This window comes from Streptomyces sp. NPDC102283, from assembly GCF_044766265.1.
In the GTDB taxonomy this organism is placed as follows: Bacteria; Actinomycetota; Actinomycetes; order Streptomycetales; family Streptomycetaceae; genus Streptomyces.
Genome location: NZ_JBIWLQ010000007.1, coordinates 307,843 through 394,506, shown reverse-complemented (window position 1 = coordinate 394,506; position 86,664 = coordinate 307,843). Strand labels below are relative to the sequence as shown.

Annotated in this window: 76 protein-coding genes, 1 tRNA gene and 5 pseudogenes; 32 read left to right on the top strand and 50 right to left on the bottom strand. The window is 69.5% G+C overall.

Features of this window, described 5'->3' with window-relative positions; all coding sequences use genetic code 11:
• Nucleotides 1-257 precede the first annotated feature (257 nt).
• Together ACIRJT_RS17260 and ACIRJT_RS17255 are read right to left on the bottom strand one after the other, a co-directional pair.
• Nucleotides 258-904: pseudogene (locus tag ACIRJT_RS17260) on the bottom strand (IS5 family transposase); the annotation flags it as partial.
• A gap of 37 nt (nt 905-941) precedes the next feature.
• Complete coding sequence (locus ACIRJT_RS17255; protein ID WP_403909924.1) at nt 942-2,402, bottom strand: helix-turn-helix domain-containing protein; 1,461 nt, start codon at nt 2,400-2,402, stop codon at nt 942-944.
• A gap of 411 nt (nt 2,403-2,813) precedes the next feature.
• Between ACIRJT_RS17255 and dnaN the strand changes: the two genes are divergently transcribed.
• Both dnaN and ACIRJT_RS17245 read left to right on the top strand, forming a co-directional pair.
• Nucleotides 2,814-3,935, top strand: a complete 1,122-nt coding sequence (gene dnaN / locus ACIRJT_RS17250) for a DNA polymerase III subunit beta (protein ID WP_403909867.1) — start codon at nt 2,814-2,816, stop codon at nt 3,933-3,935.
• A 109-nt stretch (nt 3,936-4,044) separates the two neighbouring features.
• Nucleotides 4,045-4,782, top strand: a complete 738-nt coding sequence (locus tag ACIRJT_RS17245) for a hypothetical protein (RefSeq protein WP_403909865.1) — start codon at nt 4,045-4,047, stop codon at nt 4,780-4,782.
• Here the strand turns inward: ACIRJT_RS17245 and ACIRJT_RS17240 are convergent.
• The 4 genes from ACIRJT_RS17240 to ACIRJT_RS17225 form a co-directional block, all read right to left on the bottom strand.
• Nucleotides 4,751-5,374 carry a hypothetical protein gene (locus ACIRJT_RS17240; RefSeq protein ID WP_403909862.1) on the bottom strand — a complete coding sequence of 208 codons (624 nt, stop codon included), beginning with the start codon at nt 5,372-5,374 and terminating at the stop codon, nt 4,751-4,753. The genes ACIRJT_RS17245 and ACIRJT_RS17240 overlap by 32 nt on opposite strands.
• Nucleotides 5,340-5,744, bottom strand: coding sequence for a hypothetical protein (locus ACIRJT_RS17235; protein ID WP_403909859.1), 405 nt, complete (start codon nt 5,742-5,744; stop codon nt 5,340-5,342). Before ACIRJT_RS17235 ends, ACIRJT_RS17240 begins: the two co-directional genes overlap by 35 nt.
• Nucleotides 5,745-6,001: 257 nt before the next feature.
• Complete coding sequence (locus ACIRJT_RS17230) at nt 6,002-6,886, bottom strand: glycoside hydrolase family 19 protein (RefSeq protein ID WP_403909856.1); 885 nt, start codon at nt 6,884-6,886, stop codon at nt 6,002-6,004.
• Between the two features lie 307 nt (nt 6,887-7,193).
• Nucleotides 7,194-8,015 carry a glycoside hydrolase family 19 protein gene (locus ACIRJT_RS17225; RefSeq protein ID WP_403909853.1) on the bottom strand — a complete coding sequence of 274 codons (822 nt, stop codon included), beginning with the start codon at nt 8,013-8,015 and terminating at the stop codon, nt 7,194-7,196.
• Between the two features lie 282 nt (nt 8,016-8,297).
• Here ACIRJT_RS17225 and ACIRJT_RS17220 point away from each other — a divergent pair, with 282 nt between their 5' ends.
• Nucleotides 8,298-9,410, top strand: a complete 1,113-nt coding sequence (locus tag ACIRJT_RS17220; protein WP_403909851.1) for a DUF6183 family protein — start codon at nt 8,298-8,300, stop codon at nt 9,408-9,410.
• Nucleotides 9,411-9,570: 160 nt separating this feature from the next.
• On the opposite strand, the gene ACIRJT_RS17215 is transcribed toward ACIRJT_RS17220, so the two are convergent.
• The 11 genes from ACIRJT_RS17215 to ACIRJT_RS17165 form a co-directional block, all read right to left on the bottom strand.
• Nucleotides 9,571-10,374 carry a SprT family zinc-dependent metalloprotease gene (locus ACIRJT_RS17215; protein WP_403909848.1) on the bottom strand — a complete coding sequence of 268 codons (804 nt, stop codon included), beginning with the start codon at nt 10,372-10,374 and terminating at the stop codon, nt 9,571-9,573.
• Nucleotides 10,375-10,379: 5 nt separating this feature from the next.
• Nucleotides 10,380-14,084 (bottom strand): type I restriction endonuclease subunit R, encoded by a 3,705-nt coding sequence (locus ACIRJT_RS17210; RefSeq protein WP_403909846.1) that lies wholly within the window; start codon nt 14,082-14,084, stop codon nt 10,380-10,382.
• Between the two features lie 141 nt (nt 14,085-14,225).
• Nucleotides 14,226-14,495, bottom strand: coding sequence for a hypothetical protein (locus tag ACIRJT_RS17205; protein WP_403909843.1), 270 nt, complete (start codon nt 14,493-14,495; stop codon nt 14,226-14,228).
• A complete protein-coding gene (locus ACIRJT_RS17200) occupies nt 14,495-14,761 on the bottom strand; it encodes a hypothetical protein (protein ID WP_403909840.1) in 267 nt (88 codons plus the stop codon). Before ACIRJT_RS17200 ends, ACIRJT_RS17205 begins: the two co-directional genes overlap by 1 nt.
• A gap of 180 nt (nt 14,762-14,941) precedes the next feature.
• Nucleotides 14,942-15,139, bottom strand: coding sequence for a DUF397 domain-containing protein (locus ACIRJT_RS17195; RefSeq protein ID WP_403909921.1), 198 nt, complete (start codon nt 15,137-15,139; stop codon nt 14,942-14,944).
• A 4-nt stretch (nt 15,140-15,143) separates the two neighbouring features.
• A complete protein-coding gene (locus ACIRJT_RS17190; RefSeq protein ID WP_403909837.1) occupies nt 15,144-15,998 on the bottom strand; it encodes a helix-turn-helix domain-containing protein in 855 nt (284 codons plus the stop codon).
• 38 nt (nt 15,999-16,036) lie between these two features.
• Complete coding sequence (locus ACIRJT_RS17185; RefSeq protein ID WP_403909834.1) at nt 16,037-17,248, bottom strand: restriction endonuclease subunit S; 1,212 nt, start codon at nt 17,246-17,248, stop codon at nt 16,037-16,039.
• Nucleotides 17,238-19,955 (bottom strand): N-6 DNA methylase, encoded by a 2,718-nt coding sequence (locus ACIRJT_RS17180; RefSeq protein ID WP_403909832.1) that lies wholly within the window; start codon nt 19,953-19,955, stop codon nt 17,238-17,240. Before ACIRJT_RS17180 ends, ACIRJT_RS17185 begins: the two co-directional genes overlap by 11 nt.
• 111 nt (nt 19,956-20,066) lie before the next feature.
• The gene (locus ACIRJT_RS17175; RefSeq protein ID WP_403909829.1) at nt 20,067-20,813 is read right to left on the bottom strand and encodes an RloB family protein; all 747 of its coding nucleotides are present in this window, start codon (nt 20,811-20,813) and stop codon (nt 20,067-20,069) included.
• Nucleotides 20,813-22,081 carry an ATP/GTP-binding protein gene (locus ACIRJT_RS17170; protein ID WP_403909826.1) on the bottom strand — a complete coding sequence of 423 codons (1,269 nt, stop codon included), beginning with the start codon at nt 22,079-22,081 and terminating at the stop codon, nt 20,813-20,815. The genes ACIRJT_RS17175 and ACIRJT_RS17170 overlap by 1 nt, the downstream gene beginning before the upstream one ends.
• Before the next feature lie 121 nt (nt 22,082-22,202).
• Complete coding sequence (locus ACIRJT_RS17165) at nt 22,203-23,486, bottom strand: adenylosuccinate synthase (protein ID WP_403909823.1); 1,284 nt, start codon at nt 23,484-23,486, stop codon at nt 22,203-22,205.
• Between the two features lie 186 nt (nt 23,487-23,672).
• Here ACIRJT_RS17165 and ACIRJT_RS17160 point away from each other — a divergent pair, with 186 nt between their 5' ends.
• The 3 genes from ACIRJT_RS17160 to ACIRJT_RS17150 all read left to right on the top strand — a co-directional run bounded on the left by ACIRJT_RS17160 (nt 23,673) and on the right by ACIRJT_RS17150 (nt 25,293).
• The gene (locus tag ACIRJT_RS17160) at nt 23,673-24,554 is read left to right on the top strand and encodes a diacylglycerol kinase (RefSeq protein ID WP_403909820.1); all 882 of its coding nucleotides are present in this window, start codon (nt 23,673-23,675) and stop codon (nt 24,552-24,554) included.
• 33 nt (nt 24,555-24,587) lie between these two features.
• A complete protein-coding gene (locus tag ACIRJT_RS17155; protein WP_403909817.1) occupies nt 24,588-24,860 on the top strand; it encodes a DUF1876 domain-containing protein in 273 nt (90 codons plus the stop codon).
• Between the two features lie 91 nt (nt 24,861-24,951).
• The gene (locus ACIRJT_RS17150; protein ID WP_403909814.1) at nt 24,952-25,293 is read left to right on the top strand and encodes a hypothetical protein; all 342 of its coding nucleotides are present in this window, start codon (nt 24,952-24,954) and stop codon (nt 25,291-25,293) included.
• 32 nt (nt 25,294-25,325) lie between these two features.
• Here the strand turns inward: ACIRJT_RS17150 and ACIRJT_RS17145 are convergent, their stop codons facing one another.
• The 18 genes from ACIRJT_RS17145 to ACIRJT_RS17060 all read right to left on the bottom strand — a co-directional run bounded on the left by ACIRJT_RS17145 (nt 25,326) and on the right by ACIRJT_RS17060 (nt 43,816).
• Nucleotides 25,326-26,531 carry a cytochrome P450 gene (locus ACIRJT_RS17145; RefSeq protein ID WP_403909811.1) on the bottom strand — a complete coding sequence of 402 codons (1,206 nt, stop codon included), beginning with the start codon at nt 26,529-26,531 and terminating at the stop codon, nt 25,326-25,328.
• Nucleotides 26,532-26,802: 271 nt separating this feature from the next.
• On the bottom strand, nt 26,803-27,471 hold the full coding sequence (locus tag ACIRJT_RS17140) for a response regulator transcription factor (RefSeq protein WP_050358460.1): 669 nt from the start codon (nt 27,469-27,471) through the stop codon (nt 26,803-26,805).
• Complete coding sequence (locus tag ACIRJT_RS17135) at nt 27,468-28,814, bottom strand: sensor histidine kinase (protein ID WP_403909808.1); 1,347 nt, start codon at nt 28,812-28,814, stop codon at nt 27,468-27,470. The genes ACIRJT_RS17140 and ACIRJT_RS17135 overlap by 4 nt, the downstream gene beginning before the upstream one ends.
• A 141-nt stretch (nt 28,815-28,955) precedes the next feature.
• Nucleotides 28,956-29,783, bottom strand: a complete 828-nt coding sequence (locus tag ACIRJT_RS17130; protein ID WP_403909805.1) for an NAD(P)H-binding protein — start codon at nt 29,781-29,783, stop codon at nt 28,956-28,958.
• 106 nt (nt 29,784-29,889) lie between these two features.
• The gene (locus tag ACIRJT_RS17125) at nt 29,890-30,792 is read right to left on the bottom strand and encodes an alpha/beta hydrolase (protein ID WP_403909803.1); all 903 of its coding nucleotides are present in this window, start codon (nt 30,790-30,792) and stop codon (nt 29,890-29,892) included.
• 122 nt (nt 30,793-30,914) lie between these two features.
• Nucleotides 30,915-32,147: a kynureninase gene (kynU, locus tag ACIRJT_RS17120; RefSeq protein WP_403909800.1), complete on the bottom strand. Its 1,233-nt coding sequence runs from the start codon at nt 32,145-32,147 to the stop codon at nt 30,915-30,917.
• On the bottom strand, nt 32,140-32,988 hold the full coding sequence (locus tag ACIRJT_RS17115) for a tryptophan 2,3-dioxygenase family protein (protein ID WP_403909797.1): 849 nt from the start codon (nt 32,986-32,988) through the stop codon (nt 32,140-32,142). The genes kynU and ACIRJT_RS17115 overlap by 8 nt, the downstream gene beginning before the upstream one ends.
• A gap of 137 nt (nt 32,989-33,125) precedes the next feature.
• Nucleotides 33,126-33,539: a DUF3151 domain-containing protein gene (locus tag ACIRJT_RS17110; protein ID WP_007452918.1), complete on the bottom strand. Its 414-nt coding sequence runs from the start codon at nt 33,537-33,539 to the stop codon at nt 33,126-33,128.
• Nucleotides 33,540-33,638: 99 nt separating this feature from the next.
• Nucleotides 33,639-35,147 carry a DHA2 family efflux MFS transporter permease subunit gene (locus ACIRJT_RS17105; protein WP_403909794.1) on the bottom strand — a complete coding sequence of 503 codons (1,509 nt, stop codon included), beginning with the start codon at nt 35,145-35,147 and terminating at the stop codon, nt 33,639-33,641.
• A 79-nt stretch (nt 35,148-35,226) separates the two neighbouring features.
• Nucleotides 35,227-36,408: a MalY/PatB family protein gene (locus ACIRJT_RS17100; RefSeq protein WP_403909791.1), complete on the bottom strand. Its 1,182-nt coding sequence runs from the start codon at nt 36,406-36,408 to the stop codon at nt 35,227-35,229.
• 94 nt (nt 36,409-36,502) lie between these two features.
• On the bottom strand, nt 36,503-37,534 hold the full coding sequence (gene fbaA, locus ACIRJT_RS17095) for a class II fructose-bisphosphate aldolase (protein WP_403909788.1): 1,032 nt from the start codon (nt 37,532-37,534) through the stop codon (nt 36,503-36,505).
• A gap of 151 nt (nt 37,535-37,685) precedes the next feature.
• Nucleotides 37,686-38,225, bottom strand: coding sequence for an orotate phosphoribosyltransferase (gene pyrE, locus ACIRJT_RS17090; protein WP_403909785.1), 540 nt, complete (start codon nt 38,223-38,225; stop codon nt 37,686-37,688).
• A gap of 48 nt (nt 38,226-38,273) precedes the next feature.
• Nucleotides 38,274-39,080, bottom strand: a complete 807-nt coding sequence (locus ACIRJT_RS17085) for an aldose 1-epimerase (RefSeq protein ID WP_403909782.1) — start codon at nt 39,078-39,080, stop codon at nt 38,274-38,276.
• A 68-nt stretch (nt 39,081-39,148) separates the two neighbouring features.
• Entirely contained in the window at nt 39,149-40,081 is a 933-nt protein-coding gene (locus tag ACIRJT_RS17080; protein WP_403909779.1) for an SRPBCC domain-containing protein, read from the bottom strand.
• A 66-nt stretch (nt 40,082-40,147) separates the two neighbouring features.
• Nucleotides 40,148-41,746 (bottom strand): polyamine aminopropyltransferase, encoded by a 1,599-nt coding sequence (locus ACIRJT_RS17075; RefSeq protein ID WP_403909777.1) that lies wholly within the window; start codon nt 41,744-41,746, stop codon nt 40,148-40,150.
• A gap of 66 nt (nt 41,747-41,812) precedes the next feature.
• Complete coding sequence (locus tag ACIRJT_RS17070) at nt 41,813-42,334, bottom strand: DUF2617 family protein (RefSeq protein ID WP_007452907.1); 522 nt, start codon at nt 42,332-42,334, stop codon at nt 41,813-41,815.
• A gap of 320 nt (nt 42,335-42,654) precedes the next feature.
• Nucleotides 42,655-42,930 (bottom strand): hypothetical protein, encoded by a 276-nt coding sequence (locus ACIRJT_RS17065; protein ID WP_403909774.1) that lies wholly within the window; start codon nt 42,928-42,930, stop codon nt 42,655-42,657.
• Nucleotides 42,931-43,642: 712 nt separating this feature from the next.
• Nucleotides 43,643-43,816, bottom strand: coding sequence for a hypothetical protein (locus ACIRJT_RS17060; RefSeq protein ID WP_403909771.1), 174 nt, complete (start codon nt 43,814-43,816; stop codon nt 43,643-43,645).
• 229 nt (nt 43,817-44,045) lie between these two features.
• Between ACIRJT_RS17060 and ACIRJT_RS17055 the strand changes: the two genes are divergently transcribed.
• Nucleotides 44,046-48,134, top strand: coding sequence for a hypothetical protein (locus ACIRJT_RS17055; RefSeq protein WP_403909768.1), 4,089 nt, complete (start codon nt 44,046-44,048; stop codon nt 48,132-48,134).
• Between the two features lie 458 nt (nt 48,135-48,592).
• Nucleotides 48,593-49,804, top strand: a complete 1,212-nt coding sequence (locus ACIRJT_RS17050; protein ID WP_403909765.1) for a pyridoxal phosphate-dependent aminotransferase — start codon at nt 48,593-48,595, stop codon at nt 49,802-49,804.
• Between the two features lie 67 nt (nt 49,805-49,871).
• Here ACIRJT_RS17050 and ACIRJT_RS17045 read toward each other — a convergent pair whose 3' ends face one another.
• Both ACIRJT_RS17045 and clpB read right to left on the bottom strand, forming a co-directional pair.
• On the bottom strand, nt 49,872-50,417 hold the full coding sequence (locus ACIRJT_RS17045; RefSeq protein ID WP_403909762.1) for a YbjN domain-containing protein: 546 nt from the start codon (nt 50,415-50,417) through the stop codon (nt 49,872-49,874).
• 199 nt (nt 50,418-50,616) lie between these two features.
• Entirely contained in the window at nt 50,617-53,202 is a 2,586-nt protein-coding gene (gene clpB / locus ACIRJT_RS17040; RefSeq protein WP_403909759.1) for an ATP-dependent chaperone ClpB, read from the bottom strand.
• A gap of 142 nt (nt 53,203-53,344) precedes the next feature.
• Between clpB and ACIRJT_RS17035 the strand changes: the two genes are divergently transcribed.
• Nucleotides 53,345-53,746 carry a pyridoxamine 5'-phosphate oxidase family protein gene (locus tag ACIRJT_RS17035; protein WP_215109766.1) on the top strand — a complete coding sequence of 134 codons (402 nt, stop codon included), beginning with the start codon at nt 53,345-53,347 and terminating at the stop codon, nt 53,744-53,746.
• A gap of 120 nt (nt 53,747-53,866) precedes the next feature.
• Here ACIRJT_RS17035 and ACIRJT_RS17030 read toward each other — a convergent pair whose 3' ends face one another.
• Nucleotides 53,867-54,187, bottom strand: coding sequence for a hypothetical protein (locus ACIRJT_RS17030; protein WP_030588701.1), 321 nt, complete (start codon nt 54,185-54,187; stop codon nt 53,867-53,869).
• On the bottom strand, nt 54,184-54,459 hold the full coding sequence (locus ACIRJT_RS17025; protein WP_403909756.1) for a hypothetical protein: 276 nt from the start codon (nt 54,457-54,459) through the stop codon (nt 54,184-54,186). Before ACIRJT_RS17025 ends, ACIRJT_RS17030 begins: the two co-directional genes overlap by 4 nt.
• Before the next feature lie 128 nt (nt 54,460-54,587).
• Here ACIRJT_RS17025 and ACIRJT_RS17020 point away from each other — a divergent pair, with 128 nt between their 5' ends.
• From ACIRJT_RS17020 to ACIRJT_RS17005, 4 genes are all read left to right on the top strand, one after another.
• The gene (locus ACIRJT_RS17020; protein ID WP_403909753.1) at nt 54,588-55,571 is read left to right on the top strand and encodes a helix-turn-helix transcriptional regulator; all 984 of its coding nucleotides are present in this window, start codon (nt 54,588-54,590) and stop codon (nt 55,569-55,571) included.
• 205 nt (nt 55,572-55,776) lie between these two features.
• Nucleotides 55,777-56,763, top strand: coding sequence for a helix-turn-helix transcriptional regulator (locus tag ACIRJT_RS17015; RefSeq protein ID WP_403909750.1), 987 nt, complete (start codon nt 55,777-55,779; stop codon nt 56,761-56,763).
• 25 nt (nt 56,764-56,788) lie between these two features.
• Nucleotides 56,789-57,790, top strand: a complete 1,002-nt coding sequence (locus ACIRJT_RS17010) for a LuxR C-terminal-related transcriptional regulator (protein ID WP_403909747.1) — start codon at nt 56,789-56,791, stop codon at nt 57,788-57,790.
• A gap of 118 nt (nt 57,791-57,908) precedes the next feature.
• Nucleotides 57,909-58,433, top strand: coding sequence for a hypothetical protein (locus ACIRJT_RS17005; protein ID WP_403909744.1), 525 nt, complete (start codon nt 57,909-57,911; stop codon nt 58,431-58,433).
• A 115-nt stretch (nt 58,434-58,548) separates the two neighbouring features.
• Here ACIRJT_RS17005 and ACIRJT_RS17000 read toward each other — a convergent pair whose 3' ends face one another.
• The 4 genes from ACIRJT_RS17000 to dnaK form a co-directional block, all read right to left on the bottom strand.
• Nucleotides 58,549-59,001 (bottom strand): heat shock protein transcriptional repressor HspR, encoded by a 453-nt coding sequence (locus tag ACIRJT_RS17000; RefSeq protein ID WP_097866474.1) that lies wholly within the window; start codon nt 58,999-59,001, stop codon nt 58,549-58,551.
• Nucleotide 59,002: 1 nt separating this feature from the next.
• Nucleotides 59,003-60,193, bottom strand: coding sequence for a molecular chaperone DnaJ (dnaJ, locus tag ACIRJT_RS16995; protein ID WP_403909740.1), 1,191 nt, complete (start codon nt 60,191-60,193; stop codon nt 59,003-59,005).
• Between the two features lie 96 nt (nt 60,194-60,289).
• On the bottom strand, nt 60,290-60,940 hold the full coding sequence (gene grpE, locus ACIRJT_RS16990) for a nucleotide exchange factor GrpE (RefSeq protein WP_371624836.1): 651 nt from the start codon (nt 60,938-60,940) through the stop codon (nt 60,290-60,292).
• Entirely contained in the window at nt 60,937-62,790 is a 1,854-nt protein-coding gene (gene dnaK, locus ACIRJT_RS16985) for a molecular chaperone DnaK (RefSeq protein WP_403909736.1), read from the bottom strand. Before dnaK ends, grpE begins: the two co-directional genes overlap by 4 nt.
• Before the next feature lie 679 nt (nt 62,791-63,469).
• Between dnaK and ACIRJT_RS16980 the strand changes: the two genes are divergently transcribed.
• From ACIRJT_RS16980 to ACIRJT_RS16965, 4 genes are all read left to right on the top strand, one after another.
• The gene (locus ACIRJT_RS16980) at nt 63,470-64,084 is read left to right on the top strand and encodes a sugar transferase (protein ID WP_403909733.1); all 615 of its coding nucleotides are present in this window, start codon (nt 63,470-63,472) and stop codon (nt 64,082-64,084) included.
• Between the two features lie 95 nt (nt 64,085-64,179).
• The gene (locus ACIRJT_RS16975; RefSeq protein WP_403909730.1) at nt 64,180-66,447 is read left to right on the top strand and encodes a (Fe-S)-binding protein; all 2,268 of its coding nucleotides are present in this window, start codon (nt 64,180-64,182) and stop codon (nt 66,445-66,447) included.
• 286 nt (nt 66,448-66,733) lie between these two features.
• Nucleotides 66,734-67,900, top strand: coding sequence for an FG-GAP repeat domain-containing protein (locus ACIRJT_RS16970; protein ID WP_403909726.1), 1,167 nt, complete (start codon nt 66,734-66,736; stop codon nt 67,898-67,900).
• 117 nt (nt 67,901-68,017) lie between these two features.
• Nucleotides 68,018-69,004: a Yip1 family protein gene (locus ACIRJT_RS16965; protein WP_403909723.1), complete on the top strand. Its 987-nt coding sequence runs from the start codon at nt 68,018-68,020 to the stop codon at nt 69,002-69,004.
• A 90-nt stretch (nt 69,005-69,094) separates the two neighbouring features.
• Here the strand turns inward: ACIRJT_RS16965 and ACIRJT_RS16960 are convergent, their stop codons facing one another.
• Both ACIRJT_RS16960 and dcd read right to left on the bottom strand, forming a co-directional pair.
• Entirely contained in the window at nt 69,095-69,595 is a 501-nt protein-coding gene (locus tag ACIRJT_RS16960) for a phosphoribosyltransferase (RefSeq protein WP_007452875.1), read from the bottom strand.
• Nucleotides 69,596-69,601: 6 nt separating this feature from the next.
• Entirely contained in the window at nt 69,602-70,177 is a 576-nt protein-coding gene (gene dcd, locus ACIRJT_RS16955; RefSeq protein WP_050358434.1) for a dCTP deaminase, read from the bottom strand.
• Nucleotides 70,178-70,692: 515 nt separating this feature from the next.
• On the opposite strand from dcd, the gene ACIRJT_RS16950 reads away from it, so the two are divergent.
• Nucleotides 70,693-70,766: transfer RNA gene (locus tag ACIRJT_RS16950), tRNA-Gly, on the top strand.
• A 203-nt stretch (nt 70,767-70,969) separates the two neighbouring features.
• On the opposite strand, the gene ACIRJT_RS16945 is transcribed toward ACIRJT_RS16950, so the two are convergent.
• Nucleotides 70,970-71,812, bottom strand: a complete 843-nt coding sequence (locus ACIRJT_RS16945) for a DUF1932 domain-containing protein (protein WP_403909719.1) — start codon at nt 71,810-71,812, stop codon at nt 70,970-70,972.
• 300 nt (nt 71,813-72,112) lie between these two features.
• Here ACIRJT_RS16945 and ACIRJT_RS16940 point away from each other — a divergent pair, with 300 nt between their 5' ends.
• The 5 genes from ACIRJT_RS16940 to ACIRJT_RS16920 all read left to right on the top strand — a co-directional run bounded on the left by ACIRJT_RS16940 (nt 72,113) and on the right by ACIRJT_RS16920 (nt 76,811).
• Complete coding sequence (locus ACIRJT_RS16940) at nt 72,113-73,342, top strand: helix-turn-helix domain-containing protein (RefSeq protein ID WP_403909716.1); 1,230 nt, start codon at nt 72,113-72,115, stop codon at nt 73,340-73,342.
• A gap of 283 nt (nt 73,343-73,625) precedes the next feature.
• A complete protein-coding gene (locus tag ACIRJT_RS16935; RefSeq protein ID WP_403909713.1) occupies nt 73,626-73,844 on the top strand; it encodes a hypothetical protein in 219 nt (72 codons plus the stop codon).
• On the top strand, nt 73,841-74,050 hold the full coding sequence (locus ACIRJT_RS16930; protein ID WP_365545527.1) for a hypothetical protein: 210 nt from the start codon (nt 73,841-73,843) through the stop codon (nt 74,048-74,050). Before ACIRJT_RS16935 ends, ACIRJT_RS16930 begins: the two co-directional genes overlap by 4 nt.
• Before the next feature lie 97 nt (nt 74,051-74,147).
• Nucleotides 74,148-75,380, top strand: a complete 1,233-nt coding sequence (locus ACIRJT_RS16925) for a hypothetical protein (protein ID WP_403909918.1) — start codon at nt 74,148-74,150, stop codon at nt 75,378-75,380.
• A 108-nt stretch (nt 75,381-75,488) separates the two neighbouring features.
• Complete coding sequence (locus ACIRJT_RS16920; RefSeq protein WP_403909709.1) at nt 75,489-76,811, top strand: UDP-glucose dehydrogenase family protein; 1,323 nt, start codon at nt 75,489-75,491, stop codon at nt 76,809-76,811.
• Here ACIRJT_RS16920 and ACIRJT_RS16915 read toward each other — a convergent pair.
• From ACIRJT_RS16915 to ACIRJT_RS16905, 3 genes are all read right to left on the bottom strand, one after another.
• Nucleotides 76,784-77,074 carry a hypothetical protein gene (locus ACIRJT_RS16915; protein ID WP_403909707.1) on the bottom strand — a complete coding sequence of 97 codons (291 nt, stop codon included), beginning with the start codon at nt 77,072-77,074 and terminating at the stop codon, nt 76,784-76,786. The genes ACIRJT_RS16920 and ACIRJT_RS16915 overlap by 28 nt on opposite strands.
• Before the next feature lie 722 nt (nt 77,075-77,796).
• Nucleotides 77,797-79,014: a hypothetical protein gene (locus ACIRJT_RS16910; RefSeq protein ID WP_403909704.1), complete on the bottom strand. Its 1,218-nt coding sequence runs from the start codon at nt 79,012-79,014 to the stop codon at nt 77,797-77,799.
• Between the two features lie 150 nt (nt 79,015-79,164).
• Nucleotides 79,165-80,196, bottom strand: a complete 1,032-nt coding sequence (locus tag ACIRJT_RS16905; protein WP_403909701.1) for a UPF0158 family protein — start codon at nt 80,194-80,196, stop codon at nt 79,165-79,167.
• Nucleotides 80,197-81,538: 1,342 nt separating this feature from the next.
• On the opposite strand from ACIRJT_RS16905, the pseudogene ACIRJT_RS16900 reads away from it, so the two are divergent.
• Both ACIRJT_RS16900 and ACIRJT_RS16895 read left to right on the top strand, forming a co-directional pair.
• Nucleotides 81,539-81,862 (top strand): annotated as a pseudogene (locus ACIRJT_RS16900) (UDP-glucose 6-dehydrogenase); the annotation flags it as partial.
• Nucleotides 81,853-82,137: pseudogene (locus ACIRJT_RS16895) on the top strand (DNA-binding protein); the annotation flags it as partial. The pseudogenes ACIRJT_RS16900 and ACIRJT_RS16895, both read left to right, overlap by 10 nt.
• Before the next feature lie 287 nt (nt 82,138-82,424).
• Here ACIRJT_RS16895 and ACIRJT_RS16890 read toward each other — a convergent pair.
• Nucleotides 82,425-82,667, bottom strand: a pseudogene (locus tag ACIRJT_RS16890) (site-specific integrase); the annotation flags it as partial.
• 136 nt (nt 82,668-82,803) lie between these two features.
• Between ACIRJT_RS16890 and ACIRJT_RS16885 the strand changes: the two are divergent.
• The 7 genes and pseudogenes from ACIRJT_RS16885 to ACIRJT_RS16855 all read left to right on the top strand — a co-directional run bounded on the left by ACIRJT_RS16885 (nt 82,804) and on the right by ACIRJT_RS16855 (nt 86,620).
• Nucleotides 82,804-83,550, top strand: coding sequence for a hypothetical protein (locus ACIRJT_RS16885; RefSeq protein ID WP_403909698.1), 747 nt, complete (start codon nt 82,804-82,806; stop codon nt 83,548-83,550).
• A 129-nt stretch (nt 83,551-83,679) separates the two neighbouring features.
• Nucleotides 83,680-83,928, top strand: coding sequence for a hypothetical protein (locus ACIRJT_RS16880; RefSeq protein ID WP_403909695.1), 249 nt, complete (start codon nt 83,680-83,682; stop codon nt 83,926-83,928).
• Nucleotides 83,925-84,326: a DNA-binding protein gene (locus tag ACIRJT_RS16875; protein ID WP_403909692.1), complete on the top strand. Its 402-nt coding sequence runs from the start codon at nt 83,925-83,927 to the stop codon at nt 84,324-84,326. The genes ACIRJT_RS16880 and ACIRJT_RS16875 overlap by 4 nt, the downstream gene beginning before the upstream one ends.
• Before the next feature lie 321 nt (nt 84,327-84,647).
• A complete protein-coding gene (locus ACIRJT_RS16870) occupies nt 84,648-84,995 on the top strand; it encodes a transcriptional regulator (RefSeq protein WP_403909689.1) in 348 nt (115 codons plus the stop codon).
• A pseudogene (locus tag ACIRJT_RS16865) lies at nt 84,992-85,574 on the top strand (hypothetical protein). The gene ACIRJT_RS16870 and the pseudogene ACIRJT_RS16865 overlap by 4 nt, the downstream one beginning before the upstream one ends.
• Before the next feature lie 300 nt (nt 85,575-85,874).
• Nucleotides 85,875-86,318: a hypothetical protein gene (locus ACIRJT_RS16860; protein ID WP_403909926.1), complete on the top strand. Its 444-nt coding sequence runs from the start codon at nt 85,875-85,877 to the stop codon at nt 86,316-86,318.
• Nucleotides 86,237-86,620 carry a DUF6193 family natural product biosynthesis protein gene (locus ACIRJT_RS16855; RefSeq protein WP_403909685.1) on the top strand — a complete coding sequence of 128 codons (384 nt, stop codon included), beginning with the start codon at nt 86,237-86,239 and terminating at the stop codon, nt 86,618-86,620. Before ACIRJT_RS16860 ends, ACIRJT_RS16855 begins: the two co-directional genes overlap by 82 nt.
• Nucleotides 86,621-86,664: the final 44 nt, after the last annotated feature.

Genomic DNA, 86,664 nt, shown 5'->3' with positions numbered 1-86,664 from the left:
CCCCAAGCCCTACGTCTGGACCAAGACCGCGGACGAGATCCTCGAACGCCTCGCCTCATATCTGAACAGAATTCCTGACTCAGAAGACTAGGCCGTGTCTCTTAAGAGGTGCACTGGTGGCTGGTACCTCGTGGTTGAGGTGGGATCTGCCGTCGCGCATACCGACGTCCAAGGCGAGGCCGAGCGGGCCCGCCCACGACAGTGTGGGGCAGTGGCAGACGGGACGGCCACGGCACCGCACGGCCTGCGAAAAGCCACGGCTGTGGGATGACCGCGCGGATCTGTCGGCGACGCAGGTGGCTGCGGATCGCGCGGGATGAGTAGGCGCGATCGGCCAGCACCATGGTGGGGCGGGTTCGGGGCCGGCCAGGGCCCGTTCTCGGCACCCGGATGCGGACCATGACCGTCTCGAAGGCGGGCGCGTCACCGGCTTGGCCCGCTGTGACGGCCAGAGCCAGGGGTCGCGCTTGGCCGTCTGCAGCCAGGTGGATCTTGGAGCTCAGCCCGCCGCGGGATCGTCCCCGTGCGTGGTCGGCCGGCTCGTTCCGGCTTTCGGGCCCCTCTTTGAGTGCTCCAGCGGCGTGCTGGTGGGCCCGGACGACGGTGGAGTCGACCGACACGGTCCAGTCGATGTCATCGACAGCGTCGGCTGCCGCGAGGACGGCGGCAAGGATCTTCTCCCATGTGCCGTCGACGGCCCACCTGATCAGCCGTTTGTGCGCGGTCCCGAACGAGCCGAACTCGTCGGGGAGGTCCGCCAAGGCGAGCTGGTGCGGTACTTCCACACGATGGCTTCGAGCGTGCGGCGGTGATCGGCCCACCGCCGTCCGCGAACCGGATTGGCCGGCATCAGCGGCTCGATTCGGTCCCCCATCGCATCAGTGATCACTAATCGGGCAGGCATGTCCGATCAACTGGTGAGCCCACCAAAGAGACACGCTCTAGTCCGCCGCGGCCAGGTCGCGGGCCCTCAGCGCCAGCCACAGGTCGTAGCGGGCGCTCGGAGGCCGGAGCAGCGAGCGCTGGAGGACCGTTTCGAGCCGGGTCAGGCGCTTACGGGCGCCGGGCACGCTGATGCCCAGCTCGGCGGCGGCCGGGCCCAGGCGACCCTCGCAGCGCAGCCAGGTGCGCAGGGTCTCCTCGGACCCGAGGACGGGGGCCAGTTGCTGGTCGGCCCAGTGGCGTACGGCTGGGCGGCGCAGGATCTCGTCGAGCGTCCGCGCCGCCTCCCGCGTACCGGCCCCGGTGGGGGCGTACGGGGCGGGCTCGGTGGTGCACGCCGGGGCGGGGGTGGCGCGGACACGTAGCGCCAGGTCGAGGGCGGCCTGGTCGGCGAGCCGGTGCAGGTCGAGACCGAGCAGCTCGCCGATGAGCCGCAGCCGGGCGGCCAGGGTGTTGCGATGCACCTTGAGGTGGTCGGTCGCGTGCGACGAGAACGCCAGCCAGGAACTGGCCGTGGCCGCCAACTCCTGGGCCCCGGGGTCCTGCGCGCGGCGCGGCACATGGGTCAGGAGTGGGGTCAGCAGGCTGTTCGCCCAGTGCCGCCCGGCCGGCCCGACGACATACGCGGGATCCGGCGAGCTCCCGAACCGGGCGTGCCGACACGGCAGTTCCCGGGCGACGGCCAGGGCGTGGAAGGCCTGTCGGTAGCCGGTCGCGGTGTCGGCCAGCGGCACGGGTTCGCTGACGCCCACGACGCAGTCGCCGACCCGGGCGGCGACGGCCTCGTCGGTCGGGCCGGAATCCGGATCCGCCTCCTCCGCGGGCATCACCAGAATGAGGTGGCGGGCGTAGACGGGGCACCGCACGATCCAGGACCGGCCGCCGTCCGCGTCCGCGCAGACCCGGGCCACCTCGTCGCGGCCGTCGCCCGAGCACTCCACGACACACACCCGTACCGGATCGGGAAGCCTGGGGCGCAGCGCCCCAGCGACCTGCTGGGCGATGGAGAGCTGGCCCGTCATCAGCAGGTGCAGCACCGCCTCGCGGCCCCGGGACTCCGCGAGGTCCACCCGGCGGCTTTTGCGCTCCAGGGTCTCGGCCCGCCGGCACACGGACAGCGGATGGACCACGTCGGCGAGCAGCGTGGCGAGCCCGGCGGCGGCGGGTCGGGGAGTGACGACGGCGAGCACGGGGGCGGTGCGGTCGTCGGCGCTCAGCGGGAACAGCAGGGCGGTGTGCGCGCCGGTGTCGAGGGAGTACGCCCGCGCCCCACGCTCCATGAGGGCGCTCGTGCCCTCGGCGACGAGCCCCGCGACGTCGGGAACCACCTCCCGTGCCGTACGGGCCGCCGCGTGCAGCACCGTCCCGTCCGGCCCGACGAGCCCGGCCCAACCGCCTGCCCGCCCGGCCAGCCAGCCCAGCAGCTCGGCGGTTCCGCCCGTGCGGGCCAGCCGGTGCATCAGCAGAAGGTCGTCCGCACGCTCCCGTGCTCGCACCTGTCTCCCCGTTCCCGCACCGGAAGCGGCCGTGGCGCAGGTGGACCGTGCCGCACGACTGACTGTGCGGACCGATACCCCGGCGGCCGCCCCACTGGGCGCATTGAATCTCCCGTCTCCCTACCCTGCGTTCTATCGTCCGAACGTGTTCCAGTCGGTCGGGGGACGGCTGCGGAGCAGGGGGACACGGGGGGCACGGGGACACGGGGGGGCACGGGGGTACGGGGGCACGGGGAACGCGGCGGCAGCGGCTCACGGGGGTGGTCGCTGTCGTCGGTTTCCCGGCCCACGCCGATTGTCAGTGGTGCCTCCTATCGTCGTCGTCATGGGAGCCGGACTCCGGCTCCGGCTCTCGACGCGCCAGGAAAGGCCCCCATGGAGTTCCGGATCGAACGCAGTGCCCTGACCGAGGCCGTGTCCTGGGCGGCCCGTGTCCTGCCGGTGCGGTCGCCCGTCCCCGTGCTCGGCGGACTGCTGCTGGACACGGAGGGCGAGGGCGGCGGCGGGCCCCTGCGGATCTCCGGGCTCGACTACGAGGCGTCGGCGCGCATCGACGTGGACGCCGAGGTCGTACGGCCCGGGAAGGTGCTCGTCATGGGGCGGCGGCTGCTGGACATCTGCAAGGTGCTGCCCGAAGGGCCCGTGGAGTGCGCGGTGGAGGGCTCGCGCTTCACGGTGTCGGGCGACGGAGCCCGGTTCGGCCTCTCCGTGCTGCCGCTGGACGACTACCCGGCGCTGCCCCCGCTCCCGCAGGTCCGGGGCGCGGTGGACGCGGAGCTGTTCGCGGCGGCCGTGGCCGATGTGGCGGTGGCCGCGGGGCGCGACGACACGCTGCCCGCGCTCACCGGGATCCGGCTGGAGCTCGACGGCGACACGATGACGCTCGCCGCGACCGACCGCTACCGCTTCGCCGTACGGACCCTCCCGTGGAAGGCGACCACTCCCGGCGAGGCCGCCGACGTCCTCGTCTCCGCCCGCCGCCTCATCGAGATCGCCCGCTCGCTGGGCCGCTCCGGCCTCGTGAGCGTCGCTCTGGACGCCGGTTCGGCGGGCTTCGAGCACGCCGGGACGCGGACCACGGTGCGGTTGTTGGAAGGGCGGCTGCCGCGCCACGAGAAGCTGTTCGCGATGGCGGACCCGGCGGTCGCGCTCATGGACCGGGCCCGGCTGACCGAGGCCGTCAAGCGGGTCTCCGTCGTCGCCGACGGGGACAGCCCGGTGCAGATGACCTTCTCCCGCGCCGACGCCTCGGTGACTCTCCGCGCGGGTTACGAGGACGACGTGGCGTCCCAGCGGCTGCCGGCCGCCCTGGAGGGGGCCGAAGAGCTGACCGTGGCCTTCAATCCCGGCTATCTGGCCGACGCCCTGGCCTCCTTCACGGAACCGTCACTGCGGCTCCTGCTGCTGGGGGCCGGACAGCGCGCGATGATCACGGACGAAGCGGGCACGGACGTCCACCGGCACCTGCTGATGTCGGTGAAGCCGCAGTTGGGGTGAGTGCGGGCTCCCATCGACCTCACTATGCTCAAGGGCTGTCGAGAGCCACGCGGAGCCGCAGGAAGTCACAGCAAGTAACAGCAAGTAACAGCAAGTCACGGGGGCGAGAATGAACGGGCAGGAGTTGTTCGCGCGGCTGTTCCATGCGGCGTTGACGGTGTTCAAGCCGAAACGCGCCGACCGGATCGTCGACGAGACGATCACCGCACTCCAGGTCGCCCGTTCCCTGGTCGGGGCGGTCGCCGTCATCTGGATCACCATCGCCTACTGGGGGTCGGCGGACGACCCACTGCGGGCGAAGTTCGAGGAACTGGCCCTGGCCGCCACGATCCTGGTCTTCGCCGTGCCGGTCATCCTGTTCGTCTTCATACTGGCCGCCGAAGGCACCCACCGGGGCCTCTACCTGAGCCGGATCGCGGGCCCGCTCCTGGCCGTGGGCACCCTGGCGGGCGTCTACTACCTGGCCTTCGTGGTCAGCCCCGCCCTCGGGCGCACCGCCGTCGAGGACTTCGACATCGTGCCGATGCTGCTGACCATGCTGGTGCTCCTGCCCTCGTACGGCGTGGCCGCCCTGTTCCTGATCATCGGCACGGCCTTCGCGGTCGTGACCGTCTTCCGCCTCTCCGACGTCCACGAGACACTGCCCCCGCTGGTCTCGCCCTTCCTGGTGTGGACGCTCTTCGTCATCCAGCTCGCCGACCCGCCGATGTCCGGCATCCCGGTGCTGCTCCGCATCCTCTTCCTCGTCGGCCCGCCGCTCTCCGTCACGGCACTGTCCTACGCCGAGCTGCGGCAACTGCGCCTGCACCACGGGGTCACGCTCCGGACGGCACTGAACCGCGCCTGACGACACCGCCACGTCGGCAAGGCGTGGGAACCCGGGCCGCCTGGCTGTGGCGTCTGAGGCTGCGCCAGAAGAGCAGGAACAGCACAAGCCCTTGCGCCATCATCGCCACGCCCGTCGTCCACTCCGCCTCGCCGTCGGCGACCGGACCACGCTCACCGGTCAGGGTCTGGCCGAGCAGCGCGGCCGCGCCCATCATCCACACAAGGCTCAGCGTCCGGGCGCTCAGCGCCGTGAAGAAGGGACCGGATCGCAGGTTCGCAAACCGCCAGATCTGCCAGAGCATGTACAGCGCGCCGACGCTCCCCCACAGGCCCGTGTAGCTGCCGCCCTTCGCGCCCGCGGCAGCCTCCCACGCGGCGACCGAAGCGGCGAACACGTACGCGGTCCCGACGGCGGTCGCCAGCCACAGGAGGATGCTCAGGAAGGTGCGTCCAGCGGTGCCTCTGGGACGGACCAGGAAGTTGTTGATCTGCGAGCCGGGCCCCGTGTTGACCCCGTAGACCTCGCTGTCGCGGATCTCGGTCCGGGCGTCCCTCTCCCACTCCCGCGCCGGGCGCTCAGAACCGGAAGTCGTTGTTCTGGCCGCCGTCACCGGTGTTCACCCCGTAGACGGTGCTGTGGTGGAAGGCGACCCCTCCCTCGCCCCTCCGGCCTCGCTCCCGGGGCGCGAACTCATCGACCAGTCTCCCCAACTCGCACGCGGCCGCAGGATGTTCGGCGAGCAGCACGACGAAGCGTGCCTGCCACTCGGCCTCGATCGAAGCGTCCTGGCCGGGCGCGGCGGACAGAGCCAAGCGCTCCCGCGCCTGTTCCCATTCGGCCTCCAGAGCGTCCTCGCGGCCTTCCCCGTTGCGGGCCAGCAAGCGCGCGACGCGGGTGCGGGCACCCGACCACGCGTCGGTGACCATCAGCGCCACCAGAGTGGTCGCGCCGGTCGAGGCCAATGCGAGCTCTGCGTCCATGACGAAACCCCGTTTTCCAGCACGTTGCTCCTTCTCAGTCCAAGGCCGTGTTGACGGCCTGTCAGGGAGAGTCGTGGAGCGCGCGTCCGGCCGGATCCGCTCCCGTACGCACATGCCGTCGGATCGTCCAGGACGCCGAAAGGGGGCGCGCCCGGCGTGAGCCGGACACACCCCCGTTCGGGTGGGGTCTCGCGGGAGTCCTCAGGGCCTCATGGGCCGGTCGGGACCGCCGGACATGCCCTCGGTGCGGTGCGGGGTCAGCAGCTCAGGTTCGGACCGGTGGTGGTGCCGAGGATCTGGGTGAACTGCGTGAACTTGTTGATGCGGCTCTGGACCTGCGCCGGGTTGCCGCCGTTGCACTCCAGGGCGCCGTTGATCGAGCGGATCGTCTCGCCGAAGCCGGCGTTGTTGACGATGGCGTTGTGCGGCGTCATGGTGCCGGGACCGTTCTGGGAGTTCCAGTACCAGAGGCCGGTCTTCCACGCCACGGCGGCGTCCTGCTCCACCAGGTACGGGTTGGCCAGGAGGTTGATGCCCAGGGCGTCACCGGCGGCCTTGTAGTTGAAGTTCCAGCTCAGCTGGATCGGGCCGCGGCCGTAGTAGGCGGCCTGGCCGGCCGGGCAGCCGTAGGACTGCGTGGTGTCGCAGTAGTGCGGGTAGTTCGCCTCGTTGACTTCCTTGATGTAGAAGAGGCCGCCGGTCTCGTGGCTGACGTTGGCGAGGAAGGCCGCGGCCTCGCGCTTCTTCACCTCGTCGCTGCCGGTGTTGGCGAAGGCCGGGTAGGCGCTCAGGGCGTCGGTCAGGCCCTTGTACGTGTAGAAGGCGTTCCGGTTCGGGAACATCTGGTTGAACTGGGCCTCGCTGACGACGAAGCCGTTGTTCTCGCCCGGGTTCCCGCCGCCGGTGCCACAGGCCCCCTTGTCGGCCCAGACGTCCGACGTGCCCGGACGCTCGTTCTGGGTCCACCACTTCGCGGTGTAGTTGCGGCCGTTGTACGAGACCGCGCCGCCGTTCGTGTAGACGGAGGAGGAGCTCCAGGCCGTGGCGCAGGTGGCTGCCTGCGCGGTGGCGGCGGGAAGAACGACGAGCGCCGCGACGATCGCGCCGAGCGCGACCAGCAGACTCATGACACGTCGGATCACGTGATCACACTCCTTAGACGCGGCGCGACGTCCGGCCTGCGCCGCCGTGGGGGTGCCGACACTCAAGCGATAATGGTCTGGACCTGTCAAGGTCTAGACCAGCATCGGTAAAGGTGCCGGTTGCACCGGTTTCGGCCACCGCCGTCCGGGCCGATCGCGTCAAGAGGGTCCTCAACAGCCGCTACTCCGGGAGGGGCCCATCCGCATCCCCCGCGAACGGGGGCGGAACCGAAGGTAAAATCTTCCGGCTCCGCCCAGCATGCGGACGGGTCGGGACCGTTCCGGACGGCCCGCGGACCCGGCAGGCTCAGCAGGTGAGGCCGGACCCCGGTGCCACCCCGACGATGCCGGTGATCCGCTCGTACCGCTCCACCCGCGCGGTCACCGAACCCGGGTTGCCGCCGTCGCACTCCAGGGCGCCGTTGAGCGAGCGGATCGTCTCGCCGAAGCCCGCGCCGCCGACCATCGCGTCGTGGGACGTCATGGTGCCGGGGCCGTTCTGGGTGTTCCAGTACCAGAGGGCGGTGGCCCAGGCGACGGACGGATCCCGCTCGACCATCCAGGGATCGTTCAGCAGATCGAGCCCGAGGGCGTCCCCGGCGGCCTTGTAGTTGAAGTTCCAGCTGAACATGATCGGGCCGCGCCCGTAATACGCCTCACGCCCCGCCGGGCAGCCGAAGGGCTGGGTGTCGTCGCACTTGCGCCAGTAGTTGGCCTCGTTGATCTCCTTGACGTACTTCAACCCCACCGACTCGAAGTCCGCGTGCGTCAGGAACGCCGCCGCCTCCCGGGCCCGCGTCTGCGGCGTACCGACGTTGGCGAAGCGCGGGTAGGCGTGCAGCGCGTCGATCAGGCCCTGGTACGTGTAGAAGGGGTCGCGGTCCGGGAAGATCTCGTCGAACCGCTGCTCGCTGATGACGAAGTCGGACACCCCGCCCGCACATGCGCCCCGGTCCGCCCAGGCGGCGCCGGCGCCCGGGTTCTCGCCGTGCGTCCACCACTTGGCGCTCCAGTTGCGCCCGTGGTGGGAGACGGTGTCCCCGGCGCGGTAGTCGGCCGAGGCGCTGTGGAGCGGTGCGCAGGGCTGGGCGGCGGGGGCGGCGGCCGACGCGGCGGGGGCTGCCGTCACTAGAGCGGCGGCGAGGGTGGCCAGGGCCGCCGGAACGGTCAGGAACCTCCTGGCGCGAGCGAGGCGGTCGGTATGAGCGAGGCGAACGAGGCGATCGGTACGGGCGATGCGAACGGTGCGAACGGTGCGAACGATGCGATTCAGGGCTGCTCACTCCTTCGGCGCGGCACACCGAGCATCCCGGCAGGCCGACATGACGGGCCACCACCCAAGCCCGCATGGTCTGGACCTGTCAAGGTCTAGACCATCAACCACCTTGCTGCGCGCCTAAAGTGAGTGACCGTGGACGACACCGATGACGACTCCAGCCCCGTCCTCCGGCACACGGTCCGGCGACACGCCGCACAGGGCGACTCCCGTCAGGTGGCTGACCTGGCGGTGGAACTGACGGACCGGATCGACACCGCCACCAAGGAAACGCACGAGCACCGGCATCAACTCGCGCATCTCGTCCGGGTGCTGGCCATCACCCCCGGCCACGACAGTCTGAGCCAGCTGCTCCGGCTGTTCGACCGTCAACAGGGCCACGGGGTCGACCTCGCGCCCCGGTTCGTCGCCTCGCTCCTGGCCGAGCACCGGGAGGCCGCCGACCTGGTCGGCCCGCTCTCCGAGCGCGACGCGCAGGGCCGGCTGGACGAGCTGCGCATCTGTCTCTTCCACGAGCTGATCCTTCGGGGCGTGGACGTGGACGCGTTCCCGGGGATGAGCGACTGGACGCGCGTGGTGCACGGCGGCCATCCGCTGGCGTGGCTGCCACGGCGCCGCGGCGCTCTGGAGACCCGGATCGTCCTCCCCAGCAGGTCGGTCGACAGCGGCGCGCGCTCCGCCGGCGTCACCCTGCCGACCGAGGGCCGGGTCGACCCGCCGACGCCCCGTACGCGGGAGCGGTCGGCCCTGGTGGACTCGGCGACCCTGGACCTGCATCAGATGATCATCGCCGCGCCGGAGGCGGGCGGCTGGGGGCACTCGGAGGCCTGGGTCTTCCGGACGGACGAGGAAGTGGAGCCGGACCGGGTCCCCGCGCTGCTGCCCACCCTGCCGATGGGATGCGTCGAGGGCCTCGGCGCCACGGGCCGCTTCGAGATCGCCCGCCGCCCCGCCGACGCGATCTGGAACCTGCTCTTCGCCACCGCGTCGCTCGGCAGCGCGTACCACCACGGGGCGCACGGCTCGTTCGGGCGGCTGTGGGCCTGGAAGTCGATGGCGGCCCTCAGCGACGCCCCGCCGGACGCGAGCGCGGAGGAGGTGGAGCGCCACGCCCGACGGACGACGTGGTTCCACTTCGAGTCGGACGCGGAGTGGTTCTGCAACGACGCCTTCACCGACTACGGCATCGCCGCCCTCTCCCCCGACCGCCGCAGGATCGCCGTGCTCGCGGCGACGGACACCGACTGACCGACCAGGGGCGTCCTTGCCCTGGGTCACGGGCGGGGTGCCGACTCCCTGCGGGAACGAGTTGATCTCGTAGGCCACGCAGACCGGGGTCTGCTCCCAGCCGGTGAGCACATCGAGCTCGGTGAGGAAGAGGAAGAAGTCCGTCAGCCGTTGACCCGGGTCAGACGAGATCGCCCATCCAAACGCGCCGACCCAGCTCGTCCAGCTCCGTCTTCAACCGACGGCACTCCGGCAGAGCCCTGCCCAGGAGCCGCCAGTACTCGGGGCCGTGCCCAGCCACCCTTACGTGAGCCAGCTCGTGCGCGACCACGTAGTCCACAAGGTGAATCGGCAGCTGAAACACCGCCCAGTGCAGGGAGATCATCCCCTCGTCGCCGTCTCCCGCACCGGCCCGGTAGCTTCCCCACCGGTGCCCCAGGTCCCGCACCCGTACGGCAGGCTCGGGCACATCCATCCGGGCGGCCCAGGGCTGAAGACGGCCCCGCATCCAGCGTTGTCCCGCACGGCTGTACCAGTCCGCGAGTGCCTTGCGGGCGAGCTCCTGATCATCGGCGGCCGTACGGTCCAGCCGGAGCCTCCCGGCGACCAGACGGACAGCGGGGACCTGGGCTCCGGCCGCCTCGTCGTCGACGACGAGGAGCCGGTGATCCCGCCCCAGATAGCGATGGATCTCGCCGTCCTTGAGCGAGCGGGTGGGATGGAGCTGGCGGCGCTCCTCGCTGAGCCGCGTCTTGGCTTCGATCCAGCCGGCGCTTGAGCGTACGAAGTCCTCGGCCCGCCGGACCTCGCACCCCTTGGGCACGTGGAGCGTGAGCGACCGGTCCCGCTCGACCGTCAGACCCAGCCGACGACGGCGGACGCTGATCCGCACCCTCAGCTCCCGCCCGTCGACGACCAAGGCCCCGCCCTCGGTGAGCGTGGGCCCACCGGAGGGCGAGCCGGATGTGGACGGCAGGGGGGACATAGGGACTATTCTCGCCGCACCTCGGCCCGGAAGGCCTCCAGATGCTGCGCGGCGTAGCCCGCGAGCGTGGATGCGATCCGGCTCACTTCGTCGGTCACCTGCTTACGTGCGGCGCCCTTCCCCCTGTATCCCGCCTCGCGGAGCCGTGTGTAAAGGCACGCCTCCAGGTGAGCCACATGAGACGCCTCCCCGCCGAAGGACGCCAGGATCACCCGGCTGGTGATCTCGTCGTACACCTCGGCCACGACCCTGCGCAGTTCCTGCGGCTCCGGATCGTCGAGCAGTTCACTCGCCTTCAGCTTCTCCCTGAGTAGCTCGTGGAGCTTCCGCTCCATCGGGGGCAGGTCGACGACAGCCGGATCGACCTGCTCGGCCTGACGTGCCCGCTCGACCAGGGGGCCGAGCTCCCGGAGGATGTCGTCCCAGCGTCCGGCGAACTCCTCCAGCACCCGCTCCAGCTCCGCGGACAGCTGCCGGTACACCGGCCGGTCCTCGACCGCCTGTCGCTCCTCCAGGTGGTACCGCAGACCCTGGATCTGTTCGGCCGCCGCCTCGCGCACCGGAAGCCTCCCGACCACCTCGTCGAAGTCCGGGGCGAGGATGGACACCGGCGCAACGGCCTCGTCCACCTCCTGCGCCTCCAAATGCTCGGCGATCAGCGCCCGCACCTTGCGCCCGTAGCCGCGCATCGTGAAGCCGCCACCGGTGTCGTCGCGGTAGTGACGGCGTACGCGCATCTGGAGCACGCTCCACGCCCGCGCGTCGGGGACGTGCTCCAGGGCGTCCTGGTGCGGCAGGACCCGGTTCACCGCTGCCAGGTACTCCCCGAGCAGCCGGTCGAAGCTCGCTCGCAGTACGGGATCGGAGAGCGCGAGCACGGCCTCCGCCAGCTCCGCCCGCGATGCGAGGCGACCCGGGTCGATCCCCTCGGACTCCAGAAACGCCCGGAACTCCTCGGCGGTCCGGTCCAGCTCCGGCAGCTCGTCGGCCAGGTCGCGCAGCGATGCCACGGCGTGCGGGTTGCCCTGGTAGGCGGCCAGCGTGATGGCAAGGTTGTTCAACACGCCGTAGTAGTCGATGACCAGGCCCTCGGTCTTCCGCCGCGCGGGACGGTTGACCCTCGCGATCGCCTGGAGGAGTTCGGCGTCACGGATCGGCCGGTCAAGATAGAGCGCCTGCTCGATGGGCGCGTCGAAGCCGGTGAGCAGCATGGACTTCACGATGAGAATAGCGATCGGCGGCGGGTCGGCCGCTTCGTCGCCCCAGACCAGGTCGCTCCAGGGATTCATACCGCCGATGGAGCCGGCGGGCACCGGGTTCGGCTCGACCGGCGGGGTGTACGCCCAGGGGTTGTCGGGAGGCAGCTGGGGAAAGGGCCGGAGGAACCGGTCGACGTGATCGCGCTGCTTCTTCTCGTCGGTCCAGTCGCGCCACCTCCCGGACTTCTGCTCCGAGCCGGCGGAGATCACGGGGACGAAGTCGATGCGCCGCAGAAGTTCCTGGAACTGCCAGGCGCGAAGGAGGAGCGCTTCCTCGCGGGTGTAGGACTCCGGCGCCCTCCCCCGCAGCGACAAGCGCCGCCCGCTCGCATCGAACTCCTCAACCCGCAACAGCAGTTCGGTCCGAGCCTCCTGGAACGCATTGCGGTAGAGGACCGCGGCCTTGCGGCTGACCACCGCGACCTGTGCCTTGAACCCGCCCGTCAGCGGGCCGGTCACGTAGTGCTCCAGCATGTCGGCGGCCTTACGCCAGATCAGCGGCGGCGACTCGGCCACGGCCCGCTTGGACGGAGTGGCGTACTTCGCGCGCACCCGGGCCCTCTCGGCCTCTTCCAGCGGTTCGATCAGGTCCTCGAAGCACTCGTCCAGCTGTTCCTTGTCGCGTACCTCGGCCTTGGTGACCCGGCCCGAGTAGCGCACCGGCACGACGACCTTGTCGCGTTCCGCCTCGGTCATGCGGTAGGTGTCGAGGAACTCCGGGTCTCCGCCCGGGGTGGTACTCGGCTCCAGGCCGAAGATGCGGCCGGTGTCGTCGCGCCTTCCCGCCATGAGCGGGGTACCGGTGAAGCCGATCCGCGCCGCATTGGGCAGCGCCTTGCGCAGGCAGGCGTGCAGGACGGAGGTGTGGGACCGGTGGGCCTCGTCCACCAGGACGAGGACCCGCTCCGAGTCACTGCACTCGGGAAAGATCCGGGCTGCCTTCTTCAGCGTCTCGTCGTCCGGTACGGGATCGGCGACCTCCTGTGCGCTGACACCTGCCGCGGCCTTCGCCCGGTCCGCCTCGAACTCCCCGTCGAGCGAGTGCTCCTCGCCGCCCGCCGTGTCCCCCGATCCGCCCTTGCCCGCGACCAGGTCGCCGAGGAACTTCTGGATGGTCGCGAAGATCACCGCCCGCCCGCCGGACCGTCCGGCCCGGCCCAACAGCTTCTCCAGGTCCGTCCGGGACGTCGCCTCACGCACCTCGGACTCACTGAGCGCCACAGCCTTGCGCAACTGCCGCTGGAGGTCGATGCGGTCGGTGACGGCGACGATCGTGATGCCGTTCAGGGCGGGGTCCGAGCTCGCATGGAGCCGCCGGGCGAGGAACTGCATCGTGAAGCTCTTGCCCGCGCCCTGGGTGTGCCAGACGACCCCACCGCGCCGGTCGAGATCTCCACCGGTGACGGCAATGCTGCTCCGCGTACGCAGCCGCTCGACGATCTTCTCCGTGGCCCGGTACTGCTGGTGCCGACAGACCACCTTCGCCGTTCGGGATCCCGCGACCAGCCTCCGCGTCTTCGCTCCGGTGTCCTTGTCGTCACCGAGAGGCTTCTCGAAGACGTAATGCCGGACGATGTTGAGCAGGTTCCCCGGCCTCAGGACGATCGCGGTCAGCTGTTGCTGAAGGGTGGGCTCGCCCTCCGCGCCGATGAGCCCCCAGGCGCGCAACTCCTGCTGAAGGTGGACCGGCTTCTCGTAGTCGGAGCTGATGCTGCGCCACAGGGCGTAGTGCTCCTCGGAGGAGGAGTACGTACCGAGCGCGGCGTCCGTTCCGTCGGCGGCGACCAGCAGCTGTACCGGTGCGAACAGGTGCGGGACGCCTCGCAGTGCACCCTCACCACTGCGGGTGTCGTCGTCCACCGGGCGCCCGGTGTAGGCCCGCAGGTCGCGGATGGCGCTGCCGAGCGGGTCCCGTACGTCGGGCGACTTGCACTCGATGACGACGAGCGGGATGCCGTTGACGAAGAGCACGAGGTCCAGCACGGCCGGTTTGCCGTCCGCGTCGCACACCCGCAGCTGGTCGACGACGACGTAGTCGTTCCGGGCGAGACGCTCCTCACGGCTGCCCTCCAGCGCCTCGGACGACCAGTCGACGAACCGTGTCTTGACGTCCCGGTCGTCCGGGCCGGCCTGGAGGACTCCGGAGAGGAGGAGATCGGTCGCGTCGCGGTTGGCTTGCGGCAGGGACTGCGCGGATACGTGCCGGGCGGCGGCACGCAGCGCGCGTACGGCGGGGTCGGTGTGCGCGTCGTAGGTCATCCACGAGGAGTACCGGCGCACGGCGGCCCGCAGCCTCCGCTCCAGCAACACTTCCCGGAAGTCGTCGCGCTCGCCCTCGGCCTTCAGCCGGACGCCCTGGATGTGCTGCCACCCCATGGCCTTGAGATGGGCCAGCAGCGGCCACTCCGCCTCGACCTGCTCGGTCGTCCCCTCGACCACTTCGGTAGCCATCCCCCGTGCCTCCCCGCGTACCGACCGACGTACTGGTGAACCCGTTCGAAGGTCCATTGTGCGCCAGGGGTGGGGTGGGCACGCGGGCCAGGTCCCGCAGCTGGGGCTGCGGGACCTGGTGCGGTGCTCGGCTGTCGCCGGTCAGGCCGGGCGGTGTGTGGTGAGGACGCCCTTGCGGCAGTCGGGCAGCCCGGAGGCGGGGCTGATGAGAGCGGCGGTGGCGTCATCGAGGGCGTAACAGAGCTGCGCGTGCAGGGTCTCGGCCTCGGCGGGCGTCAGCCGCAGCGAGGCATCAGCCTCGAAGGCCCCGTCCCGACGCAGCCAGAGGTCGATCGCGAGCGACCCGTCCGCCTCCCGCCGCACGGGCTTGCTCGGCACCCGGCTGACGCGTACGTCCTGCGGGCCGCCCATCAGGCCGCCGCCTTGGTCGTCGCGAGCACCAGGCTCCCGGTGCTGTACACCTGCCCGGCCACAGCCGCGACCACCAGCCCGTCGAGCGCGAGCCGCATGGCGGTACGGCGGAGGCGGCGTTCGGGGGCGAGGGGGCGGGGGCGGGAGGGGTGATCGAGGCGGAGGAGCCTTTGACCGTACGGAGGTTGGGGGATGATCTCGGCGGAGGACGCGAGCGCATGGGCGGGCGCGTTCGCGGACCCGGGCTGGCCGATACGGTGGAACACGTTGACGCTCCTCTGAGGCGTTGGCCATGCCCCGGGGTGGTGATGACACCGCCGGGGCACTCCAGATCCAGACGGTAGCCACGCGACTACCGCCCGCATCCAAGAGTAGCGACAAAAGTGCTGCCGCATCAATGTTGATGCGGCTCGGAGTAGCGTTGGCATATGCGGCGAAGTGCTGCGCTATACGAGGTCGTCGAACTCGCCGGCCTTGGCTCCCGCCAGAAACGCCGCCAGCTTCGACGGTGTCGTCCGGACGACCACACCAGGATCGTCACTCTCCCTCATCAGCACGCCACCGTCGACGACGGCGAGCTCCAGACAGTTCCCCGACTGCTCCGAGAAGGAGGCCTTGCGCCACTGAATTTCCACGATCCTCAGACTTTCATAGCTCGGACAGCACCTTGCGGATGAAGTCGCGCGACCGCTTCGGTTCAAGCGAACGCGTCTCCATACGATCCAACACCGCGCGGTAGTTCGTCAGATGGGTCTCGGCATCGAGGAAAGTGATGCTGTTCGGTACGTCGATCTGCACGGTGTCCAGCTGGCGGACCGGTCCGCTCGCGTACATCGTCGAGCTCCCCGCACTGGGGAACCCTCCAGCAGCGAACGGGATGACGCGCAGGACTACGCACTCCCGCTCGGAGTACTTCAGCAGTTCCTGCAATTGGAGCCGCACGACAGCACGGTCGCCGAACAGCATCCGTAGGGCAGCCTCGTGGAGGAGGAACGAGCAGCGAGGCGCATTGGGGCTGTCGAGCAGAGCCCGGCGGCGCATCCTGAAGTCCACCTGGAGATCCATAGCCTCCGAGGTCAACGGCGGGACGGCCTCGCCGAAGACGGCGCGGGCGTAGTCCTCGTGCTGCAACAGGCCGGGCAGGTGCGTGATCTGCACATGCCGCAAGGACACCGCGTGATGCTCCAGCTCAACAAGGTCCAGCATGAACGAGGCCATCGAGTCTCTGAACTCGTCCCACCAGTTCACCCCGGAGCGCTCCCGAGCCATGTCCGCGAGGGCGTCCACGTAAGCATGGTCAGGGCAGGAGTAGTTGGACGCCCACACACGCACGCGGTCGGCGCTGACACCGAACCGAGCCGCCTCGGTGTTGCTGATCGCGGTCTTGTCCACACGGTGCAGCGCGGCGGCCTCGGTCAGGGAGAGCCCGACATGCTCCCGCATCCGCCGAAGCTCGGCGCCGAGTCGGCGCTGACGAGCGGTGGGTGGCTTTCGAACGGGCAAGACTCCCCCCTCACTTGGCACCGGACAGTGCGACGAGCCTATGCCCGGTTCTCGTCAAGTCTTCCACCAATCAGCCGATCGACGATCCCACCACGCATTCGGCGAATTTTACGCAACGCTTCAGTTTCGGCGACGATCCGCCCATTGAACTCACGAACAACGGCGGAAATACGCTTCTGATCCGAGGCGCCAGGAAGAGGGACGCAAATACCCTGGACCATCTGAGAGGAAATCTTCACCATACTCCCGGAAGTTCCTTGCGCTACGCCTTGCACTTCTCTCCTAACCCGCCCTGACCCGAGGAGAATTTCAATAAACTCAGCAGACACGCCACTCGCCAGCCGAAGCCTCATCATCAAGTCCGGGTAGATACACGGCGTGCCAATATCCCTATAGATACCACAGAGGCCGACGAGGGAGCGCGTGTTGGCTCGACTCATAAGCAGATCACCATCTCGCAGCAATGCCTTCCCGTACGCCAGCACACCAGGTGGGGCATTCTTTATCTGCTTAGGCTTAAAACCTTCCGTAGTCAAGCAACCCAACCCGAGCATCTGGACACCCGTCCATTCGGAACTCTCCAACGGAGAGAAACCATTGCGAGGATCTTCGGCCAGAAAATCCTTCAGCTGGGACGACCAAGCGAATCTCTCGAGCTCTTCATCGACTGCCGCCTCTCGCAGTGTTTGCAATTTAGCAATAGCGCGTTCGGAGGCTCTCTCCACTTCTGTAATCGAGTCCAGAATTTCAACGATACGAAGCTGCCGCACGAGAGGAATCAGAGGAAAAGAAAGCTTTGCGAACCTGCCCCCACCAAGGTGCGCAATACTCGTGGTCTTCTTCGCGATCGACGCAAAAGTTCCGTCGTTCAACCAACCTCTAAATACCTCACGCGCGTACGCCGGAACCACATCATGACTACTCCGGAATCGGATGAGCGTATTCTGGAAACAATACGTGTTCCGCGGCCCATCGTAGGTCGCACTTCGGCCGACCAGCTCCAGGCTTTGCCCCTCATTGAGGAGGATGTCCCCAGGCTCCAGTCCATACTTCTGCCGCTCCAATGGGCTAAATCTCATCGTCTTCACATCGGAGTAGTCGATCCAACCATCCAAGACGTTGGCGACCCGAAGGTAGGGGGCATGCATGCCGTCGGCCTGACTGCTCGTCGGCGAAAGCTGCTTACCCATCCGCACCTCACCGACCTCCCCCACGGGAACCCAGCGGATCTCATCCGGCTCAGCCGACATAGCCCAGCTCCTCCAGGAACCCTTCCAGGCGCTTCGAAGCGGCCTCGCGACGCGTCTCGATGTTCCGCAACGACACCAGGTACTTCCGCTCCCAGCCCAGACACATGTCGATCAACTCCCGCCGCCGACGCACAACATGTCCCTCCAGCTTCGACGCCAAGTCGTCCCGAAGGATGCCAAGCACGATCTCCCGGGCACCCTCCTCGCTCAGCGCGTCCCGTAGCTCATGCAGCTGGGGCGTGGGCCGCTCCGCGTCGGCATCTGCATCAGTGACCGCCACGTCCAGCGCCGTCTGACCGGCGGACGCGGCAGCCGCAGACTCCGCCGCCTCGGCCTCCTTCTTCGCGGCAGCGGTAGCCGCCTTCGCCGCGCCCCCCATCCCGTCCAGCGGATAGAACGCCTCCTCCAGCGCCTTCACCGCCTTGCCCGCCGCCGTCCGCCGCTTCTTCAGCGCCTTCAGGTCCGCCTCGCTGAGCAGCGCATCCGCCACCGCCGGATCAAGGGCCTCGGGCGCCTCGCCGTCTTCACCCGTAACCCCCGCCGCAGAAGCCGCGCGCGCGGCCTCCGCCTCCTCGGCCGCCTTCACCTTCGCGTCCAGGTCCGCCTTGGCCTTGTCCGCGTCGGCCAGTTCGCGCAGGAAGTCCGGGGCGATCAGGGCGACGACCTTGTGGCCGTACGCCTGCCGCCGCTCCGCGCCCGAGCGCTTGCGCGCGCCGCCCGTCCACGGGTTCGGCTCCGGCTCAAGAAGCGTCTCGACCGTGTCGACCCAGCCCTCGACAACCCCCTTGAAGCCGTTGCCGGCCAGGGCCTTCAGCTCGTTCCGGGCCTCCTGCCACCACCCGGCGACCGCGCCCGCGAGCGCATACCGGTCCAACAGGCCTACGCTGAGAAGCAGTTCACGGAACGACGTGATCAGGTCGGCGCGCAGTCGCGCGAGCTGCGAGCGCTTCTCGAACTCCGTGCGGTCGTCACCCTCGTAGGGGGCCAGCGACGCGATCTGCTCCGTTTCCGCAGCCCACCACTTGTCGAATGACTCCCACAGCTCCCGCTCCCGGCCCTCGGCCAGCGCGCTCAGCCGCTCGGCGTCCGGCCGCTCGCCCTCGGGCAGGAAGTCGACGTACGCGGAGTCCGATGCCCTCTCCGCGAACAGGTCGCTGATCCCGACCCGGTACGCCTGGAGCAGCTTCGCCTTGCCCTCCGCCTCGATCTCGGACTTCGGCACCCCGCCCGTCAGGTGCGCCCGCACGTCCTGCGGCTCCGGCGGCGGGGTGTTGTCCACGTAGCGGCGGATGTTGAGGTTGTAGCCGTTCCTCTCCAGCTCCTCCCGCTCCACCCAGCGGGCGAACCGTGGCACGCCTTCGCCGTCGCCCACCTCCTCGCGGAAGGTGGAGACGATCTTCTCCACGTGCTCCGGCAGCAGCACGTTCTGGGCTCGCTCCGAGTGGTACTCGCGGTCGGCGTTGATGAACAGGACCCGGCCCTGTCGGTCCGCCTTCTTCTGTCCTGGGGCGCGCAGTACCAGCACGCAGGCGGGGATGCCGGTGCCGTAGAAAATGTTGGACGGCAGACCGATCACGGCCTCCAGCAGGTCGGCCTCGATCAGCTGGGCCCGGATATCGCCCTCCGCGCCGCTCCGGAACAGCACGCCGTGCGGCATCACGGTGAAGACGGAGCCACCCCGGCCCTCCACCATGTACAGCATGTGCTGGAGGAACATCAGGTCGGCCTTGCCCTTTTCCGAGGTATGGCCGTACTTCATCCGGCCCTCGACAGGGAGCAGGTCAACAGCGCGGTAGTCCATGGAGAACGGCGGGTTACTGAGTACCAGGTCGTACGACTTGTCGACGTGCAGCGGATTGGCGAGCGTGTCGCCGGTTTTCAAGTCGAAGTCCTTGGCTCCGTGGAACAGCATGTTCATCGTGGCCATGACCCAGGAGCCGTTGTTGGCGTCCTGCCCGGCCAGCGACAGGTTCTCCGGATCGCCGCCGTGCTCCTCGATGTACTCCTTGGCGTGGATGAGCATTCCGCCGGAGCCGACGCAAGGGTCATACACATGATGCCCGGCTTCCGGTTCGGCCAGCTCGACCATCATCCGTACCACCGCGCGCGGGGTGTAGAACTCGCCGCCCTTGGAGCCCGCCGAGTCGGCGAAGTCCTTCAGCAGATACTCGTACGCGGCGCCGATGACATCCGGGAATTCAAGCTCCTCACCGCGCAGCCGCAGACTTCCGAAGTGGCCGATGAGCGCGGAGAGCCGCTTGTCCGCGAGCTTGGCCGCCGACGTGCCGGTGCCGCCGCCCCCGCCGATCCGGTTGAAGTTGACCTGCCCGAAGAGGCCCTGGAGCTTTTCGTTGCCCTTGTGCCCCTCCAGCGCGTCGAGTGCCGGCTGGAGATAGCTCGTGGCCACGTCGTCCACCGCGCCGGCCAGCCGACCCCAGCGGGCCTCCTCCGGGACGTAGATGATCCGCTCGCTCGTGTAGTGGTAGGGCTCGTCCGCCTCGTCCTCGGCGTCTTCCCGGCTCGCTCCCTGCGCCATCTCCTTCGCGATGACCCGCTCCCGGGCCGCGTCGAACTCGTCGTTCGCCCGTTTCAGGAACAGCAGCACCAGAAGGAAGTCACGGTATTCGGCGGCGTCCATGGTGCCGCGCAGAATGTCTGCGGCGGCGAAGAGGTGACGCTCCAGTTGATCGAGCGTGAGCTTGGCCACGGACGGTCTCCAAGGGGGTGTGATGTCTGCGCTGTGCAAAGAGGGGCAGCCATGGGCAGCTCTAGCCGCCCGGCCATGTGCATCAAGGACGACGCCGTACGTCGAGGCAGCCTAATAGCCGCTGAGAAGAAGTCCGTCCTCGACGAAATTCCAGACGTCGGTGTACGGGTCCCACTTATCGGGATTGGCCGATTCGACGCGATCATTGATCGCCTTTGCATACTTCTTGGCGTCCTTGTACCGCTGCCCGTCCTTGCTCAGCACCTGCTCCTCGCGCATGTGCTTCGACTGCTGCTCGGTGACCGTACGGACCTGCCGGCCGTAGGTCGCCGCGAAACCGGATCGGGAGCGGAGTCGGCTGTTGGCGTCGCCGCATACGCCGCCGAAGCTGCTGGTGTAGTTCACGTAGTGCAGGAGTCGCCAGAGTTCGAAGCAGGGGTGGGAGTAGGCGATCCTGACCCCCTCCTTGTCCGCGAGCTGCCTGGCCTCGCGGATGTTCAGGTGGCCGTCGCGATCGAAGATCACCCACACCTCGGGATAGTTCCAGTCCCCGGGCTTCAGCCCCGCGTCCTTCGCCTCCCGCTCGACCTTGCGCAGGGTACGGACGGCGTCCTTGACCATGGCGTAGGGCTTGCGGTGCTTACCAACCGCGTTCTCGTTCTCGAAGTGGTGATCGACGCCCCGGCCGGGCGTGGCCTGCGTCCCCTTCTTCACGATGATGTCGATGTACTCGGGCTCGGTCACCTCGCCCTCGGTGAAGATGTACACCTGGCGGGCACGGCTCGCGCGGCCCTTCGCGCCGCCCTTCGCTCCACCCTTCTTACGGGAAACGCTGTCCCCTCCCCTTGGCCTAGCCATCAGACCTCTCCCGCCTCGATCTCTGCCAAGTCGTCCGTCCGCACCAGCCGCCGCCCGATCTGCCCCTCGGAGACCTTCGGCACCGCGCCGAAGGAGCCCGCCAGGTACGACGCCATCAGGTCTTCCTCGTCGGTGGGCTCCCAGTCCGCGACGGACGACAGCTCCGTCGCGCCCCGCTCGTCCTTCTCGGTGAGCCAGAGCTGGCCCGGCTCCAGGAGCCGGCCGCCGCCAGGGGTGCGCAGCAGGGAAGGGTCGTGGCCGGTGAAGATCAGCTGCGCGCCCTTCGGGTTCACCCAGGGAGCCTGGAAGAGACGGATGACCTCGGCCGCGAAGCGCGGGTGGAGGCTGGCGTCCAGTTCGTCGATGAGGAGGACCGCGCCGCTGTCGAGGGCGAGCAGGAGCGGGCCGATCAACGCGAACCAGGAGCGGGTGCCCCAGGACTCGGCGGACCAGTCCAGCGCCGTACGCTCTCCGCCGCCCGCGTGGATCAGCCGCACCACCGGGCGGCCGGACGAGGTCTGCTCGACCTCCACCTCGGCGATGCCCAGGTCGGCGACGCGCAGCAGTTCCTCGGCCCGTCGCCGGAAGTCTTCGTTCCGGAGCAGGTTCACGGCCGTGTAGTCCTCGCGCTGGGTGCGCTCGGTCTCGGGCGTGACGTCCCAGAGGTTGTTCTTGAACCAGTCGAAGACCGGGGTGAGCTGTTCGTGCCCGTCATTGGCCGCACGGGTCAGGAGGAGAGCATCCTGCCTGGTCGTACGTGCCAGGCGGGTGCGGTCGTGAAGACGGTCGCCGGGGAAGTCGAAGGCCTTCTCGCGGCCGGCGTCCCGGTCGAACCACACCTGCCGGCGGCCCTTGGGGTAGGCGTAGAGCCACTCCGCCTCGATGCGCCGAGCGCCGAGCTCGAACCCGTACGTCCAGCGGACGCCGTCGCCGAGGACGAAGTCCGCCTCGTACAGAGAGGTCTCCGCGGCTGCCTTCGGGTCGAGGGCGAACTCGTCCCGGGGGATCCCGTCGTAGGACGTCCAGTCGGCATAGGAGCGCATCACCGCGTGCTTCATGTTCTTCAGCGCGGCGATGACATTGGACTTGCCGGAGGCGTTGGCTCCGAAGACCCCGACGACGGTGTGCACCGGGAGCAGGCTGCCGTCGGAAAGGGCAAGCTCGCGCGCAGCGGCCTGCTCCCTCTCACTCCCCTCGGACGCCACGAACGACAGCTCCTGCTCGTCTCGCAGGGACCGGACGTTCGCCACCCGGAATCTCAGCAGCATCCTGGCTCCTTCATGGCGGACACATTAGTCACACCATCCAGCCCGCGTGTGCGGGTGTGCGGCGGCGGACGACGGGTCATCCCCGTCGTCCGCCGCCACGCACGGTGGTGCTCGCCCGTTCCTACAGGAACGAGTTGATCTCGATGGTCTCGGTCCGGCCGGGGCCGACGCCGATCGCGGAGATCGGAGCGCCCGACATCTCCTCCAGGGCCTTCACGTAACCCTGCGCGTTCTTCGGCAGGTCGTCGAAGGTCTTGGCCTTCGTGATGTCCTCGGACCAGCCCGGCAGGTTCTCGTAGATCGGCTTCGCGTGGTGGAAGTCGGTCTGGTTGTACGGGAGTTCCTCGACGCGCTTGCCGTCGATCTCGTACGCCACGCAGACCGGGATCTGCTCCCAGCCGGTGAGGACGTCCAGCTTGGTGAGGAAGAAGTCGGTCAGGCCGTTCACCCGGGTCGCGTACCGCGCGATCGGGGCGTCGAACCAGCCGCAGCGGCGGTCACGGCCGGTGGTGACACCGCGCTCGCCACCGATGCGCCGCAGCGCCTCGCCGTCCTCGTCGTGCAGCTCCGTCGGGAACGGACCGGCCCCGACCCGCGTCGTATAGGCCTTGAGGATGCCGATGACCCGGCTGATCTTCGTCGGGCCCACGCCGGCGCCGGTGCAGGCGCCGCCCGCGGTCGGGTTCGACGAGGTGACGAAGGGATACGTGCCGTGGTCGACGTCGAGCAGGGTGCCCTGGCCGCCCTCGAAGAGGACGACCTTGCCCTCGTCGATGGCATCGTTCAGGATCAGGGTCGTGTCGGCGACGAACGGCTTGATCTGCTCCGCGTACTGGAGCATGTCCTCGACGACCTTGCCGGCCTCGATGGCCCGGCGGTTGAAGACCTTGGCCAGGAGCTGGTTCTTCTGCTCCAGGGCCGCCTCCACCTTCTGCTCCAGGATCGACTCGTCGTAGAGGTCCTGGACGCGGATCCCCACCCGGTTGATCTTGTCGGCGTACGTCGGACCGATGCCCCGGCCCGTCGTGCCGATCTTGCGCTTCCCCAGGAAGCGCTCGGTCACCTTGTCGAGCGTGACGTTGTACGGAGTGATCAAATGAGCGTTGCCGCTGATCAGAAGCTTGGACGTGTCGACGCCTCGCTCGTTCAGACCGCTCAGCTCGGAGAGCAGGACCGCCGGGTCGACCACGACACCGTTCCCGATGACCGGGGTACAACCCGGCGACAGGATTCCGGAGGGGAGGAGATGCAGTGCGTACTTCTGGTCGCCTACGACGACCGTGTGACCGGCGTTGTTACCGCCTTGGTATCGCACGACATAGTCCACGGATCCACCGAGGAGGTCGGTGGCCTTCCCCTTGCCCTCGTCACCCCACTGAGCACCGAGCAGCACAAGTGCGGGCACAGGCGTACACCCCTTCCGGGCGGGGCATGTCCAAGGTCAGGGGGCGTACGTAAAGGTCGTACCTGCCGCACGACGATGTACGGCAAAGCCTGAGCCGTCGAACCGGGTGCCCCGGAATAGACGAAGCCCCTGGCGCAATAGCGCAAGGGGCTCTTGCACCAAGATGCTACCCGAGGAAGGACCGAGGTGTCGGCTGCAGAGCCCCCCGGCGACGGCGACGACCAGCTCCTGGTGGTCATCGACCCGGTCGCCCGCCGGACCGACGGCGAGTCCGTCCGTATCGCTAGGGACGTGCTGAGCGCCGGCGCGCACGCGAAGATCTGCCTTCCGGACACCCCCGAGGAGTTCGCGCGGGCCCTGTCCCGGCGGGGTTCGCGCAGGCCCGTGGTGGTCGGCGACGATCACGCGCTGCTGCGCGCGGTGGCCCAGCTCCACCGCGAACGGGAGCTGGCCGCCGGCGTCCTCTCCCTGATCCCCGTGGGCGCGGCGCACGCCCTGGAGGTCGCCCACGCCCTCGGCGTCCCCCGGGGTGCGGTGGCGGCCGCGCGGACCGCGCTGGACGGCGCGGTGCGGCGCCTGGACCTCCTGGTCGACGACAGCGACGGCGTGGTCCTCGGCCGCCTGCGCATCCCCGCCCCGGCCCCACAGCCCGGCTCCGGGGGCCCGCACACGGGCGTCACGGCCGTCTGGGACACCTGCCGCTCGCTGATGACCTCCCTGGTCCGCCCGGCCCCGGTCGCCGCCACCACGCACCCGGGCACGCACCGGCTGCGCATCGAGGCGGACGGGGTGCTGCTGAGCGACCTGGACACGCCGGTCCGGGGCGTCTCGGTGACGTCCCAGGGCGGCGGGGGCCTGGCCGACATCGTCGTCCGCACCGCCTCGGGCGCGGACGTGACGGCGGAGGCCAAGGCCGTCACGGTCTCCGGCGCGGACTTCCGCTACCGGGCGGACATACAGACCGGGGGGCCGGTGCGCACCCGGACCTGGACGGTCCGGGCGGGCGCCTGGGGGCTGATGCTGCCGGGCCCGGCGAGCGCGGTCGGCGCAGCAGGCGCACGCTGGTAGGAGACGGCCCGAGACGTCCCGGAGGTGACCGTCATGGTCAGGATCGCTGTCGGATGGCACATCGACCTCGCATTCGAGGAAGACGTCCACCGCACCCGCGCGGCGGCGCTCGTCCGCCTCTCCGACGGAACAGAGGTACGCGCCCACGGCTACGCCAGCCGCCATCCCTCGGACTCCGACCAGCAGCGGGTCGGCGAGGAGATCGCAGGGGCCAGGGCGCTCAACGAACTGGCGATGAAGCTGCTGACCAAGGCGCACGACGAGATCGACGAGGCGTCGGGCAGGTCGTCGTACCCGCTGACGTGACACCGGGCTCCGCCCCGGACCCCGCTCCTCGATCGCCGGAGAGGCCGAGTCCGCCGGAACCGCGTCCGCGCCCCGTCGCGTCCCCCGGGGCATGGAGATCCAGAACCCGCGGCGGGAAGCCGTCGTCGGAACGGCCGGCTGCCTGACCGCCTTCGCCGGAGCGCTCGCGGGCCTCGTGCTCTGGGCGCCGCACGGCAAGGGAGGCCTCCTCGACGGCTTCGAGGGCGCGTCCAACTGGAACGTGCTCTGGGTCGGCCTGCCGCTCATGATCCTCGGCGGGATCGCGGCCGCCCTGGCCGTGTTCTTCCTGGCCCGGGGCGACTGGAAGCGGGCGATCGGCCTCGTCGCGGCCGTCGCCGTCCTCCTCGCCATCGGCGTCGGCGTGGACGCGCTGGCCGGAGCGCCGAGGCCGGAGTGCTACGACCCCTGCTGAGGCCGGCGCCCAAGGAGCCCCCGGCCCGGGCGCTACACCTCCGCCCGCAGCTCCGTCAGCCCCCGGATGACATAGCCCGGCTGCCACTGCGGCTCCGCGGTCATCCGCAGCGCGGGCGCCCTGCGGAGCAGCTCCCCGAAGGAGGCGGCCAGCTCCAGCCTGGCCAGTGGGGCGCCCAGGCAGAAGTGGATGCCCGCGCCGAAGGTGATGTGCGGGTTGTCCTCCCGGGCCAGGTCCAGCGTGTCCGGGCGGGCGAACCGCTCCGGGTCCCGGTTGGCCGAGCCGAACAGCAGCGCCACCTCCGCGCCGCGCCGGATCACCTGGCCGTCGATCTCGATGTCGTCGAGCACCCAGCGCTCGAACATCTGCAACGGGGTGTCGTAGCGCAGGAGTTCCTCGATCGCGCGGGGCAGCAGCGCGGAGTCGGCGCGCAGGGCGGCCAGCTGCTCCGGGTGGTGGAAGAGCGTGCGCCAGCCGTTGACGGTGGTGTTCACCGTCGCCTCGTGGCCCGCGTTCAGCAGGAGTACGCAGGTCGAGATCATCTCCTGCTCGGTCAGCCGCTCGCCGTCGTCGTGGGCGGCGATGAGCGCCGAGACCAGGTCCTCGCCGGGGGCCGCGCGCCGCTCGGCGATGAGCCCGCGCAGATACGCGGAGAAGTCGACGGAGGCGCGGACGGCGGCCTCGGCCGTCTCCTCGGAGGGGTTCAGCTCGAACATCCCGCAGATCGCCGCCGACCAGGGCCGCAGCAGGCTCCGGTCCGCCTCCGGGACACCCAGCATCTCCGCGATCACGGCGACCGGCAGCGGCTCCGCCACCTCCGCCAGAAGGTCCCCGCCGCCCTTCGCCACGAAGGCGTCGACCAGCTCGGCCGCCAGTCGCCGTACGGTCGGGGCGAGGTTCTCGACCGTACGCGGGGTGAACGCCTTGGAGATCAGCCGCCGGATCCGGGGATGGTCGGGGGCCTCCAGATCGAGGATGCCCTGTCCGTTGAGCGTGGTGAACGGCTCGTGCGCGGCGGGCGGCGGGGTGCGGCCGAACTCCTCGTGGCTGAAGCGGTGCAGATACGTCCGGCCGAGGCGCCGGTCGCGCAGCAGGGCCGATACGTCGGAGTGGTGCGGGATCAGCCACTGCCCCGTCGGCTCGAACCAGTGCGCCCGGCCGGCGGCGCGCAGGGCGGTGTAGGCGGGGTAGGGGTCGGCGACGAACGCGGGCGACCAGGGATCGAAGGACACGTGCATGACCCGACGCTACCCGCGCCCGCCGCCACCGCAAGGGGTGATCCTGGCCGGGGGCGGTCCAGGGACCGCCCCCGCCGCCACCACTGGAGGTGATCCCCCCGGGCCTCCCCGGGACCGCCCGCCGCCACCGCAAGAGGCGCGCCTGCCCTGGGCCGTTCCCGGGACCGCCTAGGACCGCCCGGGGCCGTCTCCGGGGCCGTCCGAGGCCGCCCGGGGCCGCCCGAGGCCGCCCGGGGCCGCCCGAGGCCGCCCGGGCACGTCGCAAGAGGCGCTACCCGGGCGTCACCAGCCGCGCCTCGTACGCGAACACCGCCGCCTGCGTCCGGTCGCGCAGCCCCAGCTTCACCAGGATGCGGCTGACGTGCGTCTTGATCGTGGACTCGGCGACGATCAGATGCGAGGCGATCTCCGCGTTGGAGAGCCCCTGCGCGATCAGAACGAGCACCTCCGTCTCGCGTTCGGTGAGATCGCCGATCCGAGCCAGGGCGGGCGGGCGCGGGGTCTCGGCGAGCTTGGAGAACTCGGTGATCAGCCGCCGGGTCACCGTCGGCGCGAGCAGCGCCTCGCCCGAGGCCACCACCCGTACCCCGTCGGCGAGCTGCCGGGCGGAGGCGTCCTTCAGGAGGAAGCCCGAGGCCCCGGCGCGCAACGCCTGGTAGACGTACTCGTCGAGGTCGAAGGTCGTCAGCACCAGCACCTTCGCGTCGGCGTCCCGCGCGACGATCTCGCGGGTCGCCTCGATGCCGTTCATCTCCGGCATGCGGATGTCCATCAGGACCACGTCCGGGCGCAGGGCGGTGACCTGGGCGAGCGCCTGGCGCCCGTCGACCGCCTCGCCCACGACGGTGATCCCCGGCATCGCGTTGAGCAGGACCGAGAAGCCCTCGCGGACCATCATCTGGTCGTCGACGATCAGGACCCGGATGTCGGTGTCGCTCATGCGCCGCCGCCCCGTTCGACGACGACCGTGTCCGCGTCGCCCGTCATGTCCGGAGCGCCGCCGACCGTCTCCCGTGGCTCCGGCCCGTCCGACAGCGGTACGGGGAGGAACACGGCGATCTCGTACCCGCCGTCCACCGTCGTCCCGGCCGTCATCTCGCCGTTCAGCATCGCGACCCGCTCCCGCATCCCGGTGATCCCGTGCCCGGCCCCCGGCGAGGGCTTGACCAGGCCGCGCGGGGGGCCGTTGACCACGCGCAGCCCGAGCCCGCCGAGGACATAGCCGAGCTCGACCCGGGCGGAGGAGCCCGGCGCGTGCCGCAGGCTGTTGCTCAGGGCCTCCTGGACGATCCGGTACGCCGAGAGCTCGACGCCCTGCGGCAGTTCGCGGACGGCCCCGGTGATCACCTTCTCCGTCTCCAGGCCCGTCTCGCGGACGTTGTCCAGGAGTCCGTCGAGCGCGGCGAGGGTGGGCTGCGGGGCGTCGGGGGCCTCGTAGTCCTCCGCCCGGACGACCCCGAGGACGCGGCGCAGCTCGGTGAGGGCGGCCACGGCGTTCTCCCGGATGGTGACGAAGGCCTGCTCCAGCTCCGGCGGCGGGTTCTCGACCCGGTAGGGGGCGGCCTCGGCCTGGATCGCGACGACCGACATGTGGTGGGCCACCACGTCGTGCAGCTCCCGGGCGATGGTGGTGCGCTCCTCCAGCAGGGTGCGGCGGTCGCGCTCGACGGCGGTGACGGTGCGCTGCACGGTGACCTCGCGCTCGGCGTCCCGCCGGATCTGGACCACGGCGACGACGAGCAGCGCGAGGGCGGAGACCGTCGCCAGGGGTGCGGTGATCGACGGGTCGCCGGCCTCCACCAGCACCCCGAACAGCAGGGTCAGCAGCCACATCCAGGCGGCCGTACGCGGCCGGGTCCGGGCGGCCACGACCACCATGACCACCGCCTGGGCGATGAAGGAGCTCGGATTCCACAGATCGCCGCCCAGGACTCCGCAGAAGACGGTCGCCAGCATCGACGCCCAGAACGCGGCGACCGGCCGGATCAGGGTCATCGCGACCGGGATCGCGGGCACCACGCCCATCAGGAAGCGGTAGTCCCACTCCGCGAACCCGGCCAGCAGCACGACGAAGGCGGCGAACAGCACGAGGGCGTGCGGGGTCCAGACGGCGGACCTGCGCATCCCCCCGGGCAACAGTCGGATGACGCGTCCGTCGGGGTTGAGCGGCGGGAGGGGACGGTAGGCGAACACCTGGCGCAGGAGATCGTTCCGCAGGCCGTCTATCGCCCCTGCGGCGGCCCGGAACTCCGGGCTGCTGGTCTTTGTCTGGGTCTCGGTCACGCTTCCACGGTAGGCGGCGGCGGACGGCGGGTCGTCAGCATCGCTACGGATTCCGGGGCGTCCCCCTCAAGGACTACCCGGCTGACCACCCGTCTCCGCCGCACCGCGCCAGGGGCCGGAAAACCCCTGGTGGCAGCCTTCTCAGGCCCCCGGGCGGAAGTGGTCCGCGTGCTCCTGCGCCCACTGCGCGAAGGTCCGCGCCGGCCGCCCGGTGACCTTCTCCACCGTGTCGATCACGGTCCGGCCCTCCGGCGGCGTGTCCCGGTAGACGTCGATCAGGAACGCGATCACGTCCTGAGGCATGCCCTGGCCCCGCCAGGCCTCCAGCGCCTGCTCCTCGGTCAGCTCGACCAGTTCCACGTCCGCGCCCCGCGCCGCCGCGATGACCGCCGTCTTGTCGCCGACGGTCAGCGCCTGCGGGCCGGTGATCAGGTACTCCTGGCCGCCGTGGCCGTCCTCGGTGAGGGCCGCGGCCGCCACCGCCCCGATGTCCGTCTCGTGGACCATCGCGCTCAGCCGGTCGACGAAGGGCTCGCGCACCACGCCCTCGCTCCTGATGCCGGGCGCCCACTCCAGGGCGTTCGCCATGAACTCCACCGGCATCACGACGGTCCAGGCGAGGTCGCTCGCGCGCACCGCCGTCTCCATCGGGGTCTCCCCACCGCCGTGCAGCACGGTCACCCGGCGCACGCCCGCCTTCCGGGCCAGGGCGAGGATCTCCTCGCCGGTCTCCAGCGGGGCGAACAACTCGCCGCCGAAGGTGATGAGGTGCAGCCCGCTCACCCCGTCCAGCGCCGGGCCCAGCGACGCGGGGTCCGTGAGGTCGCCGCGGACGACGTCGACGCCGTCCGGAAACTCCGCCCGCGCCGGGTCGCGGGTCAGGGCCCGGACGTGCTCGCCGCGCTCCAGCAGCTGCTCGACCACGCGGCGGCCGACCGTTCCCGTGGCTCCGGTCACCAGGATCGTCATGAGGTCTCCTTCGTCGGTGCCGGCTCCGTCCGAGCGGCAACAGGACCAACGTAGAGACCCTTGCGGACACCTTCCGTCCGCAATCGGGCGGGGCGTCCGGAGGAGTTCACCAGGCGAGCTGGGTGATCTCCTCGGCCACGACGGCGCAGGCGTCGGCGGCCGGGTCGATCAGCGGGAAGTGCCCGACGCCGCCGAGCAGCGTCAGCCCCACCATCTCGCCGGACCTGGCCGCCGCGCCGACGTACGCCTCGGAGACGGCCTGCGGCACGACGATGTCCTCGACGCCCTGCACGATCGCGGTGGCGATCCCGGTCGGCAGCAGCACCCCGGGGTCGGCCTGCGCCGCCCGGACCTCGACGTCGGCATCCCCGCCCAGGAGTTGAGCGACCGCACCGCCGCACACGCCCAGCTCGGCCGCCGTCGTGAAGTCCGCGATCGGGGCCAGCGCGACGACCCCGCGCAGCGGCGGCGGGGCGGGCAGCCGCCACGGCGACCCCTCGGGCAGGACGTGCCGCGCCGCCGCCCACAGGGCGAGGTGCCCGCCCGCCGAGTGCCCGGTGACCACGATCCGCCGCACATCGGCCCCGGGCAGCTCGCGGGCGGCCAGCACGGGCATCGCGTCCATCGCGGCGGCCACGTCGTCAAAGGTCTCCGGCCAGCGCCCCGCGACCGGTTCGGCGCCGCTCGGCCGGGTGTTCTCCCCGCCGCCGCGCTGCTGCGGGATGTCGCCGCCGCGCCGGTACTCCACGCTCGCCACGGCGAAGCCCCGGCGGGCCAGGAAGTCCGCGAGCGGGGAGACATGGGCCCGGTCCCACCGGGTCCGCCAGGCGCCGCCGTGCAGGAGGACGACGAGCGGGGCGCCGGTGCGTCCGTCGCGCGGCGCGTAGAAGTCGACGACCTGGTCGGGGTGGTCCCCGTAGGCGGCGGTCCGGTCGGGCGTGACCTCCGGATGCGCGAGCGCCGACTCCGTCTCGGCGACGTCCCGATCACGCGCGGCAGAATCCGACATGCTGCTCAACCGTCCTATGCCTGTGTCCCGTGCCTGTGCTCTTGCCCAACTGGGCTGACCTGCGGGGACGGTACCAGCACTCGGCACCGTCCCCGCCCGGTCGAACAGACGGTGACGACCCGTCAGCCGACGGTGCCGTCGGCGAGCACCTCGGCGAGGACCCGCGCCGCCCGTTCCGCGTCGGCGAATCCCACGTACAACGGGGTGAAGCCGAACCGCAGCACGTCCGGCCGCCGCAGATCGCCGACGACGCCCCGCTCGATCAGCCGCCGCATCACGGGCTCCGCCCCGTCGCAGCGCAGGGCGACCTGGCTGCCGCGTTCGGCGTGCGCGGCCGGGGTGACGGAGGTGACCCGGCCCACGGGGACGTACGCCTCGACGCACTCCAGGAAGAAGTCCGTCAGGGCGAGGGACTTGGCCCGCACCACGTCGACACGGACCCCGTCCCACACGTCGAGCGCCGCCTCCAGCGTCAGCATGGAGACGATGTCGGGCGTGCCGACCCTGCCCCGTACGGAACCGTCCGCGGGGGCGTAGTCGGGGGTCATGCCGAACGGGTCGGCGTGTGAGTTCCAGCCCGGCAGTGGCGAGTCGAAGGCGGCCTGGTGGCGCTCGGCGACGTACAGGTACGCGGGCGAACCGGGGCCGCCGTTCAGGTACTTGTAGGTGCAGCCCACCGCGAGGTCCACCTCGTGCTCGTCCAGACCGACGGGCAGCGCGCCGGCGCTGTGGCAGAGGTCCCACACCACGACCGCCCCCGCCGCGTGGACGGCGGCGGTCAGTCCGGGCAGGTCGTGCAGCCGGCCGGAGCGGTAGTCGACGTGGTTGAGCAGCACGGCGGCGGTACGCGGCCCGAGCGCGGCCGGGACGTCGGCGGGTGCGACGGGCACGATCCGGTGACCGGTGAGCCGGGCTGCGGAGGCCGCGATGTACCCGTCCGTGGGAAAGGTCGTCGCGTCAACCAGGATCTCGTCGCGTCCCTCCCCCGCGAGCCGTCCCGCGGCGACGACGGCCTTGAAGACGTTCACGCTGGTCGAGTCACCGACGACGATCTGGCCGGCGGCGGCCCCGACGAGCGGGGCGATCCGGTCGCCGATCCGCTCGGGCGCGGTCCACCAGCCGCTCTCGTCCCAGGACCGGATGCGCAGCTCGCCCCACTGGCGGGTGAGGACGTCCTGCACTCGGGCGGGAACGTGGACGGGCAGCGCGCCCAGCGAGTTGCCGTCGAGGTAGACGCCCTCGTCGAGCGCGAAGAGCTTCCGCCGCGCGGCGAGCGGATCGGCGGCGTCGAGCTTCAGCGCCCGCTCGCGGAGGTCTTCCGCCGCGTTCGTGTCCGTGGTCGTGGTCTCAGACATGGCTGCGCGCCGTCCACAGCTCGGGGAACACGTTCTTCGTGGCGCGCTTCTCCAGCCAGGCCACCCCGGCGGAGCCGCCGGTGCCGGTCTTGGAGCCCATCGCACGCCGGGTGGCGACGAGGTGATCGTTGCGCCAGCGCCAGACGAGCTCGCCGACGTCGGTGAGCAGCTCGCCGAGGCGCACCAGCTCGTCGTTCTGGTCGTCGGAGGCGTAGATCTCCGCCCACACGGCCTCGACCTCGGGCGACGGCTCGTACCGCTTGGTCAGGTCCCGGCCGGTGACCGACTCGGGAACGGCGTACCCGCGCCGGGCCAGCAGGGCGAGGGTCTCGTCGTACAGGCTGGGCTCCCCGAGCGCCTTCTCCAGCTCGGCGTGCACCCGGGGCGCGCCCCGGTGCGGCACCAGCATGGAGGCGGACTTGTCGCCGAGCAGGAACTCCATCCGCCGGTACATCGCCGACTGGAACCCGGAGCCCTCGCCGAGGGATCCCCGGTAGGAGTTGAACTGGGCGGGGGTGAGTCCGGCCAGCGGCCGCCAGGACTCGTTGAGCGCCTCCAGCTCGCGCAGCGAACGCTTCAGCGCGTCGCGCGCGACGGGTATGCGGTCCTCGCGCAGGGCGCGGGTCGCGGTCTCCCACTCATGGACGATGACCGTGAACCACAGCTCCATGACCTGGGTGGTGACCAGGAAGACCATCTCGCCGGGATCGTCCGAGCGCAGGTGCTGGAGGTGGGTCAGGACATCCGCCTGGACATAGTCCTCGTACGGAGTCGTTCCCGCGAAGTCCAGGTGCGGGGTGTCCGCACCGGTGGCTTCGGGGTCGGGGTGGTTCGTCGACATTTCTGTCTCCTCGACACGAGCTTCCGGGTAGCGGTCCGCCCCTTCCGTGAGGTGATGGAGCTCCGGTCCCCTGTTCGCATACTAAGCCGCTCCCCGCCCGAGGTGCTTGGGCAGGGAGCGGCTCGGGGGAGGACTGCTCAGCTCAGGATGTCGGCGGCGGTCGGCGAGGAGTCCCGCAGGAACGTCGAGCAGCGCTCGTGCTCCTCGGTCTCCCCGATCGACCCGGCGGCCCGCGCCAGGGCGTGCAGGGCGCGCAGGAAGCCGCGGTTCGGCTCGTGCTCGAACGGGACGGGGCCGTGGCCCTTCCAGCCGGCCCGGCGCAGGGAGTCGAGGCCGCGGTGGTAGCCGGTACGGGCGTACGCGTACGACTCGACGACCCGGCCGCCCTCGAACGCCTCGTCGGCGAGCTGTGCCCAGGCGAGCGAGGAGGTGGGGTACTTCGCGGCGACCTCGGCGGGCGGGGTGCCGGCGGCGAGCAGCTCGCGCGGCTCCGGGTCGTCGGGGAGGTGGGTCGGGGCGGGGCCCCCGAGCAGGTTCTCGTGGATGGACATGGCTCAAGTGTGCCTGCCGCGACGCCCCGGCGGCACCGCGCCCCGTCCCCGTGGCCCGGCGCGCTCCCACGGGCTCCGGGCCCCTCGCCGGGGTACGGGTCACGGCTCGGCGCGGGACGCGCGCTCCGGCTCCAGCGGCGGGGCGGTGACTCCGCAGTGGACCGCGCACTCGGGCCGCTCCCCCCGGACGGCGACGGCCGGGGTGCGCACCGTCCACCAGGCGATGACCGCGCCCGCCACCAGCAGCCCGGCGCACATCGGCATCGCCCGCCGGAAGGTCGCGGCGAACTCGCCCGCGTCGCGGTACGCCTCGGGCCCCATCCCGGCGAGCAGCGGCAGGGCCGCCACCGCGATGAGCCCGGCGGCCCGCGCGGCGGCGTTGTTGATGCCGCTGGCCAGCCCCGCCCGCCCGGCGTCCACGGCGGCCAGGACGGTCGCGGTGAGCGGCGCGACGACCACGACGAGCCCGGCGCCGAGCACCAGGACGGCGGGCAGCACCTCACCGACGTACGAACCGACGGACGGTGTCCCGGGCCCCACCCGCAGCATCAGGAGCATCCCGGCGGCGGCCAGCAGCGGCCCCGCGGTGAGAGGGATACGGGGCCCGATCCGCCGACCCAGCTCCCCCGACCAGGCGGAGAACAGCAGCATGAGGACCGTGGTCGGCAGCAGCGCGGTACCGGCCCCCAGCGCCGAGTACCCGGCCACGACCTGGAGCTGGATCGCGGAGAGGAAGAAGAAGCCGCCGAGGGCCGCGTAGACGCAGAAGGTCACCAGGTTGACCGAGGTGAACAGCCGGGAGCGGAAGATCGACGGCGGCAGCATGGGATCCGCCCGCCGCTGCTCGACCAGGACGAACGCCACGGAGAGGGCCACCCCGCCGAGGGCCGACCCGATCACCACCGGCGACGCGCCCTGCCCCGGGGCCTCGATCAGGGCGTACGTCACCCCGGCGAGCGCCAGCGCCCCGAGGGCGGCCCCCAGCACGTCGAACCGGCCGTGCGCCGCCGGATCCCGCGACTCCGGTACGTGCCGGAGCGCGACGGGCACGCAGATCGCGGCGAGCGGCACGTTGAGCAGGAACACCCACCGCCATCCGGGCCCGTCGACGAGCCACCCGCCCACGAAGGGCCCCACGGCCGCCCCGACCCCGCCGAACCCGGACCAGAGCCCCACGGCCCGGGCCCGGTCGTCCGGATGGAAGCTCGCCTGGATGAGCGCGAGGGACCCCGGGGTGAGCAGCGCGCCGCCGACGCCCTGGAGGGCCCGCGCGGCGACGAGGACGCCCGCGTTCGGCGCGATCCCGCAGAGCAGGGAGGCCACCGCGAACCACACCACCCCCACCACGAACACCCGCCGCCGCCCGTACCGGTCCCCGAGCGCCCCGCCGAGGAGGATCAGCCCGGCGAGCGTGAGCATGTACGCGTTGACGGTCCACTGGAGCGCGGCCATGTCGGTGCCGAGGTCCTCGCCGATGCGGGGCAGCGCCACGTTGATGACCGTGGAGTCCAGCATCGCCATGCTGGAGCCGAGCACGGTGGTCAGCACGACCCACCGCCCGACGGACGAGGCGACCCGGATCTCTCCGGGCGCGGGGGCATCAGCCATGGAGTCAGCGTCCCCCGGAGCGCCCTCCCCCGCACCCCCGGGCACCGTCACGCGGGCACCGTCCCCCGGCCCCCGCTCCTCAGCCGGCGGAGGGGCTCGTCGTCAGGCTCCCCACCGCTCGGATCAGCGCCTCCACACCCAGCTCGGCCTTCCCCCGGGGACACCCCACGTTCAACCGGACGAACCCGGGCGCCCCGTAGACGGAACCTCCCATGATCGCCACCCCTTCCCGCTCCACCAGCCACCGCTGCAACGCCTCGTCGTCCACGCCCAGCGGCCGCAGGTCGATCCAGGCCAGATATCCGGCCTGCGGCGGCGCCCACCCCAGCTCGGGGAAGGCCTCGCCCAGCCGCTCCGCGACGTGGTCCAGGTTCCCCGCCACATACGCCCGTACCGCGTCCAGCCACGCCGCCCCCTCCCGGTACGCAGCGATGTGCGCGGTCAGCGACAGCACGGCCGGCGACGCCAGCCCCTCCCCCGTCTCCATCCGGCGCACGTACTCCGCCCGGTCCGCAGGATCGCCGATCAGCCCGTACGAACCGGTCAGCGCCGGAAAGTTGAACGCCTTCGACCCGGAGGAGATGAGCGCCCAGCGCCCGCCGCCCGCCACCCGCGTCCACGGCACATGGCCGCGCCCCGCGTGTTCCTCGTGCACGAAGTCCGCGTGGATCTCGTCGCTGATCACCGCGACCCCGTACCGCTCGGCCAGCGCGGCCGTCCGGGCCAGCTCGTCGGCCGTCCACACCCGACCCGTCGGGTTGTGCGGCGAGCACAGCACCAGCACCTTCGCGTCCGCCCGCGACAGCTCGCGCTCCAGCGCCTCCTCGTCCCCCACCGGCACCCCCCGCAGCTCGCGCCCGAGCCCGGTGATCGCCTTGCGGAAGCCGTCGTACGTGGGGGTGTGGACGACGACGCCGTCCCCCTCCACCGTCCACATCCGCAGCAGCTGGGAGAGCTGGTTGAGCACGGACGGGCCGTAGACCAGCTGTCCGGTGTCGATCGTGGTGTCGTACCGGGTCGCGTACCAGTGGGCTATCGCCGAGCGGAAGTCGTCCTGCTGCCAGGTGGTGTAGCCGAACACCCCGTGCTCCAGACGGGCCCGCAGCGCGGCCAGGACCTCGGGGGCCGTGGCGAAGTCCATGTCGGAGATGGTGAACGGCAGCAGCCCGTCGACCCCGAACCGGTCCGCGACCCCGTCCCACTGGACGCACCAGGTGCCCCGGCGGTCGACGGCGGTGTCGAAATCGTAAGTCGCACCCACAGCGGGGCCTCGTTTCTCTCTCCTGGCACGGCAACGGGCCCGGCCCCCTGAAGGAGGACCGGGCCCGACACCGTACGTCCGTGCGGACGGGTGGTTACTTCAGCTTCGTACCCGTGGAGCGCAGGTGCCCGCACGCCTCGGTGACGCGCGCGGCCATGCCCGCCTCGGCGGCCTTGCCCCAGGTGCGGGGGTCGTAGGTCTTCTTGTTGCCGACCTCGCCGTCGACCTTCAGGACACCGTCGTAGTTGCGGAACACGTGGTCCACGACCGGGCGGGTGAAGGCGTACTGGGTGTCGGTGTCGAGGTTCATCTTCACGACGCCGTTCTCCAGCGCGGTGGCAATCTCCTCGGCGGTGGAGCCCGAGCCGCCGTGGAAGACGAAGTCGAACGGCTGGCTGCCGGCCGGCTTGCCGTACTTCTCGGAGACGCCCGCCTGGAGGTCCTTCAGCAGCTCGGGACGGAGCACGACGTTGCCCGGCTTGTAGACGCCGTGGACGTTGCCGAAGGAGGCGGCCAGCAGGTAGCGGCCCTTCTCGCCCAGGCCGAGCGCCTCGGCGGTGCGCAGCGCGTCGTCGACGGTCGTGTACAGCTCGTCGTTGATCTCGTGCGTGACGCCGTCCTCCTCACCGCCGGTCGGGGTGATCTCGACCTCGAGGATGATCCTGGCGGCGGCGGCCTTGGCCAGCAGCTCCTGGCCGATGGCCAGGTTGTCGGCGAGGGTCTCGGCCGAGCCGTCCCACATGTGGGACTGGAACAGCGGGTTCAGACCCTTGGCGACGCGCTCCGCGGAGACGTCGAGCAGCGGACGTACGTAACCGTCCAGCTTGTCCTTGGGGCAGTGGTCGGTGTGCAGCGCGATGGTGACGTCGTACTTCGCCGCGACGATGTGCGCGAACTCGGCCAGGGCGACCGCACCCGTGACCATGTCCTTGTTGTACTGGCCGCCCAGGAACTCCGCACCGCCGGTGGAGATCTGGACGATGCCGTCGCTCTCGGCCTCCGCGAAGCCGCGCAGGGCGGCGTGCAGGGTCTGGGTCGAGGTGACGTTGATGGCCGGGTAGGCGAACTTGCCCGCCTTTGCCCGGTCGAGCATCTCGGCGTACGCCTCGGGGGTTGCGATGGGCATCTGACCGCTCCTTGGGATGTGCGGGTGTGCAGGCTGTGAGTCCCTGACCTGGGGGCGACGTCATCGTCGCCCCCATCTTCCCAGACTCCTCATCCGGCTCCACTCGGCGGACCCGGTTTCACGTGAAACCGGGTCCGCGGGCCGCCACCTCTCAGCCCAGGTCGAGGTCGGCCACCGAGTAGACGTGGAGGTACGGCAGACCGGCCTCGGCGATGGCCGGGGCGGCACCGCGCTCCACGATCACGGCGACGGCGACGACCTCGCCGCCGGCCTCGCGCACCGCCTCGACGGCGGTCAGCGGGGAACCGCCCGTCGTCGAGGTGTCCTCGACGACCAGGCAGCGGCGGCCCTTCACGTCGGTGCCCTCGATCCGGCGCTGCATCCCGTGCGCCTTCTGCGCCTTGCGGACGACGAACGCGTCCAGGCTCCTGCCCCGGGCGGCGGAGGCGTGCAGCATCGAGGTGGCGACCGGGTCGGCGCCCAGCGTCAGCCCGCCGACGCAGTCGTAGTCCAGCTCGGCGGTGGCGTCGAGCATGACCTGGCCGACCAGCGGCGCGGCCTTGCCGTCCAGCGTGATCCGGCGCAGGTCGATGTACCAGTCGGCTTCCAGCCCCGAGGAGAGGGTCACCTTGCCGTGCACCACGGCCTTGTCCTTGATCTGCTGGAGCAGGTCAGCGCGTACGTCAGTCATGCCCACGAGGGTAAGCGGTGTCGCACCGGCCCACTGCCGGGCACCGGCTCAGAGCCGCGTCCAGCTCCAGGTCGTCGTCATCTCCAGCGGGTCGATCGGGGTCACCAGCCGGGGCGCGGTGTTCAGCCCGTTCGGCGGCCCGGACTGCGGCTCCACGCAGACGGCCTCGTCCTGCTCGTCGTAGACGACCACCCACTCGCTGCGGCTCTTCACCGTCAGCTCCAGCCGCTCCGGCCAGGTGAGCTTCACGTCCACGCCGTCGGGCATGCCGAAGCAGTCGTCCCACGGACCGGGCAGCGGGTCGATGCGACGGCCGGTCGGCAGATGGTCCGCGCCGCGCTCCTCCTGCCAGGCGGCGTCGAAGGAGAGCTGGGCGGCCGCGCCGTCGATGGTGCGGTGGAACCAGGGGTGCCAGCCGGCCTGGGCCGGGAAGGAGTCGCGTGACGTCTCGACGGCGAGGCCCAGTGTCAGCGCGTCCCCGGTCAGCTCGAAGGTCTGCGTCACCCGGCCCCGGTACGGCCAGGGCTCGGCGAGGTCGTAGTAGAACGCGGCCCGCCCCTCGTCCAGGTCGGCGGCCGTGAACGCCGGTTGCCAGGAGGTGTCCCGGCCGGTGCCGTGGATGGCGTGCGGCGGGGAGTTCAGCGGCAGCCGGTGGAGCTCGTCACCGTTGCGGAACTGCCCGTTCCCGGTGCGCCCGCACCAGGGCACCATCGGGAAGCAGCCGTAGCGCTCGCCCTGGCGGAGCAGTTCGGTGCCCCCGATCCGCAGGCTGCTGATCCGGCAGCCGTGCCCGGGGTCGACGGTCAACTCGGCGTCGCCGACGGTCAGCCTGACGTTCTCTTCGCTCCTGCTCACCCGACGACCCTACTGGCCCGCCCCGCCTCCGGCGCCCGCTACCGTCCGCGTCCGCCACCGCCCGCCCCTCACCTCCGGCGTCGCAGCACCCTGCTCAGCACCACGGCGGAGGCGAGCGCGAGGGCGGCGGCGGGGGCGACCCACCGCAGGGTGGTGCTCGCACCGCCCGCCTCCGGGGACGGCACGGGGGCGTAGCGGCCCCGCGGGGGCGCGTGGTCGACCTCCTCGGCGCTGCGCCCGATCATGGTGCGGCGGGCGTGTGCGGCCTCGGCGGGCGGTTCGTCCGGAACGGTGAACTCCACCCCGGCGACGGGATCGAGCGAGGGCGGCGGCACGGGCGAGTCGAACACGGACCCGGACTCCTCCGCGTCGGGATCGCCGACCTCGGCCGCCGCCCCGGCACCGGCCCCGGCCGCGTCCCCGGCCGCGGAGGAACCACCTCCGCCCCCGACACCCTCGGCCTCGTCCTCATCACCCTCAAGCCCCTCGGCGACCACCGCACCGTCGTCCCCGCCGTCCCCGCCGTCGCTGTCCGCGCCCTCGTCCCGCTCCGCCAGCGACTCCGTCACCAGCTGCTGGGTGAAGCGGTCCAGGAGCCGGTGGGCGGCCGCGAGCGCCGCGCCCTCCTCCAGCTCGACCAGCCGCCCGTCCCCGCTCGCGGTACCGCTGTAGGCGAGCGCCGTCCCACCGTCCGCCTCCGTGAGGCCGATGGTCAGGACCAGCTCGACCGCACCGACGCCCCGGGCCTCCACGCCCCGCCCGGTCACCGAGAAGCGCTGCCCGCCCGAACCGCCGGGGCCCTCCGGGCCGGTGAGCCGCAGCTCGCCCCGGTAGGTGATGGTGTGGCCCCCGGCCCGCAGCTTCAGCCGGCCCGCCAGGGGCGACGCCGACGCGTCGGCGTCCTGCTGGAGGCCGGGAACGCAGCGGGCGACCCGGGCGGGATCGCCCAACGCGCGCAGCAGCGTCGGGACGGGAACCGGAACGAACACCTCATGCTCCATGGAAACCGAGCCTAATCGGCCATGGCCCGGACGTCAGCGCTTGCGCCCGCCGAAAGCCGGGCGCGCTCACACGTCTTCCCAGTACCGGGGATGGACCAGCGTCGACGGGATCAGCCCGGGAAGCCGGGCGTCGTCCGCCGCCCGGACCCCCTCACGCAGCTCACGGCCGCCCAGCGACCGCGGTACGGGCCCTCCGGCCGCCAGCGAGGGCTTCGGCGCCGCGCCCGGTCCGGCGAGGAGGAAGCCCCAGTCCTCCCGCTCCCGGTCCTCGCCGCCGCCCCGGTCCGGGCTCGTGACGAGGCCCGCGTACCGGCCGGTGACGCTGTACGGGCGGGTCGCGAGGCCGCCCGCGCGCATCGAGGCCTCCACCGTCCAGAAGGTCTGCGGCCGGGTGCCCAGCGGCCCCGCGTGCACCACGAGCCGCCCGCCCGGGGCCAGGGCCTCCGCGACCAGCCCGTAGAACTCGGCGGAGTACAGCTTCGTACTGGCGGTGATGCCCGGGTCCGGGAGGTCGGAGACCACCACGTCGTAGCGCCCCCGGTCGGCCCGGAGCCAGGTGAACGCGTCCGCCCCGACCCCCGAGACGCGGGGGTCGCGGTAGGCGTGGTCGTTCAGCTCGGACAGGGCCGGGTCCGTGCGGGCCAGTCGGGTGACGGTCGCGTCCAGTTCGACGACGGTGACCGAGCGGACGTCCCGGTAGCGCAGCACTTCGCGGGCGGCCAGCCCGTCGCCGCCGCCCAGGATGAGCACGCGGGCGCGGGGCCCGTTCATCGCGGGGTGCACCAGCGCCTCGTGGTAGCGGTACTCGTCGCGGGCGCTGACCCGCAGCCGGCCGTCCAGATAGAGGTCGAGGGAATCGCGGTCCGCGCCGGTCAGGACGACCTCCTGCACCTCGGTCTGCACGGCGATCCGCACCTGGTCCCCGTACACCGCCCGCCGCGCCGCCCGCTCGAAGTCGTCGACCAGCACCGTGGCGGTGGCCAGGACCGCGATCACCGAGCCGTTGACCAGGACGAGGAGCCACCGGGAACGGGAGGTGAGGTCGCGCCGGAACACCCACAGGACCAGCGCGGCGCCCGCCGCCGCGTTGACCCCGCCGGTGAACAGCGCTCCGGTCAACTGCCCCAGCACCGGCAGCAGGAGAAAAGGGAACGCGAGCCCGCCGACCAGCGCGCCCACGTAGTCAGCGGCGAAGAGGTCGGCGACGGCCCCGCCCGCGTCCTGCCGGTCGACGCGCTGGATCAGCGTCATCAGCAACGGGATCTCCGCGCCGATCAGCACCCCGATCGCCAGCGAGAACCCGACCAGGGCGTACTGCGAGTCGCCGAGCCAGGCGAACGATGCGTAGAGCACCAGCGCGGAGGAGCCGCCGATCAGCGCGAGGGCCGCCTCGACCATCCCGAAACCGACGGCGGCATGGCAGCGCAACCGTTTCGCGAGAAGGGAGCCGATGCCCATCGCGAACACCATCACGGAGAGCACGACGGAGGCCTGGGTGACCGAATCGCCGATCAGGTAGGAGGCGAGCGCGACCAGTTCGAGCTCGTAGACGAGACCGCACGCGGCGCAGACGAAGACCGCGGCCAGCACGAGGAACCGGCCGGTCCTCGGCCGTACGGGAAGCCGCGCCGCGCCCCCTCGCAGCGATATCTGCTGGTCGATCATGACGCGAACGCTACGTCACCACACCATCTCGGCCTGTCACCCACACGGGTGTAGTACCCGCGCCGGTCAAGCCACGGGCGCGGGAATCCGCACCCCCACCCTGGTCCGGGTCACCACCAACTGCCCCTCCTGCGGATACGCGTGCCAGGTGCGCCACCGCACCTGGCCCTCGGTTCGCTGGGCGAGCATCGCGGTGAAGGCGTACGGGCTGCCGGGAAAGGTGCCCGCCAGACCGTGCGGGTGGTCGCTGACCAGGGCGAGCAGCTCCTGCGCCCGCCCGGCGAACTGCCCCTGGGTCAAGGTCTCGACGCGCGCCGCGAATTCGTACTCCCAGTCCCCGAGCCGCTTCGCGACGCCGAGGGGCAGGGGGGTGCTGCTGCCGGGCATACAGGCCACGGTCTCGGAGCAGACACCGCGGTCCTCCTGGAGGAGGACCTGATGGGAGGCGCCGAGCAGCCTCAACTGGAGTTCCGCGCCGTCGAGCTGGAGATCGAGGACCGCCAGGGCGGGCAGCGGCTCCCGTCCCAGCATCCAGGCCAGGTCGGCGGCGCGGGTATCGGAGTAGGCCGTCTGGAGGGTGGTGAGCATGGGTGGGCTCCGCAAACACACATGGACACCTGGACAGCAGGACGCCCCCGGATGACTGCGCGTGGGAGATGGGGAGCGCCCGATCTGGTCCAACTGGGGTCCGAGGGCTGATTGTTCTCTTCCACGAGGGAATCACGAAGTACGCGCACTCACAGCCTTTTCGCCCAACTTGCCGTGGTTTCCATCCCCTCGGGGGCCCAAGGGTTCACTTGTTCAACAAAAAGCGTCCACTTCGCTCAACGAAAGAGCGTCCGGAGGGAGTTCACCCTCCGGACGCCCGACAGCATGTCACTTTCGGTGACCGTGCGACCATGCTCCGGTCAGCTGCCGCCCCCGCCGCAGCCGCCCCCGCCGCCCCCGCCGCCCCCGCACGACGAGCCGCCGCCGCAGGAGTGCCCGCCGGAGCCGTCGCCGCCGGAGTCGCCCCCCGACCACCAGCCGCCGGAGCTGCCGCCGCCGTCGGCCGACGCCCCGCTCGCGGAGCGCCGGCGTCCGGCGCGCGACTTCGACGGCCCGCTCCCACCGGTGACCCGCAGACCGGCCAGCAGCGCTCCGACGACGACCACCGAGACCAGCACCGCGATGAAGACGCTCATGCTCCCCACCCGCCCTTCTCTTCCCCCGAAGCGAGGTCCCCCACCGCTTCCCCGTTGTTGTGTGACAGGGGGATTCCCCAGCCCTCCTCGCGCCAAAGCGGACTTGAGCAACTTCAGAGGCTTCTCTCAAGCCAATGGCCCCCGACCTGCACATAAGGGCAGTTCAGGGGCCGCCCGTGGGTCAGTGGGCCGCCTGGGGGGGGCCGTGATCTTCCTCAGAGTCGCGCTCAAACACCTTGTCGATGGCCAGGCGAGCACGCTTGCGGCTGTCGGGCATCAGGTGGGCGTACACCCGCAGCGTCAGCCCCGGGTCGGCATGTACGAAGAGCGGCGCTCCTACGCCATGGCGCGGAGCTCTGGCCCGAGGTCGAAGTGGTGTGCGCGTCCACGTCGATGGGCGTGGAAGAGTACGCCGATTCCATCGGAGACGCTCGCACGGTGATCGACATGGTCGTGGGCGCTCCGCAACGAGTACTCGTCCTACCGAGGTTGGGTCTAGCCATCGAGCAGGACGTACCAGACACCGTTGTAGCCGCGTTTGAGCGGCTGTGCATCGAAGGCTCCACGAGCAGACTCATGCCGGCCGACGTTGCTCCCTGCCCCGGCACCTGATGGCCGGGGCAGGGAGCAGCCCGCTCTGAGTCCGAGCGGAGCGAGCCGCCTTGATGGGGAAGGGAAACCTCAGGAGGTGCCCCGGTGTGTCCTTCGCGGTTCAGCGTGTGCGCAGCCACCATTCGAGAACGGCGGCGGCGACGGCTCCCGTGGAATCGGCGAAGCCGAGAACGGCGCGGTGGCCGGCTTCTCGCCACAGCGTCTGCGGGCGGGGTCGAGGGCCGGGCGGGGTGGTGCAGCGGGTGGTGGCGGGCTTACGACGGCGGTGGGCCATGGCGGGGTCTTCCCTCTTGTAGCGGTGTGGATGGTGGTGCGCCGGGCCCGGCGTTGCTTCGAGATTGACCTCGTGGGGGTGGTCTGGTCCCAAGAGCGGGGTGGGTGAGGCAGGTTGGGTACTAACCTGCTGGTCCGCACCGGCGCGCTATGGCTGCCCGATCCACCCGTTTCAGGCAGCCGGAGGCTGCCGGATGGTGGGACGGGGCCGGCTTCAGGGGGAAGAGACTGTGGGAGTTCACCGCGAGACGCTGTATCGGCGGCTGCGCACGCTGCGCACCGAGGCGGAGGCCGCGTACCGCGAGCTGCACGGGTCCGGTGGTCTGCAAGCGCCGCTGCAGCGGCAGGTCCGTAGAACCGGGCTGCCGGGGACGCCGGCGTTCGAGGGGAAGGTGGCCAGCCGGTGGGCCCCGAAGGAACTGGAGTCCTTCAGCGTTCCGCAGCCGGACAGTTTCGAACAGGTCCTGGCCGTGGTCGCGGTCTGGGAGTCCTGGACCGGCGCCCGAAGGCTCGAAGGGAACGGCCGGGTCCGTCAGACCTGGCTTGCCTCGGAGGCTCGCAAGGACTGGCAGCGCCTGCTGGACAGCGCCTGGCAGGAGACCGCTGACGCCCGACGCCGCACCCCGGCCGCGTCCGGTATGGAGGCCGAGGCGGATGCTGCTGTGGTCCGCTACTTCGAGCGCCTGGTAGTGACGTGCGGGCGGCTGAGCCTCGATGTTTTGGGTGGGAGCGAGCGGGCGGGTGAGCAGCCCATGATCCGGCTGCGGCAGGTGTTCGAGGCCCCGCCGGCATCGTGGGACCCCCCGAGGCCGGAGTTGCCGGCCCGGCTGTGGCAGGAGCTGGTGGAGCGCGGCGAGGTATCGGTGGAGGAGTTGCCTCCGGGGCTGCGGGCGGAACAGGTCAAGGAGTGGCGTAAGACACGGGTAGAGCGGCCGCCGGTGCCGGTGCTCGAGGCGGTTGCCTCAGCTCAGGGGCGGCGGCTGGTGCTGCTCGGCGATCCGGGGGCCGGTAAGTCGACGCTGTCGCGGTTTCTGGCGCTGGCGATCGCCGGCGGGCTGGAGGAGGTGCCCGCCGAGCTGCGCGGTCTGGTGGAGGCGGGCACCGTGCCGGTCGTCGTGGAGCTGCGGCACCTCGCCGACGAGAGGTGGCAGGGCCGGACGGTGGAGGACTTCTGGGAGGAGTTCGACACCACCGAACGCATGTGCCTGCCGCGGAACGTCTTCGAGTATCTGCTGGAGCGCACGCACCGGCCTGTCCTGGTGGTCTTCGACGGCCTGGACGAGATCTTCGACCCCGGTCGGCGGGCTGCGGTCGCCCGGCAAGTGGCCGCCTTCGCCGAAGTCCACGAGCACGTGCGGGTCATCGTCACCTCCCGCGTCATCGGCTTCACCCGCGAGGTGTTCGCCAACGCCGGCTTCGCCCAGGCCAAGCTCGAGGACCTGCCCCGGCGGCAGATCGAGTCGTTCATCCGGCGCTGGTACACCGCCGCCCACTGCGACGATCCCAACGAAGCCTCCCGCCTCAGCGAACGCCTCATAAACGCCGTGCGCGGATTCACGTCCGTGGCGGAGCTGGCCGGCAACCCCCTGCTGCTGACCATCTTGGCCTCCATCGGCCTGGGCACCACCATCCCCCGCGACCGTCGCGAGGTTTACCGGCACGCCGTCGACGTCCTCACCAGCCGCTGGGACCGCGACGCCAAACACCTTCCCCTCCCCCGCCAGGACCACCCCGATGTCGCCGCCGCCATCGACGAACTCGACATGGGCCTGCTTCAAGAACTCCTCCAACGCCTCGCCCGCCGCCTGCAGGAAAGCGCGGGCAGCCCCGAGGGCAGCCCCCTGATCCCCAGCGGCGACCTCACAGACATGATCGCCGAGTACGTCGTCACCGACATGAACTACCCACACCACGTCGGACGGATAGTCGCCGGCGCAGTGGTCACCCGGCTCCACGAGCGGGCCTTCCTCCTGCACCCCCACGGCGCCGGCATGTACGGCTTCGTGCACCGCACCTTCCTCGAATATCTCGCCGCACGCGAACTCAGCCGACGCTACGCGGGCCGTGAATGGTCCCCCGAAGAGCTCATCGACATGCTCGCCGACCGCGCCACCAACCCCGTCTGGCACGAAGTCATCCTGCTGTTCATCGGCGAGATCAGTAGCCAGGCAGAAGCCGAGCACGCCACCTTCATCGCCCGCCTGCTTCATATGCACCGGCTGCGCGGTACTCCCGCTTACGGCCAGACAAACAGCAGTGTGAAGTTCCTGGAGCTTGCCATCCGTGTGCTTGCCGAAGCGCACCGGATTCCCCGCGCTCCCGCCAGACCCGGGAAGCATCCCGAACGATCACTCGCCATCCAGAGCAACGCGGTCATCGACACTCTCACAGCCCACCTCTCGGAGATCCCATGGGCCACGCTGGCTGACGCTGTGCCTGCGATGATGTCCTTCCCCTGGTCATGGACCGGCAGAGAGCGCTATCAGCGCTGGCACCGTACAGAGATTCACTTCGATTCGGGCGATACGAAAGACATCCTTGCAGCGTCGCTGTGCCGTACGCCTCAGGAGGCCGGCCTTCTGGCTCGAGTGCCTTGGGGATATTGGACAGGGCGTTCCGCCGTGGAGGTGCTGGGGGAGCGGTGGCCCGACCGGGACGACACCTACACCGCAATCCTCAACACCGCCCGCGACACCAACGCCAACGAATACGCCCGCGAAGCCGCCCTGCAGGTGCTGGGAGAGCGGTGGCCCGACCGGGACGACACCTACGCCGCAGTCCTCGAGATCGCCCGCGACACCAACGACAACGGCAAAGACGCCACCCGTGGCACCGCCCTGCAGGTGCTGGGAGAGCGGTGGCCCGACCGGGACGACACCTACACCACAGTCCTCACCACCGTTCACGACACAGACGCCAGCACCCATGCCCGCGACGCCGCCCTGCAAGTGCTGGGAGAGCGGTGGCCCGACCGGGACGACACCTACACCACAGCCCTCAACACCGCCCGCGACCGCGACTCCAACTCACGCGACGTCGCCGCCCGGGTGCTGGGTGGGCGGTGGCCCGACCGGGACGACACCTACGCCGCAGTCCTCGAGATCGCCCGCGACACCAACGCCAACGCCAGCGACTACGGCAGCGGCTATGCCTGCAGCGCCGCCCTGCACGCGCTGGGAGAGCGGTGGCCCGACCGGGACGAAACCTACACCGCAGTCCTCGAGATCGCCCGCGACACCAACGCCAACGCCCGCGACACCGCGCTGCGGGTTCTGGTGGAGCGGTGGCCCGACCGGGACGACACCTACACCGCAGTCCTCGAGACTGCCCGCGACACCAACACCAACGACTACGCCCGCTATACAGCCCTGCAGGTACTGGTGGAGCGGTCGCCCGACCGGGACGACACCTACACCGCAGTCCTCGAGATCGCCCGCGACACCAACGCCAGCAACACCACCCGCGACTCCGCCCTGCGCGTTCTGGGAGAGCGGTGGCCCGACCGGGACGACACCTACACCACGATCCTTGATGCCGCCCGCGACACCAACGCCAGCAACACCACCCGCGACGCCGCCCTGCAAGTGCTGGGAGAGCGGTGGCCCGACCGGGACGACACCTACACCACGATCCTTGATGCCGCCCGCGACACCAACACCGGCGCAGATGCCCGCGACGCTTCCCTGCAGGTTCTGGGAGAGCGGTGGCCCGACCGGGACGACACCTACACCACGATCCTTGATGCCGCCCGCGACACCAACGCCAAGGCCCGCGACACCGCCCTGCAGGTTCTGGGCGAGCGGTGGCCCGACCGGGACGACACCTACACCGCAGTCCTCGAGATCGCCCGCGACACCAACGCCAACGCCCGCGACACCGCACTGCGGGTTCTGGGAGAGCGGTGGCCCGACCGGGACGACACCTACACCACGATCCTTGATGCCGCCCGCGACACCAACGCCAAGGCCCGCGACACCGCACTGCGGGTTCTGGGAGAGCGGTGGCCCGACCGGGACGACACCTACACCACGATCCTTGATGCCGCCCGCGACACCAACACCGGCGCAGATGCCCGCGACGCTTCCCTGCACATGCTGGCCCAACGATGGCCAGAACTCGAAACCACATGGGACTGTGCAGCAATTCGCTTTGAGGAAAAGTCTGGCGCGATGCGCGACGACCTAGTGAAAATCCTGACTCTGGTATGGCCAGAAAAATCACGGACAGAAAAATTGCTACTCAAGCTTGCGAAAGAACATCCAAACAATGCGGTAGTAAATAGCTCGCTGTCTTACCTTCGCTCAACAGCGGTTGAGTGAAATTTGAATAATCACCGCCTCCATCCCGGGCGGTTGAGGTGTCGACGTGGTGGCCGTGCGTTTCGAGGAGGGGGCGGACTTCTTGTTTCGCTCGGCTAACCTCAAGGAGCCGGATAAAACTCCTCAACCGTTGTTCAGGCGGCCGTGGGCTATACCTGGGATCGTCCCGCCTGGTTCTCCAGATACGGGGCCGTGACCTGCCGCCTTGCCCGCCCATCAAGGGGCCGTGCGTCCTGGATCGGGACGGCGGTGGGCCAGGTGCGTCACGCGCCACGGGCGGTCCGCCCCCGGCGGGCTGGGCCGTCTGTGGGCCGTCCGAGAGCGGCCGACGACGACAGATGACGACCATCGGCGACCATCCTCTTCCTGCTCGGAGAGGGCACCGTGTGTGCCGGCACAGGTGCTCATCCCCGAACGTGAGTTGAGCAACTCCAGAGCTTCGGCCCAGGATGGCGCCCATGACACAGGGACGAGCGACACAGGGACGAGCGACACAGGGAAACCCCGCGGAGGGGCGGCCGCTGCTCAACCGCAGCCTCGCCGCGTTCGGCACGACGATCTTCGCGGAGATGTCCGCGCTGGCGGTGCGGACCGGCTCCATCAACCTCGGCCAGGGCTTCCCCGACACCGACGGCCCCGAGGAGATCCGGGAGGCGGCGGTCCGGGCGCTGCGCGCCGGGCACGGCAACCAGTACCCACCGGGCCCCGGCGTCCCGGAGCTGCGCACCGCCGTCGCCGCCCACCAGGAACGCTTCTACGGCCTGACCTGGTCCCCGGACACGGAGGTCCTGGTGACGACCGGCGCCACGGAGGCGATCGCCGCATCCCTGCTCGCCCTCCTCGAACCGGGCGACGAGGTCATCGCGTTCGAGCCGTACTACGACTCGTACGCCGCCTGCATCGCCCTGGCGGGCGCGAAGCGCGTACCGCTCACCCTGCGCGCCCCGGAATTCCGCCCGGACCTCGACGAACTGCGCACCCTGATCACCCCGCGCACCCGCCTCCTGCTCCTGAACACCCCGCACAACCCGACCGGCGCGGTGCTCACCCCCGACGAGCTTGCCGGGATCGCGGCCCTCGCGGTGGAACACGACCTGCTGGTGGTCACCGACGAGGTGTACGAACACCTGGTCTTCACGGGGGCGCACCACCCGATCGCCGCGCTCCCCGGGATGCGCGGGCGCACGGTGTCGATCTCCTCGTCGGGGAAGACGTTCTCGTACACCGGGTGGAAGATCGGCTGGGTGACCGGGGACGCGCCGCTGGTGGCCGCCGTGCGGGCGGCGAAGCAGTATCTGACCTTCGTGAGCGGAGGCCCGTTCCAGTACGCGATCGCCGAGGCGCTCGCCCTGCCCGACGCCTTCTTCACCGACTTCCGCGAAGGCATGCGCCGCAAGCGGGACCTGCTGGCGAAGGGGCTGCGCGCCGCGGGCTTCCGGGTGTACGAGCCGGAGGGGACGTACTTCATCACCACCGACATCTCCCCGTTCGGCGACGAGGACGCAGGCGCCTTCTGCCGCGCGCTCCCGGAGCGCTGCGGGGTGGCGGCCGTGCCGAACTCGGTCTTCTACGACGACCCGGAGGCGGGCCGCAGCCAGGTCCGCTTCACCTTCTGCAAGAAGGACGAGGTCCTGGAAGAGGCGGTGGAGCGCCTGGCCCGGCTGGGCTGAACACGGAGACGGCCCGGGAGACGGCCGTGATGACCGTCTCCCGGGCCGTGCCCGTTCGCTGCGGGGGCTAGGCGCCCGCGGGCTCCTCGCCCTCCGTCTTGGCCTCGGCGGGCTCGATGCCGAGGCGCTCGACGAGCCACTTGTCGAACTCGATCGAGGCGCGGACCCAGCTCACCGTCGAGGAGACGAAGTGCTCCAGGCTGACGCCGGTGCCGATGAGCATCTGCGCCTCACCGATCAGCCGGACGGAACCCGCCTCGCCCTCCTCGCCCTCGTGGGCGTGGGTGTAGACCTTGGGCCACAGGGTGCGGCGGTTCCAGTCGTCGATGGCGTCCAGCAGCACGGGACGCTGGTCGAGGTCGTGGGGGCGGTCGTAGAACGTGCGGACGGAGAAGACCTGCTGCTCCTCCTCGCCCCGGAACATGAAGTAGGTCCGGAACTCTTCCCACGGCGCCGCGAGGTCGCCCTCGTCGTCGACGACGTACTTCAGCTCCATCTGGTCGAGGAGCTGCTTGACGAGGTCCTGGTCAGGGACGACGGGGCCCTCCGGTCCTGCCGCCTGCGGTTCGGGCTGGCCCCCGAAATTAGGAATCGAGGACGGATCGATGCTCACCGTTATTTCCCTTCGTGCGGTTGCGGCCATCCTCTCCCATGGCGGGCGGGGCATGGCAAGCCCGGACGGCCCCTATCCGCCACAAGCTGACAGAGAGCGGGTGGGGACGGGAGCCGCCGGGCACGCCTCCACGGACCGCGATGCTCCGTGACCGGCGGTGACGACCCGGCGAGGTCGTCATGGCGACCGGGTGAGGTCGTTACGAGGCGGGGCCGACGATCAGCCCGTCCTCGACCCGCTCCACCCGTACGGTGTCGCCGTCGCGGACCTCTCCGGACAGGATCTCCTTGGCGAGCCGGTCGCCGATCGCGCTCTGGATGAGCCGGCGCAGCGGCCGCGCCCCGTACGCCGGGTCGTTGCCCTCCTCGGCGAGCCAGGCCAGCGCCTCCGGCGAGACCTCCAGGGTGAGCCGGCGGTCGGCGAGGCGCTTCGCCAGCCGGTCGATCTGGAGCCCGGCGATGTGCGCCAGCTCGTCACCGGACAGGGCGGAGAAGACCACCAGGTCGTCGAGCCGGTTGATGAACTCCGGCTTGAAGGAGGCCCGCACCACGTCCAGCACCTGCTGCTTCTTGGCCTCGGGCTTGACCAGGGGGTCCATCAGGAACTGGCTGCCGAGGTTGGAGGTGAGGACGAGGATGGTGTTGCGGAAGTCGACCGTGCGGCCCTGGCCGTCGGTGAGCCGGCCGTCGTCGAGGACCTGGAGCAGGACGTCGAAGACCTCGGGGTGGGCCTTCTCGACCTCGTCCAGCAGCACGACGCTGTACGGGCGGCGGCGGACGGCCTCGGTGAGCTGGCCGCCCTCCTCGTAGCCGACGTAGCCGGGCGGGGCGCCGACGAGGCGGGCGACGCTGTGCTTCTCGCCGTACTCGCTCATGTCGATGCGGATCATGGCCCGCTCGTCGTCGAACAGGAAGTCCGCGAGCGCCTTGGCCAGCTCGGTCTTGCCGACGCCGGTGGGGCCGAGGAAGAGGAACGACCCGGTGGGCCGGTCGGGATCCGCGATCCCGGCCCGCGTGCGGCGTACGGCGTCGGAGACGGCCTGCACGGCCTCGCTCTGCCCGATCAGCCGCCTGCCCAGCTCGGACTCCATCCGCAGCAGCTTCTGCGTCTCGCCCTCCAGCAGCCGCCCGGCCGGGATGCCGGTCCAGGCGCCGACGACGTCCGCGATGTCGTCCGGGCCGACCTCCTCCTTGACCATGGTGTCCTTGGAGGCTTCCTGCTCGGCCTCGGCGGCCTCCTCCAGCTCCCGCTCCAGGCCGGGGATCTCCCCGTACAGCAGCTTGGAGGCGGCGTCGAAGTCGCCGTCGCGCTGGGCGCGTTCGGCCTGGCCCCGCAGCTCGTCTAGGCGCTCCTTGAGCTCACCGACCCGGTTGAGGCCCTGCTTCTCCTTCTCCCAGCGGGCGTTGAGGCCGCGCAGCTCCTCCTCCTTGTCGGCGAGGTCGCGGCGCAGCTTCTCCAGGCGCTGCCTGGACGCGGGGTCGGACTCGTTCTTGAGGGCCAGCTCCTCCATGCGCAACCGGTCGACGGAGCGCTGGAGTTCGTCGATCTCCAGGGGCGAGGAGTCGATCTCCATACGGAGCCGGGAAGCGGCCTCGTCGACGAGGTCGATGGCCTTGTCGGGGAGGAAGCGGGAGGTGATGTAGCGGTCGGAGAGGGTGGCGGCGGCCACCAGTGCCGAGTCCGCGATCTGCACCTTGTGGTGGGCCTCGTAGCGGCCCTTGAGCCCGCGCAGGATCGCGATGGTGTCCTCGACGGAGGGCTCGGCGACCAGCACCTGCTGGAAGCGCCGCTCCAGGGCGGGGTCCTTCTCGATGCGCTCGCGGTACTCGTCGAGCGTGGTCGCGCCGACCATGCGCAGCTCGCCGCGGGCCAGCATCGGCTTGAGCATGTTGCCCGCGTCCATGGCGGAGTCGCCGCCGGCGCCCGCGCCGACGACGGTGTGCAGTTCGTCGATGAACGTGATGATCCGGCCGTCGCTCTCCTTGATCTCGGAGAGGACGGTCTTCAGCCGCTCCTCGAACTCGCCGCGGTACTTCGCGCCGGCGACCATCGCGCCGAGGTCCAGCGAGACGAGCCGCTTGTTCTTCAGGCTCTCGGGAACGTCGCCCTTGACGATGCGCTGGGCGAGCCCTTCGACGACGGCGGTCTTGCCGACGCCGGGCTCGCCGATGAGCACGGGGTTGTTCTTCGTCCGGCGCGACAGCACCTGCACGACGCGGCGGATCTCCTGGTCGCGGCCGATGACCGGGTCCAGCTTGCCCTCGCGCGCGGCGGCCGTGAAGTCGGTGCCGAACTTCTCCAGGGCCTTGTACTGGCCCTCCGGGTCGGGTGTGGTCACCCGGCGCCCTCCCCTGCTCGTCTCGAATGCGGCCAGCAGCTTCTTCGCGCCGGCGCCCTGCCCGTCGAGGATCTCACCGGCACGGCCGCCCTTGGCCGCGACGCCGATCAGCAGGTGCTCGGTGGAGATGTAGTCGTCGCCCAGCTCCTTGGCCCGCTGGGCCGCGTCCTGGATGACGGCCAGCAGCTCGCGGTTGGGCGCCGGCGGGGCGACGGTGGAGCCGGTGACGCTGGGCAGGCCCCCGAGCAGCCGCTCGGTCCCGCCCCGCACCGCGGCCTGGTCCGCCTCGACGGCGGCGAGCAGGTCGATGACGTTCTCGTTGTCCCGGCCCTCCAGCAGCGCGAGCAGCAGGTGTCCCGGGGTCAGATCGGCGTGCCCGTCCTTCACGGCCCTGCTGGTGGCCGCGTTGATGGCGTCCCGGCTCTTGTTGGTCAGCTCGGCGTCCACGTGTGGTCACTCCTCCTCGCAGCTGGTGGGTCGTACGTCCTTCGTTGACTCAGCCAACGTACACAAAGTTGAGTCTATTCCACTCAAGGCAATGCGCGCACGCGCTGCGGGCACCCGAGGCCCGGGCTCGTACGCTGCCCCCATGGCAGACGTACACCACCCCACTCCCGCATATGTCGCGTTCTGGCGCGAGAGCCACCTCTCCACCCTGACGACCCCCCGCCCGGACGGCACGCCGCACGTGGTGCCGGTGTGCGTGACGTACGACCCGGAGGCCGGGGTGGCGCGCGTGATCACCGACGGCGGCAGCCGCAAGGTCGCCAACATCCGGGCCGCCGGCCCCGGCGGGGCACGCGTGGCCGTCTGCCAGATCGACAGGGCCCGCTGGGCGACCCTGGAGGGCCTCGCGGTCATCCGCACGGAGCCGGAGGCCGTCGCGGACGCGGAGGCCCGCCACGAGGCGCGCTACGGCCGCGCACCGCGGATCAACCCGACCCGGGTCGTCATCGAGATCGCCCTCGACCGGGCGCTCGGAAAGGCCTGACGGGTCCCCCGGACACCGGCCCCGTACGGGAACAGCACAACGGCGCCACCGTGTTCAGGTCACGGTGGCGCCGCTGTGTGGGGGAAGCGCCGGAGCGATAGGTGACGACGGGGGAATCGCTCAGGCACTGCGGGGGGTGGCGGAAAGGGGTTCTGCGTCGAACAGCTCATGGTCCCGCTGATCGAGATTGACGAAGATCATGCCGTACCTGACGGCACAGCGGACCGGCTGCGGCGCACCGCGCGGCCGACGGAGACAGCGATAGGCGCGGACGTCCTCGTCCTCTTCCATCACCACGACGATCGGCTCTCCGAACAGGGTGACCATCAACGAGTCGCCACGGCGGGGGAGGGCCGTGAGCAGATCGATGAAATGCCACCCTGAGCGATAGGCGGTTGCCATCTCGCGCCGGAAGGTGCGGTCGTCCGGCGGGGTGGTCATGCGACCGTGCGGGCCGGAGCGACCCAGCCGATGTCACCCGGGACCGCGGCGGGCGAGACCCAGCCGATGTCGCCCGGGGTCGCGGCGGGTGAGACCCAGCCGATGTCACCCGGGACCGCGGCGGGCGAGACCCAGCCGATGTCACTGGGTGCCGCGGCCTGAACAGCCTTCTGCTCGCCGCTGCCGCCCATGACGCCGACGCCCGTCAGCCCGAGTCCAAGGGCCGCGACGAACGAGGCGGCAAGCGCCGAGCGAAGCATTCGCTTGTACATAGTCGGCTTCGTCCTCACTTGTGGATTCTTCTCCCCCGCACCTAAGACGATGTCCCACCTGGGCACGCGAACACCACTGGGTCGATGCATCATGTTCCTGAATGTTCAGGAACCTGGGGGGTGGAGAAATGACCACAAGCCACACAAAGACGACACATCCTCACGGGATCACCGAACTGTGCGAGGCAGGGGGACGTCTTTACGCCACCGCACTCCGGTCCGGCCGCATCGCCCGATCCGAGCTGGAACCCGCTCCGTGCCTGATGGAGTTCGCCCTGCTCCATCCCGACCCGGACGACGCGGGCTGGCTCCGGCCGGTACCGCCGTCGGCAGCGCTGGCCCAGCATCTGCATCCCATAGAACGCGAGATCCAGGAACGCCGACGGCATTCGGTGGAACTGACCGAGTCCTTCGAGCCTTTCATGGACATCAGCGCCCAGGGCCCGCCCACGACGCACGCCATCACCGTGCTGGAGGGCGTCAACCGGATCAACGCCGCCCTCGACCTCGCGACCACGGAGTGCCGGGCCGAGGTCCTCACCGTCCAGCCGGGCGGCGGACGGAACGAGGACCAGCTCAGCAAGTCGCTGGAGCGCGGACTGTCCGTCGTCCACCGCGGGGTGCGCATCCGCACCCTCTACCAGCACACGGTGCGCCACAGCCCCAGCACCCTGGCGTACGCCGAGCGCATCGCCAACGACAACGTGGAGATCCGGACGCTCGAAGAACTCATAGAGCGCCTGATCGTCTTCGACCGCACGGTCGCCTTCATCCCCGCCCAGGACGACCGCCAGGTCGCCCTCGAACTGCGCCACCCCGGCCTCGTCGAATACCTCGTGAAGGTCTTCGAGCAACTGTGGACCCGTGCCGCGCCCCTCCTCGAAGAGGTCAAGTACGACCCGATGCCCCAGGGAATCAGCGGCGTTCAGCGTTCCATCGCCCAACTCCTCGTCGAGGGGCACGTCGACGACTCCATCGCCCGCCGCCTCGGCATGAACGTCCGGACCTGCCGTGCGCACGTGGCCAAACTCTCCGCCGCTCTGGGCAGCAGCAGCCGCGCCCAACTCGGCTATCTGATCGCACGTTCGGGAATCCTGGACCACACCTCCTGACTCCCCGGGCGCCGCCCCTCTCCCCTCCCGCCCGGAGAACCGACCCACAAGCCCACTCGGGACGCGACCGCGCAAGGGGGAGTAGGCGGCCGCGTCCCGCGCTGTCGGGGACCCCCCCGGGAATCCCCGACAGGTCGAGCCTTTCGCGCCCTTTAGGCTTTGGCCACCGTCATCTTGTTGCAGTGCGAGAAGTGGGGGGCCCACAATGCACACGGAGGGGACGAACCGGACCCACGCGCACGGGAACAGAGAACTGTGCCCGCCCGCCGTCCGGCTCTACGAGACAGCGCTCCGCGACGGCCGCGTCGCCCGGGCCGCGACCGTGTCGGTCCCCTGCCTCATCGAAACGGCTCTTCTCCAGCCCGACCCGTTCGACGACGCGTGGCTGCGCCCCGTACCGCCGTCGGCCGCGCTGGCGCACCTCCTGGGACCCATCGCCCGCGAGATCGACGAACGCATCCGGCTCACCGCCGCGCTGAGCAGTTCGCTCGTCCCGCTGACAACGGTGGCCGACGACGACCCGAACCTCGCCATCACCGTCCTCGAAGGCAAGAGCCTCATCGCCGACTCCCTGCGGAACGCCTCCGCCGCCGCGAGGGAGGAGGTGCTCACCGCGCAGCCGGGCGGCAACCACCCGGCCGACGACCTCCCGGAGTGCCTGGAGAACGCACGGGCCGTCATCGCGGCCGGCGGCCGCATGCGCCACCTCTACCAGCACCCCGTGCGCCACAGCCCGGAGTTCGCCGCCTACGCGGCCCGGCTCCCGTCCGGCCGCCTCCAGGTCCGCACCATGGAACAGACCGTCGAACGGCTGACCATCTTCGACCGGACGGTCGCCTACGTCCCCGCCACACCCGAGCACACCGCGGCCCTGGAGATCCGCCACCCCCCGCTCGTCCGCTATCTGGTCCAGGTCTACGAGGTCCTGTGGGCGCAGGCCACCCCGTACAGGCAACAGCTCGCCGCCACCGCCCCCGTCACCGCCGTCACCGCCGTCCAACTCGGCATCGCCCGCCTCCTCGTCGAAGGCCATGTCGACGACGTCGTCGCCCGCAGGATGGGCGTCAGCGTCCGCACCTGCCGCGCCCACATCGCCCGACTCACCCAGGCCCTCGGCGCCACCAGCCGCACCCACCTCGGCGCACTCCTCGTCCGGTCGGGCATCGTCGAAGCCGACCCGCCCGGACCCTGACCACCACCAGCCGAAAGGGCGACCGATGCGCACCGGGGCCGACGACCCACCCGCAGCTCCACACGTCCCGCACTCCCCGCAAGAACCCTGCGAACCGGCGATCGGCCTCTACGCCGAGGCACTCCGCACGGGATACGTCCCCGAGCCCGACGCCGCCCGTGCGCCCTGCCTCGTCCCGCTCGGGCTGCTCCGCCCCGACCCGGACGACACGGGCAGACTGCTCCCCGTACCGGCGGCCGCGGCGCTGACCCGGCTTCTCGGACCGCTCGCCCGGGACCTGGACGAGCGGCTGGCCTCCGCCGCCGCCCTCGTCGACGCGCTGACGCCGCTGGCCTCGATCGCGCGCCCCGCCCGCGGCAACGCCTTCACGGTGCTCGAAGGAAAGCCCGCCATCCGGTCGTCCATCGAGGAAGCCGTCCACGGGGCCGAGAAGCACATCCTCACGCTCCACCCCGGCAGCAAGCGCCCCGGGGCCCTCCTGGTCCGGGCGAGGAACGAGGCCCTGGCGCCTCTGCGACGCGGCGTGCACATGCGCCACATCTACCAGCACTCCGCCCGCTACCACCCGAATCTGAAGGACTACGTGGACCGGCTGCCGGAGGAACGGCTGGAGATCCGCACCATGGAGCAGACCCCGGAGCGGATGTTCGTCTTCGACCGGACCACCGCCTTCATCGCCGCCTCGGCCGACCGCGACATCGCCCTCCGCATCACCCACCCGGCCGTCGTCCGCTACCTCGTCCACGTCTACGACGTCCTGTGGGCCGGAGCCACACCGTTCGACGCGCCGCTGGAGACGGCGCTGCCCGGCGCCCCCGTCACCGCCGTCCAACTCGGCATCGCCCGCCTGCTCGTCGAAGGCCATGTCGACGACGTCGTCGCCCGCAGGATGGGCATCAGCGTCCGCACCTGCCGCGCCCACATCGCCCGGCTCATGCAGGCCCTCGGCGCCACCAGCCGCACCCACCTCGGCGCACTCCTCGTCCGGTCGGGCATCTCCGAGACCGACCGGCGGGTACACGGCTGACCGGCGACAGCTGGACGACGGACCCCTGAACTCCCCCGCCACCTGCGAGAATTCCGCACACCAGGCCTGACCGACCTGACGCATCACCGCCACGCGACCGAAGGACCACGAAGACCGGATGACCGACACCACCCCCATACCCGCCGCCATCGAGGACGACCACCACGGGGGCATCGTGGTCGAACTCACCGGATCACACGGCGAGATGCTCGTCGTGAGCGGCGAGGGAATTCCCCGCGTCGTCCTCACCCGCGCTCCCGGCGCGGAGATCGACGACCACATCGTCATCGGCACCCGCGACCCCCGCCGGCTCACGCTCACCGTGGACGGCCGGGAAGCGACGATCAGGCCGGGCAAGGGGAAGCTCCGCCGCCGGTCCTACCGGGTCGACGTCCGCTGCGCGGGTACGTCCTACCGGCTCGTGCCCGACTCGATCCCGAGCAGCCGGCTGACCCGTGTCGGCAAGCACCTCGGGGACTTCTCCTCGGACGGCGACCGGCGGGTGATCGCACAGTGGCGGCCCGGGGCCGCCGTCGAGCCGGCCGACGCCGCGATCGGCTACGCGCTGGCCGCCGCGTTCGGCACCGGCGGCCTTCCGATGTGGATGATGGCGGTCGAAGCGGTCAGCGAGCTCCTGCCGTAGGCGCCACGCCCCGCACGCGCCGAGGGGCCGGGAGAGCGGATGAACGCTCTCCCGGCCCCATGGGCGTACGAAGGGACTCGCCGGTCCGTCGGCCGCCCGGTCCGTCGGCCGCTTCCTAGTCCATCGGCCGCTTCGGCTTCGGCCGCCAGACCACCAGCGCGCTGGTCTGCTGCACGTCCTGGTACGGCACCAGGTCCCGGCGGTACGAGGCGTGCACCTGGGCCTCGCGCTGCCGCATGGCCACCGCCGCGCCGTCCACCGCCGCCGAGAGCTCGGCGACGCGCTGCTGGAGGGCCGCGACCTGGTTCTCCAGCTCGATGATCCGCTTGATGCCCGCGAGGTTGATGCCCTCGTCCTGCGACAGCTGCTGCACGGTGCGCAGCAGCTCGATGTCGCGGGCCGAGTAGCGCCGGCCGCGCCCGGCCGTACGGTCGGGGGAGACCAGGCCGAGACGGTCGTACTGGCGCAGTGTCTGCGGGTGCAGGCCCGAGAGCTGGGCCGCGATCGAGATCACGTACACCGGTGTCTCATCGGTCAGCTGGTACGGATTGCGTCGACGGCCGTCCATCTCAAGCTCCCTTCGCAGCCTGGAACAGCTCCGCCCGCGGGTCCTCGTCCGCGGTCGCCTTCCGGTAGGCCTCCAGGGCGTCCCTGGCCTCCTGGCCGAGATCCCTGGGAACCGCGACCTCCACGGTGACCAACAGGTCGCCGCGGGTGCCGTCCTTGCGCACCGCACCCTTGCCCCGGGCGCGCATCGTACGCCCGTTGGGGGTGCCGGCGGGAAGCTTCAGGGTGACCGGGGGGCCGCCGAGCGTGGGGACCTTGACCTCGCCGCCGAGCGTCGCCTCCGGATAGGTGACGGGCACGGTGACCGTGAGGTTGTCGCCCTTGCGGCCGAAGACCGGATGGGCGTCGACGTGGACGACGACGTACAGATCGCCCGCCGGGCCGCCGCGTTCGCCGGCGCCGCCCTTGCCGCGCAGCCGGATCCGCTGGCCGTCGGAGACGCCCGCCGGGATCCTCACCTGCATGGTGTGCGCCGACTTCGCCCGGCCGCTGCCCTTGCAGACGTCGCACGGGTCCTGGGCGATGAGGCCCCGGCCCTTGCAGTCCACACAGGGGTCGGTGAGCGAGAAGCCACCGCCGCTGCCGCGCGAGACCTGGCCGGTGCCGACGCAGGTCGGACAGACCCTGGGGGTGCCGTTCTTGTCGCCGGTGCCGGAACACGCCTTGCAGGGCGCCTGGCTGGACATCCGGAGCGGGACCGTGGCCCCGTCGACCGCCTCGGTGAAGCTGAGCGTCACCTCGGACTCGATGTCCTGGCCGCGCTTCGGCTGGACCCGGGTGCCCGTGCCGCCGCGGTTGAACAGCCCGCCGAAGACGTCGCCCAGACCGCCCCCGCCGCCGAAGCCGCCGCCCGCGCCGCCCTGTCCGCCGCCCTGGGCGCCGCCTCCGAAGAGGTCGCCCAGGTCGAAGTTGAAGTTGCCGCCGGCACCACCGGGGCCGGGGCGGAAGCCGCCGTTGCCGAAGAGGGCGCGCGCCTCGTCGTACTCCTTGCGCTTCTTGGGGTCACCGAGGACGTCGTTCGCCTCGGAGATCTCCTTGAAGCGCTCCTCCGCCTTGGCGTCGCCCTTGTTGGCGTCCGGGTGGAACTCGCGGGCGAGCTTCCGGTACGCCTTCTTGACCTCGGCGTCGGTGGCGTCCTTGGGGACGCCGAGGACCTTGTAGTAGTCCTTCTCGACGAAGTCCTTCGTGCTCATCGACGTCCCTCCTTCCGGACGATCGGCCGAGCGGCCGGCCCGTGGGCCGGCCGCCGGGCCGGTCGGTGCGCACCCTGGTGGTCAGACGTGTTGCCGTCAGACCTCCTCGGTGCCACCGCTCTCCTCGTCGTCTGTCTTCTCTTCCTTGGCCGCGGCGGGCGTGGCGCCCGGCTGCGGCTCGGCGACGGCCACCCGCGCGGGGCGGATGGTGCGCTCGCCGATGCGATACCCCGGCTGCAGGATCGCCACGCAGGTCGTCTCGGTGACGTCCGGCGCGTAGCTGTGCATCAGGGCCTCGTGGATCGTCGGGTCGAAGGGCTCGCCCTCCTTGCCGAACTGCTGGAGGCCCAGCTTCGCGACGGTGGTCTCCAGCGATTCGGCCACCGACTTGAAGCCGCCGACCAGCTCGCCGTGTTCCCGTGCGCGGCCGACGTCGTCGAGGACGGGCAGGAGCTCGGACAGGAGGTTCGCGACAGCGATCTCCTTGACCGTGACCCGGTCCCGCTCGACGCGGCGGCGGTAGTTCTGGTACTCGGCCTGGAGCCGCTGGAGGTCCGCGGTGCGCTCACCGAGCGCGGTGCGTACCTGGTCCAGCTGTGCGGTCAGACCGACGGTCGGGTCGAGGTCCCCGGCCGGGGCCGCCGTCTCCTCCTCGGAGGAGTCGGCGGCCTTCGGCTCGGCGTCATCAGGGGTGGCGCCGGAGGGGACGTCGGGCTTCTCCTCGAAGCCCGGGGTCTCCTCGGTCACGCCGCACCGCCCTTGGTGTCCTTCTCGTCGTCCACGATCTCGGCGTCGACGACATCGTCATCGGCCTTGCCCTGGGCGTCGCCCGGGGCGTCGGCGCCCGGGGTCGCACCATCGGCCTGGGCGTTGGCGTACATCGCCTGGCCCAGCTTCTGGGAGACGGCCGCGACCTTCTCGGTGGCCGTGCGGATCTCGGCGGAGTCCTCGCCCTTGAGCTTCTCCTTCAGCTCGCCGACAGCGGTCTCCACCTCCGTCTTCACGTCACCGGGGACCTTGTCCTCGTTGTCCTTGAGGAACTTCTCCGTCTGGTAGACGAGCTGCTCGCCCTGGTTGCGCGACTCGGCGGCCTCGCGGCGGGCGTGGTCCTCCTCCGCGTACTTCTCGGCCTCTTCGCGCATCCGGTTGACCTCGTCCTTCGGCAGCGAGGAGCCGCCGGTGACGGTCATCTTCTGCTCCTTGCCGGTGCCGAGGTCCTTGGCGGCGACGTGCATGATGCCGTTGGCGTCGATGTCGAAGGCGACCTCGATCTGCGGCACACCGCGCGGGGCCGGCGGCAGACCGGTCAGCTCGAACATCCCGAGCTTCTTGTTGTACGCCGCGATCTCGCGCTCGCCCTGGTAGACCTGGATCTGCACGGACGGCTGGTTGTCCTCGGCCGTCGTGAAGATCTCGGAACGCTTGGTCGGGATCGTGGTGTTGCGCTCGATGAGCTTGGTCATGATCCCTCCCTTGGTCTCGATGCCGAGGGACAGCGGGGTGACGTCGAGGAGCAGGACGTCCTTGACCTCACCCTTGAGGACACCGGCCTGGAGCGAGGCGCCGATGGCGACGACCTCGTCCGGGTTCACACCCTTGTTGGCCTCCTGGCCGCCGGTCAGCTCCTTGACGAGCTCGGCGACGGCGGGCATACGGGTGGAGCCACCGACGAGAACGACGTGGTCGATCTCGGAGAGCTGGATGCCCGCGTCCTTGATGACGTTGTGGAACGGGGTCTTGCAGCGGTCCAGGAGGTCCGCGGTCAGCTGCTGGAACTGCGAGCGCGTGAGCTTCTCGTCCAGGTGCAGCGGGCCCTCGGCGGACGCCGTGATGTAGGGCAGGTTGATCGTGGTCTCGGTCGAGGACGACAGCTCGATCTTCGCCTTCTCCGCGGCCTCGCGGAGACGCTGGAGAGCCATCTTGTCCTTGGACAGGTCCACGCCGTGCCCGTTGGCGAACTGCTTCACCAGGTAGTCGACGACGCGCTGGTCCCAGTCGTCACCACCGAGGTGGTTGTCACCGTTGGTGGCCTTCACCTCGACGACGCCGTCGCCGATCTCCAGGAGGGACACGTCGAAGGTGCCGCCACCGAGGTCGAAGACGAGGATCGTCTGGTCGTCCTTGTCGAGGCCGTACGCCAGCGCGGCGGCGGTCGGCTCGTTGACGATGCGCAGGACGTTCAGGCCCGCGATCTCGCCGGCCTCCTTCGTCGCCTGACGCTCGGAGTCGTTGAAGTACGCCGGGACGGTGATGACCGCGTCGGTCACCTTCTCGCCCAGGTAGGACTCGGCGTCGCGCTTCAGCTTCTGCAGGATGAAGGCGCTCATCTGCTGCGGGTTGAAGCTCTTGCCGTCCAGGTCGATCTTCCAGTCAGTGCCCATGTGGCGCTTGACGGAGCGGATGGTCCTGTCGACGTTGGTGACCGCCTGGCGCTTCGCGACCTCGCCGACGAGCACCTCGCCGTTCTTGGCGAAGGCGACGACGGACGGCGTGGTCCTGGCGCCTTCGGCGTTGGTGATGACGGTGGGCTCGCCGCCTTCGAGAACGCTGACGACGGAGTTAGTCGTGCCCAGGTCGATGCCGACCGCACGTGCCATTTCAATTCCTCCAACTGACTACTTGAGTGGATCTGACTCAAGGATGCATGACGCCGACGCCGGAGTCAACAGACCTGAGTCCCTTACGCTCAACTTAACTGCTCACACAGCACACATCCAGGGCCCACCCGCCCTCCGCCCGCCCTCCTCGGCCGCCCCACGACCGGACCCGCGTACGCCACACCCCTCGCACACCACCCGACCCACCGTCTCACCGTGGGATCGTTCTGTCACAAAATGCCGTGAGACGGTCACAACCGTCCCCGACCGGCAGGTTTCACCGTGGATCGTCACACCATCGAACCTCGAACCCCGGGCGGGCGCGATGCAGAACGCGAGGAAGCCGCGCGTACGGCGGAAGAACCAGAGAAGCCTGAAGAACAACCAGAAAGGCCTGCTGGGGCAGCAGGGCCAGCAGGGACTCAAGAACCAGAGGAAGAACCAGAGGAAGAACCACAGGAACCCACAACCTCAGCAGCCCCAGCAAACCCAGCAGGCCCCGGTATCCCAGCCATCCCGGCGCGATGGGCAGCCCCAACAGCCCCAGCAGCCGCAACGACCCCGGCCGACACCTCCCCGGCCCCAGCCGGCCCAACCCCCGCCCCCGCACTCACCCCCGCCGCCACCCCCGTACAGGAGCAAGCCCGGCACGGTCAGGGGCCAGTTCCCGTCGCGCCCCGTGGCACGCCTGGCCGGCCTCACCGACCGGGCCGGGCGGCTGGCGGACCGCCTCCTTCCGCGCACACCGGCCGAAAGGGTCCTGGACCTGACCCTCGGCACCGCCCTGCTCGTCCTGACCGCCCCGGCCGTCGCCGTCGCGGCCCTCGCCCTGAGCGCGCGGCACACTCCGGGCGGCGCCTGGGACCGCCGGCCCCGGACCGGCCTGGGCGGCCGGGTCTTCGAACTGCGGACCCTGCGCACCCGAAGGTTCCGCCTGGACCTGTTCTCCCGCCTGCCCCACGTCGTACGCGGCGATCTCTCCCTGGTCGGCCCCGCCCCACTGGCCCCGGGCGACCCGCGGGCCACAGGGCCCGGAGCCCGGCAGTGGCGACAGGAGCTGCGGCCGGGACTGACCGGACTGGCACAGGTACGTGCCCGCTCCGGCATGCCGTGGGACGACCCCGCTCTGCTGGACCAGCACTACGCAGAGCACCATGGAGTGGTGCTCGACCTGGCGATCCTCGCCGAAGCCGCACGCGATCCCCTGCGGACGCGGCTCCGGAAGGCCCGTCGCACCAAGGCACACCTGAGCGACGCAGATCACCGACGACCCGGCTACAGCACGGTGGAATAAGTGGATAGTGTCAGCACAGACTAATTAAGTTACTGCTTAGTAGTAGCGGGCAGTAGTACCTGGAACCCGCTCTCGCAGGCCCGAGGAGCCCCGAAATGCAACTCGCCGCGATCATTGTGTCGCTGGTGCTGACGGTCGTCGGCGTTGCGCTCATCACCCGAGCCGTCGCGCAGATCTACCGCTTCGTCCGGCTCGGACAGCCGGTACCAGCAGGCAGCCGCACCGACGACCCCAAGCAGCGGACGATCACCCTGATCAAGGAGTTCGTCGGCCACACCCGCATGAACCGCTGGGGAATCGTGGGCGTCGCCCACTGGTTCGTCGCGGTCGGCTTCCTGACCCTGGGCCTGACGATCGTCACGGCGTACGGCCAGCTGTTCAAGGCCGACTGGGTGCTGCCGTACATCGGCACCTTCCTGCCGTACGAGGTCTACATCGAGTTCATCGCGCTCGGCACGACCCTCGGCATCCTCGTCCTGATCGCGATCCGCCAGCTGAACCTGCCCTCGCGGGCCGGCCGCAAGTCGCGCTTCACCGGTTCGAAGATGGGCCAGGCGTACTTCGTCGAGGCGATCATCCTGATCATCGGCGCCGCGATCATGCTGCTCCGCGGCCTCGAGGGCGCGCTGCACGACGTGGACAGCTACGGCCCCGCCTACTTCGCCTCGTACCCCCTGGTGCTGGCCTTCGAGGGACTGAGCGTCGAGACGCTGCAGAACCTGGTCTACCTGTTCGCGATGATCAAGCTCGGGACGACGATGATCTGGGCGATCACGGTCGGGCTGAACACCAACATGGGCGTCGCCTGGCACCGCTTCCTCGGCTTCCCGAACATCTGGTTCAAGCGGAACGCCGACGGCGACGTCGCGCTCGGCGCGCTCCAGCCGATGACGTCGGGCGGCAAGGAGATCGACTGGGAGGACCCGGCCGAGGACGCGGTCTTCGGCGTCTCCCAGGTCGAGCAGTTCTCCTGGAAGGGCATCCTCGACTTCTCCACCTGCACCGAGTGCGGCCGCTGCCAGTCCCAGTGCCCCGCCTGGAACACCGGCAAGCCCCTCTCCCCCAAGCTCCTGATCATGTCGCTGCGCGACCACGCGCACGCCAAGGCCCCCTACCTCCTGGCCGGCGGCGGCAAGGACATGGAGGGCAACGAGAAGGCCACCGAGGAGCAGCTGAGGGACGTTCCCGCGGCCGCCCTCGCCGAGGCCGAGCGCCCCCTCATCGGCACCGCCGAGGAGAACGGCGTCATCGACCCGGACGTCCTCTGGTCCTGCACGACCTGCGGCGCCTGCGTCGAGCAGTGCCCTGTCGACATCGAGCACATCGACCACATCGTCGACATGCGCCGCTACCAGGTGATGATCGAGTCCGCGTTCCCGTCCGAGGCGGGCACCATGCTCAAGAACCTGGAGAAGAAGGGCAACCCCTGGGGGCTGGCCAAGAAGGCACGCGTCGAGTGGACCAAGGAGGTCGACTTCGAGGTCCCGATCGTCGGGAAGGACGTCGAGGACCTCACCGAGGTCGACTACCTGTACTGGGTGGGCTGCGCGGGCGCCCTGGAGGACCGGGCCAAGAAGACCACGAAGGCCTTCGCGGAGCTGCTGCACATCGCGGGCGTCAAGTTCGCGATCATGGGCGGCGACGAGAAGTGCACCGGTGACTCCGCCCGCCGCCTGGGCAACGAGCCGCTGTTCCAGCAGCTCGGCCAGGAGAACGTGGCCATGCTGAACATGGCGTACGGCGAGGACGATGAAGACGGGACGACGAAGAAGCCCAAGTCGTCGAAGAAGATCGTCGCGACCTGCCCGCACTGCTTCAACACGATCGCGAACGAGTACCCGCAGCTCGGCGGCGAGTACGAGGTCATCCACCACACGCAGCTGCTCCAGCACCTCATCGACGAGGGCAAGCTGATCCCGGTGACCCCGGTCGAGGGCCTGATCACGTACCACGACCCGTGCTACCTGGGCCGTCACAACAAGATCTACACCCCGCCGCGCGAGATCATCGCGAAGGTCCCGGGGCTGCGGAACGAGGAGATGCACCGCCACAAGGAGCGCGGCTTCTGCTGCGGTGCCGGTGGCGCCCGGATGTGGATGGAGGAGCGGATCGGCAAGCGCGTCAACAACGAGCGCGTCGAGGAAGCCCTCGCCCTCAACCCGGACATCGTCTCCACCGCCTGCCCGTTCTGCCTCGTCATGCTGACCGACTCGGTCAACGGCAAGAAGAACGACGGCCAGGCCAAGGAGTCCATCCAGGTCGTGGACGTCTCGCAGCTCCTCCTGGAGTCGGTGAAGACCCCGGCCGATCCGGCGGGCGAGCCGGAGCAGGTGGACGCGCCGGAGCCCGAACCGGCAAAGTGACGTAACGCGTCGACGCGATGAGCGGCCGGACCTGCCTCGGGGGCAGGACCGGCCGCTTCTTCGTGGGGCACCGGCACAGGCATAGGGGGCTCCGCCCGCCGGACGTGACGACCGCCGCACGCGGACGGTGAACTCGGACATGTACGCGACGACGTATCTGGAGCATCATGTGCCCCGGAGCCGCCCGGTCACGGGTCGGGAGCCCCGCGCCTGCCGAAGGCCGCCGGCGAACAGCGTGCGGCGGCCGGCGGACAGCACACGACGAACGAGCGACGAACGAGGCCCCGTGCGCCCACACATCACGCACCCGAAGGCAGCGGTCACCACCAGGGCGACGGCCGCCCTCGCCGCGGGCTGCGCCGGTCTGCTGCTCGCACTCACCGGCTGCGGAAGCCCCTCGGCCGCCGACGCCCCCTCGGCCGCCGCATCCGGACCCGCCTCCGCCTCCGGCGCCAAGAACGGCGACACCCCGCCGAAGGCACAGTCCCCGGCCCGGGCGGGCACGGCGCGCATCCCCGTACCGCACGGCACCGGCAGCCGCGTCCCGTACGACTTCAACGGCGACGGCCACCGCGACCTGGTCATCGACGACCTGGTGAAGGCCCCCGAGGACAGCCACGGCGACGACGCGGGCATCGGCGTCGTCTACGGCTCCGACGACCGACCCCTGGACCCGGCCGCCCGGCAACTGCTGAGCGCCCGGGCGAACGCGGCGAAGTCCGGCGACACCCTGCCCGCCGCGTTCGACGCCGAGTCGGCCTGCGACCTGGACCGGGACGGCTTCACCGATCTGATCGTCTCCACCGACCCCCCGTACAACGGCATCGGCGCCCCGCCCGTCCCTCTCCAGATCCTCTTCGGCTCCCCGCGGGGCCTGACGGGCAAGGCGGTCACCGTCCGCATCCCGCAGAAGGCCCGGTTCGGCAACGAATGGCCCGAGCAACCGGTCTGCGGCGACTTCGACGGCGACGGCAGGACCGACCTCGCGGTCACCGCCAGCGCCGGCCGGGTCACCTTCCTGCACGGCCCCTTCACCCGCACCGGTGCCCCGCGCAGCGCGGAACTGCTCCCCGACGGCGGTCCGTACCTCTACGCCCCCGAGCCCCGGGCCGACACCGACGGCGACGGTTACGACGACCTCGTCGCCGCCGCCCGCCCGCACGCCCCCGGCCGGGCGGCCGAGGGCACGCTGCTGCTCGGCTCCGCGAAGGGCCCGGCCCGGCCGGGCGGCGCCTACGCGTTCGGGGCGGAAGAACTCCCCAGCGCGCCGTTGAACGCGCCGGGCGCCACCCGCACCAGCCTCCTGGACCACGGCGACTACGACGCCGACGAGAAGCAGGACACGGTGGTGCAGACGTACCGGGGCGAGCGGCAGGACCTGATCGCCCTCTACACGGCGGGTAACACGGACAGGCCGGTACTCACCTTCTCCACGGCGCTGTTCCTGCCCTGAACTCCCCTCCCAGGGCCCAGGGTGCGGCCCCTAGGGGATGTCACAGCTCGGCCGCAAAGGCGGACGGGTTCCCCCGGCCCCCACCCCCCGCACCCGGGGACCAGGTACGTTCGACGGGTGGCTGGATTCAGGATCGGACGCGGCCGGGACAACCGCACCCCGCAACAACCGCAGCAGCAGCAGCAGCAGCGGCAGCAGCCGTACGGAGGGCAGGCACCACAGCCGCCGTACGGTGATCAGCCGTGGCCGACGGCAGGAGGCCCCGGCAACGGCGGAGCGCCACCGCCGTACGGACCGCCCCAGGGCGCCCCGTACAACACGGGCGGCGGCTACGCGGGCCCCGGACCGGGCGGACACGGCAGACAGGCCGGACACGGCCAGGGCCACGGCGGCCACGGCGGCCACGGCGAGCCGGAGTACTTCGGCGACCCGTACGCGGACCCCGCGCCCCATGACCCCTACGCCAACAACCCGGGTCACACGCAGGCGTTCCGCGTCGACGAGGACCCGTACAACGGCGGCAACACCTACCAGGCCGGCTCCGCCCCCGCCCAGCCGACGGGCCCGCGCCTGCGCTGGAAGGAACTGCTGACCGGCATCGTGGCACGCCCGGGACCGACGTTCTGGCAGATGCGGGACTACCCGGTCTGGGGCCCGGCGCTGGTCGTCACGTTCGTCTACGGCCTGCTCGCGCTGTTCGGCTTCGACCAGGCGCGCGAAGAAGCGATCAACGCGACGATCTCGACGGCCATCCCGTACGTCCTGTTCACCGGCGTCGGCTTCGTCATCGGCGGCCTGGTCCTCGGCGCGGTGACCCACACCCTGGCCCGCCAGCTCGGCGGCACGGGCTCGTGGCAGCCGACCGTGGGCCTGTCGATGCTGATCATGTCGATGACCGACGCCCCGCGCCTCCTCTTCGCCCTCTTCCTGGGCGGCGAGAACTCCCTGGTCCAGATCGTGGGCTGGCTGACCTGGCTGGCTGCCGGGGCGCTGTTCACGTCGATGGTCAGCAAGTCGCACGACCTGCCGTGGCCGAAGGCGCTGGGAGCGTCGGCGATCCAGCTGATCGCGCTGCTGTCGATCATCAAGCTGGGCACGATCTGAGAAACAGCGTGAGACGGCCGAGAAGGCCCCCGGAGTGCGGAACGCGCACTCCGGGGGCCTTCTCACATACGGACACTGCGCACCGCGAAATCAGGAGTCGAGAACCTGCCCGTCCCGCCGCACGACGGGCTTCTCCACGCTCCAAGGGAAGTTGATCCACTGATCGGTCTTCTTCCACACGTACTCGCACTTCACGAGGGAGTGGGACTTCTCGTAGATGACGGCGCTGCGCACCTCGGCGACATGGTCGACGCAGAAGTCGTGGACGAGCTTCAGCGTCTTGCCCGTGTCGGCGACATCATCCGCGATCAGAACCTTCTTCTCGGAGAAGTCGATCGCGTTGGGGACGGGCGCCAGCATGACGGGCATCTCCAGGGTGGTCCCGACCCCGGTGTAGAACTCCACATTGACGAGATGGATGTTCTTGCAGTCGAGCGCGTACGCAAGCCCGCCGGCGACGAACACCCCGCCCCGAGCGATGCTCAGCACGACATCGGGCTCGTACCCGTCGTCGGCGACGGCCTGCGCCAGCTCGCGCACGGCCCGCCCGAAGCCCTCGTACGTCAGATTTTCCCGCTCGTCACTCGCCATGATTGATCACACCTGGGTCCGATGGAAGTTCTGGAACGACCGCGAGGCCGTCGGCCCCCGCTGCCCCTGGTACCGCGACTCGTAGCGCTCGGAGCCGTACGGGAACTCGGAGGACGAGGTCAGCTTGAACAGGCAGAGCTGCCCGATCTTCATGCCCGGCCAGAGCTTTATCGGCAGGGTAGCGAGGTTCGACAGCTCCAGGGTCACGTGCCCGGAGAACCCGGGGTCGATGAACCCGGCCGTCGAGTGCGTCACCAGCCCGAGCCGCCCGAGCGAACTCTTGCCCTCCAGCCGCGAGGCCAGGTCGTCGGGGAGCGAGATCACCTCGTACGTGGACGCCAGCACGAACTCCCCGGGGTGCAGGATGAACGCCTCATCGCCCTCCGGCTCGACCGTACGGGTCAGATCAGGCTGTTCGACGGCCGGATCGATGTGCGGGTACCGGTGGTTCTCGAACACCCGGAAGTAGCGGTCCAGCCGCACGTCGATGCTCGACGGCTGCACCATCGAAGGGTCGTACGGATCGATACGGACTCGGCCTGCGTCGATCTCGGCCCGGATGTCCTTGTCTGAGAGAAGCACCTCCCGAGGATACGCAGAACGCGCGAGCCCGCCCCAACCGGACCACCCGCGCGCCTGCGGAACACCTACCACCGCCCCGCTACATCTCTTTCCCGCGTCCGCTCACTACCGCTTCTCGAACGCCACCGGCACGGCCTGCCGCAACCGCGCACACCGAGGACACCGGATCAACCGCCCGGGCCCGATCCGGCCGGCCCCGAGCTGCTGCATCGGGAACGACGAGGTAGCGAATACATGCCCTTCGGCACAGCGGACGACGGTGCGCTCCATCGACTCCATCAAGTCCCTTCCCCAACCACATATGGACGAGAAAGCCACATTAGGGGATGAACGGGACGCCACTCCACACGGCACTCCGACCACCCACGCTACGCCCCCAACTCCCGCCCATCACACCCCCGTCCACCTCCTCTCCCCCACCGGACACAGAGCAGGGAGACCCCACGGCTCATCCGCCGGAGGTCTGGCATGGGGTAGAGTGTGGAACGATGCAGCGCCGGTGATCGGCACGCTTCGCGGGTGTAGTTTAATGGTAGAACATGAGCTTCCCAAGCTCAGAGCGCGAGTTCGATTCTCGTCACCCGCTCCACGACTAAGGCCCAGGTCATCGACCCGGGCCTTGTTTGTTGTCTGGACCTCTCGTGGGCTGACATGCCCCAAGTGGCCCGCTCCAAGCCTGCGAGCTCTGGTGGAAGAGCTTCGCAACACCGTTCTACGCCCAGCGGTTTCGCCGGAACCTTGCGACATCGGCCACACCCACCGTTGCTGCGTCTCGCCCTCGGCATGAACGAATCAACGGCTCCTTTCTGACCGGAGCTGGGAGAGGGTGTGCACGACCGGCAGGTCGAACTGGTCCTTGTCCTGCTCCCAGTAGGCGAGCACTCGAGCCGTGGCTTCGGCCATGTCCGTGGGCAGGTCAGCCGCGCGGAGAGTATCGGCGACCTCTTCCATCTCGGGCGCCCAGCGCCAGGCTCGGGCTGCCACGCTCGGTAGATACTCCGGATCGGAGAGGATCGCGGAGATCATGACCTCGGCTTCGGCTGTGAGCTGATCACCGACTCCATGGGCGTCGGCGAGCGCGTGAGCGACTCCGGCGAGGGTGCGGGCGGCCTTCTGGTAGCTGGAGAAGGCCATCTTCAGCGCGGAAGCGGAACCGACTGTGTCCCCGACCCGGCACACGTGCAGCGCAGAGTCCGTGAACAGCGACGCCACCAGCTCGACGGCAGAGTCGGCCCCTGCGAGATAGAGCCGTGTGACACGCCCCTCGCCCGGCGGCTGACCGAAAACGGCACCGTCGACAACTGCGGAGCCGGGGCGGATCTCGTCAGCGATGCGCCGTACGCGTTGAGGGCTGATGGCGTTGACATCGGCGTACACCCCCGCGAAGCCGTGCGCTGCCACCGCCGCCGCGACGTCCTCCGCCGCCTGTGGTGGGCAGACCGAGAGAACGACCGCGCTTCTGGACAGCGCCTCCGCGAGCGAGTCGTACGCCGTGGCACCGGCCTCTCTCCCTCGGACCCAGGTGTTCTCACTGCGGCCCTTGGTCGCCGACAGCACCTCATGACCGCCGGCCACGAGCTCGGCGGTGATCGCCGCGCCCATGGTTCCAGGGTGGAGGACGGTCACGGTGATCACTGGCTGCCTCCGGCGGTGCGCGACGTGGAAAGTTCCTCATCCCCATGATCCGCTGTCGTTCGGCACCGGCGGCTTCGGAATCAATGCCTGATGGCCGTCCGGGCACTGATGGCGGACAGAAGTGCCTCCGGTCTCGGACTCGCCGTTCAAGACGGGACAGCGGTACATGGGCCGCGGCCCCGACGGTCCTTGCAGCTCGTCTCACGCTGAAGCCGCGTCATGGGTACCGTGCAAGAGACGAACTCTGTACGGACAGACCGGCGGCCGCGCCGGATCGTCCGGCGGCCGGGAGGTGTCCTGATGCTGGAGGAAGCCGAGGAGATCGGCAAGCGCGCTCGCAGGGCGAGGCTGCGACTGGGCATGCCGCAGGCCGACCTGGCGACGGCCCTCGGGAAGTCGCAGGGCTGGGTGTCGAAGATGGAGCGTGGCCTGATCGAGCTGGACCGGGTCGGTCTGCTCAACCAGGTGGCCGCGGAACTGCACGTCCATCCCAACGACCTGATCGGACGCCCGTACAGCAGTTCCCCCGACGACAGCCAGTGGCAGATCGCCGCCTCGTCGATCCTGCGCGAGCTGCGCCGCTACGACCTCGTTCCCGTCTTCGACGGGGTCCCCCGACCGGCCTCACAGCTATGGCGTGAGGTGACCCGGCTGCACCGCCTGCGGGACACCGCCTCCAACGTCGCGATTCTCCGAGTTCTCCCGGACCTGTTCCGGGAAGCACGCGCCCTGGCGGAGGACTCGGACGGGCACGAACGGGAAGAGGCGTATGCCATTTACGCCGTGTGCTGCAAGTTCGCGCACACCGCCGCGCACGCCCTCGGACACCTCGAGCTGGTGGCCATGGCGTGCGAACGGGCCGCGTGGTCAGCCAGGTTGTCGGGAGATCCGGTGCTGCCTGCCGTCGCCGACTGGATGCGCGTCTGGGACATGTGGGCGACGGCTGACTGGGCCGACGCTCTGACCCTCTCGGACAAGGCGATCGCCTCGGTGCAACAGCCGTACGAGCACGGTGATCCGCTGGCCGTACGGGCTTGGGGCACGCTGCAGCTTCGAGCAGCCATCTCCGCCGCTCGGGCCAACCGCCCATCGGAAGCGGAGGACCGGATCGGTCACGCGAAGGACGCGGCGGAACGCATGGACGCGTACGTAGGGGCACCGGTGTACGACCGGCATTCGCTGACGTTCTCCGCCGGGAACGTGCAGATCCACGCGATCAGCGTGGCCCTGGAAATGGGCAAGCAGGGCAAGGCGCTGGAGATAAACCGCCGCACCAGCCCGAGCTTGATCGGTTCACTGCCCAACTCCCGTCAGGGACACCACCACATGGACGTGGCGCGGGCCTGGCTGTGGGACGGAAACCGGGCAAAGGCCCTCACCGAGCTGGAGGCGGCTGAGCGGATCGCGCCGCAGCTCGTACGGAACCACCCCATCGCCCGTTCAACGCTCCGCAGCATCGTCTACGCGGAACGAGCAGCCACGAGGGAGAAGCTGCGGCACATGTCCGACCGCTTTCACCTGGACGGATAGGGGTCGTATTCCTCCGGCTCATATTCGAGGCTCGTCCTGTCCCTAACTTCGGGGCATGACACGACGACGTTCTTCTCATCTTCCTTCGCAGGGAACCGAGTTAGGTACGGCAGCACCCTTCCGCCCACTGCTCGGCGACCTCGCCACGGACAGCGCTCGCGATGGCCGTGTGGGTGTCGTAGTCGCTCTCCCTGGTGAGGGCTCTGCTACGACGTACCACCTGCGTCCGCCCGGGGGCGGGGCCCCGTGGTCCGCGCCCGCCGACGGGACGACGCTCAGGCCCGTGCCGGTGAGGGCCACCCACGCCATGCTCTCGGCCGGACGAGACGCGGTCTACGACCCGCGGGCCAGGCAGGGATCGGTTCCCATCGAGTTCCACTTGGATGACGGCTCGACCCTCGATGGCGCGCTCATCCTCACCTCTGTCGAGCTGGAGTGGCTGCACCAGCAGACCAGCCGCCTCGTCGACGCACACGGACGGGCCCTCGGCGGCACCCCGTGACCGGGCCTCGGCGACGCCACGCCCGAAAAGCCGCGCCGCGCTCCGTACGCCCCGAAGGCGGAGGCATCGCGCTCACGCTTCTGGCGGTCGCCGGCCTGGTGGGACCGGGCTGGGCACTGCGTGAGCAGGCCGTCCCGCTCCTCAACGTCCTCGGTCACCAGCCCGCCGCCGTCTCAACGGACGCGAGCCCGCCCTCCGACCGCTGACGCCGCTCCGCTGTCCGGGTCGTTCACCCCACCTTCCCGGCCAACGGAGCCTGCCATGCACCCGGAACATCCAGGCGTGATTCTCCAGGGAGAGATCATGGACATCCCGTACATCGTCATCGACCAGCTCATCCCCGACCAACAGCAGGTCTGGAAGACCTACTTCGGCGACGCCGACCGACCCCGCTACATCGAGGAAGGCATCTGGCGTCGTACGCAGGAGAAGGCCACGGCCGAACAGAGCGGCTGGACGGCCGCCGACGACGCCCGGCGGCGGATCATCCACTACCGCTACCGCTACGGTCTGGTCCCCACCACCGCCGCGCCGGCCATCGGCCTGACCGACCTGTACCTCTACCACTCCGCTACCGCTCCAGCGGATGAGATCGACGCGCACCACGACACCCTGTGGGACTCGCTCGCCACCGGTGGCTGGAAGGAGGCTCCTGGCGGATTCTTATGGACACGCCGGGACCTGAAGTGCCGGATCACCGAGCACGACGCCCACCCCCAGGACGCGGCGGCGGGCCGTACCCTCCCCTCTGGCTACCGGAGCCTGGACGTGCAGATCGCCTCGGTGTCCTACGCACCGCCGCCCGCTGTCCGGCAGCTGCCGTGGAACGTCCTCTCCACCGGGATCAGGTGCAAGGACCGCCCCGGTACGCCGACCCGCATGCCGGACCTGTCCGCCCTCGCGGACCTGCTGCCGTTCCAGGTGGAGATCGGATGCGGTACGTCAGTCGAGGCGGGTATCCCACCCCTGCACCGTCTCCAGGAGATCTACCGGGTAACCGACCGCCAGGGCCACGAGCCTCGGGAGCACCGCTTCACCCTCTCCCCGACAGCGGACACCCTCCTCCACGAAGTGCTGACGGAGCCGGAGGAGAAGACTGCGGAATTCGTGGAGATGTTCCGGGCCTGCTTCCTGGCCGAGCCGACCCCGGCCATGTGGGCGCTGAAGGAACTGAAGGACGCCGGGCACCTCGTCGGCCCGGTCATCACCAACAACTTCGACGTGCTCGCCGCGCGCGCTGGGCTCGACGAGTGCTTCATGCGCCGCTACGACCAGGCCGTACCCGACGTCGAGTGGGTGGACGGCGCCAAGGCCCTTCTCGTCGTCGGCCTGCACGCCGACCGACGCAAGGTCCAGGCACGCGCCCGCGCTCGCGGCATGCAGGTCGTCTACCTGGACCCGGAGGGCTTCGGGCGCGACGGCCAGTTCATGCCGTACCCGCTGGAAGGCCCCCAGGACGGCGACCTGGTGTGCCGGGCAACCGCCGCCGAGGCGCTTCCCGCCCTCGTCAACCTGCTGAAGCAGCAGGCTGGTTGATCCACCTGCACGAAGTGGGCCATGCCGGGTGTTGGCGCTAGCGTGACGCACCCGGCCGGCCCGGACTCCCCTGGGCGGGCGAGAGGCAAGGAAAGGAGCGTCGACCCCATGCGCGTATCCGTCATCGGCTGCGGTCACCTGGGCATCCCCCACGCCGCTGCCATGGCCGAGATCGGCCACGAGGTCATCGGCGTGGACTTGGACCAGGCAAAGATCGACCGCCTCAACGCCGGCGAGTGCCCCATCTACGAGGACGGCCTGCCGGAACTCCTCAGCGCCCACACCGCCACTGGAAGACTGCGGTTCACCACCAGCCTCGCAGAGGCAGCCGAGTTCGCCGACATCCACTTCCTCGCCGTGGGCACGCCCATCGACGCGGACGGACGAAGCTACGACACCGGGCAGGTCTTCGGCGCAGCCCGCGCCCTCGCCCCGCACCTGACCCGCCCCACGGTCGTCATCGGCAAGTCCACGGTCACCGTCGGCACCTCCCGCGACCTCGGGGCCCTCCTCGCCCGTCTCTCTCCGGCCGGTGAGGACGTGGAGGTCGTCTGGAACCCCGAGTTCCTGCGCGAGGGCCACGCCATCGACGACACCTTGCGCCCCGACCGCATCGTCGTCGGCGTCCCGTCTGCCCGCGCCGAGGATGCGGTACGTGAGGTCTACGCGCCCCTCCTGGCGAATGGCATTCCGCTGTTCGTGACCGACCCCGCCACGGCCGAACTCATCAAGGGTGCCGCCAACGCCTACCTCGGCATGAAGATCTCCTTCATCAACGGCGTTGCCGACATGTGCATCGCAGCCGGAGCCGATGTCCAGCAGCGCACCGAGGCCATCGGCCTGGACCCCCGCATCGGCCGCGGCGGCCTGAACGCCGGCCCCGGCTACGGCGGCGGCTGCCTGCCGAAGGACGTCCGCGCCTTCACCGCCTCCGCGCGCACCCTGGGCGCCGCCGAGGCAGCGACCATGCTGCGCGCGGCGGAGGAGGTCAACGAATCCCGTCCCACCGCCGCGCTGAGGCTCATCGAGCAGACGCTCGGCCGACCCGTCGACGGCGTACGCATCACCGTCTGGGGCGCTTCCTTCAAGGCCGGTACCGACGACGTCCGCGAATCCCCGGCCTTGGCGATCGCCGCGCTCATGCACCAGCGCGGCGCGACCGTCATCGTCCACGACCCGCACGCCGTACCCACAGCACTGCGCCGCCACCCCGAACTCGACTACTGCGAAACCCTCGAAGACTCCGTCGAGGCGGCCGAGCTGATCGTCCTGGCCACCGAATGGCCCCACTTCCGCGAGGCCGACCCCAAAGCCCTCGCCCCACTGGTCGCGGACCAGGTCCTCGTCGACCTCCGCAACCTCATCGACGCCGACGCCTGGCGCACGGCCGGATGGACCGTACGTCAGCTCGGACGACCCGCACAGGAATAGCCGAACCCATCGATCGGAGGTCCGACGTGGACACCCTGTGGGACAACATCGAGAAGCTCTCCGCCGTCTGCCGAGCGGCAGGCGCCCACCTCCCCGACGAGGAGCTCAAAGCCCTCCAGGTCGGCAAGGTCGCCGAGGAAGCCGGCGAGGCGATGCACGCCCTCCACGGCCTGAAGGGCCTCACTACCTGCGGCGACGACCACACCTGGTCCGAGGTCCAGAACGACCTGGTCGGCTCCGTCATCGCCGCCCTCCTGGGCCATGCACTACATCGACCCCATCGGTGCCCGCGCCTCCTTCAACGAGATCCTCCACCGTCGTACGCGACGGGGCCGGGAAGCCGCCTCGGCGGCTTGACGGCCTCCGGACGTGGCCGTCGACCACTCCAGGTGAGCGCGGTCGATGGCCACATCGGACACACAAGCTGCGCCAGGCACCTTAATCCCAGCGCGATAGGGCTTTCCCTACTCCATAAAGGCGACTCGCTCCGCTTACCGCCGGGGCCCGGCGCTTCTGCCTCCGGCCCGGCTACGTTAGTCGCCCGGCTGGAGCGAACACCAGACTGAGGAAGAAACCTGTTGTGGCTGGGGCGCTCGGCTCCACGGTTTTAGCCACCTCCCCGGTTCGAGTCCCGCGTCAGTAAAGACCAGGGGGCCAATCGATCAAATCCCGGGCAGGATCACCCTGCCCGGCCTGGCGGCCAGCGTACGACCCCCTGATCATGCTCGACCCCAAACCGGGCAGAAGACCGGCCGAATCCGCTCAGGCGACCTGACGGGCCACTTTACGCCTGAATAGGAAATTCAGATAATAATTTTCCATAGCAGCCCACTTCAGCTGATTCGCATAAGCGTCTTAAGAGCATGGCCCCAACGTCGCGCTTTAACCAGGCCCACAGACTGCCCGGCTCGCCGGAAGCTGACGGGGCCATGATCATTCGCCCCAAAGTAGCTCCAGGCCAAACCCGCTCCGCCGACTTCGGCCTCTACCGGTAGTCATGCAGCCCAACATGATCGACGACAAAACGATAACCGACATTATCGAGAGCAAAATACACCCTGCCACAATCCGCTGGGCTTTTAGCATCGTCCACTTTAACGTGCGGCTGAGTTGAAAACCATTCACCGTTCAGCTTAATTCTCGGATTCCCGAGACCATTGTCTGTCAGCGCGATCTCAATGCCCTCTTCAGAGGAGGCGTAGTCGGCTAGCCGTCCGCCCAAATCGCCCCGCCCCTGACTATACGCCTTAGCCACACGAGCCAGCCGCTCCAAGTGATCCAGCATTCGAGCAGGCTTGGGATAGGGGTTGCCATGCAGCATTTTGACGGCTCGTTCAGTTAAAACAAGATGCTCCCCGCACAATTCTAGCACTTTACCCGCTGCCTGACTCCAATCTTTCACAGCCTCCGAATTCGAGACCACCGATTCACCAATTGGTGATATTTCCGAAAGATGCATGGACAGTTCAGCCAAATGTTCACTGAAATCCATTGCTTGATCACGCGTTCCCAGGTGCTCCGCCTTAGCCCCTGGACGTGCCGCAATGAACGGGGCAATGAAGACTTCCGGGTTTTTTACCCAATCCACCCAGACAAGGAGTGCGTTAGGTGGTTTACTGCGAAGGTCCTTAACAATTTCACTTCTTGCCGACTCAGGATTTGGCCGAATATCAAGCTCTACCTCTCTCAATCCCGCAGCCAGCCTCATGCGCCTTTTCCAGTCACGTGGAAGGCTGGAGCGGGAGTCTGAACCCCCGAGAAGCGCCGCAACCTTGCGCCACTCCTTACCGTTGGGCTCGGGGCGTGGCTGAACACCCTCGGCCGCTGCCTGCAGAAGCACAACGAGTTCGGCTTCTAGACTCTCCAGTGTCTCCGTCCAGCGATCCGCACTATGCAGCAGCAATGTGCTACCCATGCGAAGGCCGTTTTCGAGTGCAACAAGCCTGGAACACCCGTAAAGAGGGGTGCCGTTAGGAAGCTGGGCACAGACCGACAAGGCAACAGCACGCGGGTTCTCAGACTTGAATCCCGAAGGGTCTACACCCAGGCTAAGCAGTTCTTCTTGCGATGGGTTCTCAAGCGGGGTAATGAAAGCGGGATTCGCCAGAAGAAGCGATCGGACTGCTCTAGCTTCGTCATCTCCCAGGCCGCTAAGCCCGGCTGATGGGGTACCAGGGCCGTCAACCCGCTCGATACCAGCCATGTCTCCTGGAAGAATCAGGGCCCTTTGCCCTGGAACTTGCACCTTCGACCGAGCCTTCAAGTTGCGTGGGAACGACCCGACTGCTCCCACACTTTTGGGAACAGGGCAAGATCCCTCCACGATATTCCTGAGTGTATGCACCGGCAGCCATCACGCTTCGAATAGATATCCGACAGGGATAACAATTTTCCGTAGTTCCTCGTCCGGCATCCTATCGATGGCGGCATGCAAACTACTCCTGAGATCCGAGGAGCCTCTTTCTTTCTCCCCACTACTTGAGAGCAGAAATTGAGCCAAATTTTTACTAATCCCCATACTGTTCGACGCAAGCACCGAGGCAGCCTCAATTAGCCCCTTCTCTGATTCACTCACTGAATGGTTGGCGTGTTTGCCAGGTGCAGATTCACTCTCAATGGTGCGCGGCGCATAAATTTCCACATCAGCGAGGCGCGCATCACTGGCCAGCCATTCCTGGACGTAGACGTCAACACCGTCCCTCAACTTGCCATACCAGGCTTGCTGCACGCTAGGCAGCGTACGGAGAACGGCCGCGAACATCTTTGCTGGCTTCTCGCTTTCCAGCGATTTTTGCAAAAGAGTCCGCGTCTTCTCTTCGCTCACATTAGCAGTGAACTCCTGCATCCACTGATGCTGGACGTTATAGGAAACCGGCTTGATCTCGCAAAAATTTTCCGGTTCATCCTTAATGCGCCCGCGAATTGTTGCGTACCGTGAAGGCTCCAGAGGCGCAGCAACTTTTGGGATCACGATGGCCCGATTTTGATCGAATGCGAAATATCGAACGAATGCAGGATTCCAGTCGATAAACGCCTTCCATAGATCCCTGCGAATAACCGAGGATTGACTACTCGCCTGCCGAATTCCAGGAATAGTGACCGCCACGTCCCCAGGGCGGTCACGGTCGATGACCACAAACCCCTGCGCCTCAGCATCATCCAGAAAGTCGCGAAATCTCTTATATCCCAGAGCTTTCGGATTGAATCCACCGTAGGTACGGCGTTTCATATCCAGCCGAATTTCACTGCCTGTGGGAGGGCGATTGCCAGGCTGCATTAGCGACGTAACAGCTTCTGCCAAGACCGCAAAAGCCTCGTCATTGCCCTCGCCTGCGCTCTGCTCGTCTGGCAGTGGCTGGCCCTCAGCTACGGATCGATTCGTCAACGCTACTCCAATTAGTGAGCTAGGCCGTGACCCTATGGGTCACGGCCTAAGCTAACGTCTGTGGAAGTAGCACCAGCGACAGCTAGCGATCAACCGTGCTTCCCCGCAGGGGCTGGCTTCGCGAGTGGGCCTACCTACTGTGCGTCAGTAAGCCCAGCGTCACCGAGCTGATCGATCGCTCACGCCAAGTCTCCTTGGGTGGTGTACCAAGGGAACCAAGCTCTAGCACTCTCCAATCGCAGTATCCGGCTTACCCGCCTGCCAGTCAAGCTGATGGAGAGCAGTTCATCTGGTTCCGACGCCACGGAAGGCGACAGCACGACAAGCGCCGGCAGAGACGGTCAGGCACGATTGTTGATCAACGCAGGAGAGGACCCCTCAGGCTGACGTGTGTCCACTTGACTCGGCTCAAAGTCGCAGATCGGCAGCTGGTGAGTGCTTGCGTGCCGTGACAGCGTCGGCGAACAGTTGCAGACGAGCGTGGACATCTGCGGACCAGCCGCGCAGGCAAGAGCCCTACCAGCCCCGGGCAGAACCCTCACTGAAGTTGCTTTGGGGACTAAGGGACGTAGATCCCGCCACTCAGCACGGCCGGTAAGCTCTCGCTCCTGCAGCGGCCATTCCAGGTGTAGATCGGCTGCGGTACGTCGGTCGAGGCGGGCATCCCGCCCCTGCACCGGCTCCACGAGATCTACCGGGTCACCGACCGCCAAGGCCATGAGCCTCGGGAACACCGCTTCATCCTCTCCCCGACAGCGGACACTCTCCTCCACGAGCTGCTGGCAGAGCCGGAGGAGAAGACGGCGGGGTTCGTGGAGATGTTCTGCGCATGCTTCCTCGCCGAGCCGACTCCGGCCATGTGGGCACTGAGGGAACTAATGGACGCCCGGCACCTCGTCGACCCGGTCATCACCGACAACTTCGACGTGCTCGCCGCGCGCCGGGCTCGACGAGTGCTTCATACGCCGGTACGACCAGGCTGTACCCGATGTCGAGTGGGCCGACGGCGCCAAGGCCCTTCTCGTCGTCGGGCTGCACCCCGACCGCCGCAAGGTCCAGGCCCGCGCCGGCGCCCGAGGCATGCGGGTCGTCTACCTGGACCCGGAGGGTCTCTGGCGCGACGGCCAGTTCATGCCGTACCCGCTGGAAGGACCCCAGGACGGCGACCTGGTGGGCAACCGCCGGCGAAGCGCCGCCCGCCCTCGTCAACCTGCTGAAGCAGCAGACTGGTTGATCCACCTGTACGAAGGGGGTCCTGCCGGGTGTTGGCGCTAGCGTGACGCACCCGCCCAACCCGGACTCCTCTGGGCGGGCGAGAGACAAGGAAAGGAGCGTCGACCCCATGCACGTATCCCTCATCGGCTGGTCCCCTGGGCATCCCCCACGCCACTGCCATGGCCGAAATCGGTCACGAGGTCATCGGCGTGGACCTGGACCAGGCGAAAATCGACCGCCTCAACACCGGCGAGTGCCCCTTCTACGAGCACGGCCTGCCCGAACTCCTCAGCACCCACACGGCCACCGGACGCCTGCGGTTCACCACCAGCCTCGCAGAGGCAGCCGAGCTCGCCGACATCCACTTCCTCGCCGTGGGCACGCGATCAACGCCGACGGACGGAGCTACGACACCGGGCAGGTCTTCAGGTCTTCCACGACATGGGAGCCGACCTGGTGATCGGGGCGAACACCATCGTGGAGGTAACCCACTCCCGTACCACCCTGCCTCGCCTGAACTGGGCCCTGTCCTGCATCAAGGTGGAGCAGGTCACCGAGCAGGCGGCGAAGGCGGCGGCCGAGTTCCTCGAGGACACCGGACTGCACGGACACAAGTACGCCACCGTCGCCGAGGTCGCACTCCGCCAGCCGAAACCCGTCGCCCTGCTGACCTCCGACAGCGACGACATGACCAAGCTCTGCGGCAGCCAGGTCCGCATCATCCCTCCTGACCAGCCGGCCCGCCCGGATCACGCGGCGCACGGGTGGCTCTCGTGCCCCACCCGTGCCCAGCACAGGGGACAACAGCGGTCAGATACAGCTCCCAGGGACTGGGAGCCGATGACCTGACCAATCAGAAATCGCAGGTCGGAGCCACTTCAACGCCCTAGAAACCGTTGATTCCCAAGCTCAGAGCGCGAGTTCGATTCTCGTCACCCGCTCTTCCACGAACCCCCAGGCCAACGGCCTGGGGGTTCGTCGTTGTCTAGACCTCCCTAAGCGCCTTGCACCGCCTACGCACTACCTGACCCCTTTTCGCGGGCCTTGCGCACCATCCGGTCCAGCCCGCCCGCCACATCTTTTTGGCGCTCGTGGTCGGAGTGCTGATAGATCAGGGCGGCCTTCTCCGTCGACTGGCCGGCGCGCACCATCGTGTCTTTAAGCGTGGCCCCTGATCGTGTCGAGAGGGTGTGGCCGGTGTGCCGGAGGTCGTAGAAACGGAAGCTCTCCGGCATGCCTACCGCGGCCCGCGCCCTGCCTGGCACAGACGGTGAGATCGTTCAGATCGACGCCCTCTCGACATGGTTCAGCCTCTTCCTGGGGGCCAAGAGGTCCATCCTCACCGCCGCAGACCATGAGAATTGCACCCGACTTCTGGTCTAGGTTTTGCCTGTGAACCACAGCCGTTCCAACCTCGGCGCACCCAGCGAGCCCTTCTTGCCGCCGTACCAGGTAGTCCTGTCGGAGACCGATTGGGGTTCGCTCGAGACGCCCTTCGGGAACGGTGAGGACCTTCCCGAGGTCCTCACGCGACTGCTGACGCCCGACCCCAAGGTTCAGGTCAACGCCCTGTCAGAGCTGGGTGAGATGGTCGGCCACCAGAACACGATCTACGAAGCCACTGCCCCCGCCGCCATGTATGTCGCCGGCATCCTCACCCACCCGGCGGTTACGACCCCCCGGCCCTATCGCAACGTCCCCATTCGCGCGGCGCTGTTGAGCTGGTTGGCTTCCACGGTCTACGACGCCTCCGACGAAATTGTGGGCCGCACGGAGCAGTACTCCCCTGGATTCCTCGCCCCCGGCACCATCGTGACGTCCTTCCGAGACCTGCGCCCGATGCTCTGTCGGGCGGTCTCGCCCTTCCTCCGAGACAGCCACGAGGACGTGCGTGAAGCCGCCGTTATCGCCGCACTCATCCTTGCCGAGCACCCCGCGCTCACCGGGCACCGCGATCAGCTCGTCGTGCACGCGCGCGCCATCCTGGACACCAGCGGCGACGAGCCCAACCGGCGTGTTGCCCGGAAGGCGCTCGAAGCGTGGGGCCACGGCGCCCCCGATTCCGAGCCTTTGCTGGAGGAGTCCTGGGCCTGGGGGCCACACAGTGATGGCCCCAGCTATCTCGAACCACCCTTCTGACCGATACGCGCATGGTCGGCGGGCTCGTACTCCAGCACCGGAAACCGCACCCTCCGGTGGCGGCACCTTGACCGGAAGGATCGGTGCCACAAACCCAAGCCTGCGTGCATACTCCAGTATGCTTGACGTATGTCCTCAACGACTCGCATCACCGTCACGCTCCCCAGCGACCAGGTGGCGGAGCTCCGCAAGCTCACGGACAACGTCTCCGGCTACGTGGCGGAAGCCGTAGCCCGCCAGATTCGGCACCAGCTGCTGGGCGACGGCCTCCGCCGTCACAAGGAGGAGCACGGACCCTTCAGCGACGAGGAGCTCGCCGAGGCCCGCGCGAAGATCTTCGGCTCCGCTGGCGCTTCCACGGGCGCGGACGCCGCGTGATCGAACGCATCGAAACCGTCGTCCTGGACTCGGAAGGGCTTTCCGCCTGGATCGCGCAGGACCGCAAGCTTCTCGCGATGCTTCAGGTCTTCCACGACATGGGAGCCGACCTCGTGATCGGGGCGAACACCATCGTGGAAGTCAGCCACTCCCGCACCAACATGCCCCGCCTGAACTGGGCCCTGTCCCGTGTCAAGGTGGAGCCCGTCACCGAGCAGGCGGCGAAAGCGACGGCTGAGCTCCTCCAAGGCGCCGGGCTGCACGGGCACAAGTACGCCATCGACGCCACGGTCGCCGAGGTCGCCCTGCGCCAGCAGAAACCTGTCGCCCTCCTGACCTCCGACAGCGACGACATGACCAAACTCTGCGGAGACCAGGTCCGCATCATCCCTCTCTGACGCGCCGGCCCACACCGAGCGCGCCCTGGCAAGGTCCGCTGCACCGCTACCCTCGTGCCCCATCCGTGCCCAGCAGAGCGGACAACAACGGTCAGGTACAGCTTCCAGAGACCATGGAAACCCAAGCTCCCTCATGGGAAAGCGCAGGTCATAGCCCCTCTGGCAGCCCAAGCACCGCTGATTTCCAAGCTCGGAGCGCGAGTTCGATTCTCGTCACCCGCTCCACATGAAAGCCCCTGACCATCGGCCAGGGGCTTCTTCGTTCGGATCGCCTTGGATGCATCCGGTCGGCTTCGTGGCCTCTCCCTGGATAATCGACGTATGGCATCACAGCCCAGTCATTCTGATCTCCGCCGTGCCAAGTTCGCCCGGCGAACGCCCGCAGCCCTCTCCGAGCTTGTCGGCCCCGAGCACGGCACGGTGCGCCTGCCAGTTCACCTGGCATGGTCGGGGCTGACCACGTTCGACCTCGACCAGCCACGGCTGCGGATGAGCTATTACCGCATCGTGTTGGCCGAGGGTCAGCATGACGATCTGGTCCGGTACCTCAACCGCGGCCTTCTCGTCAGTTTGTGGCCCACACTGCGCACACTGATCAGCCGTGATGTCCGTGAAGTCTGGGAACACTCCTTCGACGAGCTGGCTCACAGCGCCCAGGCTGCTGCGTGAACCTCACCGACCTGCACCGTCGCTCTGCTGGCTGATGTACTCGCCGTGGGCGGTGCCTACCCTCTGGCGCTTACCGGCGGCTACGCAGTTCAGGCACGCGGCCTGGTCGACCGGCTCAGCCAGGACCTCGACGTAGCGACGAGAACCCCGATCGCATGGAGAACATTGCTGCTGCCGTGCGCGCCGGCCTGCAACAACACGGATGGCAGGTCAGCGCTCTGGCGACCGCCCGTACACACCGAGCACGGATTGGTGCTGTCCCTCGATGATGTCGTCGGAACCAAGGTTCGCGCGCTCTTCGACCGCGGACTCGACAGGGATCTGATCGACGTACAGGCCGCTGCGAACCGCTGGAGCCCTGTCGAGCTGGAGGAGCTCGGACGCCGCCATGCCCGCGACTGCTTCGATTTGAGCGAGCTTCAGGCACGACTGGGCGGAGCCGACTGGATCGACGACACAGAATTCGCCGCTTACGGGCTCGACGAGAAAGCAATCACCGGGCTGCGGCAGTGGGCACAGGCATGGGCCACCGACATCGGCGAACGGCTCCAAGAGCTGGAGACTCCGCACGAAGACTGATGGCCGCATGGAGGCCGGATGCGCTCAGCACGATGCACGCCGGGCCACTCGGCCCACGCCAGCCGTGCCCAGAAGAGCGGGCAACAGCGGTCGGATACGGCTTACAGAGAAGGGACAGGCTCGCGAGGGAGACAGCTGTGGGGCAGAAGACATGGTAGTCGCTGGGCTTCGAACCGCCACGATGACCTGTGGGTGATGCAGCCACACCTGCGGCCCCACGAAGACGCAGTGCAGCGCCTTGAGAACACCCTGCTCGCCACCTGAGTCCGCCCCTTCCCATCTCAGCCAGAAGGATCGTCCATGGGCGAGTCCACCAACTGCAAAGGTCAGCAGACGCTGCACATCCTGCGCATGATTCATGTCCAGGTCGCCGCGTTTGCCGCGTCACAGCCCGACGCCGCCCTTGCCGACTTCGAGCAGTACATCCGTCTGGAGATGGAAGATTTCGACGCGGAGACCGAAGCGAACAAGCGGTCCGCTGAAGACGCCGTGCTGACAGAGCCGCTAACGGGCCCCTCGCGGATCCCGATCGGCATGCGGTCTTCCGGAAACGGCAAGCGGACTCCCCTGCCGACGAATCTGTTCGAAGGACATGGTGGGCGGAACGGATCGCCGTGTGCAGGAGAATCCCGAGTACCACAGACGCAGGAGAGAACAGGCGAATGGCAGACGAGATCGAGGCCGGCATCCCCGGTTCAGTCACCAGGGAGTGGCAGAGCGTCCTTTCGGAATCATCCAGCGTGATCGATCCGAACGTTGCACGGGCCGCCCATGCGGAGCCGAGACTGCGTTCACTTTTCCCGCTCATCAGTCACGGATCTCTTCAGTTCAGCCGCTGCACACGGTATCCATGGTCCCGGGACGTGCCCTCCCTCTTCGGACGACGCGACGGGCGCTTCTCCGTCATGCGCCTGTGGGAGACGGGTGAGTCCGGCCTCCGTGAAGTAGGCGTGGCGGACACCGCGTCGGAGGCAGTCGCGCTGCTGTCCGCAACCCTGCCCGAGGACTGGGGACCTGCGATCGAGGGGACGGCCGACGACCTGTGACATCGGGTCCCGCAGGGAATGGGTACCCATCTCCATTGCCCCGA

Excerpts from the sequence above, each read along its gene's own strand:
- dnaK (WP_403909736.1), bottom strand. The coding sequence starts at position 62,790 with ATGGCACGTGCGGTCGGCATCGACCTGGGCACGACTAACTCCGTCGTC.
- ACIRJT_RS17065 (WP_403909774.1), bottom strand. The coding sequence starts at position 42,930 with ATGAGCGTCTTCATCGCGGTGCTGGTCTCGGTGGTCGTCGTCGGAGCG.
- ACIRJT_RS17070 (WP_007452907.1), bottom strand. The coding sequence starts at position 42,334 with ATGCTCACCACCCTCCAGACGGCCTACTCCGATACCCGCGCCGCCGAC.
- ACIRJT_RS17015 (WP_403909750.1), top strand. The coding sequence starts at position 55,777 with ATGCACACGGAGGGGACGAACCGGACCCACGCGCACGGGAACAGAGAA.
- ACIRJT_RS16880 (WP_403909695.1), top strand. The coding sequence starts at position 83,680 with ATGTCCTCAACGACTCGCATCACCGTCACGCTCCCCAGCGACCAGGTG.
- ACIRJT_RS17020 (WP_403909753.1), top strand. The coding sequence starts at position 54,588 with ATGACCACAAGCCACACAAAGACGACACATCCTCACGGGATCACCGAA.
- ACIRJT_RS16940 (WP_403909716.1), top strand. The coding sequence starts at position 72,113 with ATGCTGGAGGAAGCCGAGGAGATCGGCAAGCGCGCTCGCAGGGCGAGG.
- ACIRJT_RS17125 (WP_403909803.1), bottom strand. The coding sequence starts at position 30,792 with ATGTCGGATTCTGCCGCGCGTGATCGGGACGTCGCCGAGACGGAGTCG.
- ACIRJT_RS16920 (WP_403909709.1), top strand. The coding sequence starts at position 75,489 with ATGCGCGTATCCGTCATCGGCTGCGGTCACCTGGGCATCCCCCACGCC.
- ACIRJT_RS16925 (WP_403909918.1), top strand. The coding sequence starts at position 74,148 with ATGGACATCCCGTACATCGTCATCGACCAGCTCATCCCCGACCAACAG.
- fbaA (WP_403909788.1), bottom strand. The coding sequence starts at position 37,534 with ATGCCCATCGCAACCCCCGAGGCGTACGCCGAGATGCTCGACCGGGCA.
- ACIRJT_RS17035 (WP_215109766.1), top strand. The coding sequence starts at position 53,345 with ATGGCAGACGTACACCACCCCACTCCCGCATATGTCGCGTTCTGGCGC.
- ACIRJT_RS16960 (WP_007452875.1), bottom strand. The coding sequence starts at position 69,595 with ATGGCGAGTGACGAGCGGGAAAATCTGACGTACGAGGGCTTCGGGCGG.
- ACIRJT_RS16860 (WP_403909926.1), top strand. The coding sequence starts at position 85,875 with ATGGGCGAGTCCACCAACTGCAAAGGTCAGCAGACGCTGCACATCCTG.
- ACIRJT_RS17075 (WP_403909777.1), bottom strand. The coding sequence starts at position 41,746 with ATGATCGACCAGCAGATATCGCTGCGAGGGGGCGCGGCGCGGCTTCCC.
- ACIRJT_RS17185 (WP_403909834.1), bottom strand. The coding sequence starts at position 17,248 with ATGTCGGCTGAGCCGGATGAGATCCGCTGGGTTCCCGTGGGGGAGGTC.
- ACIRJT_RS17010 (WP_403909747.1), top strand. The coding sequence starts at position 56,789 with ATGCGCACCGGGGCCGACGACCCACCCGCAGCTCCACACGTCCCGCAC.
- ACIRJT_RS17140 (WP_050358460.1), bottom strand. The coding sequence starts at position 27,471 with ATGAGCGACACCGACATCCGGGTCCTGATCGTCGACGACCAGATGATG.
- ACIRJT_RS17105 (WP_403909794.1), bottom strand. The coding sequence starts at position 35,147 with ATGGCTGATGCCCCCGCGCCCGGAGAGATCCGGGTCGCCTCGTCCGTC.
- ACIRJT_RS17205 (WP_403909843.1), bottom strand. The coding sequence starts at position 14,495 with ATGGGCGGCCCGCAGGACGTACGCGTCAGCCGGGTGCCGAGCAAGCCC.
- ACIRJT_RS17130 (WP_403909805.1), bottom strand. The coding sequence starts at position 29,783 with ATGACGATCCTGGTGACCGGAGCCACGGGAACGGTCGGCCGCCGCGTG.
- ACIRJT_RS17060 (WP_403909771.1), bottom strand. The coding sequence starts at position 43,816 with ATGGCCCACCGCCGTCGTAAGCCCGCCACCACCCGCTGCACCACCCCG.
- ACIRJT_RS17005 (WP_403909744.1), top strand. The coding sequence starts at position 57,909 with ATGACCGACACCACCCCCATACCCGCCGCCATCGAGGACGACCACCAC.
- dnaJ (WP_403909740.1), bottom strand. The coding sequence starts at position 60,193 with ATGAGCACGAAGGACTTCGTCGAGAAGGACTACTACAAGGTCCTCGGC.
- ACIRJT_RS16975 (WP_403909730.1), top strand. The coding sequence starts at position 64,180 with ATGCAACTCGCCGCGATCATTGTGTCGCTGGTGCTGACGGTCGTCGGC.
- ACIRJT_RS16915 (WP_403909707.1), bottom strand. The coding sequence starts at position 77,074 with ATGGCCCAGGAGGGCGGCGATGACGGAGCCGACCAGGTCGTTCTGGAC.
- ACIRJT_RS17155 (WP_403909817.1), top strand. The coding sequence starts at position 24,588 with ATGGTCAGGATCGCTGTCGGATGGCACATCGACCTCGCATTCGAGGAA.
- ACIRJT_RS17215 (WP_403909848.1), bottom strand. The coding sequence starts at position 10,374 with ATGTCCCCCCTGCCGTCCACATCCGGCTCGCCCTCCGGTGGGCCCACG.
- pyrE (WP_403909785.1), bottom strand. The coding sequence starts at position 38,225 with ATGACTGACGTACGCGCTGACCTGCTCCAGCAGATCAAGGACAAGGCC.
- ACIRJT_RS17050 (WP_403909765.1), top strand. The coding sequence starts at position 48,593 with ATGACACAGGGACGAGCGACACAGGGACGAGCGACACAGGGAAACCCC.
- dnaN (WP_403909867.1), top strand. The coding sequence starts at position 2,814 with ATGGAGTTCCGGATCGAACGCAGTGCCCTGACCGAGGCCGTGTCCTGG.
- ACIRJT_RS16870 (WP_403909689.1), top strand. The coding sequence starts at position 84,648 with ATGGCATCACAGCCCAGTCATTCTGATCTCCGCCGTGCCAAGTTCGCC.
- ACIRJT_RS17235 (WP_403909859.1), bottom strand. The coding sequence starts at position 5,744 with ATGGACGCAGAGCTCGCATTGGCCTCGACCGGCGCGACCACTCTGGTG.
- ACIRJT_RS17170 (WP_403909826.1), bottom strand. The coding sequence starts at position 22,081 with ATGCTGCTGAGATTCCGGGTGGCGAACGTCCGGTCCCTGCGAGACGAG.
- kynU (WP_403909800.1), bottom strand. The coding sequence starts at position 32,147 with ATGTCTGAGACCACGACCACGGACACGAACGCGGCGGAAGACCTCCGC.
- ACIRJT_RS16855 (WP_403909685.1), top strand. The coding sequence starts at position 86,237 with ATGGCAGACGAGATCGAGGCCGGCATCCCCGGTTCAGTCACCAGGGAG.
- ACIRJT_RS17025 (WP_403909756.1), bottom strand. The coding sequence starts at position 54,459 with ATGTACAAGCGAATGCTTCGCTCGGCGCTTGCCGCCTCGTTCGTCGCG.
- ACIRJT_RS17150 (WP_403909814.1), top strand. The coding sequence starts at position 24,952 with ATGGAGATCCAGAACCCGCGGCGGGAAGCCGTCGTCGGAACGGCCGGC.
- ACIRJT_RS17145 (WP_403909811.1), bottom strand. The coding sequence starts at position 26,531 with ATGCACGTGTCCTTCGATCCCTGGTCGCCCGCGTTCGTCGCCGACCCC.
- ACIRJT_RS17115 (WP_403909797.1), bottom strand. The coding sequence starts at position 32,988 with ATGTCGACGAACCACCCCGACCCCGAAGCCACCGGTGCGGACACCCCG.
- ACIRJT_RS17110 (WP_007452918.1), bottom strand. The coding sequence starts at position 33,539 with ATGTCCATCCACGAGAACCTGCTCGGGGGCCCCGCCCCGACCCACCTC.
- ACIRJT_RS17175 (WP_403909829.1), bottom strand. The coding sequence starts at position 20,813 with ATGGCTAGGCCAAGGGGAGGGGACAGCGTTTCCCGTAAGAAGGGTGGA.
- ACIRJT_RS17030 (WP_030588701.1), bottom strand. The coding sequence starts at position 54,187 with ATGACCACCCCGCCGGACGACCGCACCTTCCGGCGCGAGATGGCAACC.
- ACIRJT_RS17080 (WP_403909779.1), bottom strand. The coding sequence starts at position 40,081 with ATGGAGCATGAGGTGTTCGTTCCGGTTCCCGTCCCGACGCTGCTGCGC.
- ACIRJT_RS16910 (WP_403909704.1), bottom strand. The coding sequence starts at position 79,014 with ATGGCTGGTATCGAGCGGGTTGACGGCCCTGGTACCCCATCAGCCGGG.
- ACIRJT_RS17245 (WP_403909865.1), top strand. The coding sequence starts at position 4,045 with ATGAACGGGCAGGAGTTGTTCGCGCGGCTGTTCCATGCGGCGTTGACG.
- ACIRJT_RS17000 (WP_097866474.1), bottom strand. The coding sequence starts at position 59,001 with ATGGACGGCCGTCGACGCAATCCGTACCAGCTGACCGATGAGACACCG.
- ACIRJT_RS17255 (WP_403909924.1), bottom strand. The coding sequence starts at position 2,402 with ATGCACCGGCTGGCCCGCACGGGCGGAACCGCCGAGCTGCTGGGCTGG.
- ACIRJT_RS17210 (WP_403909846.1), bottom strand. The coding sequence starts at position 14,084 with ATGGCTACCGAAGTGGTCGAGGGGACGACCGAGCAGGTCGAGGCGGAG.